Below are 89712 nucleotides of genomic sequence, written 5' to 3'. Positions count from 1 at the left end.
AGGTCTAACCAGTGCGGAGCGGTAGTTCAGTTGGTTAGAATACCGGCCTGTCACGCCGGGGGTCGCGGGTTCGAGTCCCGTCCGCTCCGCCACTTATTCAGACAAAGCCCTAGCAGAAATGCTAGGGCTTTTTCGTATCTGACAATTCAAATTCACCTATTGGTGTATGAACTCCGCTCGTGTGTGAGTCCAATTGAGTGCAAGTCCAGCCGCTCCGCCACTTATTTAGAAACCTAGTCTCCGGACTGGTTTTTGTCATTTCTAGAGTACGATTCCCTCTTTCTAGAAAACGAGCCCGCAAAAGTTTCAGATAACCTGCAATTTCTTCCGACGCCCTACCTTAATTACTGTTATTCAGAAAAACACCACACAACGACGTGGTTCGACAGAACAACTTTTGTATTTAGATACTCATTAACTTTTCAACTAGAGCTCAGTGGTTCGTAAATTTGCTTGAGCATTAATGTTTGGACTTAGTCACACTCACATAGAACGTCTTGTCCTCGCTAGTAAAGATCTTGAGGTTTGCAAAAGTGAATCTGATAGATTTTGCTAGCCATCTTTATGCATTCCTGTAGATTTTTCTCAAGTTGAAGCTATTCATTACCACTTTGGCTGTATTTGGTTGATCGAACTATAAAAGGTGCTGGGCTAGGGAATAGAATATTGTCTAGAGGTCTAGTCGCGAACAAAGTATAAAAAAGGCAGCCAGTTGGCTGCCTTTTTTTAAGAATTGTCGCGGTACTTATTCTTGAGATGCTTTTGCTTCTTGTGGTTCCGATGAAACTTTTGCTTCCATGTCTTTCTCTGCTTGTTTCGCTTTCTCGATCATTGGCGTAATGGTGGAGCCTTGAATCAGGATTGAGAACACAACCACCGAGTAGGTCATCACCATGATGATCTCTTTCACATCAATCAATTTCTCTGGAATAACTAAGATACCCGATGGGATTGATAGTGCCATAGCTAGAGCGAGGCCGCCGCGCAAGCCACCCCAAGTTAAGATCTTAATAGACCAAGGATTATATTTTCTATAGCGCTTAAATCCGATGTAAGAAATGAACACGCTTAGATAGCGAGCAGCCAGTACTAGTGGTACTGAAATTGCCATCATGATCCAGTCTTCTTTGTGGAATTCGAACAACAGCATCGACATACCAATAAGAAGGAATAGCACGCCATTTAGGAACTCATCGACCAATTCCCAAAAGTGGTCTAGATGATCTTCACTCTCTTTAGAGAAGCCAATGAAGCGCGTCCAATTACCGAGCATGATACCCGATACCACCATCGCAAGTGGTCCAGATACGTGAAGGTATTCTGCAAATGCGTAACCAGCGGTTGGTACACCTATAGTAAGTAGTAGTTCCATTGAGTGGTCATCAGTTGCGCTGATTAGGTAATGGAAAATTAAACCTAGTACGAAGCCGTAAACGATGCCACCAATCGCTTCTTGAATGAATAGCATTGTCACACTACCTACCGTTGGAGCTTCAGTACCGAAGGCGATGGTGAATAGTGTTACGAAAATAACCAGACCAAAGCCGTCGTTAAACAGAGATTCACCTTCGATCTGTGTAGAGATTCGTTTTGGTGCATTAAGCTTTTTAACAATGGCGAGTACTGCAATCGGGTCGGTTGGGGAGATAAGCGCACCGAATAGCAGGCAGTAGACGAGGTCGAATTGAATGCCGATAGCTTGGCAGAAGCCGTAAAGTACAAAACCAATAAAGAAGGTTGAGAAGAGTGTTGCACCTAAAGCGAGTACGGTGATTTCCCATTTTTGGTCTTTGAGGTTAGGGAGTTTTATACCCAAACCACCGGCAAAAAGTAGGAATCCGAGGATACCTTTAAGAAGAAAGTCCTCGAAGTTAATGCTGGTAACCGTTTCGGTCGCTATCTCGGTGAGATGAAACCAATCATTTTGACCTGCGATTAGAATGAGGAGTGAAAGAATCATCGAACCGGCAGTGATTGCGATGGTGGTTTGCATCTTTCCTATCTTACTGTTTACAAAGGCAATAACCATTGCCGCTGCAGATAGAAAACATAAAGTATGATAGACCGACATAGAGCTCTCTATTTGTAACATTTTATGAATGGAATTCTCGGACGATGTTGACTAAATAGCAAACATTTTTTCGAGATTATTTTGTAACTCGACGGAGACAAAATAATCAGTAATTCGTATTTTAGACGTCTAGACTCCTTTAATTTGTGTGATAGGATGGAGAGATAACTAAAGGAATGAGGCTGTACTGTGGGAAGTAATGTAAGACAACAGATTGAAGCTCAATTAAAGCAACGTATCTTGCTGATCGATGGTGGTATGGGCACCATGATTCAGGGATATAAACTTGAAGAGCAAGACTATCGAGGAGAGCGCTTTGCGGATTGGCATTGTGATCTAAAAGGCAACAACGATTTGTTGGTGCTCACTCAGCCTCAATTGATTAAGGAAATTCACAGCGCTTACTTAGAAGCAGGCGCTGATATTCTTGAAACCAACACCTTTAACGCGACGACGATTGCGATGGCTGACTATGAGATGGAAAGCCTGAGTGAGGAAATCAACTTTGCCGCTGCAAAGCTTGCGCGTGAAGCCGCTGATGAGTGGACGGCAAAAACGCCAGAGCGCCCACGTTATGTCGCGGGTGTGCTTGGTCCAACAAACCGTACTTGTTCTATCTCCCCTGATGTAAACGATCCGGGCTATCGTAACGTCAGCTTCGATGAGCTTGTTGAAGCTTATTCAGAATCAACTCGAGCGCTGATCAAAGGTGGCTCTGACCTTATTCTGATCGAGACTATCTTCGATACACTTAACGCGAAAGCTTGTGCCTTCGCGGTTGATAGCGTCTTCGAAGAACTAGGCATCGAGTTACCAGTTATGATCTCCGGTACCATTACCGATGCTTCTGGACGTACGCTTTCTGGTCAAACAACGGAAGCCTTCTATAACTCTCTTCGTCATGTTAACCCTATTTCATTTGGTTTGAACTGTGCGCTTGGTCCTGATGAACTGCGCCCGTACGTAGAAGAGCTTTCTCGTATTTCTGAATCTTTTGTTTCTACTCACCCAAACGCGGGTCTACCGAACGCTTTTGGCGAGTATGACCTTTCGCCAGAAGATATGGCGGAACACGTTAAAGAGTGGGCGGAGAGCGGTTTCCTCAACCTAATTGGTGGTTGTTGTGGTACCACGCCAGAGCATATTCACCATATGGCAATGGCAGTTGAAGGTGTGAAACCTCGTGATTTGCCTGAGCTTACGGTTGCGTGTCGTTTATCCGGTCTTGAGCCTCTTACTATTGAAAAAGAGACGCTGTTTATCAACGTGGGTGAACGTACTAACGTAACTGGTTCTGCTCGATTTAAACGTCTGATCAAAGAAGAACTCTATGATGAAGCGTTAGAGGTCGCCCGACAACAAGTTGAGAACGGCGCTCAGATCATCGACATCAACATGGATGAAGGCATGTTGGATGCAGAAGCCTGTATGGTTCGCTTCCTAAACCTATGCGCATCTGAGCCTGAGATCTCCAAAGTGCCTATCATGGTCGACTCTTCTAAATGGGAGGTTATCGAGGCGGGTCTGAAGTGTATTCAGGGCAAGGGCATCGTAAACTCCATCTCTTTGAAAGAAGGTAAAGAGAAGTTTGTTGAGCAAGCAAAACTGATTCGTCGATACGGTGCCGCAGTTATCGTTATGGCGTTTGACGAAGTTGGTCAGGCAGAAACACGTGAGCGTAAGCTAGAAATCTGTACTAATGCTTATCGTATCTTGGTTGATGAAGTCGGCTTCCCACCAGAAGACATCATCTTTGACCCGAACATCTTTGCGGTTGCGACGGGCATCGAAGAGCATAACAACTACGCCGTGGATTTCATCGAAGCGGTTGCCGACATTAAGCGCGACTTGCCTCACGCGATGATCTCCGGTGGTGTCTCTAACGTTTCCTTCTCATTCCGCGGTAACAACTACGTTCGTGAAGCGATTCACGCGGTGTTCCTATACCACTGTTTTAAAAACGGTATGGACATGGGCATCGTGAACGCGGGTCAGTTAGAAATTTACGATAACGTTCCTGATAAGTTACGTGAAGCAGTAGAAGATGTGGTTCTTAACCGCCGTGATGATTCGACCGAGCGACTACTTGATATCGCGGCAGAATACGCCGGAAAGGGTGTTGGCAAAGAAGAAGATGCTTCTGCACTAGAGTGGCGTACTTGGGCGGTAGAAAAACGTCTAGAGCATGCGCTGGTTAAAGGCATTACTGAGTTCATCGTTGAAGATACCGAAGAAGCTCGCCTTAATGCCTCTAAGCCACTTGAAGTCATTGAAGGTCCATTGATGGACGGCATGAACGTGGTGGGTGACTTATTTGGTGAAGGTAAGATGTTCCTTCCGCAGGTAGTGAAATCAGCGCGTGTTATGAAGCAGGCGGTAGCGCACTTAGAGCCTTTCATTAATAAAGAGAAGCAAGCCGGTTCTTCCAACGGTAAGATCTTACTGGCTACGGTAAAAGGTGACGTGCACGATATCGGTAAAAACATTGTTGGCGTGGTTCTGCAATGTAACAACTACGAGATCATCGATCTTGGCGTAATGGTGCCATGTGAGAAGATCCTCAAGGTAGCCAAAGAAGAAAACGTCGACATCATTGGTCTTTCTGGTTTGATTACTCCGTCCCTCGATGAAATGGTGCATGTAGCCAAAGAAATGGAGCGTCTTGACTTTGATCTTCCGCTTCTGATTGGTGGTGCGACAACATCCAAAGCGCATACGGCGGTAAAGATTGAGCAAAACTACAAACATCCAGTGGTTTACGTCAATAACGCTTCTCGTGCGGTTGGTGTATGTACATCATTACTTTCAGACGAACTTCGTCCTGGCTTTGTTGAGAAGCTGGACGTGGACTATGAACGCGTGCGTGATCAGCATAACCGCAAGAAGCCGCGCACTAAGCCTGTTACTTTAGAAGAAGCACGAGCGAACAAAGTCGCGATTGATTGGGGTAAGTACACTCCTCCTGCTCCTGCGAAGCCGGGTATCCATATTTTTGATGACTTTGAAGTGTCTACTTTGCGTAAGTACATCGACTGGACACCTTTCTTTATGACTTGGTCGTTAGTCGGTAAGTACCCAACAATCTTTGACCATGAAGAAGTGGGCGAAGAGGCGCAGCGCCTGTACAAAGATGCTAACGAACTATTAGATCGTGTTGAGCGTGAAGGGTTACTCAAAGCGCGCGGTATGTGTGGGCTGTTCCCTGCTGCAAGCGTGGGTGATGATATCGAAGTCTACACCGATGAATCGCGTACCGAAGTGGCGAAAGTGCTGCATAACTTACGCCAGCAGACGGAGAAACCAAAAGGCTTCAACTACTGTCTGTCTGATTATGTTGCACCGAAAGAGTCTGGTAAGCGCGATTGGGTTGGTGCTTTTGCAGTAACCGGTGGTATCGGTGAGCGTGAACTTGCCGACGAATACAAAGCGCAGGGTGATGATTACAATGCCATCATGATTCAAGCGGTAGCGGACCGTCTGGCGGAAGCATTTGCTGAGTATCTACATGAGCGTGTGCGTAAAGAGATTTGGGGTTACGCTGCGGATGAAGCTCTGTCGAATGAAGAGCTGATTCGTGAGAAATACCAAGGTATTCGTCCCGCTCCGGGCTATCCAGCATGTCCAGAGCATACTGAGAAAGGACCGCTTTGGGAGCTGATGAATGTTGAAGAAAACATTGGTATGTCATTGACATCGAGCTATGCGATGTACCCAGGTGCATCTGTATCGGGTTGGTACTTCTCGCATCCTGACTCTCGTTACTTTGCGATCGCTCAGATCCAAGAGGATCAGCTGCAAAGCTATGCTGATCGCAAAGGCTGGGATAAGATCGAAGCGGAAAAATGGTTAGGTCCCAACATTAACGGTTAACCAAACCAGATCGAAACGAAAAGGGCTGCCATGTGCAGCCCTTGCTTATTAGTGGATGAAAGAGTTTTTATTGCTCGAACAATTCAGTATGCAGTTTTTGAATCGCTTGGCGAGATACCGACTCGTGAACAAGGAAGCACAGGTTATGTGGACTTGCTCCGTAGCAGATCATACGTAGGTTGAAGTCTTCTAGCGTGCCAAATACTTGCTTCGCGTAGCCTTTGCTTTCACTCATGTTGTTACCAATCAGAGCGACGAGGCATAGGTCGTGCTCCACTTCTACTTTACATAGCTCTTCAAGCTCTTCACGCGCGGCTTGTGGTAACTGAGGAGCACCGCCAGACGTGTCTGTTTGGTCAAGAGTGAGTGACACACTGATTTCAGATGTGGTGATCAGATCTACAGAGATTTTGTGCTTCGCTAGGATCTCAAATACTTTGGCTAAGAAGCCGTATGCGTGGAACATGTTAGCACTGCGTAATGTCACCATGGTTTGGTTGCAGCGCAGAGCAAGTGCTCGGAATAAAGGTGAGCTCTCTACTTGGTGGCGGATCCATGTACCTCCTTTTTCCGGTTCTTTAGACGAGCCTACGAATACAGGGATGTTGTGACGAAGTGCCGGAACTAGCGTTGAAGGGTGTAGAATTTTTGCGCCGAAGTTTGCCATCTCTGATGCTTCGCTAAAGCTGATCTCTGGGATTGGCGCTGCTTTTGAGGCGATACGTGGGTCTGTGGTATAGATGCCCGGTACGTCGGTCCAAATCTCTAGACCTGCTGCTTTCACACCTTCTGCAATGAGTGCTGCACTGTAGTCACTGCCGCCACGACCAAGCGTGGTGGTATTACCTTCTTCATCTGAGCCAATAAAACCTTGGGTGATAACCACGTATTCTTGGCAAAGTGGTACTAACTTTTCTTGTGCTAGCTGCGAAATTGTCTCGACATTAGGTTCTGCTCGACCAAAATTACCATCGGTTTTTAGCACGTCGCGAATATCAAAACGAACTGCGTTCACACCACGCTCACGCATTAGTTGTGCAAGGATATGAGTCGACATTAATTCACCACAAGCGACTAAATGGTCTGTCAGTTTGGTGCTTGCTTGGATTGAAGCAGCCTCTGCCAAGCTCGTGACGGTATCAAGAATCGAATAAACCTCAGCTGCTGCTTCGGTTGCGTTTTCTAGCTGCGACAGAATCGATTCGTGGATACCTGCTAGTTTCTGAAGTACTTCTGCTCGATGTTCTTGGTCTTGAACACCATTTGCCAGCTCAACCAATAAGTTAGTGACACCTGAGCAAGCGCTGCTGACGACAAGACGAGTATTTGGGTTGTTTTCTATGATAGTGGAGCAACGACTCATTGCCTCAAAGTTGGCAACACTGGTTCCACCGAATTTTGCTACGTTAAATGCGCTCACTGCGTTCTCCCACGACTTCCTGAAAAAATAACAACAATTAATTGGTTGCCCAATACATCCAATGTTTGGTGAGGAAAGGAACAGAGCAAATAGAGAGGTAGTTAGAATGTAATTTGAAAATTTACCCTCAGAAGCTCTTCATCATACGGCGCTGATGACAGTTGATGGGACTCAACCCAAGTCAACCGACAAGTCAAATCCTGCAACTTTGACTTACCTCGGCACTGCTCCCCCTGAGTGATTGGTATTGGAATTGCGGCTCCACAAATCACCTGCCTGGGCAGTGCTCCTCTTCTGCATAAAGCTTAAACATTGAACGGTTTTGCTGTCACATTGTCAACCAATATCTCAACCATTATGAAAGTTTTTATTAACGAATTTGTGACAGTGGTTTGACCTCTATACTTAGGGCTAATTGCCGATAGAGGAAAAATCTATTAGGGTGAAAACTCCGATGCCTGAGCCAGCATTTTACATAGAACTTTTATAACGCTCAGGATGAATGACTGCAATCAAGGAGCTGACATGTCGATCCAAAGCTTTATTCCCCCACATCGTATTTTAATGGGACCTGGTCCATCTGATATTTCACCTCAGGTTTTACAAGCGCTTAGCCGTCCAACGGTTGGTCACCTAGACCCACTTTTCATTGCTATGATGGATGAACTAAAACAACTGCTTAAATACGCTTTCCAAACGGAAAATGAATTTACTATCGCAGTCTCTGCGCCGGGTAGTGCAGGTATGGAAACGTGCTTTGTCAACTTGATTGAAAAGGACGACAAAGTCATCGTCTGCCGCAATGGTGTTTTCGGTGAGCGTATGCGTGAAAACGTGGTTCGTGCTGGTGGTGAAGCGGTTGTCGTCGATGATGAGTGGGGAACGCCTGTATCGGTCGATAAAGTTGAAGAAGCATTAAAGCAGCACCCTGATGCGAAGATTCTTGCTTTTGTTCATGCAGAAACGTCGACGGGCGCGGTGAGTGACGCTCAAGTCTTGGGTAAGCTTGCGAAGCAATACGGTCTGCTATCGATTGTCGATGCCGTGACTTCGCTTGGTGGTGTACCTCTCAAAGTCGATGAATGGCAGTTAGATGCGGTGTATTCTGGCAGCCAAAAATGTTTGTCTTGTGTTCCCGGCTTATCGCCAGTGACTCTTTCTCCGGCTGCTATTGAGAAGATTCAATCCAGGACGACACCAGTTCAAAGCTGGTTCTTGGATCAAAGCTTAGTATTAGGTTACTGGAGTGGAGAAGGCAAACGCAGCTATCACCACACTGCGCCGGTGAATAGTTTGTATGCGCTACATGAAGCTCTACTTATCCTTAAAAATGAAGGCTTAGAAAATGCATGGGCGCGTCACCAGTTAATGCATGAGAAGCTTAAAGCGGGTCTGCAAAAACTAGGTTTTGAATTCGTGGTAGAAGAAGAATATCGACTACCGCAATTGAATGCGATTTATGTCCCTGAAGGAATTGATGAAGCAAAAGTGCGCAATCACTTACTTGAAACCTACAACCTAGAGATTGGTGCAGGTCTTGGTGCACTGGCTGGTAAAGCATGGCGAATTGGACTGATGGGCTATGGTGCTCGACCTGAAAATGTAGCTTTGTGTTTGCGAGCTTTGGAAGAGTCACTGACTGAATAAATCGCCTCGGCAATGAGGTAAAGAAAAGCGAAGGTTATTCCTTCGCTTTTTTGGATTTATTGCTCAGAGCTGGACGTTGGTGTTGGTGTTGGTGAGGCTGAGATTGCTTGGGAAGGTGGCTGATAGTTGACGCCACTGAAATCAATTTTAGGGAACAAGAACTGTGCCTCTGCACGAATTTGTTCTGCCTTGCTTGTGTCATCCAACCCTTGATATGCCAGTATCAAGTTGTTGTAAAACGCTGGGCGCGGCTTGTCTTTAATGATTTCCAAAGACCAATCAATGTAAGGCTGAATCAAGGTTGGATCTTGTTTATATAAGCCGATGTTTAAGAAAGTACTGTATACATCCCAATCGAAACGATCTTTCCAAACCACAGGATTTGTCACCTGATTCAAGATGTCCGGGTTGGTCGGGCGCGTTGTTTCAAACTTGGTTAAGACATAGTTGGTGTGCAATGCGCTAACCATATAGAAAGTAAATACTGCTGGAATGACGAGGCTACATACTCGCAATAAACTTTTGGTTACTTTGCTAAACGGTGCTTGGCGGTAACGAGAAACTCGTTGGTCGACCCAATAAAGCAGAATCACAAAGATCAGCCAATGCACCAATGAATGATAGAAGGGATATTCTAATTGCGAGTGCAGCACGATTGGAATAAACAGTGCCAGCAGTGCTAAGCGAGTACCGCGTTTGGCTTGGTAGATGCGATATAGCACTAACGCCATTGCCAAAAAGATCCCCAGAATTGGCAACAATCCGCCCTCTACTGCCCAGTACAACAATTCATTGTGCGGGTGATCCATCGATGGCAAGCCCGCAGGATAGCTTTCATTGAGTGCATGCTGACGCGCTGTGTATAGCATGTATTCTGACTCAAACTTGCCGTAACCGTACCCAGTGAATGGCTTCTCAATCACCATGTCCAATGTTTGTGGGAAGGTGTAAGCACGTGGTGACTCCATATTCACCTTTTCACTGGCAAGACCGTTTCCATCTGGGAAGGCAATATTCATCACCACAATCGACAGCGCGAGACCTGTTGCCATCGCCATTACCCATCGAACAAAACGTGCACGCGTTGCAAAGCGATACATGTATGGAATCACCAGCAAAATAGCAATGATGGATGCTAGCCAACCAGTACGAGAGGCAAGGGCAACAATAAGAGGCAGTGTCAGTACAGGTACGGCGTACAACAGGTAAATATCGCTGAGTTTACGAGAATATTTGTAAGGTTGTCTGGCGAGTAGATAGCTGGCAATCACTAAACCAGTTGCAAGGAAGCTCGCCATGACATTTGGTTGCTGGAAGATGCCATAAGGGCGGTTAGCTACCGTGTCGTATCCAAATACGTTTCCTGGTTTAAGGTAAAGGTATTGCGTTAAACCGAAAATTGCTTCGATAACAACGGCAAGGACAATAAACCACAACAAGCGCTGGCGATGCTTGTTACTGAAGTGGAACTGCTGCAGTACAACGAAGAACAACATGCCGCACCACAGACCAATCAGTTTATTTGCTGCGAGCGCACTATCCGCATTGGGGTAGAAGATAGGTAGCGTCATGATGATACAGCTGATCAACAGACCGATTGTTAATTTGGAATAGCGTAATACACGATTGGTCGCAAGTTGGTAGCAGCCAATACCAAGTGCAAAGCTGAACGCAATCCACGTGGTCGCATTAAAAGACAGTGCTAGTCCAGAGCCACCCGGATTTGGCATAAAGAAGTGCATCGCCAACAGAAAGAGAGCTGCTAACGCGATGAGAAACTTGCGGTTAAGAGGAACTTGTACTTTCCCTGGAGAAAGCTTAGTTCCACTGACGTGTATAGTTGCCATAGTTATTGTGTTGTTTTGAATGAAAAAAGACCAGCATTGGCTGGTCTTTGTACTTTACCTGTTTTTTCTACTTCAACATAGGCTTAAGGAAGCGAGCTGTGTGTGAACCTTCGATCTGAGACACATCTTCAGGTGTTCCTTGTGCGATGATCTCACCGCCGCCTTGTCCGCCTTCGGGACCTAAGTCGATAATCCAGTCTGCCGTCTTAATTACATCGAGGTTGTGCTCAATGACGACAACGGTATTTCCGTGGTCGCGCAGACGGTGCAGTACAGTTAGTAGCTGCTGGATATCGTGGAAGTGCAGACCTGTTGTCGGTTCATCCAAAATGTATAAGGTTTTGCCTGTATCACGCTTAGACAGCTCTCTAGCCAGTTTTACACGCTGAGCTTCGCCACCTGACAGCGTAGTTGCTGCTTGACCTAAGCGAATGTAAGACAAGCCTACATCCATCAGAGTTTGCAGCTTGCGAGCAATTGCTGGAACTGGATCGAAGAAAGTACGTGCATCTTCTACCGTCATTTCTAGTACTTCATCAATGGTCTTGCCTTTGTAACGAACCTCAAGTGTTTCGCGGTTGTAGCGTTTACCTTTACACACATCACAAGGAACGTAAACGTCAGGTAAGAAGTGCATTTCCACCTTGATTACGCCGTCGCCCTGACACGCTTCACAGCGACCTCCGCGTACGTTAAAGCTAAAGCGCCCCGGTTTGTAACCGCGAGAGCGCGACTCTTGCGTGCCAGCAAACAGTTCACGAATCGGAGTAAAGATTCCCGTGTAAGTGGCTGGGTTGGAACGTGGCGTACGACCGATAGGACTTTGGTCAATGTCGATCACTTTATCGAAGTGCTCTAACCCTTTGATCGCTTTGTATGGTGAAGGGTGCGCCGTTGTTGCGCCGTTCAACTGGGTATGAGCAATCTTAAAGAAGGTATCGTTGATCAGAGTCGACTTACCTGAGCCGGATACACCGGTAATACAGCTGAACAAGCCAACAGGAACGGAAAGGTCGACATTCTTTAAGTTGTTACCTGTCGCGCCAAGTAGTTCAACGGTTTTCTTTGGATCGCGTGGTGTACGCTCTCTTGGTACCGCAATCTCTTTTGCGCCACTGAGGTACTGACCAGTCAGTGAGTTCGGATTGGCAATGATCTCGTCCATCGTACCTTCAGCGACCACGTTACCACCGTGTACACCTGCGCCTGGACCGATATCGATCACGTGATCAGCGCAACGAATCGCATCTTCATCGTGCTCAACCACTAATACTGTGTTACCCAAATCTCTTAAGTGGGTTAGGGTTTTCAATAGGCGTTCGTTATCACGCTGGTGGAGACCAATCGATGGCTCATCTAGAACATACATGACGCCCACTAAACCAGCACCAATTTGGCTTGCTAAACGAATACGTTGAGCTTCACCACCCGATAGGGTTTCCGCGCTGCGCGATAAGTTGAGGTAGTTCAAACCCACGTTAACTAAGAACTGCAAGCGGTCGTTGATTTCCTTCATCACTTTTTCAGCGATTTGGGCGCGTTGACCTTCTAGTTGCAATGAGTGGAAGAATTCCAATGCGTCGGCGATGCTGAGTTCAACGATCTCTGGTAGTGTCGTATCAGCAATAAAAACGTTACGTGCTTCTAGGCGCAGACGTGTACCGCCACAGCTTGAGCAAGACTTGGTCGAGATGTATTTTGCGAGCTCTTCACGTACTGAGTTAGATTCAGTATCGCGGTAACGGCGTTCAAGTGTATTCAGAATCCCTTCAAAAGGATGACGCTTAACACGAATGTCACCACGATCGTTAATGTACTTAAACTCGACTTCAGTACGCCCCGATCCTTTAAGAATGATGTCTTGGGTTTTCTTTGGTAGAGAGTTAAATGGTGCGTGAAGATCGAAACCGTAGTGATCCGCCAGTGCAGTCAGCATCTGGAAGTAGTAATAGTTCTTTTGATCCCAACCTCGAATCGCACCTTGTGCCAAACTCAGCGTTTCATCTTGAATGACTCGGCTTGGATCAAAGTATTGCTGCACGCCTAAACCATCACAAGTGCCACACGCGCCTGCAGGGTTGTTGAACGAGAACAAGCGAGGCTCAAGTTCTTGCATGCTGTAGCCACAAATAGGGCAAGCAAAGTTGGCTGAGAAGATCACTTCTTCGCCTTCGCCGTCCATTGGTGCCACAACCGCAATACCACCAGAAAGCTCTAGCGTGGTTTCGAAGGATTCAGCTAAACGTTGCTGCAAATCTGGGCGAACTTTAAAGCGGTCCACAACTACTTCAATAGTGTGTTTCTTGTGCAGTTCTAGCGGCGGTGGATCAGAAAGATCGCAAGTTTCACCATCGATACGTGCGCGGATGAAACCTTGAGCTGCTAGGTTCTCCAGTGTCTTAACGTGCTCACCTTTACGCTCTTTCACGATAGGAGCAAGTAGCATCATTTTGCTGCCTTCTGGCAACTCTAAGACTTTATCGACCATTTGGCTGATGGTTTGTGCTGCTAGAGGCGTATGGTGTGTTGGACAACGAGGTTCACCAACGCGTGCGTAAAGCAGACGCAGGTAGTCGTACACCTCAGTAATAGTACCAACAGTAGAGCGTGGGTTATGTGATGTTGATTTCTGCTCAATCGAGATTGCAGGAGACAAACCTTCTATGTGGTCAACATCTGGTTTTTCCATAAGAGACAAAAACTGGCGTGCGTAAGCTGATAAGGATTCGACGTAACGTCTTTGACCTTCAGCATACAAAGTATCGAATGCGAGAGAGGATTTACCAGAACCACTCAAACCAGTAATGACAATCAGTTTATCGCGGGGGATAGTGAGGTTGATGTCTTTGAGGTTATGGGTGCGGGCACCACGAACTTCTATTTTATCCATCGTTTTTGCTCTATGTATAACCAAGTGACGCAAGTATTACATAGTGTGAGAAATGTGCAAAGAAAATACTGGACAAAAAAACAGTAAAAGAAAGCCCAGCATTAAGCTGGGCTTTAGAATCAGTAAGTTTGAGTTATTTACACTTCTTTCTTTGTTGCGTGTTTACCTAGCTCAGACTTTTTTTCGTCTTTTAGGTATAGGTTTTCGAAGCAGTAGTTTGTGGCTTCGATGTAACCTTCTACGCTACCACAGTCGAAACGTTGACCTTTAAATTTGTACGCCAATACACAACCTGCTTTTGCTTGCTTAAGCAGTGCGTCAGTAATTTGGATTTCGCCGCCTTTACCCGGTTCCGTGTTTTCGATCAGTTCGAAAATGTCTGGAGTTAGGATGTAACGACCGATGATCGCTAGATTACTTGGCGCAGTACCTTGTTCTGGTTTCTCAACCATGTCGTCTACGCGGTAGATGTCATCTTTAATCATCTCACCAGAGATTACGCCGTATTTATGAGTTTCTTCTTCTGGTACTTCCTGAACAGCAACGATTGAACAACGAAACTGTTTGAATAGCGCCACCATTTGAGCCAACACGCCTTCCTGCTCGTTCACACAAAGGTCATCGGCAAGTACTACTGCAAATGGTTCATCACCGACCAATTCGCGACCAGTAAGGATTGCGTGACCTAGACCTTTCATCTCACGCTGGCGGATGTAAGTGAAGTTTGCAGAGTCAATGATTTCACGGATATCAACCAATAGTTCTTCTTTGTTTGTTCCGCTGATTTGGTGTTCCAGTTCGTAGTTTTTATCGAAGTGGTCCATGATTGAGTGCTTACCACGACCTGTTACGATGCACATGCCATTCATGCCAGCTTGGATGGCTTCTTCGACACCGTACTCAATCAGTGGCTTGTTCACTACAGGCATCATTTCTTTAGGCATAGACTTAGTCGCTGGGAGGAAGCGCGTACCATAGCCAGCTGCAGGGAACAGACATTTTTTAATCATTGGGGGAATATCCTTTCTCATTTTTTAATCAAGAATCTGGGCATCACTTTAACACGAGAGATGCATATGAATCATGAATTAAGTAGGAAAAAGTACGTCAATTTGAGCCTAAATAAGCATGAGCCATCACTGTATGAGCGAAATTGTGTTGTTCATCTGATTTATGACAACAGGTTTTGGTCTGCCCAAGCGATAGCTTGAACGCGATTCTTTACGGAGAGCTTTTTGAATATCTGATAAAGGTGAGATTTAATGGTGAATTCACTGACGAACAATTCTTCTGCCATTTGATTGTTAGATGCTCCTGCCTGAAGACAACGTAAAACTTGCAACTCACGGATGGTTAAGTCCACGGTTGCTGGGGCGGTGTGCGTGCTGAGGACATTGCGATAATAGTGAAGCAATTGACTAGTGACATTTCTTGGCAACCAGTTTTGGCCATTCACGATTTCTCTCAAGCCTTCACCTACCTGCTCTAGAGAGTCTTCCTGATAAAATACGCCTTTTAGTTGCCCAAAAGACAACAACTCATCGGTGGTTAAGCGTTTAGGAACATTGAATATGACCGTTTCAAAATTCTTCCAAATTAAAGGCAAGTTTTTGATCGATTGTACGAGTGCTTTATGTTCACTAAAGTCAATCAACAGGATTTTATTGCGATGCTTTGGATTGGCTTCCATCAGTGCTTGTGTGGAGATGACAGGGATATCAATATCAGTGTATTTCACGAGCGCTTCGACTTTTTTCTCTGCGTCGTCTTCCATACTGATCAAAAACAATTTTCTCGCATAAGCTGATTTTTTCACGCGCCCTAATCTCCTTGAGTGAAGTTCCATGAGGTTAAAAACGCAAATACGGTGTCATCAATCACAATTTGGAGCTATAGCGTTAGAGAGGAAATGCGTTGAGATTCAAAGGTTCGCGAAACGATATCTGCAAAACGAATCAAAAATGCTACGCCTAGAGGTTGGAGTGAGATTTTGATTCCACAATTTCTAATCTCAGAACACAATGGGATTAGGCTTTAATCAAAACACCAAAGCGTGTATTCTTATGCGCTAAAATTTTATATATAGATCCAGAGTGAAACGGAGCACATCATGGCCAGCCGTGGAATTAACAAAGTTATTTTGGTGGGGAATCTAGGTAACGACCCTGAAATTCGTTACATGCCTAATGGCGGTGCAGTAGCAAACATCACGATTGCAACTTCTGAGTCATGGCGTGATAAAGCGACTGGCGAACAGCGCGAAAAAACAGAATGGCACCGTGTTGTGTTATTCGGCAAGCTTGCTGAAGTAGCGGGTGAGTACCTACGTAAAGGTTCTCAAGTTTACGTTGAAGGTCAACTTCAAACTCGTAAATGGCAAGACCAAAGTGGTCAAGATCGCTACTCAACAGAAGTGGTTGTTCAAGGCTTCAATGGCGTAATGCAAATGCTTGGCGGTCGTGCTCAAGGTGGCGCTCCAATGGGTGGCGGTCAACAACAGCAGCAACAAGGCGGCTGGGGTCAACCTCAACAACCGGCTCAACAGCAGCAATACAACGCTCCTCAGCAACAGCAACAACAGGCTCCGCAGCAACAACAGCCGCAATATAACGAGCCGCCAATGGATTTTGACGACGATATCCCGTTCTAAAATCTAATTGATATTGAATTTAAAAGGCCGCGAATTTCGCGGCTTTTTTATTCCCGTTATGTTCTGTCATTGTGGTTCACATTATTTCCGTATCGCCACAAAAAGGCAGCAACTCTCAAATATCGAATGATGCCTTGTTTCTTTCCGCCTCAGCTTCTCACATTCATACGAATGCGATTGTTTACTGAACGCTTATCAAGTATAAACATTTCAACAAGGTATATGATGAATAGAAAAGGAATTTGGTATTCATGAGGTATACCCCAACTCTTAAGCTAAGCACGCGGCTGGTGGCTTTTGTCACCATGATCGTCATTTGCGCAATGTTTATCTTGTTTGTCGGCGGCACCCTCTCTTTTAAGCGACTAGGGCAAGAGTATCTCAACCATTATTTGGAAGGGATCGTTGAAGTGGTTGATAAAGAGATGGAAGACCCTGACGCAGCATATTCCATGCAGCGTTGGATGCCAAAGATGCTACAGGCAAGTAACATTGTTGAGATGACGCTCTCGACGAATAACGCCGTCGTATACCGCTTCAAAGACACCTCCCACAAGATAGACAGTTCCATGTTGTTTGAGCATGAGTTTCAGCTCACTCACAACCAAGACTATGTCATCTACTTTAAGGCTATTCCTCCTTATTTAGGCTACGGCTATTCAATGCAAGCTTTGTGGTCGATTACGCTCGCGGTCATCTTGATCATCTTCTGCTTGATGCGTGGTGTTGCATGGCTCAAAGAACAACTTGCTGGCTCTGAAATGCTCGAAGAGCGCGGTCGTATGATCTTAGCTGGGCGGGTTGAGCAATACGCGAAAGGTGATGAGCGAGAATGGCCATACACGGCAAGCGAAGCATTGGATGTATTAATTGAAGAGCTGCAAGATGCCCGCCAAGAGCGCAGTCGCTTTGATACCTTTATTCGTACTCAAACTTTCCTCGATAAGTTAACTGGTACAGCAAACCGAGTTTTGTTTGATAGTAAGCTTGAATCGGCGCTGTTAGAAAGTGGGGCTCGTGGTGCAGTGATGCTGATACGAGTTCAAGATTGGAAATCTGTAGAAGAAGAACAGGACAAACAAACTTGCGATGAATTTATCGTTGAGATTGGTAGTTTACTGTCCAATTTAGTTCAACGTTATCCCGATGTCGTATTTTCTCGTTACTACGATGCTGACTTTGCGCTTTTCTTACCTCACCAAGCAGCGAAAGATGTCGCAAACTTGGCGTCTCAATGTATTCGTCAATTAGAAAAACTCCATCCTCCTTATCCATTGGATTCTGATAACTGGTGTCATATCGGAATCACCATGTACAAAGAAGGAGAGCGTCATAGCCAAATCATTGATGAAGCAGAAACCGCATTGCGTAGTGCCCAATTGCAGAACAACAATAATTGGAGCCGTTTTAAAAAGTGGAATCATGATGAAGAAGCACGAGGCAGTGTGAGATGGCGTACGCTATTTGACACAGCACTCACGTCTGAAAATGTGATACTCTACGCACAATCAGCCTATTCAATAAGTGATGTGGCGCATAAAAAACCATTGCACGAAGAGTTAACATGTCGGATTCGCGATCCGGAAAATGGCATTGTTAAAGCTTCTCGTTTTATTTCTGCCGTTCGTCAAGTCGGCTATGAAGCGCAAATGGATCGCGCCGTTATTGGTACATTCTTAAAAGACTTTAAACACAACTTTGATAGCTCTAAGCAATATGTACTTAATCTTCATGTTGTGCCTTTTGGGCAGCGAGAATATTTCAAGTGGTTCCGTGATGAACTCTTACAATTGTCACGGGAGCAAAGAAAGTGTCTCATTTTTGAGTTTGTGGAAGCACAATTTGTAAGACACTTAGACTTTATGCGACCAGTCGCTAAAATGCTGTCCGGTTTAGAATGCTACGTAATGATTGGGCAGGCCGGACGTACCATTGTCAGCACGCATTACTTAAAAGAAGTAGACATTCGTTATCTCAAGCTTCATCGCAGCTTGGTAACAAAGATCGATCAGAGACATGAAAACCAGTTGTTTGTTCGCAGTATGTTGGGTGCGGCCGCAAACAGCAAAACAAAAATAATAGCAGTGGGTATTGAGAATAAGCACGAGTTGAACACGCTTAATGAGTTGGGTGTTCACGGTGGGCAAGGGCGTTACTTCTCTTCTGAAGAGCAGTACCTTCCTCGTTCTACACCGGCGCCGACTTCTCAATCTGAATCCCAAGTTAAACTGGGACGAAGAAATCGCTGGCGAAAAAAATAAAGATAATAATCATGGATTTTAAAGCAGTACTCGACAAGCTCAAGCGATCATCGGTCGGTGGTCGCACTTGCTTTTTGGTTATTCAGCCAGACGCAGTTTATTTATCATCACCGACGAAAAGCAGCCGACCATCTAAATTTGAGATCTCAGAATCAAATTGGGAACGTGCCTGTGAACAGGCATTAAGTGTAGCTGCAAGCTCTTATGATTCGTTAACGGTTGTGTTAGCTCACAACTACTATCAGATGTACCAAATCGACAAGCCTGCTATGCCTCGCAATGAGTGGCCATCGGCGTTGCCGTTTTTGTTAAAAGAGCTGATATCAGAGCGTGCTATTGACATTATTGCCGATGCAGTAGAGCTACCAAACTCGAATAAAGTCCAAGCTTATGTTCTTTCTCGCAAAATTCTCGATAAGATTGTACTGCTTGCGAGTCGAGTTCAACTGAGCCTTGAAGCGATTATTCCTGAGGATGACATCTGGGGTGATACCTCAGGTGAACTTGGTAATTTCTTATTGCTACAACGCAGCGCACGCGGACACTTCCGTATCAGCGCATTCGTTGATCATACTATCGCTTTCCACCGTTCTATTCGCAGTGTAACGCCACCACTAACGGGCGTACCTTCGAGTGACTTGCAAATGGATAGCTTGTCGCTAGAGCTACAGCGTTCAATCGATTACCTCTCTTCTCAACTGCGTCATGTTCAGTTGCACCAACTGAAGGTGTGTTGTGACGATGAAGATGAACAAGAACTGGTGGAATCGCTTAACTACCGCTTAAGCACCAAAGTCTCTCCGCTGCTTACTGAAGAACACGAACTATCTGGTCATGTATTGGCAGATACGGCGTTAGCTACGTCCAGTGAGCGACGTGTCAATCTTTATCCAGACTTCCTTAAACCGAAGAAGAATTTATTAACCCTCAAAAACGTTGCTATTTCTTGGGGTGTTGCGGCTGCGTTGATCTTTGTTTCTTACGGTTATGTGACTTGGCAAAGCCAAGGTGTAGAAGATGAAATTGCGATTGTGAAAAGCAAGGGCGATATCATGAAGTCAGAACTTCAACACCAACAAGCCAAATTACGTAAGCACCAGCCAGACACCAATAAGATCGCGGCCAAAGCGCGTTTAGAGCGTGAAGTAAAAGCGAAGCGTGACTCATTAAAAGCCGTTGGTAAGTACGATGATTCACAACGTACAGGCTACTCTGGCGTAATGCAGGCTTTAGCCAAGTTGGGCAGCAACAATATTTCTTTGTCTGCAATTCGTATTGATGCATCGACTTTAGATCTCCAAGGTTTGGCGAGATCGCCAAGCGCAGTTCCGAATTGGGTAAGCCAGTTTAAAAATGAAATTAGCCTTGTAGGGCGCACGTTTGATGACGTAAAAATCGGACGTAATGAAGATAACATCGTGACCTTTGAATTGAAGACGCGCGGAGACAAAGAGAAATGAATGAGTTTTGGTCCTCGTTAGAAGAGCGCTTCGATGAAATGAGCGGGCGTGAAAAAGTACTCATCGCACTGTGTGGTTTAGTGACGGTAGTGATGTTGCTTTTCACTTTGGTCTTGGAGCCAAAACTGAATGAGGTTACGAGTAACGATAAGCAGCTACGTAACTTAAAACAGACGAATCAACAGACAGAAATCGAGATCTTACGTATTCAAGCGCAGTTGAAAAAAGATCCGAACGCGGAAATTGATCAAGCTATCTCTCAATTGCTTATGGAAAGCCAACACCTTTCAATGCAACTTTCAGAGATCATCGAACATTTGATTACTCCTTCGCAAATGGCAAGTTTGTTGGAGAGTGTCTTAGAGCAGCAAAGTGGTATTCATTTGGTATCTCTACAAACTTTACCTGCTGAACCAATTACAGAAGACAAAGAAGCGTCGCAATACTCGGGTTATTACGTACACCCTGTGCGCATGGAGCTGACTGGCGATTACTTTTCAATTGCTAACTATCTGACGAAATTAGAAGGTTTACCAGCGAGTTACTACTGGCGAAGCTTTAGCTACAACGTGGAAGAATATCCAAAAGCAAAACTTGTACTGGAAGTTTACACCTTAGGTTCACGAGAGGAGTTTATCGGTGGTTAAGCAAATCATAATCTCCCTAATGCTGACAGTTGTTGCTGGTCATAGCTGGGCAAGCCAAGACCCAACAGCACCATTAGGCTGGCAAAAGCCAGTCACAGAGCAAAAAAAGCCGAAAGCAAAACAATATCGCTTGCCAACACTGAACAGTATTGTATGTAAACCAAATACTCAATGCGTGGCGATTTTGAATAACCGTATTGTTGAGCCGGGAGCGAAACTCAATGGCTACCGTGTAGCCAGTATCAACAGTGAATTTGTAACTTTAAAGCGTGGTGACCGTCAGTGGAAACTAGAGCTTTTTGGTTTAAACGTAAAAAAATAATAACCAGAGCCTGATCAGATATGCGCAAATTAGTTGTAGGAATCGTGGTTGCTTCCTTAATGGGTTGTTCTATGGGTCACCGAGACCCAGTGGAAGTGAAGCAAGCACTTAATGAGTCTATCAATGAAGCAAATAGCCGTGCACTAGAAGAGATCCCTTCTTCTGTAGAAGCCGATCTTATGCCGAACTTAGACACTAGCGTGTCTTCAGAGCAAGGCACTTTAAAGCGTTTTAGAATCCAAGCGAACGCAGTAGAAGCTCGTAGCTTCTTTGCCTCTTTGGTGAAAGGAACTGAATACAGTGTGGCTATCCACCCAGCAGTGCAAGGCAACATCACCGTTAACCTTTCCGACGTCACCCTAGATGAAGTGCTCAACGTTGTACAAGACATGTATGGCTACGATGTTGTGAAATCAGGCAAAGTGATTCAGGTTTATCCTGCTGGTATGCGCACAGTGACCATTCCTGTTGATTATCTTCAGTTCAAACGTTCTGGCCGCTCACTGACCAGTATCGTGACGGGTTCTGTGACATCTGCGGGCACTTCTAGCTCTGGTGGCAGTTCTGACGATTCAGATTCTTCTGATTCAAATAACAACAACGGTGATAGCTCAACCACATCGACTGGCGGTACACGCATTGAAACCATCACCGAAAGTGATTTTTGGCCGATGCTGCAACAAGCCGTTGCAAACCTAATTGGCTCAGGTCAAGGCCAAAGTGTTGTTGTTACGCCACAAGCGGGTGTGATCACCTTACGTGCTTTCCCTGATGAAATTCGTGAAGTTCGTGAGTTCTTGGGCGTTTCTCAGGAGCGTATGCAGCGCCAAGTTATCCTAGAAGCGAAGATTTTAGAGGTGACGCTAAGTGATGGTTACCAGCAAGGTATCAACTGGTCGAATATGACTGCTTCTATTGGTAATTCAGGTAGCGTAGTTATCAACCGTCCAGGTCCTACAGGTGGTCTACCTCCATTGGATGCGATTGGTTCACTTTTAGGTGGGCAAACTAATATCACCATCAGTGATGGTAACTTCTCAGCCGTGATGAACTTTATGGCGACGCAGGGCGACTTGAACGTGCTTTCTAGCCCACGTATTACCGCAGCAAATAACCAGAAATCAGTTATTAAAGTCGGTACCGACGAGTACTTTGTAACCGAACTTTCTAGTAATGCGGGTAATGGTGAAAACTCTAATGCGGTTCCTGAAGTTGAGTTGACGCCTTTCTTCTCAGGGATCTCTCTAGATGTTACGCCACAGATTGACAACAAAGGTAACGTATTCCTGCATGTTCACCCTGCCGTAATTGAAGTGGAAGAAGAGATTAAGAAGCTAAACCTTGGTGGTGACTTCAACAACGTTCAACTCCCGCTGGCAAAAAGCTCGATTCGAGAATCTGACTCAGTGATTCGCGCAAAAGATGGCGATGTGGTGGTTATTGGCGGCTTGATGAAACAGCAAAATATCGAGCAAGTGTCAAAAGTACCGTTCCTAGGTGATGTGCCTGCACTTGGTAACTTGTTCAGAACTATCAATAACGTATCGCAGAAAACAGAACTCGTCATTCTTCTTAAACCAACAGTTGTTGGCGTAAATACATGGCAGAAAGAGCTAGAGCGCTCACGTGATTTACTGCAAGAGTGGTTCCCTGACGCTGAATAATTGGCGTTAGGAAGTCTCTGTTTAACGTGGTGTTGTGATTCGAGTATGTACCTGTCACATTTTGGATTTCGAGTTCAACCTTTCTCACTAACCCCAAATACAGAAATGTTTCTGGGGCTGGTACCTCATTATGAGGCGATTCAGACCATTATGGCAGCCGTCAAAATGGGGGAAGGGGTCATCAAAATAACAGGTGAAGTGGGCACGGGTAAAACCATGGTGTGCCGAAAACTGATTGAGCAAATTGAATCACAAGTCGAATTAGTTTATTTGCCAAATCCGGTTCTAAGTGGTGAGCAATTGCAGTTTGCTGTGGCCAGAGAGCTTGGGATTGAAGATACTGACCCACTTAAAGTCGTTTCACTGATCCAAGAGCGGCTGATCCAAGTCCACGTGTCAGGGAAAAAAACGGTACTGATTGTTGATGAAGCACAAGCTCTGTCTTCTGAGGCGTTAGAAACCTTGCGCTTGTTTGGCAACTTGGAAACGGAACAAGATAAGCTGATTCAATTGGTCTTGTTTGGTCAGCCCGAATTAGATGAGCGATTAGAGACTCACGAATTGCGCCAATTTCGTCAACGCATTACGTTCAGTTGCCAACTGCGTCCTCTCTCGATCGAAGAGGGCGTTGCCTACATCAACAATCGTCTAGATAAAGCGGGTAATGGGGCGCATATCTTCTCTATTGAACAAAAGAAAGCCATTTGGCGCTCGGCGATGGGCATCCCGAGATTGATTAATCAGATCAGCCATAAAGCTTTACTTACTGCGTTCAATGACCGTTGTACGCTTTTGAAAAATCATCATGTTTACGTTGCCATGCATGACACTTTTGACGCACGTAAACCTAAGTTTAAATCTCCCGTATTTTGGGGATGGAGTCAGCCTTGAGTGCCATCAATAAAGCATTATCAGAACTTGCTGAAAAAGAATCGCCTTCGGAACTAACCAAGGCAGAGATCCCGAGTATTTCTCGAAGCAAACCATGGCTATGGCTTGTGGGGGGCTTTTCGTTGAGCTTAGCTGTCGGTGGTTGGGCGGTATCTCAAGGTCCCGCTCCTATTGAAGAGATTGCAACAGTTTCGTCTTCAACAACTAATATGGAAAATGTTCCACCTTTGCCTGTAGTTGAAGTAAGCCAATCTCCAACTAATAAGACAACGCCACAATTAAATGATGTGGTGTACACGCAACGAATTGAAAAACCGAAGGTAAAAGTCGCATTATCTGCTGCGAAATCAACGCCAGAGGTGGATGATTATGTTCCTCGTAATGAGGTGAGCAGCACGGTCGAGCAGCCAGTGTTGTTGGCGAGTCCGAGCAATAATGTGACGAATTCATCGAATGTTGAGCAAGAGCATTCGATGCGAATTGAGCAAGTAGAACTGACCCATCAAGAGTTAGCTGAAAAAGCGTTGGCACGTGCGGATAAAGCGATGGATGCGAATGACATGAAAACCGCATTGTCATCTTTTAATGAAGCACTTCGTTACCAACCAACGAACCTTGAAGCTCGTCAAAAGCTAGCCGCATTATATTTTGGCAAAGGTGACACGCGCAAAGCCTACGAAATCCTACAAGCTGGTATCTCGCTAGATACGAATAACCAGTCACTTCGCTTAGCGTTATCAAAGTTATTGGTGAAAGCAGATCAACCAGAAGCGGCGCTGAGCCCTCTAGTGCATCTGCCTCCTGCACCAAGCCGTGATTATCTAGCGATGCGTGCCGCTTTGGCACAAAAGCAAAAACAAAACCAAATTGCTCTAGAAAGCTACCAACTGCTGACGCAGCGCGAACCTGACAACGCGCGCTGGTGGCTTGGTTTAGGTATTCAGCAAGAGCGAGCATTGGATTTTTCTGCTGCTATTGCCGCTTATCAACAAGCATTGGGGAAAGTGGGTATTTCGAATCAGTCTCAGGCATTTATTCGTGACCGTTTGAACATCTTAAAACAACTGGAGAACGCGCAATGAAAATTCAGTTGAGAAAGCGCTTGGGTGATCTACTTGTTGAAGAGGGGATTGTCTCTGAAGAACAAATTCAGCAAGCATTGAGTGCTCAGCACAGCACAGGACAAAAACTGGGTGATGCGTTGATTGACCTTGGTTTTATCAGCGAAAAGCAGATGCTGGAGTTCTTATCTCAGCAGCTCGGTTTGCCATTGATTGATTTGAGCCGAGCCCCGATTGATGCCGATGCTGTACAAGTTTTGCCTGAAGTGCACGCGCGACGCTTGCGTGCCATGGTCGTTGCTCGAAATGGTGACACGCTACGCGTTGCAATGAGTGATCCTGCGGACTTGTTTACTCAAGAATCCCTGATGAACTTGCTTGGTGAATATGACCTAGAGTTCATCATTGCGCCAGAACGTCAGTTAGTCGAAAGCTTTGACCGTTACTACCGTCGTACAAAAGAAATCGCCTCGTTTGCTGAGCAGCTTCAGGCTGAGCACCAGGACGTTGAAGGCTTTGACTATGGTATTGATGAAGGTGATAGTGAAGAAGTTACCGTCGTAAAACTGGTTAACTCGATGTTTGAAGATGCGGTGCAAGTCGGCGCGTCAGATATTCACATCGAGCCTGATGACAAAGTACTTCGCTTACGTCAACGTGTTGATGGTGTATTGCACGAGACGCTTCTAAATGAAGTTAACATTGCCTCTGCGCTGGTTCTGCGCCTTAAACTGATGGCGCACTTAGATATTTCTGAAAAGCGTTTGCCACAAGATGGTCGCTTTAATATCAAAGTTCGTGGTCAATCGATCGATATTCGTATGTCGACACTACCAACGCAATACGGTGAGTCGGTGGTGATGCGTTTGCTCAACCAATCTTCTGGTTTGCGCAAACTTGAAGACTCTGGCCTACCTCCAGAGCTGCTTGCTCGCTTACGGCGACAGCTTTCTCGTCCTCACGGTATGATTTTGGTTACGGGACCGACAGGTTCTGGTAAAACCACCACGCTTTATGGCGCGCTGAGTGAGTTGAATGAACCGGGTAAGAAGATCATCACTGCAGAAGACCCGGTGGAATATCGCCTACCACGTATTACTCAGGTTCAGATCAACAGTAAGATCGACCTAACGTTTTCTCGCGTGCTACGTACCTTCCTGCGTCAGGACCCGGACATCATCCTCGTTGGTGAGATGCGTGACCAAGAAACAGTAGAGATTGGTTTACGCGCTGCACTGACTGGTCACTTAGTGTTAAGTACGTTACACACAAACGACGCAGTAGACAGTGCGCTACGTATGATTGATATGGGTGCGCCTGGTTATCTAGTTGCGAGTGCGGTCCGTGCTGTGGTTGCTCAGCGTCTGGTTCGTCGTGTTTGTCCCGACTGTAAAACCACGGATGTATTGGATGAATCGCGCCTGCAATGGTTGGCTGGTCGCTTCCCGAATCAAGTCGGCACCACTTTCCACAAAGGTGCGGGTTGTCAAAACTGTAACTTGACGGGCTATCGAGGTCGAATCGGTGTGTTCGAAATGCTTGAGCTAGAGAATGAAATGATGGACAAGCTGCGTGCGAATGACGCGGTAGGGTTCGCTCAAGCAGCGAGACGTTCCGAGAATTACAAGCCACTACTTGCTTCAGCGATGGAACTGGCATTGCAAGGTATTGTTAGTTTGGATGAAGTGATGACCCTAGGTGAAGGGGATGCTTCTGGTAAAACCGACCCAATTTTCATGTAGGTAAGTGAATGCCAACTTTTCGTTATCAAGGTCGCACTTTAGACGGCTCATCCACCAGTGGCAAAGTCGATGCTGTGAATTCTGAAGCTGCAGCGGAAGCATTGATGAATAAGGGGATCATTCCTCTTAACCTGCGTTTGGAAAAAGAAGCGGTAAAGAGCAAAGTTAGCCTGTCTAAATTGTTCGTACCGGCGATTCCGCTTGAAGTGATTATCCTGTTTTCTCGCCAGCTATTTAGTTTGACGAAGGCTGGTGTACCACTGCTGCGTTCTATGCGTGGTCTGCTGCAAAACTGCGAAAACAAACAGCTCAAAGAAGCGCTTGAAGATGTGGTAGCGGAGCTGAGCAATGGTCGTGGCTTGTCCTCGGCAATGCAGCCACATTCCAAGGTGTTCAGCCCGTTGTTTGTTTCTATGATCAACGTTGGTGAAAACACAGGTCGACTAGACCAAGCTTTATTGCAATTGGCGAATTACTACGAGCAAGAACTGGAAACTCGTAAGCGAATTAAAGCAGCAATGCGTTACCCAACATTCGTTATTGTGTTCATCACTATAGCGATGTTTATTTTGAACATTTTGGTGATCCCAGAGTTTGCATCGATGTTTACCCGCTTTGGAGTGGATCTTCCTTTGCCGACCAGAATCCTGATTGCGACCTCTAACTTCTTTGTGAATTTTTGGGGACTACTCATTGCGGCAATCGTTGGGGCATTCTTTTTATTTAGAGCTTGGGTTGCAACCGCAGATGGTCGAGAGAAGTTCGATAAGTTCCGTCTACGATTGCCAATCGTGGGCGATATCGTAAACCGAGCACAGCTATCTCGTTTCTCAAGAACCTTTTCGTTGATGCTGAAATCCGGTGTACCTCTAAACCAGTCTTTAGCTCTGGCTGGTGAGGCGCTTGGCAACAAGTTCTTGGAAAACCGAATTTTAGAAATGAAGTCTGCTATTGAAGCGGGCAGTACCATTTCTGTCACGGCAATCAACAGTAAAATTTTTACGCCTTTGGTTATTCAAATGATAGCGGTTGGTGAAGAGACTGGTCGTATCGATGAGCTTCTCTTAGAAGTGTCGGACTTCTACGATCGAGAAGTGGATTACGACTTGAAGACACTGACCGCTCGAATTGAACCACTACTTTTGGTCATTGTGGCAGGCATGGTTATGGTGCTCGCACTGGGTATTTTCCTTCCAATGTGGGGGATGCTGGACATCATCAAAGGCGGCTAAACCAGTGGTTGAAAATCAGAGTCGCGCAACGCTTATCCTTGCAGGTGTTATTGGGTTAATTTTGCTGGTGGCGTTTGTGCATAGCCTCAAGCCAGTAGAGCAGCAAGCGCAAGTCACTGGAGCCAAGCTTGCCAAGGTTTGGATGCAAGATAGCGTGCAACGTTATCATCAGGCGTGGATGGTTCATGGTGAGCCCAAACATATGTCGATGGATGGGTTTGAACTCGATATGACAGAAGCAGGTCTAGTGTCGCCATTTCGTCAAGACGGGGTTTTGGATTGTGGCTTTTGGTTAGCGGTGCATTACCCGCAACGTAAAATTATGGCGAGCGAGTTGTTAGAAATTCGTGGAGCAATTAAAAGTAATAGTTATACATGTCACTATACTTATGAAAATGGACAGAGAGTTGTCGTTATATCTGACGCTAATTACCTGAAAATAGACGTCGAAATGTCGGCGGAGTGAATTTTTTGACACTTAAGTACTATAAATAGGAATGAAAGTCGGTATAATGCAAACATTACCATAAGAAAAAGGTTGTAATTGAAAGTAAACCATTTGGTTATTTACTTTTTAGCGCAGCTTTTACTTAACAATGGCGAATCGTCATTCTGCTCAAGCGGTAGAGAAAGTACTCACCTAACTAATTTCGCTTAGTGTGTTGAGACGCAAAACCGTTTTGACAATATCCAAAATGGTCGTGTGACCGATAAACTTTGCAGTCACTCTGCATGCTTACATAGAGAGAGTAAACAATGAAAAGACAAGGTGGTTTCACCCTTATCGAATTGGTAGTGGTAATTGTAATCCTAGGTATTCTAGCGGTAACTGCAGCACCACGTTTCCTTAACCTGCAGTCGGATGCTCGTGAATCAGCTCTTCAAGGTCTAAAAGGCGCAATGGATGGAGCTTCGGGTATCGTTTTCGGTAAAGCTGCAATTGAAGGCGTTGAGACGAAAACTACCTCGGATAACACAACAGTTGAAAATGTAAAAATCAATTATGGTTACCCACAAGCAGTTACTGGTGGACTAGACAATGCTGTAAATGGGTTAACTCAAGACTGGGCTCTAGCTAACTCTCAGGATAACACTAAGTTGTTTGCAACTTTTGTTAGTGGTGACTTGGTTTCTGGTTTTAATAGTAAAAACACAGAAACGAGCGTGACTTCGGGTAATTGCTATGTGACATACACGCAAGCAACTTCTAGCGCAGTTGCGACAACACTTGTAACTGATACAGGTTGTTAATCTGACGTCAAAGGCCAGCTAGTCTGGCCTTTATCTCCTTATTTTGATTAATCTCGGAATAGTTCATATGCGTAAATCATCGGGTCTTAGTGCAATAGAGTTTGTGGTTGTGCTGATTATCTTAGGTGTGATCGGTTATGTGGTATTACCAAGATTTATCAGCTTTAAACCAGAAACTTACGAAGCGAAGTGGGAGCAAACTAAGCAAACCGCTGAGCACGTTTCTGAAACGCTAAGCAATAAAGAAACCTACGATCGAATTGAAGAAGAATTGGAGCGCTCGAAAGGAGAGAAATAACTTGTTGGTGGTTATTTGTACACTTGCTCACACTTCGAATTTAAAACTTATAAACCTATCATTATTCTCATAATTTCATCGTATACTTACTTCGCTTGTCTTAAGCCTAAGGTTGGGTTATGAAAATTCGCAGCTCTACATTAGGGTTTACCTTGATGGAATTGATCTTAGTGATCGTTCTCTTATCTATTCTCTCCCTGTTTGCTGCCAGCCGTTTTATGGGCAAAGGCAGTGTGTCTGCATTTGCACTTCAAGAACAAGCCATTTCTGTGATTCGCCAAGTTCAAGTGAATCGCATGCAGTCGAATATCAATATCCCAAACAAGTCTTATCCTGAAAGATGTCTACCCAGTAGCTACAAAGCTGGAGAGGACTCTAGCTATACTAACTTTTGTCTATCGATTACGAGTACTTGTATAGGATCTAGTGCAGCGTGCAATCTGGTTAGTAAGGAACGAGATGCTCGAAGCGATGTTGTTGTCGATAACTCAGCACAGTTTTCTATTATTAATGGTGCCTCTAGTCCCATTGAATTTGATCTATTGGGTAATCCTCTCAATGTTTCCTCTGCTGGTATTTCTATTCTTATTCAAGATAAAAACAGTCAAAGCCAGTGCCGAGTATTGATCAACCCTCAGGGTTATGTTTCGGAGGGAGCATGCTCATGAGAAAGCACATTGGTATGACGCTTATTGAGATGATCATTGCCATCGTTCTTATGGGGATTGCGATGGTAGCGTTTACGTCTTTTTTAGTTCCTCAAATTCGTGATTCAGCAATGCCTCATTATCAAATGCGTGCAGCAGCCTTAGGGCAGGGATTTATGTCGCAAATATTGGCGCGCGGCTTTGATGAAAACAGTGACTTCGATGGTGGTACTGTTCGATGTGGTGAGAACGGTGTGAATTGCACTGAGGTGAGTAAATTAGGTGCTGATAGAAAACTCGACGGTTCTTTGGAGGCAACGCCTAATGATTTTAATGATGTAGATGACTATATCGGGTGTTGGAGTACGTCTACAACGGTAGGTCAGTGCCAAGGAGCGAAGCGTGGGAGTATTGCTGATGTGTTAGGGAAGAGCGGTGAAGATAAATATCGCAATTTCCGTGTTGAGGTCGGAGTTGCGTACGACAACTTATCTACGGCAAAAACGACAGGCATCACTAACTATAAAAAAATCACCATTACTATTTTTGCAAGCAACACTCAGCCATTAACACTCACTGCCATAAGAGGAAACTACTGATGAAAGCTCGTGGTTTTACCTTAATGGAAATGATCGTCACCATTGTGATCGGGAGTTTTATCATGCTGGGTATTGCGGGTTATGTTCAGCTTGGTATGAAAGGTTACGCGGATACAATTGACCGACAACGTATGCAAACTCAAGCCCAGTTTGTGTTGGAGAAAATGTCTCGAGAAATTCGCCATGCGGTACCGAATAGTTTTCATGAGCCTGATGACACGACGAAGTGTTTAGAGTTTGTACCTATTGAGTATTCAGGGTTCTACACACTGACAAATAACGACTTGGAGTTCTTATTGGGCAATGACGCCACGTTAAACCCAATGCCCGCTAACGCTTGGATGGTTATTAATCCGAGTCGTTATGAAGATCTGCAACCTTCTTCTTCACAAAGTTTAAATGTTGGTGGTCTAGCCAAAACTGGTGATGTCTTTGTTATTAGTGGGGCTGCCAGTACGATTGGGGGCTCTTCTATTTCGAGCCGTCATTACGTCTATCAAGATAAGTCTGAAGTACGTTACTGCTTCGAAAATAATCAAATAACGCGCAATGGAATTACAGTCGCGGATAGTGTCGATACTTCTGTAAGTGATATGCACTATCTAGAGCCAACGCTGCAGCGTGGTGGTCTTGTACACATCAATTTAGAGTTCACTCAAAACGGGGAGCGTAGTGTTTACCAACAAGACGTGCAGGTGCTCAATGTTCCGTAGAAATGTCCAACAAGGTAGTGTTCTGATCGTCGTGTTGTTTGTCATCATAGTGATGGGGTACTTAGCTGCTTCTTTGATGAGAGTAAGTTGGTCAAACCAAAGTACATTAACGAAAGAATTCTTGGGCACCAAAGCTTGGTTTATTGCTCAATCTGCCAATGAGTGGGCACTAACTCAGCTTTATCCATTAAACACAGATGGCTCCGTCATCGCTGATGTTTGCTCTAAGATTGAAAACGGTAATACATCTCCTCCTACACAGATTACACAAGGCTCGGGTTGCCGAATCAATACTATGACATGTTCAAATATCGGTACCTTTAACGCAGGTACCTCTGAAGCTGAATCTCTTTTCAGAGTGCAAGCCACAGCAATTTGTGGTTCCGGGGTTGCACAAGTACAGCGCCAACAAGAGATTTGGGTTAGGGAGTAAATAAAATAATGAAAAAGAGAATAATATTTGGTGCTATAGCCTACTCTTTGTTATGTGCTCAAGTGCTTGCTGCTGTAACGTATGATCTAACCCCTACCGATTATTGGGTAAGGGAAAAAGGGAGGTGGCAACGTCAATGGGTACCTGTTTATAGTCCATGCCCAACAGATGGTTATTATTCCAATGGTCTTTCTATTTACGTGTGTCCTAGTAGTGTAAATCTCTATTACGGTGATAATATTGTTACTGGGGGAAATACCTCGCAATTAGTATTACGTCAATATTCTTCTTTCGGTGGTAATAATACGATTGGTAGTAGTAATCGGAATATTTCCCTTAACCTAGACCGAAATTCTTTTAGCGCTCGTAACTTATATATTTACGGTAGTATCGATAATGGTGGTTACATCAATTTGACAGACGCTACTGTATCTAGGTTTATAAGGAGCTCTAACAATGATGTTGTATTTGATAATGTCAATGTTGGAGAAAGTGTCATAGCTCAAAAACACATTAATGGTACCAACAGTGATGTTGGTGGCTATGTTGATAGCTATGCCGGTGGGGTGACACTGAATAATGTTGATGTAGGCTCGTATATCGAGGCGAGAGATCAGATAAAAACAACGAATGGTGATGTGGGCGGACACATTTCCTCTTCCCACGGTGGTATTCAGGCTGTATCAAACAGCACGCATCTCATTTCTGGGTATGTTAGTGCTCAAGAATCCATAAAAGTGACTAACTACAGAATCAATCAATACATATTTTCTGAAGACTATGTGCAACTCAATAATACGAATGTGAATGGAGATGTTACCTCTCGTAGCAGTGGTAACCCTGCGGTTGAAGTATTAAATAACTCGTCTGTTTCTGGTGATATCACCGCCAAAGGTTTTATTCGTGTATCTGACTCTAGTGTGTCTGGCGATATTGATAATACTCAAGGGCGCAATCAGAGCATGGCAATTAATAGCAGCCAAATTGGCGGAGATATTGCTGCTAAGGGATACGTCGATGTGCAATTTTCACAAGTGTCAGGCACTGTTTCTAGTGCAAATGAAGGTGGGCGAATTGAGCACTCTAAAGTTAAAGGTGATGTTAATGTTAAAGAGTACCTTCACGTAATTAATAACTCCTATATTTGTGGAGAAGCGTCAAGCTCTGGTGATGGTGCAAATATTAACAACTCATTTGTTGGTGATGATGTATCAACTAAAAAGTATCTGCATGTCACAAATGCCTCTGTATTTGGCACTGTAAGTACCAAAAATAAAGGGATGGCTCTTTCTGGAGCGAAAATTCTTGCTGACATGAAAGCAGTAGGTTTTCCCAATAACAAGTATGTCAGTATTTCTAACAACTCTACGTTGTGTGGGCAGTTGAACTCTTCATATTATTACAACGGAAATTTGGTTGCGTTTTGTGGGTTAAATGACCCAAGTTGTAACAGCTCCCAATCAAAAGGCGAATGTCCAGTTAATGTAAGTTCAGGATCCGGTTACGATGACTTCTATGAGTTTTGTGGTACTACCCCCCCTGACCCTGAACCAACACAATGTAACTTACTTCCAATGGAAGACTTTAATGCTAATGATATTAGCAACTGGTCTGTTATTGGCTTTGGGCAAAGCATCAAACCTACACCATCTGGTGGACGATTCGTTTTAAACTCGTCTCAAAGAAATCAAGCAACAGCATCGGCATACAACTATCTATTCCCTTCGAAAGATAACTATCTTGAAGTGGAGTTTGACCACTATGCGCACTCCGGATCTGGGGCTGATGGTGTGGCATTGGTTTTATCTGATGCTAATGTGCCGCCACAAACTGGGGCATTTGGTGGTCCACTTGGCTATGGTGTGAAACCTAACATACAAGGCTTTGCTGGCGGTTGGCTTGGGTTTGGTATCGATGAATACGGCAACTACTCAAGAGAAGGTAGCTTTGAGGATAGTCATTACCGACCAGGGTTTAAGCCAAATACAGTCGCAATTCGTGGTTCTGGGATTAAGAACGGGTCTGGGCAATGGATGGGAGGTTATCGCTATATCAAAGGTAACCACAATGTTGGTGACTTAGATAGACGCCGCGATCCTAATCATAGATACAAAGTTATCATCGATTCTAAACAACAAGGTAAAGTCTACATTACGATTCAGCGTAAGATCGGTAGTGCGAACTCTTGGACAACATTGATCTCCAAATTTGATGTTATGAGAGGTTTTGGGCAAACCACGCCTCCAGAAAATTTCCGCGTGTCGATTACCGCCTCGACTGGTGACATTACCAACGTACATGAAATGGATAACTTCCAAGTTTGTGCCGATAAATACCAGAAAATAACGGAAGGCATTCACCACTTCGAATTTGATTACGCTGGTACTGGCAGTATTTGTCAGGCGTCCGAGGTAACACTACGAGCATGTATGGATGCTTCTTGTTCAAAAACGTACCCATCTTCAGTATTGAGCTCGAACCCAGGAGCAACGGTTGATCCTGTGACGGTGTCCTTATTGCCACAATCGGATTCTCTTGTCGCATGGGAAGGGGGAGATCATGTTACGTTCTCTGACTCTGTTTCGTTGAAGCTACAAGCGTTCCAATCAGGTTCAGCAAAACTTGGAATTGCAAGTAGCTCGGTTCCACAGTTTGGTTTTGACGGAGCGAAGTGTCGTATCGCTGGTGGTCCGCTATCTGAGCAAAACTGTAATATCGTATTTAACTCTGCGGCGTTGGGTGTAACGGTTCCAGATAAGGTCGCTGGTAAGCCATTCTTCAATACCAAAGGACAGGCACAATATAGCAATCAAAGTTCGCCTTATTTGGAGTTTTGTAGTTCACCAAGCCAACAGGGCGGTGACGGCGAAAATCGAGATGTTCAGTTATCCATTGAAAGAATCGAACCGACAAGCAATGCAGTATCAGTCCCCGCTTATGTCTCTTTCAAAAAGAGAGATGGTTCTTTCAGTAACGAGGTTACCGTTGGGACAAATACTGTTGAGGTTGCTGATGTCTACTTTAATAAGCAAGGTAAAGCTTACTTCAACTTAAAGTATCCAGAGGCAGGCAAAGTCGCGCTGAAGGCGAAAATAAAAGATGAAAAGGATTCGTTAGGACAGAATAGCTTTGTGAGTTTTCCAGCATATCTCAAATTGACGGTTGATGGTGGTCTGTGCGGTTCAGGCTCTTGTAGCCAGAAACTTGTTGCTGCTGGAGAAGAGTTCACAATGAAAGTGACGGCTTATCAATTTGGTGATGACAAGAAGCCAGCACAAAACTATCAACAATCAGGTTTAACGATTAGTCATAAAGTATCTTACCCGCAGTTTGATAGTGCGATTCCTGGTACTTTAGGGACGACCACATACGATCATATCAATCTAACTAATGGTACGGGGTCAGTGACGCAAACTGTGTCCGAAGTTGGTGCTTTTGACTTTACGATTACACCACCTGAAACGTATCTCGGTAGTAAAGCTTTCACCATTACGCCAGCAGAAGAAAATATTGGTCGTTTCTACCCTAAGTATTTCCGAGTTGATGAAGCGAAAGGAAATCAATGGGCTTACCCACATAAAGAAAACTTTGCTTATATGGGACAAAGCTTTGGCGTCGAGGAGTTTTATGTTGAGGCATTAAATGCGGATAAAGGCGCTTTAACAAACTACGCCTTCTTCTCTAGTGGCTTACAAGCAAAGTTTGGTTTGAAAGATACTAGCTCTTATCAGCCTCGTTTTATTTTGAACAAAACCTATACGGGGACTTGGGTGAATAATGGTGCTGCTTATGTCACTTCAAGAAGTCTAGGTAAGTTTACTGGTTCAACGACGGATGGGTTAGAGCTATTAAAAGGTTCTGGCTCAAGTTACCCAGATGGTCCGCTCAACTTTAACGAGAACGCGAAAGATACGGCGATATCAATCAAATCTGCGGATGATAATAAGGATCCAGTATCTATCGATGGAAGCGAGGGGTTATTGCCTACCCAACCTGACATCCGCTTTGGCCGTGTAGACCTAGATGATGTCGGTGGCAACCAAGGCTCGACGTTGAGAGTGCCATTACGAGTTGAATACTGGAATGGTAGCCGTTTTATTGCTAACCCAAATGACAGCCAAACCGATGTTACTGGTGTGAAGGCTAAACAAGAGCATATTTGGCCAAAAGGTAATAATGCGAAACCTAAGGATGTCACGTTAGGGGCTGGTGGAGAGGTCGCTTCTGGTCACTCTCGTTCTGTAACAGCAAAAGAAGCAGAGCCGTATCGCCAGCAAACTCGCGTATGGCTTAATCTTGAAGGTGGTGGCAATTCGCTCCCTTGGCTCAAATACGACTGGGATAAAGATGGCTCCGAAGAAAACCCATCATCGGTAGTCACGTTTGGTATTCATCGAGGTAATGACCGAGTGATTTATCGTGGTGAACCGGGCTTAACCGGACAATAACAAACTTCGGTTTCTTGCGTTAAGTAAGGAAACTGCAAGAAATTGAGGCTTTCTGCTCATGTTTGTGTACCAATGCCTTGCTGTGACAGCGAGGCATTGGTACATTTAGGACAATTTTTGTCTTCTAAATTTTTGCAGGATGAGCGAAGAATATGTTTAAAAAACTTCGTGGCATGTTTTCAAACGACCTATCTATCGATTTAGGTACTGCCAACACTCTAATTTACGTAAAGGGACAGGGTATTGTCCTTGATGAACCTTCTGTAGTTGCTATTCGTCAAGATCGTGTAGGTTCTGCAAAAAGCGTTGCTGCTGTAGGCCATGCGGCAAAACAGATGCTTGGTCGTACGCCAGGTAACATCTCAGCTATCCGTCCAATGAAAGATGGCGTTATCGCTGACTTCTACGTAACAGAAAAAATGCTTCAGCACTTCATTAAGCAAGTGCATGACAACAGCATCCTTAAACCAAGCCCACGTGTACTGGTTTGTGTTCCTTGTGGTTCTACTCAAGTTGAGCGTCGTGCGATTCGTGAATCTGCACTAGGTGCCGGTGCGCGCGAAGTTTACCTAATTGATGAGCCAATGGCGGCAGCAATCGGTGCAGGTCTGCGTGTCTCTGAGCCAACAGGTTCAATGGTGGTTGATATCGGTGGTGGTACAACTGAAGTTGCGGTTATCTCACTAAACGGTGTGGTTTACTCTTCTTCTGTACGTATCGGTGGTGACCGCTTTGATGAAGCAGTGATCAACTACGTACGTCGTAACTACGGCAGCTTGATCGGTGAAGCAACGGCTGAAAAGATCAAACACGAAATCGGTTCTGCTTACCCTGGTGATGAAGTTCAAGAGATCGAAGTTCGCGGTCGTAACCTTGCAGAAGGTGTGCCACGCAGCTTTAGCCTGAACTCAAACGAAATCCTAGAAGCATTACAAGAGCCACTGTCAGGCATCGTATCGGCAGTGATGGTTGCACTAGAACAGTGTCCACCAGAGCTTGCGTCTGATATCTCTGAAAACGGTATGGTGTTAACAGGTGGTGGTGCACTACTGAAAGACCTTGACCGTCTACTAATGGAAGAAACTGGTATTCCAGTGGTTATCGCTGAAGATCCACTAACCTGTGTGGCTCGTGGCGGCGGTAAAGCACTAGAAATGATCGACATGCACGGTGGCGATCTATTCTCTGAAGAATAAAGTGCAGGGTGGAGTCCATATGGGCTTCACCTTCATTTCCGCTCTCTGTAATTTCAATCTGCTCCATACCTAGAATCTCTTCATGTCAGATTCTCAGGTTGCCAAGTAAGGCTCAATAATCATGGTAGCAATCAGGTTAAAAACAAGATGAAACCGATTTTTGGCAGAGGTCCATCTCTGCAATTGCGTCTGTTTTTTGCTGTCATCGTGTCGGCGAGCTTGATGCTGGCTGATAACCGTCTAGATACGTTTTCCAACGTCCGATACCTATTGAACAGTATGGTTGCGCCAATCCAATACGCAGCTAATTTGCCTCGTAGCATGTTCGATGGAATGTTCGAGAGTTTAAATACTCGTCAGGCACTGATTGAAGGCAATCGCAATTTGAAGCGCGAAGTGCTTCGCCTGAAGAGCGAGCTGATCTTGCTCGACCAATATAAAGAAGAAAACCAACGCCTGCGTAAACTGCTCGGCTCTTCATTCGTCCGTGACGAGAAGAAAGTCGTCACAGAAGTGATGGCTGTGGACACGTCACCGTACCGCCACCAAGTGGTGATCGATAAAGGTCGTATTGATGGCGTTTACGTTGGTCAACCTGTTATCAACGAGAAAGGTATCGTTGGTCAGGTAACGTTTGTGGCCGCGCACAACGCACGTGTCTTGTTGTTAACAGATGCGAAAAACGCAATTCCAGTCCAAGTGATTCGTAACGATATTCGTGTTATCGCTTCCGGTAATGGTGAAGTGGATGAAATCCAACTAGAGCACATCCCAACCAGTACCGATATCCAAGTTGGCGATTTGCTGGTGACATCGGGTCTTGGGGGTATTTATCCAGAAGGCTACCCAGTCGCAACTGTTACGAATGTGGATCACGATACTCGCCAAGAATTCGCATCAATCAAAGCGGAACCTGTGGTTGAGTTTGATCGCCTGCGCTACTTGCTATTGATTTGGCCGAATGAAGACCGTCAACACAAAGTACTGCAGTCCAATGTAGAAGAAGGTTCAGAACAAGAGGTAACCGATGGCCAATAGTGTATTTAGAAGCCGAATGGTCATCGGCGTCAGCTTCTTCGTCGCGCTAGTCCTGCAAACTATTCCATGGCCAGGCGTTTTGGATTTACTACGTCCATCATGGCTGTTCCTCGTTACCTGTTATTGGGTGCTGGCACTGCCGCATCGTGTCAACGTTGGTACCGCTCTGGTTTTAGGTTTGCTTTGGGATATTTTGATTGGCTCGACGCTCGGGATCCGAGGGATGATGATGTCGATCGTTATCTACTTGGTTGCGTTGAACTTCTTGGTGATTCGTAACATGGCATTGTGGCAACAATCGATTTTGATTGCCTTTTTTACCGTGCTACTGGAACTTCTTATATTCTGTGGGGAATATTTGAACCAGGACGTAGTATTTAATCCATTATCTCTGTGGACAGCGGCAATAAACTGTATACTTTGGCCATGGATGTTTTTATTAATGCGACGCGTCCGTCGCGCATGGCACGTAAGGTAGCGTTGTGAAAAAGGGCTTATCCCTCGTTCTCGCATCGGGTTCTCCGAGAAGAAAAGAGTTGCTTGCTCAACTAGGCTATGATTTTGATATTGTGCTTCCTGATATAGAGGAAGCCAAACAAGATCACGAGCAAGCAAAAGACTATGTTTTGCGTCTCTCTCTGGAAAAAGCTCAAGCAGGCTTAGCGATGGCTAAGCCTGATTCCGTTGTATTGGGCTCCGATACCGTGGTGGTGTGCGATAACCACGTATTAGAAAAACCAAAAAATTTCGAAGATTCAAAACGCATGCTCAGCGATTTATCGGGTCGGCAGCATCAAGTGATGACTGCGGTGAGCGTCGTATCAAAAGAAAAACAACACTCAGTGGTCGTTATCACTGACGTGTGGTTCAAAACTCTGATTGAAGAAGAAATAGAACGATACTGGCAGTCAGGCGAACCATGCGATAAAGCTGGAAGTTATGGTATTCAAGGACTCGGTGGGCGTTTCGTCACCCGAATCGAAGGCAGTTATCACGCCGTAGTAGGCTTACCTTTGTTCGAAACCGATCAGCTAATTCAAGAATTTTTATAATTGTTTTGAGGTGTGCACATGAGTGCAGAATTGCTGCTTAACGTGACCCCGAGTGAAACTCGTGTGGCCATGATTGAAGGTGGAGTACTACAAGAAGTTCATATAGAACGAGAATCGCGCCGTGGCATTGTTGGCAATATTTATAAAGGCAAAGTGAGCCGAGTATTGCCGGGCATGCAAGCGGCGTTTGTCGATATTGGTTTAGATAAAGCGGCATTCTTGCACGCGTCAGATATTGTTCCGCATACTGAGTGTGTGGCGGAAAACGAAAAGCAACAATTTCAAGTTCGTGATATTTCTGAGTTGGTTCGCCAAGGTCAGGATATTGTTGTGCAGGTGGTTAAAGACCCACTAGGTACCAAGGGCGCTCGCCTGACGACTGATATTACCCTCCCATCACGTTATCTTGTCTTTATGCCTGGGGCTAGCCATGTTGGCGTTTCTCAGCGTATCGAAAGTGAAAGTGAACGTGAGCGTCTAAAGAAAGTGGTTAACCACTATTGCGACGAGCACGGCGGTTTTATTATTCGTACTGCGGCAGAAGGTGCAGACGAAAAAGAGCTCTCTCAAGATGCGGCATTTTTGAAGCGCTTATGGCAGAAAGTCATGGAGCGTCGCTCGAAGTACAAAACCCGTTCGACCTTGTACGGTGAGTTAGGCTTGGCACAACGCATCCTGCGTGATTTTGTTGGCACTGAGCTAGACAAGGTTATGGTTGACTCTCGTCTTGAATACGAGAACCTTAAAGAGTTTACGTCTGAGTATGTTCCTGAGCTGACTGATAAGCTTGAGTTGTACGAAGGCGATAAGCCAATCTTCGATATGTACGACACAGAGAACGAAATCCAACGCTCTCTGGAACGTAAAGTTGAGCTTAAGTCAGGTGGCTACCTAATCATTGATCAAACTGAAGCAATGACAACGGTCGACATCAATACTGGCGCGTTTGTCGGTCGTCGTAATCTTGAAGAAACCATCTTCAACACTAATGTTGAAGCGACTCAAGCGATCGCTCGTCAGCTGCGTCTACGCAACTTAGGCGGCATTATCATTATCGACTTTATCGATATGGCGTCAGAAGAACATCGTAAGCGTGTACTAACTTCGTTGGAAACTGCGCTCTCAAAAGATCGAGTGAAGACCAACATTAATGGCTTTACTCAGCTAGGCTTAGTTGAGATGACTCGTAAGCGTACGCGCGAAAGTATTGAACATATCTTATGTTCTAGCTGTCCTACTTGTGAAGGTCGCGGTAGCGTGAAGACAGTAGAGACCGTGTGTTACGAGATCCTACGTGAAATTACCCGAGTGAACCGTGCTTATGATGCAGACAACTTTGTCGTATACGCGTCACCATACGTAGCGGAAACACTATTGGGTGATGAATCTCACGCACTGGCTGAACTCGAAGTATTTATTGGTAAGCAAGTTCGTATTCAAGCTGAGCCCCTGTACATTCAGGAGCAGTTTGACGTCGTCATGATGTAATTGGAAAATTTGTGAATTCTGGTTTTAACCGTTTCGGGCGTTTCTGCGCGTGGACTTTAGTGACGTTATTGGTGCTTTTAGCCATCTTAGTAACCACACTACGCGTAGCATTGCCACAACTTAACCACTTCCAAGATGAGATCAAAACCTGGGTCAAGCAAGGCACAGGTTTTGACTTTTCTATTGCCAGCGTTGCTGGCTCTTGGCGTAATAGCCATCCCTCTATCGCACTGCAAGGCTTAGAAGCGAATCTGCCGAATAACCAAGACGCGCGCTTTGCCGTGGATGAAATTCATATTGAATTCGACTTGATTCAATCTCTCCTAAAGTTTAAGCCTGTGGTCGCAGATCTCACCATTGATGACTTGGCATTAGACATTCGTACCGTTGATTTGTTGTCTAAATCAGAAAATAACGACCCAGCAGCGAATGTCAGCCAAAGTGAATCAAAGCTGATTGATCAGTTGGACTCCTTGTTACTGCGTCAGTTTGAAGATTTCACGATTACCGACTCACGTATTTGGTACAAGTCAGTGTCTGGTGAAACACGCCGCTTGGACATCGAGCAATTACGTTGGAGCAACCAAGGTAAGCATCACTTAGCGGAAGGCACAGTGAGCATTGCGGACGCAAGTCTCAACTCATTGTTAGTGCGTGCTAACTTCAAAGATTATGGTTCGCTGCGTGATATCTCAGGTGAATTTTACGTAAGTGCAAAAGATGTGTCTGTGACGCCTTGGCTAACCACTTACATGCAAGATGAGTCTGGCGTTGAGTCAGGCAAAGTGAGTCTCAACACTTGGTTGACGTTGCAACACAGCCAACCAAGTTACGCTTATGTCGATCTGCAACCCTCTGAGTTAGTGTGGAATGAGAAAGGGCGTCATGAACTGCTGCTGGAGTCTGGTATTTTCAAGCTTTCACCAGATAAAGAAGGCTGGAAAGTAAATGGTCACTCACTGCAAATTCGCACCGATGACCGACCATGGCCTGAGCTGGATGTTGCCTTTGATTGGCAACCAGATGGCTGGCTACTCAACTTATCCCAATTAGACATTGAAGCGTTAACCCCGCTCGTTAAGCTAGCACCTAAATCAGAATCCACTACGGATTTGCTAGATAAACTAGCGCCGAAAGGACGAGTGGAAGACATTCGCCTGTCGATGAATGGTGGTTTAGACACGCTACGTTACTCAGCCGAACTGGATGAATTGGGTTTAACGCAGTGGGAGCTGCTGCCTGGCTTTAGTCATGTGCAAGGCAAAGTCTCGGGTAACCTAGAACAAGCAAAAGCGAAAGTGACGGTTATCGATGATGTCTTCCCATATGGGGACGTATTCCAAGCGCCTTTAAACATCAAACAGGGTGAAGTCGACATCGTTTGGCAGCAAGATGAAGATGGTTGGCGTTTGTGGTCTGATAAAGTGACTGCGGCGACACCCGATCTGCAAGTGCTGGGTGCGTTCCGTCTCGATTTCCCGAAAGAGCAAAGCCCATTTCTGTCGTTTTATGCAGAAGCTGATCTCTACAACGCTGGTGAAACGTGGCGTTACCTTCCAACTCTAGCACTTGGGCAAGATTTGACAGACTACCTATCTACTGCGATTCAGGGTGGTAAGGTCAATACTGCGAAGCTGCTTTGGTATGGCGAGCTAGGTGACTTCCCGTATAAAGAGCATAACGGCATGTTCCAAGCATGGGTTGGATTGAAGAATGCGAAGTTCAGCTTTGATACTGCTTGGCCAACCATTACAGATTTACAACTCGATTTGTTGTTTGAAAACGATGCCATGTACTTGGATTCGAAGTCTGCCACGTTAAATGGCGTGAAAGCGAAGCGAATCACAGGTCGTATTCCCGAGCTTGCAGAAGGTGGCCATATCGAGATCGAAGCGAAAGCAAGCGCACCGGGTAATGAAGTTCGTGACTACATGATGGCAACGCCACTGGTTGACTCTGTGGGGGCTGCGTTGACCGCACTGCAAGTTAGTGGTCCTGTTTATTCAGAATTCCAACTCAATATCCCATTTGATACCGAGAAAGATGCTCGCGCATGGGGTTATGCGGATCTTAAGAACAACCGCGTAGATATTGATGCGCCGCCGATGACGTTAGAGAACGCGACTGGCCGTATCAAGTTCGATAACGATGTAGTGACTACTTCTGGTCTATCTGCTGAATTATTGATGCAGCCAATCTCACTGGACTTTCGTGGTGAGAACGCCGAGCAAGGCTACAATGTGACCATCAATACCCTTGGTGATTGGGAGGTAGACCCACTCAAACCTTACCTTGGCGAGCGTTGGTTAAGCCTTGTTTCAGGTCATGCACCATGGCAAATGGACATCGATCTACAACTCAACGATGTGGGTTTTACCTATCAAGTGGATGTGCTTGCTCAGCTAAGTCAGTTAGCAAGTGAATATCCGTACCCGCTTGGGAAAAAACGGGGCGAAAAAGGGCAAGCGAAGCTCCAAGCTTCTGGAAACCAAGAAAGTGTTTCGGCTCGTTTGCAGATCCCAAATGCGAAGTACCAAACGGAAATCGACATTTCAGGCGATGTCCCAGTATTGACCGCAACAAATCTCGTTGTGGGGAACGGCGGTTTCAAAATCAGCCCTGTGGTAGGACACGACGCCTCAATTCGTTTGGATGATTTGAGCCTCGATAAGTGGGCGGATTTAATGCACGTTCCACAAAGTACCACACAGTCTGTTTTGTCGAGCATGAAAACACCGACTGTTCCACTTCCAACGCGTATTAGCATGGATGTGAAGAATTTGGAGCTTGGTGGTATCGAGTTTCACGATGTGGATTTGAATGCACGTAAGAAGAATCTAAGCTGGCAGCTCGATGTTGATAGTCAAGAAGTGAAAGGTAAAGCCAATTACCTCAAACCGTATGATTTGTCCGTCTCATTGGAGCATTTACACCTGTATATTCCAGGTTTTGATGAGATGACGAAAGAGCGCAGTTCTCTGTTCGCTAGTGAAGATCAGAGCGCACCACTAATCTCAAACTTTGACCGCAAGTTCCATGCAGAAATGCCAAACTTAACTTTGAACATTGATGATTTCTGGTTGCAAGGTTACAAGGTCGGCAAGGTAAACGTGGATGTCGAGCGTGGCAATAATCGACTTGAATGGAAGAACGTAACTTTCAGTAGTGGTCAAAACCGTATTGATATGAGCGGTTGGTGGGAGCTAACCAAAGAGCGAAGTCATTCAAACCTATCCATGAAAGTTAAGGGTGATAACAACAGTGATTTGATGGAGCGCTTTGGGATAACCTCTGGCATCCAACAAGCGCCGTTTGAAATCAATGCCAACCTAGACTGGGATGGCGCGCCGTGGTCGATGAAGACTCAAAGTTTGCAAGGTGACGTCTCTACCGAATTTGGTAAAGGCGTGATCACCGAAGTGAGTGGCGCGGCGCGATTGCTCGGTCTGTTTAGTCTTGATTCGATCATTCGTAAGATGCAGCTCGACTTTACTGACGTGTTCGACAAAGGGATGGCATTCAACTCAATTACGGGTACAGGCCAAATCCAAGATGGTGTATTTATCACCAACGATATTGTGATGGATGCACTGGCCGGTGAAATGAAGATTCGTGGCATCGCCGATATGAACACCCGCTTGGTGGATGCGGAAGTGAACTTTACTCCGGACATTACTTCAGGTTTGCCTATGCTGACTGCCTTTGCTGTAGCGCCTCAAACGGCGTTGTACGTACTGGCGATTTCGACGGTTATTTCTCCAGTAGTGGAAGTCTTCACGCAAGTAAACTACGAAGTGAAAGGTCCTCTGGATTCACCTACTGTAAAAGAGATTTCACGAAGCAAAGGTGAATACAAGTTGCCAGAAAAACTGCGTGAGCAAGCGAAGTAATTGCGCGGTTAGTCTTCCGACGAACAAGGAATTGAATACATGGAACGTGTTGGCATCATCCAAATGACATCAGGTCCAGATATCGAGGAGAATCTGGACCTCATTGCCAAGCAATGCGCATTGGCTGCTGAGCAAAGTGTGAAGCTGGTTGTGACACCAGAAAACGCTACGCAGTTTGCCAATCGAGAGGCGTATCACCAGAACGCAGAAACTTTGGGTAACGGTCCTATTCAGCAGTGTTTATCTGAGATCGCACAACGCAATCAATTAACGCTAATAGTCGGAAGCATGCCGATTCGCACTGAACAAGGCGTGACTACCACGACATTGGTTTTCTCACCGCAAGGCGAGCGTATTGCTTATTACGATAAGCTGCACATGTTTGACGTGGATGTAGCCGATGGGTATGGCAGCTATCGTGAGTCGGATACCTTTAGTGCAGGTAATCGCATCGTGACGGCAGAGACCAATATTGGTACGGTAGGCTTAAGTATTTGCTACGACGTACGCTTTCCTGAACTGTTTAAAGCACTACGCTTAGCAGGAGCACAAGTTATCGTTGTGCCCGCTGCGTTTACCGCCGTCACGGGAGAGGCGCATTGGGAAGTACTGCTAAGAGCGCGTGCGATTGAAACCCAGTGCTGGATTCTTGCCTGCGGGCAAACGGGGACGCATCCTTGTGGTCGTCAAACCTGGGGGCACTCCATGGTGATTGACCCTTGGGGGCGCGTTCACCAACAATTGAATGACCAAGTAGGACTGCTGGTGGCAGAGATAGATTTGTCACACAACCAGCAAGTAAGGCAGAATATGCCGCTGACTCAACACAGTCGCTTTCAAAATGAATTGAAACGGAAATAAAAGAGCTAACTATGAGCATAAACCAAATAGAACAGGCACTCCTTGCCCCAAACGGTCTGACAGAGCAAGACATCGCTGACACACTAGCGAGCATTGCGACGCGCCAGATCGATTATGCGGACATTTACTTTCAGTCCAGCTGGCATGAGTCTCTGGTTCTAGAAGACAGCATCATTAAAGATGGCTCTTTCAATATTGACTGTGGTGTCGGAGTACGAGCAGTCACAGGCGAGAAAACCGGTTTCGCCTACTCAGACCAAATTCAACTAGAAGGTTTGAAGCAAAGTGCGATTGCAGCGCGTGGTATTGCGCAGCAAGGTCAAAACGGCAAAGTGCACGCATTCAAGCGTTCTGATAACCAAGCTTACTACGATGCGGTAAACCCACTAGCAAGCTGGGAAAAGCAACAAAAAACTGAACTGTTATTGTCTCTGGATGCGTACATTCGTACCAAAGAGCCACTCATCAAAGAAGTGTCGATAAGCATCAGCGGTGTGCACGAGCAAATGCTAGTTGCAGCAACCGACGGTACTTACGCTGGCGATATTCGCCCGCTTGTTCGTCTATCAATCAGTGTTCTTGCTGAAAAAGGCGATCGCCGTGAACGCGGTAGCGCTGGTGGTGGTGGTCGTTTCGGTTACGACTTCTTCCTATCTGAAACGAACGGCGTGAAACAAGCCTTCCAATTCGCAGATGAAGCGATTCGTATGGCGCTAGTGAACTTAGAAGCAGAAGCAGCACCTGCAGGCATGATGCCTGTGGTACTTGGTTCTGGCTGGCCGGGCGTATTGCTGCACGAAGCGGTAGGTCACGGTTTAGAAGGTGATTTCAACCGCAAAGAGTCGTCAGTGTTCTCGGGCAAGATGGGTGAGCAAGTGACATCTCCGCTTTGTACGATCGTGGATGATGGCACGCTAAAAGATCTGCGCGGTTCATTGAACGTGGATGATGAAGGTGTGAACGGTCAATACAACACACTTATCGAAAATGGTGTGCTTAAGGGCTACATGCAAGATAAGTTGAACGCACGCCTAATGGGTGTGAATCCTACAGGTAACGGCCGTCGTGAGTCTTACGCGCATCTACCAATGCCACGTATGACCAACACTTACATGCTGCCGGGTGAGCACACGCCAGAAGAGATCATCTCTACAGTGAAGAAAGGTCTGTACGCACCAAACTTCGGGGGCGGTCAGGTGGACATCACTTCTGGTAAGTTCGTGTTCTCTGCATCGGAAGCGTACTTGATTGAAGATGGCAAAATCACTCGCCCAGTGAAAGGCGCAACGTTGATAGGCTCAGGCATCGAAGCAATGCAACAAGTTTCTATGGTGGGTAACGACCTAAGCATCGACAGAGGCGTTGGCGTATGTGGTAAGGCGGGTCAAAGCGTACCAGTTGGCGTTGGTCAACCAACATTGAAGCTCGATTCAATCACCGTGGGTGGTACTGAGTAAGCATTAACTACCAATTAGCTATGACGTTAAAGATCGTCATTCCTTACCGCGACGAAGGAGCGATGATAGGGAATCTCGACTTTTAGCCTAGAGCATCAAACGTTAAGCTATTAAAGAATAAAAGAGCGCCCATTGAGCGCTCTTTTGTTTTAGGGGGAGATGATTCGCTACAGATTCTCTTCCGCAAACTCTGCCAAGCGACTGCGCACCACACCATTGAGGTGAATATTGGCGCTGCCTTCAAAGTTCTTGAAGCGTTCTACCATATACGTCAAACCAGACGTCACTGGGGTTAGGTAGTGGGAGTCAATCTGTGCCAAGTTACCCGAGCACACAATCTTAGTGCCTTCACCACAACGGGTGATGATGGTTTTGATTTGTGAAGCGGTTAAGTTCTGACACTCATCGAGCAATACAAACGCATTCTGGATAGAGCGACCACGCATAAAGTTAATCGATTTAAACTGAATGTTGGCTTTATCGCAGATGTACTTCATCGAACCTTCGGTGCAATGGTCGTTCTTGTGCAGCGCTTCCAAGGTATCGGTCACTGCGGCTAACCACGGCATCATTTTCTCTTCTTCCGAGCCCGGTAAGAAACCAATCGACTCACCAATATCTGGCGTGTTCCGCGTTACGATAATCTTATCAAACATGCCTTTTTCAATGGTTTGCTCTAGTGCCGCTGCCATTGCAAGGAGCGTTTTACCACTACCGGCAGCGCCGGTCAGAATCACCAAATCAATATCAGGATCAAGCAAGGCATCCATCGCCATGCCTTGATAGATATTTTTCGGTGTAATGTCCCAAGCGCGACGATGCATCATGCGCTCACGACTCAGGTCGAGCAGCGTAACCTTATCCTCATTAATGGTTTCTACTCGACCTACAAAATCACTCTCTTCATCAATCACGTATTGGTTGATAAAGGTCGGCTCGAACGGTTCGCGATTGAGTTTATGGAACGTTTTTCCACCCAGCGCGTAACTCTCAACTTCATCCACATCACTCCAAAAATCACCTTCACGTTGTTGGAAGCCTTTGGTGAGATATTGGATATCATCAATCAGTTGATCCGTACGATAGTCTTCAACGAAACGTACGCCAGCGCCTTTGGCTCGCAAACGCATGTTGATGTCTTTGGTTACGAGCACGACTTCACGTGGTGCGCGTTTGTTTTGCAGATAAAGCACCGCATTGAGTATGCGGTTGTCACCGGCTTTGTCGGCGAAGGCTTTGACGGTTTCCTGCAATTCGAAGTCCGCCAAAATAGAGATGGTGCCTTGGCTTGGGTTGTCTTTAGAAACTGGAATACCTTCTGAGATTTCATCGGGTGTTGCGTCTTTAAACAGATCTTCCAAAGCGCGAATCGCAACGCGTGCATCCCTTGCTACATCACGTTTACTGTCTTTGATTCGGTCGAGTTCTTCCAACACGGTCATTGGGATGACGACATCGTGTTCTTGGAAAGAGAAGATGGCGAAGGGTTCATGAAGAAGAATGTTGGTATCGAGTACAAACAGTTTCCGATCGGTATCGCCCATAGCGTCTCCTTGCCGCAGCGCGGCTTTGCTGGCTAGTAGCTAAGAAGGAACAGTCTTCCTAACTCTGATTGCTTGCAATAGAGGTTGTCGGGCAATGTCGGTTAGTGCGCAACCGAGTAGCAAGACAACTTACTGCAAACCCGTGTTGATCCTAATCGTGTACTTAATGCGCTCAAATCATGCTTGATGACTCTAAGCGCCCCTCACTAGAAGTATACGTAAAATTTACTTCTTACAACTTAATAATTGTCATGAGTTTTTTACAATTTGATTGCATTCCTAATTCAGGAAAAAAAGTTGCCCCTCTGGGCGGTTTCGGCGTGACCTAAATCACAGCTTCAAGTAAGATTAGCGACCTTTTTCTGCGTATAGGCTACGCCCGATTTATCATGTTCAGCTGGCTTAAAAATGCACAGCACAAAGTGGCATGACAAGCACGATTGGCATAGCAGAAGCCAGAATCAGATCTAAACTATTATCCATGCCCATCGGGATGGGTAGAGACCAACAAGAAACAACAACGAGGTAGTCAATTCATGACATTTGCTTTGGGGCAGCGCTGGATTAGCGATACGGAAAGCGATTTAGGTTTAGGTACCGTAGTAGCAATGGATGCTCGTACTGTGACATTGATGTTTGCAGCATCAGAGGAAAACCGAGTTTACGCACGTAACGATGCACCAGTTACCCGAGTAACGTTCAACGTCGGTGATGTCATCGATTGCCAAGAAGGTTGGTCATTAAAAGTTGAAGAAGTACTGGAAGATGAAGGTCTATACACCTATTTCGGTACTCGTGAAGACACGCAAGAAACGGCGATCGTGTTGCGTGAAATCTTCCTAAGCAACCACATTCGTTTTAACAAACCGCAAGACAAGTTGTACGCAGGTCAAATCGACCGCATGGACAACTTCGTACTTCGCTACCGTGCGCTACAAAACCAATTTGAGCAACACAAGAGCCCAATGCGTGGTCTGTGTGGCATGCGTGCAGGCTTGATCCCTCATCAGCTTTACATCGCACATGAAGTGGGTCGTCGTCACGCGCCTCGCGTATTGTTAGCGGATGAAGTTGGTCTGGGTAAAACCATCGAAGCGGGCATGATCATCCACCAGCAAGTGCTGTCCGGTCGTGCTGAACGTATCCTTATCGTGGTGCCAGAGACACTGCAACACCAGTGGCTCGTTGAGATGATGCGTCGTTTCAACCTGCACTTCTCTATCTTCGATGAAGAGCGTTGTATTGAAGCGTTCGCAGAAGCGGAAAACCCATTTGATACGCAGCAATATGTGCTGTGTTCACTGGATTTCCTACGTAAGAGCCGCAAGCGTTTTGAGCAAGCGCTAGAAGGTGAGTGGGATCTATTGGTTGTCGATGAAGCGCACCACCTAGAGTGGAGCCAAGACAAACCAAGCCGCGAATACCAAGTGGTAGAGGGTTTAGCAGAACGCACTGCGGGTGTGTTACTGCTTACCGCAACACCAGAGCAGCTAGGTCGTGAGAGTCACTTCGCTCGTCTACGTCTGCTAGACCCAGATCGATTCTACGATTACGACGCATTCGTTGAGGAAGAAGAGCAATACGCACCTGTTGCGGATGCTATTACTTCGCTGTTCTCTGGTGAGAAACTGCCTGACGAAGCGAAAAACCAAATTACAGAACTGCTTTCTGAACAAGACGTTGAGCCGCTATTCCGCATTATCGAAAGCGACAGTGATGAAGAAGCGAAAGCGTCAGCGCGCCAAGAGCTGATCGACAACCTGATGGACCGTCACGGTACAGGTCGCGTTCTGTTCCGTAACACGCGTGCAGCGATCAAAGGCTTCCCGAAGCGTAACGTGCATCTAATGCCAATGGACATTCCACAGCAGTACACCACGTCAATGCGTGTATCAGGCATGATCGGCGGCAAGATGACACCGGAAGCGCGCGCGGTGAAGAACCTTTATCCAGAAGAAATCTTCCAAGAATTTGAAGGTGAAGATTCAAGCTGGTGGCAATTTGACTCACGTGTGAACTGGCTGCTCGAGAAAGTAAAAGAGAAGCGCAGCGACAAAGTGCTGGTTATCGCTTCTCGTGCAAGTACAGCGCTGCAACTTGAGCAGGCACTGCGTGAGCGTGAAGGTATTCGTGCAACCGTATTCCACGAAGGTATGTCGATTCTTGAGCGTGACAAAGCGGCTGCTTACTTTGCGCAAGAAGAGGGTGGCGCGCAGGTTCTCATCTGTAGCGAAATCGGCTCAGAAGGTCGTAACTTCCAGTTTGCTAACCAGCTTGTGATGTTCGATTTACCGTTCAACCCAGATTTGCTAGAGCAACGTATTGGTCGTTTGGACCGTATCGGTCAGAAGCGTGATATCGACATTCATGTACCTTACCTAAAAGGCACATCACAAGCGATCCTTGCGCGTTGGTTCGATGAAGGTCTAAATGCGTTTGCTGAAACCTGTCCAACAGGTCGCGCGGTTTACGATAAGTACTCTGATGCGCTGATTGAAATGCTGGCGTCTGGTGATGTTTCAAACCTTGATGAAGTGATTGAAGAATCAGCGAAAATGAACAAAGAGCTGAAATCACAACTTGAGCAAGGTCGTGACCGTCTGTTAGAGATGCACTCAAACGGCGGCGAGAAAGCGCAGCAGATTGTTGAGAAAATCTCATCGACAGATGGTGATACAAACCTAGTAACGTTCGCATTGTCTCTGTTCGACACCATTGGCTTGAACCAAGACGACAAAGGCGAGAACGCACTTGTGGTAACGCCATCTGAGCACATGATGGTGCCAAGCTACCCAGGCTTGCCATACGAAGGTGCGACTATCACATTTGACCGTGATACAGCGCTATCTCGTGAAGACATGCACTTCATCAGTTGGGAACACCCAATGATTCAAGGTGGTATTGATCTGCTGATGAGCGAAGGTGTGGGTACCTCTGCGGTTTCTCTGCTGAAGAACAAAGCGCTACCAGTGGGCACTATCTTACTTGAGTTGGTTTACGCGGTGGATGCACAAGCACCAAAACGCAGCGGCATTACTCGCTTCCTACCGAAGACGCCAATTCGTATGATGATGGATGCTCGTGGTAACGATCTGTCTTCTCAGGTTGAGTTTGAAGGCTTCAACCGTCAGCTTAGCCCGGTAAACCGTCACCTAGGCAGCAAGCTAGTGACATCAGTACAGAAAGATATTCACAGCCTAATCGAAGCGGGAGACGCATTGGTTGAGCAGAAAGTGGAAGAAGTTCGCAAGCAAGCGCATCAAGACATGCAACAAAGCTTGAATTCCGAGCTTGAGCGTCTACAAGCACTGAAAGCGGTTAACCCGAACATCCGTGATGAAGAAATTGAATCGATTGAAGAACAAATCAAAGAGCTAACAGGTTACATCAACCAAGCTCAGGTTCAGTTAGATTCGCTACGTCTGATTGTGGTCAGCCATAACTAATCAGCGTTCAAACACACGAAAAAAGGTCTTCAATTGAAGACCTTTTTCTTTATCTGAGCTTGGTTTATCTCAGCGGTTCGGTTAATCGCTCGTAGCTAATTACATTAGCCACTTCCACCAAATAAACAGCGCTAAGAAGCCGAATAAGTAAATCAAGCCAGCAATCGACAACCACTTCAATTTACGACCCAGCGCTAATGGCTCAGGTAAGTCGGTTTTGCTCACTAAAATGTAGTTCAGTAGCGCAAAGAACGGTGTCGTCATAAACGCCAGTACCATGGCAAAGTTCAGCATTGGTAGCAGTGCTGACGCCCAGAACACCACAATACCTAATGCCAAGACCGATACCATTAGCATGATCGCTGACGTGGCTTTTGGGTTAGTCTCTGGTTGTGAGCGCAGTAGACGTTGAGAGTCTGAAATCACACGAGAGTATCCATCAATTACCGTAATTGTACTGCCGAAGATGCAGAAGAACGCAATCACCGCAATTAGGTAGCGTGACCACTCACCAATAGTCGCAGCGTACAAGCCAACAAGCTGGTGGGAGAAGCCAACACCGGAGCTTTTAAGCTCGATGCCTGAGCCGTGCAACATCAACGCACCTAAGGATACAAATACCAACGCCAATACTGCTGTACCAATGTAGCCGACGTTAAAATCAAACAACGCAGATTTGGCGGTGACTTCTTGTTGGCTGGTTTGGCGCTTTAGCCACGCAGACGTTAAACAAGAGATCTCGATTGGAGCAGGCATCCAGCCCATGGTCACGACGATAAAGCCGATTGCTGCAATTGACCACGGAGAAGGAGATTCAAAGTTCGCAACAGGCTCTACCGGATTACCAAACGCAATCGCTACTGCTAGTAATGTCGCAATGGTCAGTACTGTCATGATGACTTTTGAGAGCGTATCCAGCGCTTTGTAATGACCAGCAAATAGGATCACCAAGCACGTGACCAATACAATGATGCTGAGTGACGCCATCGACAATGAAAATGGAATGAAGTAACCCAACAAGCTCGCACTGAACATCAGAAGGGCTGCTGTATTGATCACCGCAGATACGGAGCTGAGAAACAAGAACAACCACAAGTATGGACGACCAAGCTTAGCGTAGCCTTCAACCAAGGTTTTGCCTGTACCCATGGTGTACTGCACGCCTGCTCGGAAAAATGGGTATTTAAAAAGGTTTACCAGCAGGATAAGCACGGCGAGTTGCCAGCCATAAATGGCACCAGCTTTTGTTGAAGCAACGAGGTGAGAGCCGCCTACTGCGGCAGAAGCCATGAGAATGCCGGGACCCAACGAGCGTACAAATTGGGAGATTTTGGATTGGGGTTGATCTGGTACTGCAGATTCCATTTGTTATTGTCCTTGTTCATCAACGATAAACTATAAGTAACATGCCCAGTATGGTTGTCAATTTAATTTTACAACTTGTTTTGTTTTTATTTTTATTGGTAATTTGACTTGTTAACTTTCGTTATTTCAAAAAGTTATATCGACCCTTATTGGTGAAAAAATTAAACGTGTTTTGTGCATGCATCTTGAGGGCTCTTGGGTATAATCAGCGCGTTTTTATTCTGTAGAGATCCTGCCCATGGCAATGCTTGAGTACAATCCACCAACCGACCCTTGGATTGATGTCGTTTTTGAAGATGAGCAAATTTTGGCGGTAAACAAGCCATCTGGTTTGCTCTCTGTGCCGGGGCGTCTCGCTGAGCACTATGACAGTATGTGGAGTCGACTCACTGAGCAGTATCCAGATATTCAAGTCGTGCATCGCTTGGATATGTGCACTTCCGGTTTGATGGTACTGGCGAAGAACAAACGTGCAGAAAGCGCGTTAAAGAAACAGTTTCAATACCGATTGACGCATAAGATTTACTACGCGCGCGTTTGGGGGCATATAGAGCAAGAAGAGGGTGAGATTGACCTGCCGCTGATTTGTGATTGGCCTAATCGTCCGTTGCAGAAAGTGTGTTTTGAAGATGGCAAACCTTCTAAGACGCTTTTCCAAGTAGCGAAGCGAGAAGAGCATCCTGATGGTTCAAAGACGACGATTGTACGTTTGTTGCCGATCACTGGTCGCTCACACCAATTGCGTGTCCACATGCAAGCATTAGGTCACCCGATTGTGGGGGATGAATTTTACGCAACTGAAGAAGCAAAAGCTTTCTCCAAGCGCCTAGAACTGCACGCCGCTGAGTTGAGCTTTTACCATCCGAAATGCCATTGGCTGCGCAGCATTTTTGTTCCTTGTGATTTTTACCCGGAAGCGGAAGCGATGATCTTTGACTATTTCGACCCAGCGCGTAAATTACCAGATTACAAAACACTGCCACGTCCATAAATTCACCTTTAGGCAGTGAACAAGGAGTTGTTATGTCACTGCCTAAAGTGGTCTTCCTCGACCGCGCGACTATTCCCGTTCAAATTCAAGTTCCTCGTCCAAGCTTTGCCCATGATTGGGTGGAATACGATCTGACTTCTTCTGAGCAAGTTGTTGAACGCCTTTCTGATGCAGATATCGTGATCAGCAACAAAGTGATGCTCGACCAAACCGTTCTCTCTCAACTTCCCAACCTCAAGATGATTGCTGTCGCGGCTACGGGTTTTAATAATGTCGATGTTGATTATTGCGCTGAGCACAATGTTGCGGTCGCCAACGTGCGTGGCTATGCGACTCGCTCGGTGCCTGAACACGTCATTGCGATGCTTTTTGCCTTGCGCCGCAACTTGTTTGGTTATCATCAAGACATTGCCGCAGGCGAGTGGCAACGTAATAAACAGTTTTGTTTCTTTACGCATCCAATTGGGGACGTTGCAGGTAGCACTTTGGGGGTGGTTGGCAGCGGCGCATTAGGTCTGGCGACGGCACAATTAGCGAAAGCGTTAGGTATGAACGTGGTGTTTGCGGAGCGCAAAGGCGTAACCGAGTGCCGAGAAGGCTATGTCTCTTTTACTGAAATGCTAAATCAAGCGGACGCCATCACTCTGCATTGTCCATTGAATGATGAAACACGTAATTTGATTGGCGAAGCGGAACTTAAGCAGATGAAGCCAACATCAATTTTGATTAATACCGGACGTGGTGGCTTGGTAGATGAGCAAGCCTTAGTGGATAGCTTAAAACAAGGTGAGATTGTTGGTGCAGGGTTTGATGTCTTTACCCAAGAGCCCGCCGATGAGAGTAATCCGTTGGTTGCCAATATGCACTTACCCAATCTATTGTTAACGCCACACCTCGCTTGGGGCAGTGACTCATCGATTCAGCGTTTGGCTGAGATCTTGATTGAGAATATTAACGCCTTTGAGCGTGGTGAAAGCCTCAATCGCTTGGCGTAATACCTGAAAATAGGCATGAAAAAAGCAGACTCACAGGTCTGCTTTTTACTTTCTTAAGCGTTGAATTACATTTCTTCTTCAAATGCTTTCAGAATTTGGAAGATTTCACGGTAAGATTTTGCTGGTTTACCGGCTTTCTTCTCTTTTGCTGCTTGGCGAGCAAGTTGGCGTAGACGTTGACGATCCGCTTCTGGGTACAATTCCATTACGTCATCAATCGCTTTATCGCCTTCTTCCACAACGCGGTCACGCAGCGCTTCTAGCTTGTGCAGAGCAGCTGTCGCTTGTGAGTGCTTGTTGCGGATTTTATCCAGTGCCGCTTGAATTGGTTCTGGATCTTCGTAGCGCATTAGCTTACCAATGCGTTGTAGCTGACGACGACGTGCTTCGTTTTTAAAGCGTTGTGCATCAGCAACCGCTTCGCGCAGTTCTTCGCTCAATGGAAACTTTTCTAGAACCGCCGGCTTAAGACCAACTAGCTCTTCACCAAGCTTTTGCAGCTCTTCCATGTCTCGCTTCATCTCGGATTTACTAACCCAGATGATCTCTTCTTCTGGTTCCCATGGCGCTTTTTGATTCTTACGTGCCATTTCAGTTGCCTGTGTTTTGATTAATATTATGACTATTTTAACAAGAATCGTGGGGAGAAAGCGAAATTCTTGTTATTCTATTGTGCATCGAATACATGATGTGAAAGACAATGGATATTAAACAGCAGGTTGCTGAGCAACGTACCGAGCTAGAACAAGCCGTTTCACGTGCACTAGAAATCGCTGCGGCGAAGTCTGATGCCGCTGAAGTCGCAATCACCAAGAGTACGGGTTTGAGTGTTTCCACTCGCATGGGTGACGTGGAAAACGTTGAATTCAACAGCGATGGCGCACTAGGCATTACTGTCTACCGTGGTCAACGTAAAGGCAGTGCTTCCACATCTGACTTGAGCGAAGCTGCTATTGAGCAAACCGTTCTAGCAGCACTAGACATCGCTCAATACACATCAGAAGACCCGTTCGCAGGTCCTGCTCCAAAAGAATACATGGTGAAAGAGGTGCCAGACTTAGACCTTTTCCACCCAGATGCTCCTGATCCAGACTACGCAGCGCAGGTCGCTATCGCAGCTGAAAAAGAAGCGCTGAACTACAGCGACGCAATTAAGCAAAGCGATGGTGCGAGCTACGATAGTCACTACGGCGTTAAGGTTTACGGTAACAGCCATGGCTTGTTAGCAAGTTACGCATCAAGCCGTCATAGCACTAGCTGTTGTGTGATTGGCGTGGGTCAAAACGGCGAGATGGAACGCGATTACAGCTATACCGTTGCGCGCCATCGTGACGATCTTTGGTCACCAGAAATGGTTGGCCGCAAAGCGGCAGAGAAAACCATCAGTCGCCTTGACGCGCAAAAGCTTAAGACGGGCAAATACCCAGTGATGTTTGCTGCGGACGTAGCGACAGGCTTGATTGGTCACCTAGTGATGGCAATCAGCGGTGGTAACCTGTACCGCAAATCTTCTTTCCTATTGGATCACCTTGGTAAGCAAGTATTGCCGGAGTGGTTCAACATTTCTGAGCGTCCGCACGTACTACGTGGGTTAGCTTCAAGCCCATTCGATAGCGAAGGTGTCTACACGCAAGATCGTGAAATCATCACCGATGGTGTTTTAGCTACCTACTTGCTAACTAGCTATGCCGCTCGCAAGATGAAGATGGACCCAACGGGTCACGCTGGTGGTATCCATAACTGGTATGTGAAGTCGACAGGTCAAAATTTCGAGCAAATGCTAAAAGAGCTGGGCACAGGTTTACTGGTAACAGAAACTATGGGTCAAGGCGTAAACGTTGTAACTGGCGATTACTCTCGCGGTGCAGCGGGTTTCTGGGTTGAGAACGGTGAAATCCAATACCCAGTGTCTGAAATTACCATTGCGGGTAACTTGAAAGACATGTTCAACCAGATTATTGCTGTGGGCAGCGACGTAGAAACACGCTCGCAAATCCAAACTGGTTCTATCTTGTTGGATACCATGAAGGTTGCTGGTGAATAAGCTTGCTAACCGCTAGATACGAAAAAGCCTGATGTGTTCATCAGGCTTTTTTATTGCTCGTTATTGGCGGTTCGCTACACAGCTTAAATCATTAAGGTTGCGAGACCGAGGAAGACTGATAGACCAATTACGTCCGTTACTGTGGTCAGAGCCATACCACCAGCGAGAGCTGGATCGATGTTCATTTTCTTGAGTAGGATTGGAATGGTAACGCCCGCAATACCTGCCACAAGCAGGTTGGTTAGCATGGCCGCCGAGATAATCCCACCAAGCATCCAGTTTCCTTTCCAGGCAACCACAATACCACCGATGATCAGCGCCCACATGATGCCGTTTAGCAAGCCGATAGCCGCCTCTTTCATCAAGAGTTCGCGTTTGTTCGAGTCACCGATATGACCGAGAGCTAAGCCACGGATTACAAGTGCAACGGTTTGGTTACCTGCTACACCACCCATTGAAGGCACGATGGTCATTAGGACAGCAATCGCAGCCATTTGGTCTAGAGTTGCTTCAAACATGTTGGAGACAGAAGCAGCGGCTAGTGCAGCAAGTACGTTGGCACCAAGCCAAATACTACGTTTACGAGCAGACTTTACCACAGGCGCGAAGGTATCTTCGTCGTCGTCCATACCCGCCATACTCATCATTGAGTGTTCAGCGTCTTCACGGATAACGTCGACTACGTCATCGATGGTGATACGACCGACAAGATGCTGGTTTTCATCCACAACCGGAGCTGATACCCAGTTACGACGTTCAAACAGGCTTGCTACGTCAGAGTCACTGGTATCAACTGTAATTGCATCGTCGGCGTCTTCCATCACTTCACTGACTTTGACATCAGGTTGCGTGGTGATCAGCGTGGTGATCGGTAGTTCGCCAATCAGTTTGCTGTCATCATCAATCACGTATAGTGCGTCAGTTGCTTCAGGCAGTTCGCCTTTCATACGCAAATAACGCAGGACTACATCCACATCAACGTCACCACGAATGGTGATTACGTCGGTGTTCATCAGTCCACCCGCGGTATCCTCAGGGTAGGATAGGGCGGTTTCCACGCGTAGACGATCCGCTGAATCCATCTGAGACAGAACTTCGCGTGAGACGTCGTCAGGCAAGCTACGTAGGACGTAAGCCACGTCATCGGTGTCCATGCCTTCCGTCGCTTCTGCAAGCGCTTCAGGAGCCATTTTGGACACAAGGCTGTCTTTAACGTCTTCGTTCAGCTCGTCAAGAATCTCACCGTAATCTTCTGGGTCGGTGAGTTGCCAAAGAACCTCACGACTTTTACGCGGCGAAGCTTCTAAAAGGTGGGCGATATCCTCAGGTTCCATGTCCTGCAGTTGGCGACGAACATGGACGAAGCGACCGTTTTCCAGTGCTTCAGTGACTTCTTGGAGGGCTTGGTGAGCTTGGTCGAATTCTATTTGCTCTGCCATTCATTCCTCCTAATTCCTGATATTTACAATGCTTTGAATAATAACTTAATTCTAGGCACCTTTTAATAACAACTTATGAAAGTCGACAAAATTATTTATCGGAATTTAAGCAGGAGGTGAAAGTTATGTGGGATATCTGGCTATAGATAATAAAAAAGCGAGTGAATCACTCGCCTTCATCAAACTTATCTTCAATCAAATGGCAAACAGCATCAAGAGCTTGCTCGGATTGGTCGCCAGTTGCGTGGATAGTCACGTATTGTCCTTGGGCGGACTCCAACATCAACAACCCCATGACGCTGTCTGCGGTCGCGGTTTTGTCTTCTTCGTTGTCGATGGTGATCACCGCATCGAAGCTTTGCGCCAGCTCTACCAGTTTAACCGCAGCACGGGCGTGCAACCCTAAGCGGTTTTGGATCAGTACTTTACGACTTATTTCCACCGTTATTCCTTAACGTTCTTTTCCAATGAAGTGTGGCGAATTTGTACTTGGTGTCCTTTATCAGCAAAGAACTCACCGATTTTTTGAGTGAGATAAACCGAGCGGTGCTTGCCACCAGTACAACCAATCGCAACTGTAAGGTAGCTGCGGTTGTTTTTCTCTAGTAGAGGTAACCAAGTCTCAATGAAGCTCTCAATTTGGTATTTCAGGTCAAGTACAGACTGATGCTGCTCTAAGAATGCACCGATTGGAGCGTCTAAACCAGTGAGAGGGCGCAGTGCTGGCTCCCAGTGTGGGTTTGGTAGGAAGCGTACATCGAACACGTAATCCGCGTCTGATGGTAAGCCGTACTTGAAACCAAATGATTCAAACACCATCACCAAGTCTTTGCGTTCCCTGCCTTCAACTCGCATGCGTACCGTTTCGCTAAGGTCATGAAGAGATTGACCACTACTGTTCAACACTAAGTCTGCATGGGCTTTTAGCGGCATTAGGATGTCGTGCTCAAGTTCGATAGCTTGATCAAGAGAAAGCGACTGGCTGCCAAGTGACAGTGGGTGAATTCGACGAGTTTCGCTGTAGCGCTTGAGTAGGGTTTCTTTGTTTGCGTCTAAGAAAAGTACTGTCACATCCAGTTCAGCTTTTAGCTTTTCAAGTGTGGTGTTCAGTTCTTTGAGTTTCTTAGGGATATTGCGAATATCGATACTTACTGCCACGTTCTGTTTGCTATCGGAAACCGATTGAACAAACGCATCAAGCAAGTTAACTGGTAGGTTGTCTACACAATAGTAGCCCAAGTCCTCAAGCACACGTAAAGCAACACTCTTCCCGGCACCAGAGTGCCCACTAACAACGATTAATCGCATGGTGATCGTCCTGATTACTGATGAATCATAATGTCGTAGAGTTCTTCATCGCTCTGAGCGTTACGCAAGCTCTTAAGTACTTGCTTGTCGCTTAGGCGCTCTGCCATAGAGGATAATGTTTTGAGGTGCTCTTTGCACTGTTCTTCTGGAACAAGGAGAGCAAAAAGAAGGTCGACAGGTCGATTGTCGATAGCATCAAACTCAATCGCCTCGTCACATTGAAGTAACACCGCGATGGCTTTGTCGCTTGATTGCATTCTTGCGTGGGGGATAGCAATACCGTTACCGATACCAGTACTACCCATTTTTTCTCTGCTGAGCATACACTCAAACAGTTCCGTAGAATCTTGACCCGTGTTCTCAGCAACAATTTGACTGATCATCTCTAGGGCACGTTTCTTACTTGTACAATGGACTGCACTTTTGGTGCAGTCCAGTGACAGTATCTCGCTCAGTTGCATGATTAATGACTGTTTAGTTTTTCTTTGTGCTTGTTAAGTTGACGAACTAATTTATCCACCAGCGAGTCAATTGCTGCATACATATTTTCGTCGTTCGATGACGCGTGGATTTCGCCTTGATTTATGTGGAGTGTAGCTTCCGCTATTTGGTTAAGTTTTTCAACTTTTAGTACCACGTGAACTTGGTTAATGTGGTCGAAGAACCTTTCGAGCTTCTGAAACTTAGATTGAACATAGTCTTGCATTGAATCGGTAAGATCAACGTGATGGCCTTGAATATTGATTTGCATAGACTTTCCTTTTCAGTTGGTGCCTTAAAGTAGGCGTTTACGCTGACTTGAAGGGGCGATACCCAAGGATTCGCGATATTTCGCAATCGTTCGTCTTGCGACTTGAATCCCTTGGTCAGCCAGAAGAGCAGCAATCTTGCTATCACTTAAAGGTTTAGCGGTATTTTCCGCTGCGACCAGTTTCTTGATGAGAGCACGAATTGCTGTGGACGAACATTCTCCACCATTGTCTGTACTAACATGGCTAGAGAAGAAGTACTTCAATTCAAAAATGCCACGTGGTGTGTGCATGAACTTCTGCGTTGTCACACGAGAAATCGTTGATTCATGCATGTCCACTGCCAATGCTACATCGTTTAGTACCATTGGTTTCATGGCTTCTTCACCATACTCGAAGAAATCTTGTTGATGTTCAACAATACATCTTGCAACTTTGAGAAGCGTCTCGTTTCTGCTTTCTAGGCTCTTAATCAGCCATTTTGCCTCTTGCAAATTGCTGCGAATGTACTGGCTATCCGCACTGTTGCCTTTGCCTAGCTGCGCATATTGTTGATTTACTTTTAGTTTTGGAATGCTGTCAGGGTTAATGGATACGGTCCACTTACCATGATCTTTAAATACGGACACATCTGGAATGACGTATTCAGTGTCATCCGGTGTGATGCGACTGCCTGGGCGAGGATCAAGTTGTTGAATTAGCTTCAAGACTTCACGCAGGTCAGCTTCTTTAAGCTTAGTCTCTTTGATGACTAGCTTGTAGTCGCGATTACCAAGGTGATCGATATGATCGCTCAATACCATTTTCGCTTCTGCTAGCCACGGCGTATCTTCTGGGAAGGTCGCTAATTGCAGCAGTAAACATTCTTGTAGGTTGCGGGATGCAACACCAAGCGGGTCAAATTGTTGAATACGCTTACGCACTGCTTCGATTTCATCTAACTCGACTTCCTCATTATTGAAGCTCTCATGGATTTCTTCAGGAGAAAGAGTGAGGTAGCCATAATCATCGACAGCATCGATGATCGCGAGTGCGATGGTGCGGTCTGTTTCACTGAAAGGCGTGAGATCTAATTGCCACATGAGGTAATCATGCAGTGATTCAGTGGTTTCACCTTGGTAGACCGGCATGTCGTCATCAAGCGCTAGACCTGTACTGCCAGTGTTAGCGCTGTAAACGTCATCCCAGGTGGTATCGATTTCTAGTTCAGAACTGATTTCAGATTTTTCAATTACGTCTGAACTGTCTGGAAGATCGGGTTCAGAGGTGTCGTTGGCACTGGCTTCAGCGGCTTCGGATGCTGACTTATCTTCACCATTTACTTGAGGTTCATCGTGACCTTCTTCAACTTCCAATAGCGGGTTGGAATCCAGCGCTTCTTGAATTTCTTGTTGAAGATCGAGCGTCGACAATTGCAACAAACGGATGGCTTGTTGCAGCTGCGGCGTCATGGCTAACTGTTGACCTAGCTTGAGTTGTAATGAAGGTTTCATTCAGTGTTACTTACCTTGTAATGCTCAGAATCTTACCGTTCCTAATGTAATCATAGACGGAATTGTTCGCCGAGATAAACTTGTTTCACCTGCTCGTTATTGAGAACTTCATCCGGAGTTCCCGATGCGATGAGATGTCCTTGGCTTACGATATAGGCTTTTTCACATACGTCCAAGGTTTCACGAACGTTGTGGTCAGTGATTAGTACACCAAGACCGCGATCGCGCAGGTGTTCGATGATTTTTTTGATGTCGTTAACCGAAATAGGGTCAACACCCGCAAATGGTTCATCCAGCAAAATGAACTGAGGGTTAGCAGCTAGTGCTCGCGCGATTTCTACACGGCGGCGCTCACCACCCGATAGTGCCATACCCGCACTGGTGCGTATGTGCTGTATGTGGAATTCTTCTAACAAATCTTCCAGCTTATCTTGACGCTCTTCTCGCGTTAACTCTTGACGAGTTTCCAGAACCGCCATGATGTTGTCTTCAACCGACAGCTTACGGAAGATGGAGGCTTCCTGTGGCAGGTAACCGATACCCATACGAGAGCGGCTATGCATCGGCAGAATACTGATGTCTTGGTTGTCGATTGTAATGGTGCCTTCGTCACGTGGTACCAAGCCAACGATCATATAAAACGATGTGGTTTTACCCGCACCGTTAGGACCCAATAGACCAACAATCTGACCAGACTCTACTTCAAGGCTTACATCAGTTACCACCTTGCGTTTTTTGTAGCTTTTAGCAAGGTTCTTTGCACTTAGTATTGCCATATTAGTTCTCGACTTGGTTCGGTTGCAGGATGGTTGTTACGCGCTCATCCTTCGAGCTGTCAGCGACTAGCTTCTGTTGACCAATTTGGTAACGAATTGACGAACCTTTGATGGTGTTTCCGTCTTGAGCTAGTTGCGCTTGACCTTTCATGGTCAATTCATCAGTAGAAATACGGTAGTCTAACTCAGTCGCCTGACCACTGAGCGTTTTGCCATCGTCCATTAACTGAGAAAAGGTAGCTGGTTTGCCAAATGCTTGGATCTGTTTGATAGACTCGGTTTTAGGATCGCGAGTCACCACGATTCTATCAGCATCGATATTGATGCTACCTTGCTTAAGCGATACATCCCCTTTGAAGATCACCTGATTACTCTTCATGTCCACTTGTTGAGTGTCTGAATTAATGTAAACCGGCTGTTGTGTATCCGACTTAAGTGCTAACGCTTGTGGCGCTGCTAAAACCAATGCCAATAGGCTAAGGTGTAACGGTTTCATATCGACCTTGAACTTCATCAGTTAGAGTCGCAGTGTGAGCCTTTAAGTTGCCCTGCATTGCGCCCCCAGTAGTTTCAAATTGCGGTCCAACCAACATCACTTGTTGATCGGCTTTAAAATCACGATTGGTTAGATTAATCACCAATTTGTCTGTCGCCATGGTATCGAAACTTGCACCAGGCAAAAGGTTTTGCATTAGCACGTTGTCGTACAGCGTCAGAATTTGGTCTTCATCTAAGACTGCTCTGGTTGCAGTCACCTTCCACTCAACCACACTACCTTCGCGGTACACCATGAGTGTTGGGCTCTTAAATATCGTGTCTCCACTTTTGGCATAATGATCCAAATTAGTGGAACGGATGATGTAACTGCGGACACCATCTTCACCATAAGTGATGTTTTCTAGTCCAGTACCACTGAACATAGGCAGTTCTAAATTTGGTGCTACTTGGATATTTTCATTGCTTTTTGGCGTCATGAGGTAATAACCGCACCACGCAACAACAAAAATCAAGAGCAAATAAATAAGGCGAGTAAAACTCATAAAATAAAGGCCTTTATCTTAGCTCAGTACTTCCCTGACCATTGCCTTAATCTGTTAAATCAATCGTTAAGTCTTTTTGGTGACGCAATATTACATCACGCCAGCCTTTAATAAATCATGCATATTCAGTGCGCCGACAATTTTATTGTCATCACACAAGATCAGAGCATTGATGTTTTTGTCTTGCATCAGGTTTAAGCCTTCTACTGCCAGCATCTCAGGATGGGCGGTAGTTGGATTTTTCGTCATCACATCACCAATGGCTGTGGTATGGATATCAATGCGTTTATCTAACGTACGACGTAAATCGCCATCAGTGAATATACCAAGCATAGCATCGTGCTCATCGACGATAGCGGTCATGCCTAAGCCTTTTTCTGAAATCTCAAGCAGTGCGTCACGAATTAAAGCATCTGGTGACACTTTTGGTAGCGAATTACCAAAGTGCATAATATCAGACAGCTTAAGCAGCAATTTTCTTCCCAGTGCGCCACCTGGATGTGATAACGCAAAATCTTCTGCAGAGAACCCTCGAGCTTGGAGAAGTGCAACTGCCAGTGCATCGCCCATAACCAACGTTGCCGTGGTGCTGCTGGTTGGAGCAAGACCAAGCGGACAAGCTTCTTTTGGTACAGTAATTTGCAAGTGGAGATCGGACAGTTTCGCCATGTTAGATTCCGGCTTACCTGTCATGCTGATGATCTTAATGTTCAAGCGTTTCAAAACAGGGAACAGAGATAAAATCTCATGCGATTCACCTGAGTTTGAAATGGCGATAACAATGTCGCCAGCACTGATCATACCGAGATCACCGTGAGCCGCTTCACCTGGGTGAACGAAAAATGCAGAGGTACCTGTGCTTGCAAGCGTAGCGGCAATCTTGTTGCCAATGTGACCTGACTTGCCCATACCCATCACGACAACCTTGCCGTTGTTGGAAAGAATCAATTCGCAAGCTTGCTCAAACTGCGCATCAAAGTATTGGTCTAGCTGTTGTAGTGCTTTCACTTCGATATCGAGTACTTGTTTAGCAGCAGCGCGAAAATCAAATTGAGTGGACATATCAGTGCTCCAATTTGTCTTTACTTATTATGTTATTAAGCAGCCATGTTTGCGAATAGGTAAACTTGGTAAGCCAAGAAACACACAAACAAAATGCCACCTTCAATGCGGTTGATGCTACGAGATTTACCCAAGCACATCGCTACAAGTAGTAGAGATACACCCAGCATTACCCAGAAATCACGCCCCATTGCATATTCGCTTAGCATTGATGGATTAATAATGCCCGGTAGACCCATTACCGCAAGAATGTTGAATACGTTTGAGCCGATGATGTTACCAACGGCCATATCGTCTTCGCCCTTTAGAACACCAGCAAGAGAAGCTGCCAGCTCAGGAAGACTAGTACCAATGGCAATAATGGTTAAACCGATCACGAGGTCACTCATGCCAAAGTACTTCGCAATGATCACGGCGTTATCAACCAACATACTTGCTGCCAAAGGAAGCAGTATCAGACCGATCACTACCCACATCACCGCTTTTGAGTTGCTCACACCTTCTGGTACTTCAGACTCTTGATCTTCAACAAACGCATCACCCGCTTTTTGTTCTTTACGGCTAATTTGCAACATTGCAAACAAGAAACCACCAAACAGAATGAACAGCAGCACGCCTTCGTAAAAACCTAAATGGCTATCCCATAGCAAAATACCCGCCAGTACGGTTACTGCTATCATCAAAGGCAGTTCACGGCGAATAACTGCAGAACTGATAGAAAGGGGCTTAATAAGCGCTGTAATACCTAGGATTAAAGCAATGTTGGCAATGTTGGAACCCAATACGTTACCAACGGCAGTATCGGTTTTTCCATCCCATGCTGCTGTCGCCGAAACCATCATTTCCGGCGCAGATGAACCCATTGCTAGGATTGTCATACCGATCACTAAAGGTGAAATACCGACGTTGCGGGCCAGAGCAGCAGAGCCAAAAACAAGTTTATCTGCACTCCAAACAAGTAAAACAAGACCGACGATAAGCAACGCAACGGCTTCGAGCATGATGATTCCTAAGTAATAAAATAAGTGAAATGAGTAACCGCTAATTTTGACCTTTTGCGGCCAAAAATGGAAGATAAACAACAAATAAATTAAAGGTTAGTAACGAAATTGTGTTTAATTGTTGCTCATTCACTTGTCTGTTGGAATACGGCTATTCTGGAATGGGATTTAAACACCTTCCTTGGGTTTCGTCATATTTTATGCTGAATTGCTTGAATTTCGTCGGCTTTATTTAATCGAACAGTGCTTTTAATTCAGGTTCATTGTGCTTATGATTGCAGCCTAATAAGTGTACCGAAGTCACTTTAGGATATTCTCGACGTAATATCTTGAAAACAATCGGGGTTGAGTTGGATTACAACTCTGTGAGAACCGCTCACAACTAGTAGAAGAGATAGTATGTCGAACAACGATTTAGTTACCGTTAACAATCTCACTTTTTCACGTGGAGAGCGCAAGATCTTCGATGGCATTGATCTGCATGTGCCAAAAGGAAAAGTGACGGCCATTATGGGACCGTCGGGGATTGGTAAAACGACACTGCTGCGCCTTATTGGTGGGCAGATTTATCCCGAGCAAGGGGAGATCTGGTTTGATGGCGATAATATTCCATCCCTGTCTCGTAAAAAGCTTTATCAAGCACGCAAAAAAATGAGCATGTTGTTCCAGTCGGGAGCTTTGTTTACTGACTTGAATGTGTTCGACAATGTGGCGTTTCCTTTGCGTGAACACACGGAACTTTCCGAAGAATTAATTCGTACCATGGTGCTTCTAAAGCTTGAAGCGGTCGGATTACGAGGTGCGGCAGAATTGATGCCAAGTGAGCTTTCCGGCGGCATGGCTCGACGAGCTGCACTAGCTCGTGCCATAGCCTTAGACCCAGATCTCATCATGTACGATGAACCTTTTGTTGGGCAGGACCCAATCACTATGGGCGTTTTGGTTGAGCTAATTAGCAACTTGAATCGCGCATTGGGGCTGACTTCAATCGTCGTCTCTCATGATGTGCCTGAAGTGATGAGTATCGCGGATTGGGTCTACTTGATGGCTGATGGCAAAATCATTGCTTTTGGTACGCCACAAGAGTTGATCGATAATCCCGACCCACGTGTGAAGCAATTCTTACAAGGGGAAGCCGATGGTCCCGTGCCGTTTCGCTTTCCTGCTCAAAGTATCGAAAAGGACTTATTTGATGGTCGATAGCTTTATTCAATTTGTCGCTTCATTAGGTAAACGAACATTAGCCATCTGTGAAGCCTTTGGTCGTGCGACCTTGATGCTTGTTGGCGCATTAGTGACTCGACCTCAGCCAATCAAGAATTTTCCTCTGTTGATTAAACAGCTTTATTCCGTAGGTGTGCAATCGCTGGCGATCATTGTCGTTTCTGGCTTGTTCATCGGCATGGTGCTTAGCTTGCAAGGTTATGTTGTGCTGGTGGATTACGGAGCAGAAGGCAGCCTGGGTCAAATGGTCGCTCTTTCGCTACTACGTGAGTTAGGACCAGTAGTAACTGCGTTATTGTTTGCTGGTCGCGCTGGCTCAGCACTGACTGCAGAAATTGGGTTGATGAAGGCAACGGAGCAGCTTTCAAGCATGGAAATGATGGCTGTGGATCCACTAAAACGTGTCATCGCACCACGTTTTTGGGCTGGGGCTATCTCAATGCCATTATTAGCTATGATCTTTATGGCAGTTGGTATCTGGGGCGCTCAGCTTGTTGGTGTGGATTGGAAAGGCGTAGACCACGGCAGCTTCTGGGCTGCGATGCAATCTTCAGTGGAATTAGGTCAAGACATCGGTAACAGCATGATCAAATGTATTGTGTTCGCGATTACCGTTACTTGGATCGCTCTATTTAATGGCTATGACGCTATTCCAACTTCGGAAGGGATCAGCCGAGCAACGACGCGCACTGTTGTGCATTCTTCTTTAGCAGTACTGGGACTAGACTTTGTACTGACCGCATTGATGTTTGGGAATTAATCATGCAACAAACACGTAAAACAGAATTATGGGTTGGCAGCTTTGTATTAGCAGGAATTTGCGCGATTCTTGTGATGATTTTTCAGGTTGCTGACGTAAAAAGCATTGGCTCTGGCAATACTTACACCCTGAAAGCCGAGTTCGATAATATTGGTAGCTTGAAAGTACGTTCTCCTGTGAAAGTAGGTGGCGTTGTTATCGGTCGTGTAAGTAACATTACACTTAACCCTGATAGCCTATTACCTGTAGTGAGCTTGTCGATTAACAGCCAATATAACCAATTCCCAGAAACTTCTAGCGTGCAAATTTTGACATCTGGATTGATTGGTGAGCAGTACATTGGCTTGGTACCGGGCTTTGTTTTTGATGATGAAGAAATGCTTGTTGATGGTGACACCATCGAAGACACCAAATCTGCATTGGTACTAGAAGACCTGATCGGTCAGGTTCTATACAGCATTGGTGGTTCAGGCGATTCTGGTGACACGAGTAAGGAATAATCCATGTTTTCTAGACTATTACTTTCTTTCTTAGCAGCATTTACTGCATTTGGAGCCGTTGCTGCTGAAGTAGATAAAACTCAGCCATACCAAATGATGAAGCAGGTTGCAGAAGTGACGTTTGAGCGTCTCAAAGCGGAGCAACCGCAAATCAAAAAAGATCCAAACTTGCTAAAAACCATCGTTGAAGAAGAGCTTATGCCTTATGTCAACGATCGCTATGCGGCATTGAAACTGCTTGGTCCAAACCTAAAAGGGGCGAAGCGTGAAGATGTGGGTGAATTCATCACAGCATTTCGTGCTTACTTGGTGACGTCATACGCGCAAGTATTAACGCAATATACGGATCAACAAATTGAGTTTGGTCCGGAGCCAAAACTGGATCCTTCTAAGCGCATTACTAGCGTCAAGGTTGAAATCATCGACGCACCGCGTCCAAATATCAAACTTGAATTTAAACTGCGCAAAGATAAGAAGACCGGTGAGTGGTTAGCATTCGATATGGTGGCTGAGGGTATTAGCCTACTATCAAGCAAACAATCGGAGTGGAATACACAAATTCGCCAAGAAGGTATTCTTGCGGTCGCTAAAGATTTAGAGAAACTGGCTGCACAGCCAATTCGCTTCGAGGCAGCAAAGTAATGGCACAGTCTCATTCTCAGTGGCATTTACAGGCAGACATTCTTAAGCTTACAGGGGCGCTGGATCGCGATTCGGTGCCGTCTTTGTGGGCGGTGGCACAGCAATGGCGACCTTCTCAAACCGAGCTAGAATGCTCACTCCAAGAGATTGAACGCATCGACTCTGCGGGAATGGTGATGTTAATCCACTTATTAGAGCATGCAAAAAAGCAAAACTGTCATATAATGCTCAGTTTCGTGCCAGCGCAATTGCGCACTTTGTTTCAATTGAGCAACGTTGAATCTTTAGTGGCCAAACATATACAGAATTATCAGGGGTAAATTGTGGATAGCGCAAAAGTACAACAGTTACTAGAAGAAGCACTAAACCTTCAAGAAGTGCATGTAAAAGGTGAAGGGAGCCACTATGAAGTGGTTGCTGTTGATGCTTGTTTCGATGGAATGAGCCGCGTTAAGAAGCAGCAGTTAATTTACGGTCCTCTGATGGATTACATCCAGCGTAACGACATTCACGCGCTATCAATCAAAGCGTTCACTCCAGAAGAGTGGGCTCGTGATAAGAAGCTAATGTCGCTTTAAGGTTTATTGATGGAAAAGTTTCGAGTTATTGGGTCAGATAAACCACTGGTTGGTGAAGTGACCATTTCAGGTGCAAAAAACGCAGCACTGCCGATTTTATTTGCGTCTATCTTGGCGGAAGAGCCAGTAGAAGTGGCAAACGTGCCACACCTTCGTGATATCGACACAACCATGGAACTACTAAAGCGTCTAGGCGCAAAAGTAAGTCGTAATGGTTCCGTTCATGTCGATCCAAGCAGCATTAATGAATACTGCGCTCCTTATGATTTAGTAAAAACCATGCGTGCTTCTATTTGGGCGCTTGGTCCTCTTGTCGCGCGCTTTGGTCAAGGTCAGGTGTCTCTACCTGGCGGTTGTGCTATCGGTGCTCGTCCTGTTGATCTACACATTACTGGTCTAGAACAGCTTGGCGCGACCATTACTCTTGAAGATGGTTACGTTAAAGCAGAAGTCGATGGTCGCCTTAAAGGCGCGCACATCGTGATGGACAAGGTGAGTGTTGGTGCAACCATCACTATCATGTGTGCAGCAGCACTTGCTGAAGGTACGACAACACTAGACAACGCAGCGCGTGAACCTGAAATCGTAGATACGGCTGACTTCCTAAATAAACTTGGCGCGAAAATCTCTGGAGCAGGTACTGACACCATCACTATTGAAGGTGTTGAGCGCTTAGGTGGCGGCAAACATAGCGTTGTGGCTGACCGTATCGAAACAGGTACATTCCTAGTTGCAGCTGCCGTGTCTGGCGGTAAAGTGGTATGTCGCAACACCAATGGTCACCTGCTAGAAGCGGTACTGGCTAAGCTAGAAGAAGCGGGCGCGTTGGTAGAAACTGGTGAAGATTGGATCTCTGTTGATATGACAGATCGCGAGCTGAAAGCTGTGAGCATTCGTACTGCACCACACCCAGGTTTTCCAACGGACATGCAAGCACAATTTACGCTGTTAAACATGATGGCGAAAGGTGGCGGCGTGATCACTGAAACTATCTTTGAAAACCGTTTCATGCACGTGCCTGAATTGATGCGCATGGGCGCGAAAGCGGAAATCGAAGGTAACACAGTAATTTGCGGTGATGTAGATTCTTTAAGTGGTGCACAAGTGATGGCAACTGACTTACGAGCTTCGGCAAGTTTGGTGATTGCTGGTTGTATCGCGAAAGGCGAAACCATCGTTGACCGTATCTACCACATCGACCGTGGTTACGACAAAATCGAAAATAAACTGTCTGCACTTGGCGCAAATATTGAGCGCGTAAGTGAGGCGGGTTAAACTGCATTGCAGTTGACCTAGATATGAAGAGAGCCGAAACGTAGGTTTCGGCTTTTTTATATCGCGTTTTCTTTCATAGTTCATGACTATGTTCAAAGAGACAATAATAGCTGTAGCTGGCGCAAAGCCGGTTCTTGGAGAACAACAATGATTGCACTGTTACGTGTATTTGCTGTCGCAATTTTCGCAATTGTGATGTTTATTGGTGGTTGTGGTTACTGCCTACTTAGCCCTAGAAACCCTAAGCACGTTTTCACGTTCGGTCGTCTATTCGGCAAAATGTCACGTGTATTTGGTATCAAGCTAGAATTGCGTATTCCGGAAGATGCGTATTCTCGCGGTCAGCATGTTTACATTGCTAACCACCAGAACAACTGGGACCTTTTCACTGTATCTTCAGCTGTTACACCTAAGGTAGTAACGGTAGGTAAGAAGAGTCTTGCGTGGATGCCTTTGTTTGGTCAGCTTTACTGGCTAACAGGTAACATCTTGATTGATCGTGCAAACCGCTCTAAAGCAAAAGGTACTATCGACCAAGTTGTAGACAGCATCAAAAACAGCGACGTTTCAGTGTGGATGTTCCCTGAAGGTACACGTTCACGTGGTCGTGGTTTACTGCCATTTAAAACTGGTGCATTCCATGCAGCTATCGGTGCAGAAGTGCCAATCATTCCAATCGTGTGCAGCTCTACAGGTCACATTAAACTGAACCGTTGGAACAATGGTCATGTGATCATTGAAATGTTACCTCCAGTAAGCACGGAAGGTTACGGCAAAGAGGGCGTACGTGAGTTAGCTAATGTTTGTCGTGAAGAGATGAAAGCGAAACTGGAAGCCTTGGATGAAGAAGTGAAACAGCGCAACGCAGCTTGAGTTTTACGGCGATATCATCGCAAAAAGACAATAAAAAACGGGTAGCTTGAGCTACCCGTTTTTTTATGCTTGTCAGCAAGGGCAATTATTTGCGAACTGCGATTGCTTCAATCTCGATACCGACATCTTTAGGCAGGCGAGCTACTTCTACACAAGAACGTGCAGGGTAGTTTGCTACTTCGTGCTCATCGAAAAACTTGCCGTAAACTTCGTTCACAGTACCGAAGTCGTTTAGGTCTTTCACGAATACTGTCATTTTAACGATATCAGTAACCTTAAGACCTGATGCTTCCACAACTGCTTTTACGTTCTCTAGAGATTGACGAGCTTGCTCTGCGATGTCTGCAGACACTTCACCTGTCGCTGGGTTTACTGGGATTTGGCCAGAAGTTAGAACCATGTTGCCTAGATCTACGCCTTGAACGTAAGGACCGATTGCTGCTGGTGCAGACTCAGTGTGAAGTACTTTCGTCATTTGAATTGTTCCATCTGTTTAGGGGAATAAAGAGTTTACTCAAGCATCTTGAGTGTTCTTAAGAATAAGCAGTGTGCCTTTAAACATGAAGCACGTAAAGTGCAAAATACCCCGCATTGGCGGGGTATCAGTCAATTTATCGTTAGCAAGAATCGGAGCAGAAAATTAACGCTCAGTTACGATCTCACGTGCGAAAACTTTCTCACAGTATTTACACTTCAGACGGATTTCTTCCTTCTTCTCGAACACCTGGAAGCTGCTCGCAACCGGTTCGTTGTGTGTAATACAGTTGCTGTTCGGACACTCAAACACGTTGTTGATTCGCTCAGGGAGTTCTAGCGCTAGCTTCTTCACTACTTCGTAGTTTTCGATTTGGTTAACGGTCGCGTGTGGTGCGTACAGTGCTAGTTTACTTGCCTGCTCTTCGTTGATGAACACGTTTTCAATCTTGAGTAGGTCTTTATGACCGAGTGCAGATGAAGGCAGATTCAGACCGATGGTGACACGTTGAGAAGAGTTGTGCATATCGAACAGCTTCAACACTTTGATACCAATTTGTGCTGGGATGTGGTCGATTACTGTGCCGTTTTTGATTGCTTCAACCTGCAATTGAGTTTCTTTAGCCATGTCTTTTTCTCCCTCGATTACAGTGTTTCGTTAAGAACCAGTGCCAACAACGCTTGGCGCGCGTAAACGCCGTTTTCTGCTTGTTGGAAGTAGTAAGCGTGTGGTGTGACGTCGACGTCTGTGGTGATTTCATCCACGCGTGGCAGTGGGTGCAGTACTTTCAAGTTTTCACGTGCACCTTCTAGTAGTGCCGCCGTTAGGATGTAAGCTGATTTGATGTGCGCGTATTCGGATTCATCAAAGCGCTCTTTTTGTACGCGAGTCATGTACAGAATGTCGAGCTCAGGAATCACGCTTTCCATGTCTGTGTGTAGGCTGTATTGAATGCCTGCTTCATCTAGCTCTTCACAGATGTAATCTGGCATTGCGAGTGCTTCTGGTGCAACAAAGAAGAAGCGAATGTTATTGAACTTTGCCAATGCTTGAGTCAACGAGTGCACGGTGCGACCGTATTTTAGGTCACCAACAAACGCAACGTTTAGGTTGTCTAGACGACCTTGCGTTTCCGCGATGGTGTATAGGTCGAGTAGCGTTTGCGTTGGGTGTTGGTTTGCGCCGTCACCTGCGTTGATAACTGGTACGCCGTTAGAGAACTCAGACGCTAAGCGCGCTGCGCCTTCTTGAGGGTGGCGCATCACGAATGCATCGACGTAAGAAGAGATAACTTGAACTGAGTCAGATAGCGTCTCGCCTTTTTTCGCCAGAGAGGTGTTACCACCGTTATCAAAACCAATAACATCGCCACCGATACGTTGAATTGCTGTCTCGAATGACAGGCGAGTACGTGTGGATGGCTCAAAGAAACAGCTTGCTACAACCTTGTTTTTAATCAGTTCTGGACGAGGTTCTTTTTTTAGCTGACCTGCAGTTTCTACAATCAGTTCCAGTTCTTCACGTGAAAGCTCTGGAATAGAGATGATGTGCTTCTGGTAAAGCGAGTTCGCCATGATCTTCTTCCCTATAACAGTGGTGACTATCCCCAAAATTCACCGCGATGGAATTTTAGGCATAAAAAAACCTCCCCAATTGGGGAGGTTTTAAAATTCAATAGAATTAACGAAAATAACAGCACGTAAGCGTAGTCGCTTAGCTAGAGCAAATCGCGTTTTTACGTCAGCAATCGGCGTGGTCATTTCGTAATCCTCAGACAAATTGCCGAGCATTATACGCTTAACTTTCGTGAGCGCAAGCGATTACATCATGGTTTTTGTTACCATTTTTAATGCTATGGTTTAGCTGCCTAATGTCGCAACCATCACGGCTTTGATGGTGTGCATGCGGTTCTCGGCTTCGTCGAATACGATAGAGTATTCAGATTCAAACACCTCTTCGGTTACTTCAAGCCCTTTCATACCGTATTTCTCCGCGACCTCTTTACCCACAGTTGTTTCATCGTTGTGGAAAGCTGGCAGGCAGTGCATGAACTTCACATGAGGGTTACCCGTTTGCTTAATCACATCCATATTGATTTGGTAAGGTGTCATCAGCGCAACACGCTCATCCCAAGCTTCAGCCGACTCACCCATCGATACCCAAACGTCGGTATATAAGAAGTCACAGCCTTTAACGCCTTCTTCAACGTTCTCAGTCAGCGTGATTTTCGCGCCGGTTTGTTGGGCAATTTCTTGGCAAGTTGCCACTAATGCTTCTTCTGGCCAGAACGCTTTTGGCGCTACAAGGCGGATGTCCATGCCCATTTTTGCTGCGCCAACCATGAGTGAATTCCCCATGTTATTGCGAGCATCACCAAGGTAGGCAAACGTCATTTCATGCAGTTGTTTCCCACGTCCGTGCTCTTGCATGGTCAGGAAGTCTGCAAGGATTTGGGTAGGGTGGAACTCATCCGTTAAACCATTCCAGACAGGTACACCAGCATAAGTACCAAGCTCTTCAACAATGGATTGACCAAAGCCACGGTATTCGATGCCATCGTACATACGACCAAGAACACGAGCGGTGTCTTTCATCGATTCTTTATGACCGATCTGCGAGCCAGAAGGACCGATGTAAGAGACTTGAGCGCCTTGGTCAAAGGCCGCGACTTCAAACGCACATCGGGTACGAGTAGAAGATTTCTCAAAGATTAGTGCGATGTTTTTACCTTGAAGTTTCTTCTGCTCTGTTCCTGCATATTTAGCTTTTTTCAGCTCTGCAGACAGTTCGAGCAAAAACTGGATCTCTTTAGTTGAGAAGTCCAATAGCTTCAAAAAGTTGCGATTACGTAGATTGAAAGCCATAGCTCGTCCCTTAGGTCGTTTGGTTGATAAAGAATAAAAGCATTAAAACATATAAATGCTTTTATTGTGAATAATTATTTTAATTAAAAACAAAAAAAGGTTGATGCATTCACATCAACCTTAGTCTCAATTGGTTTTATTTGGTGGGAGAGATTTCTCAAATATCGTCACGTTCGATTGGGCAGCTCATACAACGTGCACCACCACGACCGCGACCAAGCTCGTTACCCGGAATAGTCAGGACTTCAATACCAGCTTTGTCGTACTTCTCGTTAGTGTAGACGTTACGTTCGTAACCAATCACAACACCAGGTTTCACCGTCAGTACGTTGTTGGCATCGTTCCATTGCTCTCGTTCAGCTTCGTAGCTGTCACCACCCGTTGTGATGATCTTCAATTGATCTAAACCAAGTGCCGATTCGATGGCATGCAGATAGTTGTGTGATGCTTCGACATGCATTTCACCGTTGCCTTTAGGTGTTAGGCGCCAAGTATCTAAATCTTTACGCATGATTTCTGGGTATACCGAGAAAGTATCCACATCCATATGCGTCATGACCGTATCAAGGTGCATACACGAGCGGTGTTTTGGTAGGTCGATAGCAATCACTTCTTTCGCCTGACCAGATTTAAACAGGCTTGCCGCTAAGTTTTCTACACCTTGTGGGGTTGTGCGCTCAGACATACCAATCAGAACCGCACCTTTACCGATAACCAGTACATCACCACCTTCAACGTTGGCATTGTCGTAGTGCTGGTCTTCATCACCAAAGTAGTTAATGAAGTCTTGACCAGCGAAGGTTGGGTGCCAGCGATAAATCGCACGCAGATGGTTGGTTTCGCGTTGACGTGCAGGCATCATCATTGGGTTAAGAGAAACGCCGCCGTATACCCAGCATGACGTGTCACGGGTAAAGAGGTGGTTAGGCAGAGGTTCGATCACGAAGTCCAGTGGGCGCTTCATCTTCGGCAACATTGATGAAGATTTGATTGGCAGTTCCGAGTAAGCCAAGCCGCCAAGGAGAATGCTTGCTAAGTGCTCATCGTCCATCTCTGCGAAGTACTGACGTAAATCACGAGCGAAAGTCGGACCGTAACGGAAGTCAGAGATCTGAGTATTCAACAACCATTGTTTTGCTTCTGGAACCGCAAGGGTTTCAACCAGCAGATCATGAAGCAGTAGTACTTCGACATCTTGTTCACGCAGTGTGCGCGCAAACGCGTCGTGTTCTTCACCCGCCGCTTCTACCGCTAATACGTCATCAAACAGTAGCTCATGGCAGTTCGATGGCGTTAGGTGGGTGAGGGCGCGCTCTGGGCGGTTTAATAGAACTCGTCTTAGTTGACCAACTTCTGATCCAACGTACAGCTTACTCATTTTGCATCCTTACAAATATTCCAGCCGTTAGTTATGACAAGCTTGGTGCAAAGATGCAAGTCTTAGAACTTTGCTTATATATTGCAAAAATATAATTTTTTGGCGTTATATTTTGTAAATGCTTCCTTGTTGTATTTTAATTCTATATTTTGTTGTTTGTTCATGAGTTTTAAAAAGTGCGTTTTTATTCTTTTTCGTTTGAGAAAGAAGTCATACATCAAAAGTGCATAAAACGTGCATAACCATTCTGAAATATGCAGTTTTTGGCTTTCTTTTATTCGTTAGGTCAGAATTACCGAGCCGTTGCTGTATTCACTCCAAGATCATAAACACGCAAACAAGCCTAAAATTACTCGTCTCAGGCTCAATTAGGATCTTCTGAATATTAAAGATTAGCCGTTTTTGTTAATTTTTTGTTTCTGTGAGCGAGGTTTAGATTTGTGAGTAAAAATTATCATCAAGAATCACCGCAGTTTGGTGTTTGTTTGTGGCTTTTCATCGCAATCCGTGCCATATTTCACCGCATTAACGTACTCAGTTTAGAGTATAGTGTTTCCATCAAGTAACTAATCTGGAGCCAAAACATGTCTCACGAAGATGAATATCTATCAGTAGAAGAATTAATTGAGATTCAAAAGGAAGAGACTCGCGATATCATTGCAGCATTGCTAGAAGATGGCAGCGATCCAGATTCACTATACGAAATCGAGCACCACCTATTTGCTGAAGACTTCGATACGCTAGAAAAAGCGGTTGTTGAAGCGTTCAAGATGGGCTTTGAAGTTCTTGAAGCTGAAGAAACAGAAGATGAAGACGGCAACAAACTACTTTGCTGTGATGCAACAATGGAATCTGCACTAAACGCAGAAGCAATTGATGCTCAGGTTGAGAAACTGGTTCATCTGGCAGAAAAATACGACATCATTTATGACGGTTGGGGTACTTACTACGAAGGCGAAGATGCGCTTTACCCTGAAGAAGATGATGAAGACGAAGAGTAATCCTCTTATTCAATCTAAGAAGCCAGCGTTTATCGCTGGCTTTTTTGTGCCCTGAAAATGATAACCGCAGGTAACGATAAATAATTCTCATTGAGTTTGTGTGCTTATTGCCTGTAACCCTAAGTTACTTGTGTATATAATGCGTGAAAATTGATCTAGCTCAAGGTAACTATGCAACTCTCACTCGCCGGTTTATGGCAAGTCTCTCCACTGACGGACCTTTCTATCCCACAGGATGACATTACTTTCCCTGCTCCTTTGAGTCAGGTATTGCCTGCTGAGCTGACAGAAGAAGCAATTCGTCAGCAAGAGTGGCACCTGATGCATGACATCGAAGTGGATGAATCCATGATGGCATTCCCAGCGGTAGAAATGGTGTTGGGTGGTGTGGATTTCCATGCTGAAGTGCGTTTAAATGGAGTTGCATTGTTCGACTGTGATGGCTCACAAAGCGTGTACAAGAAAGACATTCGTCCGTTCATGCAGATGGGGCGTAACCGTTTTGAGATTCTGTTCCTTGAGGAAGAAGAAGATCTTCTACTCGATGAAGATAAGCCAGAGTTGTGCTCACTTGCGGATCATGAATACCAAAAGAGTGATGAGCGCTTGGGGGTATGGCAAGAGCCGTATCTACAGTTCATTCGCAATGTGCGTTTAGACCGTGTAGCAACCGAGCAGATTTGGCACCACGGTGGTGGTTGTGAGTTTAAGGTGGATTTGTACTACCAAACTTTTGCGCCGGGTTTAGTATCAGCATCGGTTAAGTTTAATGGGATGACTTACCATATTCCTATTGATGTCCGAGCGGATCATGCGAGTGCTTTATTCCAGATCGAAGCGCCAAAGTATGCCGATCTTAATGATCCCGATCCAAAAGATCTCTACGAACTCGTCGTGGAGTTGGATGGGCAACGCCAAGCATTTACAGTGGCACTTAGCCAAGAGCTCTGTGTTACCCATCTTGTACTTTAAGTTTGGGGATAAAACGCTATAACGTCTTAAGCATCACGACTTCACATGCATCATGCCCTGTTTGTCCTAGCGGGGCATCGAGATGCTCAAAGCCTAGCTTTTCATACAAGCCTACCGCTTCTCTTAGACATTCTGTCGTTTCTAAATAGCACTGCTGATACCCAAACTGTTTCGCTAGCTGTAAGCTCAATGCGACGATGCGTTTAGCTAAGCCGTGTCCTCGCGTTTGAGGTAAGAAGTACATCTTTTGCAGCTCACACACATTTGGCTCACCAGCTAAAGGGGCAAAGCCGCCGCCACCCACAATCTCGCCTTGGTACTCGACTACCCAGTAGGCTGCGCCTTGCTGGTCGTAAACCGAGTACATGTCATCAAGCGTTGGATCTGCCACACCATAACCTTTATCTGCGGTTAAACCGTATTCTGCAGAGACTTTACGAATCACGTCCGCAACTTGCGAGTTATCTGCTTTGGTAAGAGGTCGAAGAACGTATTCCTCAGCCTGGCACACTTTCGTTAGCCCTTTTAGGTAAGTCTCTAGACCAAGTTTGAGTTGCTCTTGCTCGCTGTCATCGAGTTGGGTAAGCAGTTGTTCAAAGAAGCTGTTTTGCTGCTGGTCTAGTTGCGATAACGCCTGTTGCCCTTGTTCTGTAAGCCCGACAAGTTGGCTACGTTTGTCTTTTGGGTTTTCGATGCTCTCAACCAAGCCTAATTTAATCAGACCAGTAACGGTTCGGCTCGCATTGGACTTGTCGACATTAAGCTGCTGTGCCAATTGATTGATGGTTAACGGCTGCAGCTGGATTTCACCTAATGCGTGCGCTTGTACTGGAGTGAGAGCGACATCGCCGCATTGTTTATCGAGCATACCAAGCAATCGGACGGCTTGACGGGAGTAGTGTCGGAGTTGACGAGCATTCATAATCACTTACCTCTGGAAACAAAGTTGCGCACCGCAATTAAATTAATTGCGGTGCGCAACTTTGTCAATGGTAAATGTTATTTTGCTTGTTAGGAGGCGTATTGAGCCTCCATGTTTAAGCGTGTTGGTGTAGACAAAATTGTGGTGCTTGGTTATCTGATTTACGCATCCATACTTTCTCGTGGAAGTAGTAAGCCACTGTGTTCAAGCTTGGCTCTAGCATCGCCATAATACCGCCGACAAACGCATCACCTGTTAGTAAGTAAACCACGCTAAACGCAACACTGAAGTGGATAGTGGCAAAGCTTGCGGTTTTTAATTTGGTCATCCACTGACGAGCTTTAAGCGCTGGGACTTTTGCCCATGCCTTTTCATGAAAGTAGAAAGCGACGGTGTTCACTGAAGGCTCAATCATGGCAATTAAACTACCAATTAGAATGTCGCCAGTAAGCACGTAAGCGACACTAAACGCGATAGTAAAATGGAGTGCTGCAAAGGTTAGTGTCTTTTTCATGATAATTACTCAATCGTTGTGTTGTTTCGATAGGTCTATTATTGAGAATTATTATCATTAAATCTAATGGGCAGTTAAGATTAGTTTGATAGGTAAAAACTATTAAATAGGAGGGGAAGTAGGAGAGAAGAGCGAATATCTTTGAAAGCTTTCCTAGCGATAAAATGCAAAAAGGGTTGATGCTTTCACACCAACCCTTTGATTCTTTTACTCTAGTCTTTAGCGATTAAAGTGCAGCGATCGTTGTCTTCTGCTCTTCTAGCTTAGCTAGCGTCTCTTTGTAGCCTTCAAGTTTCTCACGCTCTTTAGCAACAACTGCTTCAGGAGCTTTCGCTACGAAGCCTTCGTTACCTAGTTTGCCTTCGATACGCTTGATTTCGCCGTGAGTTTTCTTGATTTCGCCATCTAGACGAGCAAGCTCAGCGTCTTTGTCGATCAGACCCGCCATTGGGATCATCAGCTCAGACTTAGCAACCAATGCTGTTGCACACGCTGGCGTTTCTTCGTCAGCAGCAAGTACGCGTACAGATTCTAGTTTCGCTAGAGACATCAGTACTTGTTTGTTTGCTTCTAGACGCGCTGCGTCTTCTGCGTTTGCAGCTTTCAGCATAACGTCAAGCGGCTTACCTGGGTTGATGTCGTATTCAGCACGTAGGTTACGGATGCTGGTAATGAACGCTTTCACCCATTCAATATCGTCTAGCGCTTCTTGGTTGAAGTTTGCTTCGTCGAATTGAGGCAGTGCTTGCAGCATGATTGTCTCGCCTTCTACACCTTCAACTAGTGGCTTGATGCTTTGCCAGATAGTTTCAGTGATGTAAGGAATCACTGGGTGAGCTAGACGTAGAGTCTTCTCAAGAACCGTGATTAGTGTGCGGCGAGTACCACGCTGTTGCGCTTCAGTACCTTTCCATAGAACTGGTTTAGTTAGCTCTAGGTACCAGTCACAGAATTGGTTCCAGATGAATTCGTAAAGCGTGTTAGACGCCATATCTAGACGGAAGTTGTCGATATGGTTGTTGAACGCTTTCGCTGCAAGTTCAAACTGAGACTCGATCCACTTGTCCGCTAGTGAGTATTCAATCTCACCACCGTTGAAGCCACAATCTTGCTCTTCTGTGTTCATCATTACGTAACGGCTTGCGTTCCATAGTTTGTTACAGAAGTTACGGTAACCCTCAAGACGCTTCATATCCCAGTTGATATCGCGACCTGTTGATGCCATTGCTGCAAGAGTGAAACGTAGTGCGTCTGTACCGTATGCTTCGATACCGTTTTCAAACGTCTTACGAGTGTTCTTCTCGATCTTCTTCGCTAGCTGAGGCTGCATCATGTTGCCACAACGCTTCTCTACTAGAGACTCTAGGTCGATACCATCGATCATGTCGATTGGGTCAAGTACGTTACCTTTCGACTTAGACATCTTGTCGCCGTTTTCGTCACGGATTAGACCAGTAACGTAAACTGTCTTAAATGGTACTTGTGGTTTGCCGTTTTCGTCTTTCACGAAGTGCATGGTCATCATGATCATGCGCGCAACCCAGAAGAAGATGATGTCGAAACCAGTTACTAGTACGTCTGAAGGGTGGAATACTTTCAGATCGTCAGTTTGCTCTGGCCAACCTTGAGTACCGAACGTCCATAGTGCAGAAGAGAACCATGTATCCAGTACGTCTTCGTCTTGGTGAAGTTCAATGACTGACTCTAGGTTGTTGTTCTTACGAACTTCTTCTTCGTCACGACCTACGTAAACGTTGCCTTGGTTGTCGTACCAAGCTGGGATGCGGTGACCCCACCATAGCTGACGAGAGATACACCAGTCTTGAACGTCACGCATCCAAGAGAAGTACATGTTTTCGTATTGCTTAGGAACGAATTGGATGTCGCCGTTTTCTACTGCTTCAACCGCTGTTTTCGCTAGAGGCGCAGTACGTACGTACCATTGGTCAGTTAGCATTGGTTCGATAACCACGCCACCACGGTCGCCGTAAGGAACTTGTAGATCGTGATCTTTCACTTCTTCAAGTAGACCTAGCTCGTCGAATTCAGCAACGATAGCTTTACGAGCAGCAAAACGTTCCATACCGTGGTACTTAGCTGGTAGCTCAGTGCTGTAAGCGTCGCTTGCTTCGCCGTTGGTGTTGAATACTTCAGAAGCGTCACGGATGTTCGCGTCGAAAGTCAGAATGTTGATCATTGGTAGCTGGTGGCGCTTACCAACTTCGTAGTCGTTGAAGTCGTGCGCAGGTGTGATTTTCACACAGCCAGTACCTTTTTCCATATCTGCGTGCTCATCGCCCACGATTGGGATGCGACGATCAACGATAGGAAGGATGATTTCTTTACCGATAAGATCTTTGTAACGTGGATCTTCCGGGTTAACTGCAACACCAGTATCGCCTAGCATGGTCTCTGGACGAGTCGTTGCAACAACGATGTAGTCTTTGCCATCTGCTGTTTTAACGCCATCTGCTAGTGGGTAGCGGAAGTGCCACATGTTGCCTTTAGTGTCTTTGTTCTCTACTTCTAGATCTGAAATCGCTGTGTGTAGCTTTGGATCCCAGTTAACTAGACGCTTACCGCGGTAGATTAGATCGTCTTCGTATAGACGTACGAACACTTCTTGAACAGCGTTAGATAGACCATCGTCCATCGTAAAGCGCTCACGATCCCAGTCTACAGATGCGCCAAGACGACGAAGCTGCTTAGTGATAGTGCCGCCAGATTCGCCTTTCCATTCCCAGATTTTGTCGATGAAAGCTTCACGACCGTAATCGTGTTTTGTTTTGCCTTCTTCTGCAGCGATCTTACGCTCAACAACCATCTGAGTTGCGATACCTGCGTGGTCCGTACCTACTTGCCAAAGAGTGTTTTTACCCTTCATGCGCTCACAACGGATAAGCGTATCCATGATCGTATCTTGGAACGCGTGGCCCATGTGTAGGCTACCAGTGACGTTCGGTGGCGGGATCATGATGCTGTATGATTCTTTAGTAGTGTCACCGTGTGGCTTAAAGTAGCCTTTCTCTTCCCAAGTCTGATACAGAGCTTGTTCGATTGAAGTTGGGTTGTATGTCTTTTCCATAGCGCTCTTTTAATGGATACGTTGATGGTTGAATCTAAGTCAATCTTTATAAGTGAACTCTCTGAGTGGAGAGCTTAACTATAAGGATTGACCGTTAAGGATATTGAATTTCGATCGTTTGCAGTTGATAACCTGCCTGACGGTAAATTTTATACCTTTCTCTTGCGAGCTGTTTAGCTTTTTCTTCGCAAGGCACGAAGTCTACCACTTGAGCAAACTTGTTCGCAAAGGTTGTCTCATTTTCCGCCAAATTAATTACCAGCTGACGATTCCAATTAGGTTTTACACCTTCATGGCCGATTTCAATATTGGTGGCGTATTTCGGTCCTTCGCCTACAAGATTATGTGCCATGAACTTGTCTGCATCAATTTGCCAAAAGGCTTCGGCGAGCTGCTCGGCGTGCGGTTTGTCTTGGCAGTTCAGATACACTTTTGCGCCTTGGCGAGCAAAGTGCTGAGCCAAAAACACGATGTATTCCTCAAAGCCAGTCACCGTTGCTTGTGGGCTCTCTTCGTTAATGATGTAGAAGGTTGCAGTTTGCATCATTCTCTCGCTTGCCGTTGGTCTCTTCCTAAGACCATCTTAAATCCGATTTTCAATCAAGAAAATCGAGGTAATAAAAAAGGGCCTTGCGGCCCTTTTAGATGTTGTTCAGAAATTACTCTTCTGTCTCTTGGCCGCTGCGGTTCAAAAGGAATTGGACAAGCATTGAGACAGGACGACCCGTTGAGCCTTTCGCTGCGCCTGATTTCCACGCAGTACCTGCGATATCGACGTGTGCCCAGTTGTACTTTTTAGCAAACTTAGACAGGAAGCAACCCGCAGTGATAGTACCAGCAGGACGACCACCGATGTTTGCCATATCAGCAAACGGGCTCTTCAATTGTTCGTGGTACTCGTCTGCCATTGGTAGACGCCATGCACGGTCACTTGCTTGCTCAGAAGCGTTTACTAGCTCATGAGAAAGTGGGTTGTGGTTAGAAATTACGCCGCTAATATGGTGGCCTAGTGCGATAACACAAGCACCAGTTAGCGTTGCAACGTCTACTACACAGTCTGGTTCGAAACGCTCTACGTAAGTCAGTGCGTCACAAAGAACAAGACGACCTTCCGCATCCGTGTTCAGAACTTCTACGGTTTGACCTGACATGGTTGTTAGGATATCACCTGGACGGTAAGCGTTGCTGCCTGGCATGTTTTCACAGCCTGCTAGAACACCAATAACGTTAATTGGTAGGTTTAGCTTCGCTAGCGCTTTCATTGTACCGAATACAGATGCTGCACCACACATGTCGTACTTCATCTCATCCATACCTTCACCAGGTTTTAGAGAGATACCGCCTGAATCGAACGTCAGACCTTTGCCGACTAGTACGATAGGTTTTGCTTCTGATTCTGGGTTACCTTTGTATTCGATAATCGACATCATTGATTCGTTCTTCGAACCACGACCTACTGCTAGGTAAGATGTCATGCCCAGTTTTTCCATCTCCTGCTCACCAATGATCTTGGTGGTTACAGTTTCGTAATCGTCAGCAAGGCGACGTGCTTGAGAAGCAAGGTACGCTGGGTTTGCGATGTTTGGTGGCATGTTGCCAAGATCTTTTGATGCTTTCACACCAGATGCGATAGCTAGACCGTGAGTGATTGCTTTCTCGCCTAGGTTTAATTCACGACGCGTTGGTACGTTGAATACTAGCTTACGCAGTGGACGACGAGTTTCTGGCTTAACGCTCTTGAACTGATCGAATGTGTAAAGACCATCTTTAGTCGCTTCTACTGCCTGGCGAACTTTCCAGTAAGTATCACGACCCTTAACGTGTAGTTCAGTTAGGAAACATACTGCTTCCATAGAACCTGTTTCGTTAAGTGTGCTGATCGTCTTTTGAATGATTTCCTTGTACTGGCGCTCGCCTAGCTCACGTTCTTTACCACAACCTACGAGTAGAACGCGCTCTGACAAAACACCTGGTACTTGATGCAGTAGCAGCATCTGACCAGGTTTACCCTCTAGATCACCACGGCGAAGTAGTGAACTGATGTAACCGTCACTGATTTTATCAAGTTGCTCGGCTACTGGAGAAAGGCGACGTGGTTCAAACACACCAACAACGATACATGCGCTACGTTGTTTCTCTGGACTGCCACTTTTAACACTGAACTCCATGCGTACTCCTACATCCTGAAGACAAATTGCTCTAAATGTTAGATAATGATCGCTTACTTGTTGAATTTAAGCTCAGGTCTTACCAACAGAGCTGATTTAAGCGCTAACATCTAGTTTATAATTTTTAAAAAAATAAATGGTTCAACGGGAAACTATAGTGATTCGACCAAAAAAACAAGTTTTGTATAGGTAATTTCAGCGTGATTATTGTTAGATATTTGATCCGCGAAACACTCAAGAGCCAATTTGCGATTTTCTTCGTGCTTTTTTTGGTGTTTGTGAGCCAGAAGTTTATCAGTGTTCTTGCTGATGCTTCGGACGGGGATATTCCTGCTGGGTTAATTTTCTCAGTTGTTGGTTTAAACATGCCAGCAATGGGGCTATTAATGCTGCCATTAAGTTTGTACATCGGCATATTGATCACATTTGGTCGTTTATATGCGGAAAGTGAAATCGTGGTGATGAATGCGACGGGTATCGGGAATAAGTTCCTGGTACAAGCTGCGTTGTACTTGGCGATCATCACATCGGGTGTGGCAGCGTTCAATGCATTATGGCTATCGCCTTGGTCACAAGACCGTGTTGAGCAACTTTATGAGCAAGTCGCGGCAGAAAACAGTGTCGACTTATTGAAGAAAGGTCAGTTCCAAGGCACGCCAGATGGTTCTTCGGTTGTCTTTATTGATGACATCAAAGACAGCACGTTAAGTAATGTGTTTGTAGCACAGATGCGTCCGCGTGATTCCATCTTACCAAGCGTGATGTTTTCCTCTTCTGGTGAAGTAAAAGAACTGTCGGATGGGCGTCAGATCATCACTATGCATGAAGGTACGCGCTATGAAGGTGTGCCGACTCGTGTTGAATACATGGTTACTAAGTTCGATCAGTACGAAGGTTTGATTGGTCAGCGTGAAGTGAAGCAAAAAGGTCGTGATTGGGAAGCGTACCCAACGGCAGACCTGATTGGTCACCCTGATCCTGAAGCGCAGGCTGAGCTGCAATGGCGTATCTCGTTGTTCGTGTGTATTCCACTATTAACGATGCTGGTTATTCCTTTGTCGGCAGTGAACCCGCGCCAGGGACGCTTTGCTAAAATGGGGCCGGCTATCTTGATTTACTTGGCGTACTTCCTTGCGATTAGTGCAACGAAATCCGCGCTAGAAGATGGTGCTATTCCTGCTGCTATTGGTATGTGGCCAATTAATGCCATGTTATTGATTGTCGCTATCTTGGCTAACATGATGGACAGTGTTCCAGCTCGACGAATTAAAGACAAATTCCGCAAGAAGAGGCTCGCGTAAGCTGTGTTCAAACTCTTAGACCTTTACATCGGTAGAACGATTATCTCTACCACAGCCTTGGTTCTGGCGACTTTCGTCGGCTTGTCGGGCATCATCAAGTACGTAGAACAGTTGCGTAAAGTTGGTCGTGGTGCTTACGACCTAATGCACGCGCTTTACTTTGTTTTGCTGAGTATTCCTCGCGATATCGAAATGTTCTTCCCAATGGCGGCGCTGCTGGGAGCCTTGATTGGTTTGGGCATGCTTGCTTCAAGTTCTGAACTTGTGGTTATGCAAGCCGCGGGTTTCTCTAAGTTGGATATCGGCTTATCAGTACTTAAAACCGCAGTACCCTTAATGCTTATCGTTATGACGCTCGGTCAATGGGGCGCACCAGAGGCGCAAAAGATGGCGCGTGACCTACGTGCATTTGCTCTATCTGGCGGTAGTATTGTGTCGGTGCGGGCTGGGGTATGGGCTCGTGATGCCAACGACTTCATCTTTATCGGTAAAGTGGAGGATGACAAACTCTACGGCTTGAACATGTGGCGTTTCGATGAAGATAAGAACTTAGACAAAGTTATCTTCGCAGAAGAAGTCGACTACCAACAAGATAACAACTGGTTGATGCGTTATGTCCAAATCACCGATATGGAAAATGAAAACGTCATTACCAAGCGCGATTTAGAGCAGATGGAATGGCACACCTCATTAGCACCAGATAAGTTGGCGGTGGTAACGGTGAAACCAGAAGAGCTTTCTTTAAGTGGCTTATATGACTATGTGACCTATTTGAAAGCCTCGGAACAAGATGCTTCGCGTTATGAACTCGCATTTTGGCGCAAGCTATCTCAACCACTCTCTATCGCAGTAATGATGCTGATGGCGTTGTCGTTTGTTTTCGGTCCATTGCGTAGTGTCACCATGGGTGCAAGGGTGCTCTCAGGGGTAGTTGCAGGTTTTACCTTCTACATATCCAGTGAGTTCTTTGGACCTCTGACCTTGGTATATGGCATTCCGCCAGTGTTCGGCGCATTAGCCCCTAGCTTAGTGTTTCTAGCAATTGCGGTATCCTTGCTAAGAAGAAAGCTGTAGGTTTTCAAAAACGATAAACATAAAAAAGGAAGGCACTGTGCCTTCCTTTTTCTATTCTGCTTGCGCGGTTTCGCTATTTTGCTTTCGGCAAGACGACGACTTCGGTTTTTGCCCAAATGTCGTGGAAGCCACGTTTTTGTGGGTCGATTGGCACAGTCAAGTTAGCCAAACCAAAGCCCGACGTACCTAAACGAATTAAAGCCTGAGTAACTGTAATTGGCGCACCATCCTTACTGTTACGAATTTGCATTTTCCAAGCTCGCATGCCCAGTGTTTGTCCTGCGCGGGTCCAGAAGAATACAAAGAAGTAGATCCACACCACAGCCAGGTACAGCGTGAACAATGGGCTTAGAACTGGATGCTTTCCTAGCATATCTGCTGCATCCACATATTCCCCATAACTCAGCAAGCCTGCCGCATTAAGCGCAAAAACAATCGCCATTACTACGCCTGCTGCCATCATCTCAATCGCTAGGATGATCAGCGTGTCGTAAAACAATGCTGCGAGTCGACGGAAAAAGCCCGCTGGTGGAAGAGTTGTAGAAGTCGTCATAATTCCATCACTTACCTTTAAAATTGTGCGTCAGAATATAGATTCCATTAGCTTGTGAAAAGAGAGCTAACGCACAGAGTCTTCAATTGTGGGTAAATCACAAGTTTGAATACGACTCTATCGCTAATCAACTATCCAACAAAGTAACCGAGTTCAAACTTCCTATCATGCAATCTGTGAAAGCATCAAACATGGGTTACTTTGCTTAGAACACAAGATTACGAATGATGTGATAGAGGTACAAGATGATCGTAATTACAGGCGCGAGCAGTGGCTTAGGTGCGCAGTTAGCTAAGTTGTATGATGCTCAAGGCGAAGAAACACTGTTAACCGGTCGCAGCGAAAAGAAGTTAAATACGCTTGCCCAACACCTCTCGAGTAAAGCTCAGGTAAGAAGTTGCGATCTTATCGACGCATCTCAAGTCGAGAAGTTGTTTGATGAGTTGCCTCAAGTGCCTTCAACTCTGATTCATTGTGCGGGAAGTGGTTATTTTGGTTTGTTAGCCGAGCAAGACCCGCAAGAGATTCAAAAGCTGATTGAAAACAATCTCACTTCAGCAATTCATGTCTTAAGAGAGTTGGTAAAGCGTTATCAAGATCGACCGGTAAATGTTGTGATGGTGATGTCGACAGCGGCACAACAGCCTAAGGCACAAGAATCGACCTACTGTGCGGTGAAGTGGGCTGTCAAAGGTTTGATTGAATCCGTTCGTATGGAATTAAAAGGCAAACCAATGAAAATTATCGCAGTGTATCCTGGAGGTATGGCGACTGAGTTTTGGGAGACGAGTGGCAAGTCTTTAGACACCAGTAGTTTTATGAGCGCAGGTGATGCAGCGCGGATGATTCATGGTGCGCTATCAAATATCGGTAATGGTTACGTTTCGGATATTACCGTTAACCGTTTATAGGACTGAATGGTGGTATTACAACAAAGCAAAATGGCAGACTGAGCTAAGATGAGATCTCCTTTGTCACACTTTGTGGCGAAATTATCAGCAAACGATAGTTATTTAAGGTTTTTCTGCTTGCGCAGGTCAAAAGCTTACGTATAATGCCAACCATCAAAGGGCAATAGCCCAGAGATGCCGGTGTGGTGAAATTGGTATACACGACGGATTCAAAATCCGTTGCCTTCGGGCGTGGCGGTTCAAGTCCGCCCACCGGTACCATATTCCAAGACAGAGCCTCGACGAAAGTCGGGGCTTTGTTGTATCTGAGGTTTGTGAATTCAAATCCAGCGTGGCGGCAGGA

77 protein-coding genes, 2 tRNA genes and 1 riboswitch are annotated in these 89712 nt (G+C 45.7%); of the genes, 47 read left to right on the top strand and 32 right to left on the bottom strand.

The annotated features are described in order from the left end of the window. Window positions 1–15 precede the first annotated feature (15 nt). Window positions 16–92, top strand: a tRNA-Asp gene (locus tag MHO32_RS15125). 653 nt (window positions 93–745) lie between these two features. Here MHO32_RS15125 and MHO32_RS15120 read toward each other — a convergent pair. Next, window positions 746–2071, bottom strand: a complete 1326-nt coding sequence (locus MHO32_RS15120; protein ID WP_239212804.1) for a cation:proton antiporter — start codon at window positions 2069–2071, stop codon at window positions 746–748. A 189-nt stretch (window positions 2072–2260) separates the two neighbouring features. On the opposite strand from MHO32_RS15120, the gene metH reads away from it, so the two are divergent. Further along, entirely contained in the window at window positions 2261–5941 is a 3681-nt protein-coding gene (gene metH / locus MHO32_RS15115; protein ID WP_239212802.1) for a methionine synthase, read from the top strand. 67 nt (window positions 5942–6008) lie between these two features. Here the strand turns inward: metH and lysC are convergent, their stop codons facing one another. Then, window positions 6009–7361 carry a lysine-sensitive aspartokinase 3 gene (gene lysC, locus MHO32_RS15110; RefSeq protein WP_239212800.1) on the bottom strand — a complete coding sequence of 451 codons (1353 nt, stop codon included), beginning with the start codon at window positions 7359–7361 and terminating at the stop codon, window positions 6009–6011. A gap of 123 nt (window positions 7362–7484) precedes the next feature. Then, window positions 7485–7663: riboswitch (Lysine riboswitch) on the bottom strand. Between the two features lie 223 nt (window positions 7664–7886). Between lysC and MHO32_RS15105 the strand changes: the two genes are divergently transcribed. Further along, complete coding sequence (locus MHO32_RS15105; protein ID WP_239212798.1) at window positions 7887–9008, top strand: pyridoxal-phosphate-dependent aminotransferase family protein; 1122 nt, start codon at window positions 7887–7889, stop codon at window positions 9006–9008. Between the two features lie 56 nt (window positions 9009–9064). Here MHO32_RS15105 and MHO32_RS15100 read toward each other — a convergent pair whose 3' ends face one another. The 4 genes from MHO32_RS15100 to MHO32_RS15085 all read right to left on the bottom strand — a co-directional run bounded on the left by MHO32_RS15100 (window position 9065) and on the right by MHO32_RS15085 (window position 15561). Next, window positions 9065–10855 carry a PglL family O-oligosaccharyltransferase gene (locus MHO32_RS15100; protein WP_239212796.1) on the bottom strand — a complete coding sequence of 597 codons (1791 nt, stop codon included), beginning with the start codon at window positions 10853–10855 and terminating at the stop codon, window positions 9065–9067. Between the two features lie 67 nt (window positions 10856–10922). Next, on the bottom strand, window positions 10923–13745 hold the full coding sequence (gene uvrA / locus MHO32_RS15095; protein WP_239212794.1) for an excinuclease ABC subunit UvrA: 2823 nt from the start codon (window positions 13743–13745) through the stop codon (window positions 10923–10925). Between the two features lie 137 nt (window positions 13746–13882). Beyond that, on the bottom strand, window positions 13883–14755 hold the full coding sequence (gene galU, locus MHO32_RS15090) for a UTP--glucose-1-phosphate uridylyltransferase GalU (protein WP_005444317.1): 873 nt from the start codon (window positions 14753–14755) through the stop codon (window positions 13883–13885). Between the two features lie 161 nt (window positions 14756–14916). Beyond that, window positions 14917–15561, bottom strand: coding sequence for a LuxR C-terminal-related transcriptional regulator (locus MHO32_RS15085; RefSeq protein ID WP_050906941.1), 645 nt, complete (start codon window positions 15559–15561; stop codon window positions 14917–14919). Window positions 15562–15855: 294 nt separating this feature from the next. Here MHO32_RS15085 and MHO32_RS15080 point away from each other — a divergent pair, with 294 nt between their 5' ends. From MHO32_RS15080 to tldD, 26 genes are all read left to right on the top strand, one after another. Then, window positions 15856–16395, top strand: a complete 540-nt coding sequence (locus MHO32_RS15080; RefSeq protein WP_005444320.1) for a single-stranded DNA-binding protein — start codon at window positions 15856–15858, stop codon at window positions 16393–16395. Between the two features lie 251 nt (window positions 16396–16646). Beyond that, the gene (gene csrD, locus MHO32_RS15075; protein WP_009698823.1) at window positions 16647–18656 is read left to right on the top strand and encodes an RNase E specificity factor CsrD; all 2010 of its coding nucleotides are present in this window, start codon (window positions 16647–16649) and stop codon (window positions 18654–18656) included. Window positions 18657–18667: 11 nt separating this feature from the next. After that, window positions 18668–20116 (top strand): MSHA biogenesis protein MshI, encoded by a 1449-nt coding sequence (locus MHO32_RS15070; protein WP_005444325.1) that lies wholly within the window; start codon window positions 18668–18670, stop codon window positions 20114–20116. Further along, on the top strand, window positions 20113–20763 hold the full coding sequence (gene gspM, locus MHO32_RS15065) for a type II secretion system protein GspM (RefSeq protein ID WP_005444327.1): 651 nt from the start codon (window positions 20113–20115) through the stop codon (window positions 20761–20763). The genes MHO32_RS15070 and gspM overlap by 4 nt, the downstream gene beginning before the upstream one ends. Continuing rightward, window positions 20756–21085: a hypothetical protein gene (locus MHO32_RS15060; protein ID WP_005444329.1), complete on the top strand. Its 330-nt coding sequence runs from the start codon at window positions 20756–20758 to the stop codon at window positions 21083–21085. Before gspM ends, MHO32_RS15060 begins: the two co-directional genes overlap by 8 nt. Window positions 21086–21105: 20 nt before the next feature. Continuing rightward, window positions 21106–22749 (top strand): pilus (MSHA type) biogenesis protein MshL, encoded by a 1644-nt coding sequence (gene mshL, locus MHO32_RS15055; protein ID WP_029789687.1) that lies wholly within the window; start codon window positions 21106–21108, stop codon window positions 22747–22749. 45 nt (window positions 22750–22794) lie between these two features. Then, window positions 22795–23640: an ExeA family protein gene (locus tag MHO32_RS15050; RefSeq protein ID WP_017187907.1), complete on the top strand. Its 846-nt coding sequence runs from the start codon at window positions 22795–22797 to the stop codon at window positions 23638–23640. Further along, window positions 23625–24722 carry a tetratricopeptide repeat protein gene (locus MHO32_RS15045; RefSeq protein WP_239212784.1) on the top strand — a complete coding sequence of 366 codons (1098 nt, stop codon included), beginning with the start codon at window positions 23625–23627 and terminating at the stop codon, window positions 24720–24722. The genes MHO32_RS15050 and MHO32_RS15045 overlap by 16 nt, the downstream gene beginning before the upstream one ends. Beyond that, window positions 24719–26443: a GspE/PulE family protein gene (locus tag MHO32_RS15040; RefSeq protein ID WP_239212782.1), complete on the top strand. Its 1725-nt coding sequence runs from the start codon at window positions 24719–24721 to the stop codon at window positions 26441–26443. The genes MHO32_RS15045 and MHO32_RS15040 overlap by 4 nt, the downstream gene beginning before the upstream one ends. An 8-nt stretch (window positions 26444–26451) precedes the next feature. Continuing rightward, window positions 26452–27675, top strand: coding sequence for a type II secretion system F family protein (locus MHO32_RS15035; RefSeq protein WP_009700370.1), 1224 nt, complete (start codon window positions 26452–26454; stop codon window positions 27673–27675). 4 nt (window positions 27676–27679) lie between these two features. Then, on the top strand, window positions 27680–28141 hold the full coding sequence (locus tag MHO32_RS15030) for a hypothetical protein (RefSeq protein WP_050922695.1): 462 nt from the start codon (window positions 27680–27682) through the stop codon (window positions 28139–28141). Between the two features lie 290 nt (window positions 28142–28431). Next, a complete protein-coding gene (locus MHO32_RS15025) occupies window positions 28432–28926 on the top strand; it encodes a type II secretion system protein (protein ID WP_239212780.1) in 495 nt (164 codons plus the stop codon). Window positions 28927–28993: 67 nt separating this feature from the next. Further along, entirely contained in the window at window positions 28994–29224 is a 231-nt protein-coding gene (locus MHO32_RS15020; protein WP_050922696.1) for a type II secretion system protein, read from the top strand. A gap of 119 nt (window positions 29225–29343) precedes the next feature. Further along, a complete protein-coding gene (locus MHO32_RS15015) occupies window positions 29344–29892 on the top strand; it encodes a type II secretion system protein (RefSeq protein ID WP_239212778.1) in 549 nt (182 codons plus the stop codon). Next, window positions 29889–30470 (top strand): type II secretion system protein, encoded by a 582-nt coding sequence (locus MHO32_RS15010; RefSeq protein ID WP_009698817.1) that lies wholly within the window; start codon window positions 29889–29891, stop codon window positions 30468–30470. The genes MHO32_RS15015 and MHO32_RS15010 overlap by 4 nt, the downstream gene beginning before the upstream one ends. Continuing rightward, window positions 30470–31183: a PilW family protein gene (locus MHO32_RS15005; protein ID WP_009698816.1), complete on the top strand. Its 714-nt coding sequence runs from the start codon at window positions 30470–30472 to the stop codon at window positions 31181–31183. Before MHO32_RS15010 ends, MHO32_RS15005 begins: the two co-directional genes overlap by 1 nt. Next, window positions 31173–31616 (top strand): hypothetical protein, encoded by a 444-nt coding sequence (locus MHO32_RS15000; RefSeq protein ID WP_005533762.1) that lies wholly within the window; start codon window positions 31173–31175, stop codon window positions 31614–31616. The genes MHO32_RS15005 and MHO32_RS15000 overlap by 11 nt, the downstream gene beginning before the upstream one ends. Window positions 31617–31624: 8 nt before the next feature. Then, window positions 31625–36064: a DUF6701 domain-containing protein gene (locus MHO32_RS14995; RefSeq protein WP_239212776.1), complete on the top strand. Its 4440-nt coding sequence runs from the start codon at window positions 31625–31627 to the stop codon at window positions 36062–36064. A gap of 152 nt (window positions 36065–36216) precedes the next feature. Continuing rightward, a complete protein-coding gene (locus MHO32_RS14990; protein ID WP_005381144.1) occupies window positions 36217–37260 on the top strand; it encodes a rod shape-determining protein in 1044 nt (347 codons plus the stop codon). Window positions 37261–37407: 147 nt separating this feature from the next. After that, a complete protein-coding gene (gene mreC, locus MHO32_RS14985) occupies window positions 37408–38298 on the top strand; it encodes a rod shape-determining protein MreC (protein WP_005444357.1) in 891 nt (296 codons plus the stop codon). After that, on the top strand, window positions 38288–38776 hold the full coding sequence (mreD, locus tag MHO32_RS14980; protein ID WP_005444359.1) for a rod shape-determining protein MreD: 489 nt from the start codon (window positions 38288–38290) through the stop codon (window positions 38774–38776). The genes mreC and mreD overlap by 11 nt, the downstream gene beginning before the upstream one ends. 4 nt (window positions 38777–38780) lie before the next feature. Further along, window positions 38781–39350 (top strand): Maf family protein, encoded by a 570-nt coding sequence (locus MHO32_RS14975; RefSeq protein ID WP_239212774.1) that lies wholly within the window; start codon window positions 38781–38783, stop codon window positions 39348–39350. Between the two features lie 18 nt (window positions 39351–39368). Beyond that, window positions 39369–40838 carry a ribonuclease G gene (rng, locus tag MHO32_RS14970; RefSeq protein WP_005444363.1) on the top strand — a complete coding sequence of 490 codons (1470 nt, stop codon included), beginning with the start codon at window positions 39369–39371 and terminating at the stop codon, window positions 40836–40838. A gap of 11 nt (window positions 40839–40849) precedes the next feature. Continuing rightward, window positions 40850–44728, top strand: coding sequence for a YhdP family protein (locus tag MHO32_RS14965; protein ID WP_239212772.1), 3879 nt, complete (start codon window positions 40850–40852; stop codon window positions 44726–44728). A 39-nt stretch (window positions 44729–44767) separates the two neighbouring features. Beyond that, window positions 44768–45589, top strand: coding sequence for a carbon-nitrogen hydrolase family protein (locus MHO32_RS14960; protein WP_239212762.1), 822 nt, complete (start codon window positions 44768–44770; stop codon window positions 45587–45589). Window positions 45590–45600: 11 nt separating this feature from the next. Further along, window positions 45601–47046 (top strand): metalloprotease TldD, encoded by a 1446-nt coding sequence (gene tldD, locus MHO32_RS14955; RefSeq protein WP_005444369.1) that lies wholly within the window; start codon window positions 45601–45603, stop codon window positions 47044–47046. Between the two features lie 167 nt (window positions 47047–47213). Here tldD and MHO32_RS14950 read toward each other — a convergent pair whose 3' ends face one another. Beyond that, window positions 47214–48590 carry a PhoH family protein gene (locus MHO32_RS14950; RefSeq protein WP_005444370.1) on the bottom strand — a complete coding sequence of 459 codons (1377 nt, stop codon included), beginning with the start codon at window positions 48588–48590 and terminating at the stop codon, window positions 47214–47216. 536 nt (window positions 48591–49126) lie between these two features. Between MHO32_RS14950 and rapA the strand changes: the two genes are divergently transcribed. Continuing rightward, window positions 49127–52036 (top strand): RNA polymerase-associated protein RapA, encoded by a 2910-nt coding sequence (rapA, locus tag MHO32_RS14945; protein WP_239212760.1) that lies wholly within the window; start codon window positions 49127–49129, stop codon window positions 52034–52036. A 99-nt stretch (window positions 52037–52135) separates the two neighbouring features. Here the strand turns inward: rapA and MHO32_RS14940 are convergent, their stop codons facing one another. Further along, window positions 52136–53401, bottom strand: coding sequence for an NRAMP family divalent metal transporter (locus MHO32_RS14940; RefSeq protein ID WP_105067007.1), 1266 nt, complete (start codon window positions 53399–53401; stop codon window positions 52136–52138). A gap of 238 nt (window positions 53402–53639) precedes the next feature. On the opposite strand from MHO32_RS14940, the gene rluA reads away from it, so the two are divergent. Together rluA and MHO32_RS14930 are read left to right on the top strand one after the other, a co-directional pair. Next, window positions 53640–54392, top strand: coding sequence for a bifunctional tRNA pseudouridine(32) synthase/23S rRNA pseudouridine(746) synthase RluA (gene rluA / locus MHO32_RS14935; RefSeq protein WP_239212758.1), 753 nt, complete (start codon window positions 53640–53642; stop codon window positions 54390–54392). A gap of 32 nt (window positions 54393–54424) precedes the next feature. Then, window positions 54425–55387 carry a D-2-hydroxyacid dehydrogenase gene (locus MHO32_RS14930; RefSeq protein ID WP_239212756.1) on the top strand — a complete coding sequence of 321 codons (963 nt, stop codon included), beginning with the start codon at window positions 54425–54427 and terminating at the stop codon, window positions 55385–55387. A gap of 65 nt (window positions 55388–55452) precedes the next feature. Here the strand turns inward: MHO32_RS14930 and yjgA are convergent, their stop codons facing one another. Beyond that, a complete protein-coding gene (yjgA, locus tag MHO32_RS14925) occupies window positions 55453–55977 on the bottom strand; it encodes a ribosome biogenesis factor YjgA (RefSeq protein WP_005444375.1) in 525 nt (174 codons plus the stop codon). A 110-nt stretch (window positions 55978–56087) separates the two neighbouring features. Between yjgA and pmbA the strand changes: the two genes are divergently transcribed. Continuing rightward, complete coding sequence (pmbA, locus tag MHO32_RS14920; RefSeq protein ID WP_069218935.1) at window positions 56088–57431, top strand: metalloprotease PmbA; 1344 nt, start codon at window positions 56088–56090, stop codon at window positions 57429–57431. 83 nt (window positions 57432–57514) lie between these two features. Here pmbA and mgtE read toward each other — a convergent pair whose 3' ends face one another. The 11 genes from mgtE to MHO32_RS14865 all read right to left on the bottom strand — a co-directional run bounded on the left by mgtE (window position 57515) and on the right by MHO32_RS14865 (window position 66299). Continuing rightward, the gene (gene mgtE / locus MHO32_RS14915; protein ID WP_005444378.1) at window positions 57515–58870 is read right to left on the bottom strand and encodes a magnesium transporter; all 1356 of its coding nucleotides are present in this window, start codon (window positions 58868–58870) and stop codon (window positions 57515–57517) included. Between the two features lie 166 nt (window positions 58871–59036). Then, window positions 59037–59312, bottom strand: coding sequence for an HPr family phosphocarrier protein (locus MHO32_RS14910; protein ID WP_005442213.1), 276 nt, complete (start codon window positions 59310–59312; stop codon window positions 59037–59039). 2 nt (window positions 59313–59314) lie between these two features. Then, window positions 59315–60178 carry an RNase adapter RapZ gene (rapZ, locus tag MHO32_RS14905; protein WP_005444380.1) on the bottom strand — a complete coding sequence of 288 codons (864 nt, stop codon included), beginning with the start codon at window positions 60176–60178 and terminating at the stop codon, window positions 59315–59317. 14 nt (window positions 60179–60192) lie between these two features. Beyond that, on the bottom strand, window positions 60193–60639 hold the full coding sequence (gene ptsN, locus MHO32_RS14900; RefSeq protein ID WP_005444382.1) for a PTS IIA-like nitrogen regulatory protein PtsN: 447 nt from the start codon (window positions 60637–60639) through the stop codon (window positions 60193–60195). A gap of 2 nt (window positions 60640–60641) precedes the next feature. Then, window positions 60642–60929 (bottom strand): ribosome hibernation promoting factor, encoded by a 288-nt coding sequence (hpf, locus tag MHO32_RS14895; RefSeq protein WP_009698805.1) that lies wholly within the window; start codon window positions 60927–60929, stop codon window positions 60642–60644. 24 nt (window positions 60930–60953) lie between these two features. Further along, window positions 60954–62420, bottom strand: a complete 1467-nt coding sequence (locus MHO32_RS14890; RefSeq protein ID WP_005444386.1) for an RNA polymerase factor sigma-54 — start codon at window positions 62418–62420, stop codon at window positions 60954–60956. Window positions 62421–62470: 50 nt separating this feature from the next. Then, window positions 62471–63196, bottom strand: coding sequence for an LPS export ABC transporter ATP-binding protein (gene lptB / locus MHO32_RS14885; RefSeq protein WP_239212754.1), 726 nt, complete (start codon window positions 63194–63196; stop codon window positions 62471–62473). A gap of 1 nt (window position 63197) precedes the next feature. After that, window positions 63198–63692 carry a lipopolysaccharide transport periplasmic protein LptA gene (gene lptA / locus MHO32_RS14880; RefSeq protein ID WP_005444389.1) on the bottom strand — a complete coding sequence of 165 codons (495 nt, stop codon included), beginning with the start codon at window positions 63690–63692 and terminating at the stop codon, window positions 63198–63200. Then, complete coding sequence (lptC, locus tag MHO32_RS14875; RefSeq protein ID WP_005444391.1) at window positions 63673–64236, bottom strand: LPS export ABC transporter periplasmic protein LptC; 564 nt, start codon at window positions 64234–64236, stop codon at window positions 63673–63675. The genes lptA and lptC overlap by 20 nt, the downstream gene beginning before the upstream one ends. Window positions 64237–64326: 90 nt before the next feature. Then, window positions 64327–65298, bottom strand: coding sequence for an arabinose-5-phosphate isomerase KdsD (kdsD, locus tag MHO32_RS14870; protein ID WP_009698804.1), 972 nt, complete (start codon window positions 65296–65298; stop codon window positions 64327–64329). Window positions 65299–65333: 35 nt separating this feature from the next. Continuing rightward, a complete protein-coding gene (locus MHO32_RS14865; RefSeq protein WP_005444395.1) occupies window positions 65334–66299 on the bottom strand; it encodes a calcium/sodium antiporter in 966 nt (321 codons plus the stop codon). 399 nt (window positions 66300–66698) lie between these two features. Between MHO32_RS14865 and mlaF the strand changes: the two genes are divergently transcribed. From mlaF to MHO32_RS14825, 8 genes are all read left to right on the top strand, one after another. Then, window positions 66699–67502 (top strand): phospholipid ABC transporter ATP-binding protein MlaF, encoded by an 804-nt coding sequence (gene mlaF / locus MHO32_RS14860; protein ID WP_005444397.1) that lies wholly within the window; start codon window positions 66699–66701, stop codon window positions 67500–67502. Further along, a complete protein-coding gene (mlaE, locus tag MHO32_RS14855; RefSeq protein WP_005444399.1) occupies window positions 67492–68283 on the top strand; it encodes a lipid asymmetry maintenance ABC transporter permease subunit MlaE in 792 nt (263 codons plus the stop codon). The genes mlaF and mlaE overlap by 11 nt, the downstream gene beginning before the upstream one ends. Window positions 68284–68285: 2 nt before the next feature. Beyond that, window positions 68286–68783 carry an outer membrane lipid asymmetry maintenance protein MlaD gene (gene mlaD / locus MHO32_RS14850; protein WP_005436386.1) on the top strand — a complete coding sequence of 166 codons (498 nt, stop codon included), beginning with the start codon at window positions 68286–68288 and terminating at the stop codon, window positions 68781–68783. A 3-nt stretch (window positions 68784–68786) separates the two neighbouring features. Then, window positions 68787–69425: a phospholipid-binding protein MlaC gene (mlaC, locus tag MHO32_RS14845; protein ID WP_005444401.1), complete on the top strand. Its 639-nt coding sequence runs from the start codon at window positions 68787–68789 to the stop codon at window positions 69423–69425. After that, window positions 69425–69745, top strand: coding sequence for an STAS domain-containing protein (locus MHO32_RS14840; RefSeq protein ID WP_005444403.1), 321 nt, complete (start codon window positions 69425–69427; stop codon window positions 69743–69745). The genes mlaC and MHO32_RS14840 overlap by 1 nt, the downstream gene beginning before the upstream one ends. Before the next feature lie 3 nt (window positions 69746–69748). Beyond that, the gene (ibaG, locus tag MHO32_RS14835) at window positions 69749–70003 is read left to right on the top strand and encodes a BolA family iron metabolism protein IbaG (protein ID WP_005432865.1); all 255 of its coding nucleotides are present in this window, start codon (window positions 69749–69751) and stop codon (window positions 70001–70003) included. 9 nt (window positions 70004–70012) lie between these two features. After that, window positions 70013–71278, top strand: a complete 1266-nt coding sequence (gene murA / locus MHO32_RS14830) for a UDP-N-acetylglucosamine 1-carboxyvinyltransferase (protein ID WP_005444406.1) — start codon at window positions 70013–70015, stop codon at window positions 71276–71278. A gap of 147 nt (window positions 71279–71425) precedes the next feature. Further along, a complete protein-coding gene (locus MHO32_RS14825) occupies window positions 71426–72151 on the top strand; it encodes a 1-acylglycerol-3-phosphate O-acyltransferase (RefSeq protein WP_005444408.1) in 726 nt (241 codons plus the stop codon). Window positions 72152–72236: 85 nt separating this feature from the next. Here the strand turns inward: MHO32_RS14825 and MHO32_RS14820 are convergent, their stop codons facing one another. From MHO32_RS14820 to arcA, 6 genes are all read right to left on the bottom strand, one after another. Next, the gene (locus MHO32_RS14820; RefSeq protein WP_005432832.1) at window positions 72237–72626 is read right to left on the bottom strand and encodes a RidA family protein; all 390 of its coding nucleotides are present in this window, start codon (window positions 72624–72626) and stop codon (window positions 72237–72239) included. Window positions 72627–72791: 165 nt separating this feature from the next. Beyond that, complete coding sequence (gene pyrI / locus MHO32_RS14815) at window positions 72792–73253, bottom strand: aspartate carbamoyltransferase regulatory subunit (RefSeq protein WP_005448817.1); 462 nt, start codon at window positions 73251–73253, stop codon at window positions 72792–72794. Window positions 73254–73270: 17 nt separating this feature from the next. Next, on the bottom strand, window positions 73271–74200 hold the full coding sequence (pyrB, locus tag MHO32_RS14810) for an aspartate carbamoyltransferase (RefSeq protein WP_005432845.1): 930 nt from the start codon (window positions 74198–74200) through the stop codon (window positions 73271–73273). A gap of 90 nt (window positions 74201–74290) precedes the next feature. Then, the gene (locus tag MHO32_RS25830; protein WP_005432831.1) at window positions 74291–74416 is read right to left on the bottom strand and encodes a hypothetical protein; all 126 of its coding nucleotides are present in this window, start codon (window positions 74414–74416) and stop codon (window positions 74291–74293) included. A 69-nt stretch (window positions 74417–74485) separates the two neighbouring features. Beyond that, window positions 74486–75490, bottom strand: a complete 1005-nt coding sequence (locus MHO32_RS14805) for an ornithine carbamoyltransferase (protein WP_005432863.1) — start codon at window positions 75488–75490, stop codon at window positions 74486–74488. A 157-nt stretch (window positions 75491–75647) separates the two neighbouring features. Further along, complete coding sequence (arcA, locus tag MHO32_RS14800) at window positions 75648–76868, bottom strand: arginine deiminase (RefSeq protein WP_005432859.1); 1221 nt, start codon at window positions 76866–76868, stop codon at window positions 75648–75650. Window positions 76869–77452: 584 nt separating this feature from the next. Here arcA and rraB point away from each other — a divergent pair. Next, complete coding sequence (rraB, locus tag MHO32_RS14795; protein WP_005432867.1) at window positions 77453–77869, top strand: ribonuclease E inhibitor RraB; 417 nt, start codon at window positions 77453–77455, stop codon at window positions 77867–77869. A gap of 171 nt (window positions 77870–78040) precedes the next feature. Then, window positions 78041–78841 (top strand): glycosyl hydrolase 2 galactose-binding domain-containing protein, encoded by an 801-nt coding sequence (locus MHO32_RS14790; protein WP_049538237.1) that lies wholly within the window; start codon window positions 78041–78043, stop codon window positions 78839–78841. Between the two features lie 16 nt (window positions 78842–78857). Here MHO32_RS14790 and MHO32_RS14785 read toward each other — a convergent pair whose 3' ends face one another. The 5 genes from MHO32_RS14785 to pepA form a co-directional block, all read right to left on the bottom strand. Further along, window positions 78858–79763: a bifunctional helix-turn-helix transcriptional regulator/GNAT family N-acetyltransferase gene (locus MHO32_RS14785; RefSeq protein ID WP_074050835.1), complete on the bottom strand. Its 906-nt coding sequence runs from the start codon at window positions 79761–79763 to the stop codon at window positions 78858–78860. Window positions 79764–79878: 115 nt separating this feature from the next. Continuing rightward, entirely contained in the window at window positions 79879–80277 is a 399-nt protein-coding gene (locus tag MHO32_RS14780; protein WP_005432839.1) for a DUF2061 domain-containing protein, read from the bottom strand. Between the two features lie 226 nt (window positions 80278–80503). Continuing rightward, a complete protein-coding gene (locus MHO32_RS14775) occupies window positions 80504–83362 on the bottom strand; it encodes a valine--tRNA ligase (RefSeq protein WP_005432830.1) in 2859 nt (952 codons plus the stop codon). Between the two features lie 94 nt (window positions 83363–83456). Beyond that, complete coding sequence (locus MHO32_RS14770) at window positions 83457–83906, bottom strand: DNA polymerase III subunit chi (protein ID WP_009703970.1); 450 nt, start codon at window positions 83904–83906, stop codon at window positions 83457–83459. Between the two features lie 115 nt (window positions 83907–84021). Continuing rightward, the gene (pepA, locus tag MHO32_RS14765) at window positions 84022–85530 is read right to left on the bottom strand and encodes a leucyl aminopeptidase (protein WP_005432840.1); all 1509 of its coding nucleotides are present in this window, start codon (window positions 85528–85530) and stop codon (window positions 84022–84024) included. 200 nt (window positions 85531–85730) lie between these two features. Between pepA and lptF the strand changes: the two genes are divergently transcribed. Continuing rightward, window positions 85731–86831, top strand: a complete 1101-nt coding sequence (gene lptF, locus MHO32_RS14760; protein WP_005448809.1) for an LPS export ABC transporter permease LptF — start codon at window positions 85731–85733, stop codon at window positions 86829–86831. Between the two features lie 3 nt (window positions 86832–86834). After that, window positions 86835–87905: an LPS export ABC transporter permease LptG gene (gene lptG, locus MHO32_RS14755; RefSeq protein ID WP_005441983.1), complete on the top strand. Its 1071-nt coding sequence runs from the start codon at window positions 86835–86837 to the stop codon at window positions 87903–87905. Window positions 87906–87978: 73 nt separating this feature from the next. On the opposite strand, the gene MHO32_RS14750 is transcribed toward lptG, so the two are convergent. Beyond that, complete coding sequence (locus tag MHO32_RS14750) at window positions 87979–88458, bottom strand: RDD family protein (protein ID WP_005448808.1); 480 nt, start codon at window positions 88456–88458, stop codon at window positions 87979–87981. Window positions 88459–88703: 245 nt separating this feature from the next. Here MHO32_RS14750 and MHO32_RS14745 point away from each other — a divergent pair, with 245 nt between their 5' ends. Next, a complete protein-coding gene (locus MHO32_RS14745) occupies window positions 88704–89369 on the top strand; it encodes an SDR family NAD(P)-dependent oxidoreductase (protein WP_101961041.1) in 666 nt (221 codons plus the stop codon). Window positions 89370–89545: 176 nt separating this feature from the next. Continuing rightward, window positions 89546–89630, top strand: a tRNA-Leu gene (locus MHO32_RS14740). Window positions 89631–89712: the final 82 nt, after the last annotated feature.

Source organism: Vibrio sp. MMH1-50 (assembly GCF_022347645.1).
GTDB classification, from domain to species: Bacteria; Pseudomonadota; Gammaproteobacteria; order Enterobacterales; family Vibrionaceae; genus Vibrio; species Vibrio harveyi.
Note: the sequence above shows the minus strand (reverse complement) of the source record. Positions and strands in the feature narration are given on the sequence as shown.

Excerpts from the sequence above, each read along its gene's own strand:
- MHO32_RS15120 (WP_239212804.1), bottom strand. The coding sequence starts at position 2,071 with ATGTCGGTCTATCATACTTTATGTTTTCTATCTGCAGCGGCAATGGTT.
- MHO32_RS15105 (WP_239212798.1), top strand. The coding sequence starts at position 7,887 with ATGTCGATCCAAAGCTTTATTCCCCCACATCGTATTTTAATGGGACCT.
- MHO32_RS15100 (WP_239212796.1), bottom strand. The coding sequence starts at position 10,855 with ATGGCAACTATACACGTCAGTGGAACTAAGCTTTCTCCAGGGAAAGTA.
- uvrA (WP_239212794.1), bottom strand. The coding sequence starts at position 13,745 with ATGGATAAAATAGAAGTTCGTGGTGCCCGCACCCATAACCTCAAAGAC.
- galU (WP_005444317.1), bottom strand. The coding sequence starts at position 14,755 with ATGATTAAAAAATGTCTGTTCCCTGCAGCTGGCTATGGTACGCGCTTC.
- MHO32_RS15080 (WP_005444320.1), top strand. The coding sequence starts at position 15,856 with ATGGCCAGCCGTGGAATTAACAAAGTTATTTTGGTGGGGAATCTAGGT.
- csrD (WP_009698823.1), top strand. The coding sequence starts at position 16,647 with ATGAGGTATACCCCAACTCTTAAGCTAAGCACGCGGCTGGTGGCTTTT.
- MHO32_RS15070 (WP_005444325.1), top strand. The coding sequence starts at position 18,668 with ATGGATTTTAAAGCAGTACTCGACAAGCTCAAGCGATCATCGGTCGGT.
- gspM (WP_005444327.1), top strand. The coding sequence starts at position 20,113 with ATGAATGAGTTTTGGTCCTCGTTAGAAGAGCGCTTCGATGAAATGAGC.
- mshL (WP_029789687.1), top strand. The coding sequence starts at position 21,106 with ATGCGCAAATTAGTTGTAGGAATCGTGGTTGCTTCCTTAATGGGTTGT.
- MHO32_RS15050 (WP_017187907.1), top strand. The coding sequence starts at position 22,795 with ATGTACCTGTCACATTTTGGATTTCGAGTTCAACCTTTCTCACTAACC.
- MHO32_RS15045 (WP_239212784.1), top strand. The coding sequence starts at position 23,625 with ATGGAGTCAGCCTTGAGTGCCATCAATAAAGCATTATCAGAACTTGCT.
- MHO32_RS15040 (WP_239212782.1), top strand. The coding sequence starts at position 24,719 with ATGAAAATTCAGTTGAGAAAGCGCTTGGGTGATCTACTTGTTGAAGAG.
- MHO32_RS15035 (WP_009700370.1), top strand. The coding sequence starts at position 26,452 with ATGCCAACTTTTCGTTATCAAGGTCGCACTTTAGACGGCTCATCCACC.
- MHO32_RS15025 (WP_239212780.1), top strand. The coding sequence starts at position 28,432 with ATGAAAAGACAAGGTGGTTTCACCCTTATCGAATTGGTAGTGGTAATT.
- MHO32_RS15020 (WP_050922696.1), top strand. The coding sequence starts at position 28,994 with ATGCGTAAATCATCGGGTCTTAGTGCAATAGAGTTTGTGGTTGTGCTG.
- MHO32_RS15015 (WP_239212778.1), top strand. The coding sequence starts at position 29,344 with ATGAAAATTCGCAGCTCTACATTAGGGTTTACCTTGATGGAATTGATC.
- MHO32_RS15010 (WP_009698817.1), top strand. The coding sequence starts at position 29,889 with ATGAGAAAGCACATTGGTATGACGCTTATTGAGATGATCATTGCCATC.
- MHO32_RS15005 (WP_009698816.1), top strand. The coding sequence starts at position 30,470 with ATGAAAGCTCGTGGTTTTACCTTAATGGAAATGATCGTCACCATTGTG.
- MHO32_RS15000 (WP_005533762.1), top strand. The coding sequence starts at position 31,173 with ATGTTCCGTAGAAATGTCCAACAAGGTAGTGTTCTGATCGTCGTGTTG.
- MHO32_RS14995 (WP_239212776.1), top strand. The coding sequence starts at position 31,625 with ATGAAAAAGAGAATAATATTTGGTGCTATAGCCTACTCTTTGTTATGT.
- MHO32_RS14990 (WP_005381144.1), top strand. The coding sequence starts at position 36,217 with ATGTTTAAAAAACTTCGTGGCATGTTTTCAAACGACCTATCTATCGAT.
- mreC (WP_005444357.1), top strand. The coding sequence starts at position 37,408 with ATGAAACCGATTTTTGGCAGAGGTCCATCTCTGCAATTGCGTCTGTTT.
- mreD (WP_005444359.1), top strand. The coding sequence starts at position 38,288 with ATGGCCAATAGTGTATTTAGAAGCCGAATGGTCATCGGCGTCAGCTTC.
- rng (WP_005444363.1), top strand. The coding sequence starts at position 39,369 with ATGAGTGCAGAATTGCTGCTTAACGTGACCCCGAGTGAAACTCGTGTG.
- MHO32_RS14960 (WP_239212762.1), top strand. The coding sequence starts at position 44,768 with ATGGAACGTGTTGGCATCATCCAAATGACATCAGGTCCAGATATCGAG.
- tldD (WP_005444369.1), top strand. The coding sequence starts at position 45,601 with ATGAGCATAAACCAAATAGAACAGGCACTCCTTGCCCCAAACGGTCTG.
- MHO32_RS14950 (WP_005444370.1), bottom strand. The coding sequence starts at position 48,590 with ATGGGCGATACCGATCGGAAACTGTTTGTACTCGATACCAACATTCTT.
- rapA (WP_239212760.1), top strand. The coding sequence starts at position 49,127 with ATGACATTTGCTTTGGGGCAGCGCTGGATTAGCGATACGGAAAGCGAT.
- MHO32_RS14940 (WP_105067007.1), bottom strand. The coding sequence starts at position 53,401 with ATGGAATCTGCAGTACCAGATCAACCCCAATCCAAAATCTCCCAATTT.
- rluA (WP_239212758.1), top strand. The coding sequence starts at position 53,640 with ATGGCAATGCTTGAGTACAATCCACCAACCGACCCTTGGATTGATGTC.
- MHO32_RS14930 (WP_239212756.1), top strand. The coding sequence starts at position 54,425 with ATGTCACTGCCTAAAGTGGTCTTCCTCGACCGCGCGACTATTCCCGTT.
- yjgA (WP_005444375.1), bottom strand. The coding sequence starts at position 55,977 with ATGGCACGTAAGAATCAAAAAGCGCCATGGGAACCAGAAGAAGAGATC.
- pmbA (WP_069218935.1), top strand. The coding sequence starts at position 56,088 with ATGGATATTAAACAGCAGGTTGCTGAGCAACGTACCGAGCTAGAACAA.
- mgtE (WP_005444378.1), bottom strand. The coding sequence starts at position 58,870 with ATGGCAGAGCAAATAGAATTCGACCAAGCTCACCAAGCCCTCCAAGAA.
- rapZ (WP_005444380.1), bottom strand. The coding sequence starts at position 60,178 with ATGCGATTAATCGTTGTTAGTGGGCACTCTGGTGCCGGGAAGAGTGTT.
- ptsN (WP_005444382.1), bottom strand. The coding sequence starts at position 60,639 with ATGCAACTGAGCGAGATACTGTCACTGGACTGCACCAAAAGTGCAGTC.
- hpf (WP_009698805.1), bottom strand. The coding sequence starts at position 60,929 with ATGCAAATCAATATTCAAGGCCATCACGTTGATCTTACCGATTCAATG.
- MHO32_RS14890 (WP_005444386.1), bottom strand. The coding sequence starts at position 62,420 with ATGAAACCTTCATTACAACTCAAGCTAGGTCAACAGTTAGCCATGACG.
- lptB (WP_239212754.1), bottom strand. The coding sequence starts at position 63,196 with ATGGCAATACTAAGTGCAAAGAACCTTGCTAAAAGCTACAAAAAACGC.
- lptA (WP_005444389.1), bottom strand. The coding sequence starts at position 63,692 with ATGAAACCGTTACACCTTAGCCTATTGGCATTGGTTTTAGCAGCGCCA.
- lptC (WP_005444391.1), bottom strand. The coding sequence starts at position 64,236 with ATGAGTTTTACTCGCCTTATTTATTTGCTCTTGATTTTTGTTGTTGCG.
- kdsD (WP_009698804.1), bottom strand. The coding sequence starts at position 65,298 with ATGTCCACTCAATTTGATTTTCGCGCTGCTGCTAAACAAGTACTCGAT.
- MHO32_RS14865 (WP_005444395.1), bottom strand. The coding sequence starts at position 66,299 with ATGCTCGAAGCCGTTGCGTTGCTTATCGTCGGTCTTGTTTTACTTGTT.
- mlaF (WP_005444397.1), top strand. The coding sequence starts at position 66,699 with ATGTCGAACAACGATTTAGTTACCGTTAACAATCTCACTTTTTCACGT.
- mlaE (WP_005444399.1), top strand. The coding sequence starts at position 67,492 with ATGGTCGATAGCTTTATTCAATTTGTCGCTTCATTAGGTAAACGAACA.
- mlaD (WP_005436386.1), top strand. The coding sequence starts at position 68,286 with ATGCAACAAACACGTAAAACAGAATTATGGGTTGGCAGCTTTGTATTA.
- mlaC (WP_005444401.1), top strand. The coding sequence starts at position 68,787 with ATGTTTTCTAGACTATTACTTTCTTTCTTAGCAGCATTTACTGCATTT.
- MHO32_RS14840 (WP_005444403.1), top strand. The coding sequence starts at position 69,425 with ATGGCACAGTCTCATTCTCAGTGGCATTTACAGGCAGACATTCTTAAG.
- murA (WP_005444406.1), top strand. The coding sequence starts at position 70,013 with ATGGAAAAGTTTCGAGTTATTGGGTCAGATAAACCACTGGTTGGTGAA.
- MHO32_RS14825 (WP_005444408.1), top strand. The coding sequence starts at position 71,426 with ATGATTGCACTGTTACGTGTATTTGCTGTCGCAATTTTCGCAATTGTG.
- MHO32_RS14820 (WP_005432832.1), bottom strand. The coding sequence starts at position 72,626 with ATGACGAAAGTACTTCACACTGAGTCTGCACCAGCAGCAATCGGTCCT.
- pyrI (WP_005448817.1), bottom strand. The coding sequence starts at position 73,253 with ATGGCTAAAGAAACTCAATTGCAGGTTGAAGCAATCAAAAACGGCACA.
- pyrB (WP_005432845.1), bottom strand. The coding sequence starts at position 74,200 with ATGGCGAACTCGCTTTACCAGAAGCACATCATCTCTATTCCAGAGCTT.
- MHO32_RS25830 (WP_005432831.1), bottom strand. The coding sequence starts at position 74,416 with ATGCTCGGCAATTTGTCTGAGGATTACGAAATGACCACGCCGATTGCT.
- MHO32_RS14805 (WP_005432863.1), bottom strand. The coding sequence starts at position 75,490 with ATGGCTTTCAATCTACGTAATCGCAACTTTTTGAAGCTATTGGACTTC.
- arcA (WP_005432859.1), bottom strand. The coding sequence starts at position 76,868 with ATGAGTAAGCTGTACGTTGGATCAGAAGTTGGTCAACTAAGACGAGTT.
- rraB (WP_005432867.1), top strand. The coding sequence starts at position 77,453 with ATGTCTCACGAAGATGAATATCTATCAGTAGAAGAATTAATTGAGATT.
- MHO32_RS14790 (WP_049538237.1), top strand. The coding sequence starts at position 78,041 with ATGCAACTCTCACTCGCCGGTTTATGGCAAGTCTCTCCACTGACGGAC.
- MHO32_RS14785 (WP_074050835.1), bottom strand. The coding sequence starts at position 79,763 with ATGAATGCTCGTCAACTCCGACACTACTCCCGTCAAGCCGTCCGATTG.
- MHO32_RS14780 (WP_005432839.1), bottom strand. The coding sequence starts at position 80,277 with ATGAAAAAGACACTAACCTTTGCAGCACTCCATTTTACTATCGCGTTT.
- MHO32_RS14775 (WP_005432830.1), bottom strand. The coding sequence starts at position 83,362 with ATGGAAAAGACATACAACCCAACTTCAATCGAACAAGCTCTGTATCAG.
- MHO32_RS14770 (WP_009703970.1), bottom strand. The coding sequence starts at position 83,906 with ATGCAAACTGCAACCTTCTACATCATTAACGAAGAGAGCCCACAAGCA.
- pepA (WP_005432840.1), bottom strand. The coding sequence starts at position 85,530 with ATGGAGTTCAGTGTTAAAAGTGGCAGTCCAGAGAAACAACGTAGCGCA.
- MHO32_RS14750 (WP_005448808.1), bottom strand. The coding sequence starts at position 88,458 with ATGACGACTTCTACAACTCTTCCACCAGCGGGCTTTTTCCGTCGACTC.
- MHO32_RS14745 (WP_101961041.1), top strand. The coding sequence starts at position 88,704 with ATGATCGTAATTACAGGCGCGAGCAGTGGCTTAGGTGCGCAGTTAGCT.